103 protein-coding genes and 2 pseudogenes (3 of these 105 running past the window's edge) are annotated in these 113,317 nt (G+C 67.1%); 40 read left to right on the top strand and 65 right to left on the bottom strand.

Annotated features, from left to right (window positions below; all coding sequences use genetic code 11):
• On the top strand, positions 1–11 hold the end of the coding sequence (locus tag AB4Y79_RS00780; protein ID WP_441857827.1) for a histidine phosphatase family protein. It extends 811 nt beyond the left edge of the window; 11 of the gene's 822 nt are visible here — the last part of the coding sequence; its start codon lies beyond the left edge, outside the window; it ends in the stop codon at positions 9–11.
• Positions 1–912, top strand: the 3' portion of a protein-coding gene (locus AB4Y79_RS00775) for an NAD(P)H-hydrate dehydratase (RefSeq protein ID WP_441857825.1). The gene continues 6 nt to the left of window position 1, outside the view; 912 of the gene's 918 nt are visible here — the last part of the coding sequence; its start codon lies beyond the left edge, outside the window; its stop codon occupies positions 910–912. The genes AB4Y79_RS00780 and AB4Y79_RS00775 overlap by 17 nt, the downstream gene beginning before the upstream one ends.
• Before the next feature lie 369 nt (positions 913–1,281).
• Here AB4Y79_RS00775 and AB4Y79_RS00770 read toward each other — a convergent pair whose 3' ends face one another.
• Positions 1,282–2,877, bottom strand: a complete 1,596-nt coding sequence (locus AB4Y79_RS00770; protein ID WP_441857822.1) for an FAD-dependent monooxygenase — start codon at positions 2,875–2,877, stop codon at positions 1,282–1,284.
• 10 nt (positions 2,878–2,887) lie between these two features.
• Positions 2,888–3,457 (bottom strand): hypothetical protein, encoded by a 570-nt coding sequence (locus AB4Y79_RS00765; RefSeq protein ID WP_441857820.1) that lies wholly within the window; start codon positions 3,455–3,457, stop codon positions 2,888–2,890.
• A 149-nt stretch (positions 3,458–3,606) separates the two neighbouring features.
• Here AB4Y79_RS00765 and AB4Y79_RS00760 point away from each other — a divergent pair, with 149 nt between their 5' ends.
• On the top strand, positions 3,607–5,829 hold the full coding sequence (locus AB4Y79_RS00760) for a S9 family peptidase (RefSeq protein ID WP_441857817.1): 2,223 nt from the start codon (positions 3,607–3,609) through the stop codon (positions 5,827–5,829).
• Between the two features lie 68 nt (positions 5,830–5,897).
• Here the strand turns inward: AB4Y79_RS00760 and AB4Y79_RS00755 are convergent, their stop codons facing one another.
• Positions 5,898–6,350, bottom strand: coding sequence for an SRPBCC family protein (locus AB4Y79_RS00755; RefSeq protein ID WP_441857814.1), 453 nt, complete (start codon positions 6,348–6,350; stop codon positions 5,898–5,900).
• Positions 6,351–6,512: 162 nt separating this feature from the next.
• Between AB4Y79_RS00755 and AB4Y79_RS00750 the strand changes: the two genes are divergently transcribed.
• A complete protein-coding gene (locus tag AB4Y79_RS00750; RefSeq protein WP_441857812.1) occupies positions 6,513–6,719 on the top strand; it encodes a DUF2945 domain-containing protein in 207 nt (68 codons plus the stop codon).
• Between the two features lie 4 nt (positions 6,720–6,723).
• The gene (locus tag AB4Y79_RS00745; protein WP_441857809.1) at positions 6,724–7,920 is read left to right on the top strand and encodes an NAD(P)/FAD-dependent oxidoreductase; all 1,197 of its coding nucleotides are present in this window, start codon (positions 6,724–6,726) and stop codon (positions 7,918–7,920) included.
• Here the strand turns inward: AB4Y79_RS00745 and AB4Y79_RS00740 are convergent.
• Positions 7,904–8,482 (bottom strand): GNAT family N-acetyltransferase, encoded by a 579-nt coding sequence (locus AB4Y79_RS00740; protein WP_441857807.1) that lies wholly within the window; start codon positions 8,480–8,482, stop codon positions 7,904–7,906. The two genes, AB4Y79_RS00745 and AB4Y79_RS00740, sit on opposite strands and share 17 nt — an antisense overlap.
• A 132-nt stretch (positions 8,483–8,614) precedes the next feature.
• Between AB4Y79_RS00740 and AB4Y79_RS00735 the strand changes: the two genes are divergently transcribed.
• The gene (locus AB4Y79_RS00735; protein WP_441857805.1) at positions 8,615–9,757 is read left to right on the top strand and encodes a TRAP transporter substrate-binding protein; all 1,143 of its coding nucleotides are present in this window, start codon (positions 8,615–8,617) and stop codon (positions 9,755–9,757) included.
• Positions 9,758–9,803: 46 nt separating this feature from the next.
• Here the strand turns inward: AB4Y79_RS00735 and AB4Y79_RS00730 are convergent, their stop codons facing one another.
• A complete protein-coding gene (locus AB4Y79_RS00730; RefSeq protein WP_441857802.1) occupies positions 9,804–10,967 on the bottom strand; it encodes an acetate kinase in 1,164 nt (387 codons plus the stop codon).
• 139 nt (positions 10,968–11,106) lie between these two features.
• On the opposite strand from AB4Y79_RS00730, the gene AB4Y79_RS00725 reads away from it, so the two are divergent.
• Positions 11,107–11,400, top strand: coding sequence for a hypothetical protein (locus AB4Y79_RS00725; RefSeq protein ID WP_441857800.1), 294 nt, complete (start codon positions 11,107–11,109; stop codon positions 11,398–11,400).
• A gap of 57 nt (positions 11,401–11,457) precedes the next feature.
• Here AB4Y79_RS00725 and pta read toward each other — a convergent pair whose 3' ends face one another.
• Entirely contained in the window at positions 11,458–13,527 is a 2,070-nt protein-coding gene (gene pta, locus AB4Y79_RS00720) for a phosphate acetyltransferase (RefSeq protein WP_441857797.1), read from the bottom strand.
• A 246-nt stretch (positions 13,528–13,773) separates the two neighbouring features.
• Here pta and AB4Y79_RS00715 point away from each other — a divergent pair, with 246 nt between their 5' ends.
• The 4 genes from AB4Y79_RS00715 (at position 13,774) to AB4Y79_RS00700 (ending at position 16,722) form a co-directional block, all read left to right on the top strand.
• Positions 13,774–14,241 carry a hotdog fold thioesterase gene (locus AB4Y79_RS00715; RefSeq protein WP_441857794.1) on the top strand — a complete coding sequence of 156 codons (468 nt, stop codon included), beginning with the start codon at positions 13,774–13,776 and terminating at the stop codon, positions 14,239–14,241.
• Between the two features lie 7 nt (positions 14,242–14,248).
• Entirely contained in the window at positions 14,249–15,607 is a 1,359-nt protein-coding gene (paaK, locus tag AB4Y79_RS00710; protein WP_441857791.1) for a phenylacetate--CoA ligase PaaK, read from the top strand.
• A 59-nt stretch (positions 15,608–15,666) separates the two neighbouring features.
• Positions 15,667–16,305 carry a TetR/AcrR family transcriptional regulator gene (locus tag AB4Y79_RS00705; protein WP_441857788.1) on the top strand — a complete coding sequence of 213 codons (639 nt, stop codon included), beginning with the start codon at positions 15,667–15,669 and terminating at the stop codon, positions 16,303–16,305.
• Between the two features lie 105 nt (positions 16,306–16,410).
• Entirely contained in the window at positions 16,411–16,722 is a 312-nt protein-coding gene (locus tag AB4Y79_RS00700) for a hypothetical protein (protein WP_441857786.1), read from the top strand.
• An 83-nt stretch (positions 16,723–16,805) separates the two neighbouring features.
• Here AB4Y79_RS00700 and AB4Y79_RS00695 read toward each other — a convergent pair whose 3' ends face one another.
• Both AB4Y79_RS00695 and paaZ read right to left on the bottom strand, forming a co-directional pair.
• Positions 16,806–17,201 (bottom strand): VOC family protein, encoded by a 396-nt coding sequence (locus tag AB4Y79_RS00695; protein WP_441857783.1) that lies wholly within the window; start codon positions 17,199–17,201, stop codon positions 16,806–16,808.
• Between the two features lie 212 nt (positions 17,202–17,413).
• Positions 17,414–19,525, bottom strand: a complete 2,112-nt coding sequence (gene paaZ / locus AB4Y79_RS00690; protein WP_441857780.1) for a phenylacetic acid degradation bifunctional protein PaaZ — start codon at positions 19,523–19,525, stop codon at positions 17,414–17,416.
• Positions 19,526–19,666: 141 nt separating this feature from the next.
• On the opposite strand from paaZ, the gene AB4Y79_RS00685 reads away from it, so the two are divergent.
• Positions 19,667–20,107 carry a PaaI family thioesterase gene (locus AB4Y79_RS00685; RefSeq protein WP_441857777.1) on the top strand — a complete coding sequence of 147 codons (441 nt, stop codon included), beginning with the start codon at positions 19,667–19,669 and terminating at the stop codon, positions 20,105–20,107.
• A 42-nt stretch (positions 20,108–20,149) separates the two neighbouring features.
• Here the strand turns inward: AB4Y79_RS00685 and AB4Y79_RS00680 are convergent, their stop codons facing one another.
• From AB4Y79_RS00680 to AB4Y79_RS00670, 3 genes are all read right to left on the bottom strand, one after another.
• Positions 20,150–22,270 carry a S1 family peptidase gene (locus tag AB4Y79_RS00680; protein ID WP_441857775.1) on the bottom strand — a complete coding sequence of 707 codons (2,121 nt, stop codon included), beginning with the start codon at positions 22,268–22,270 and terminating at the stop codon, positions 20,150–20,152.
• Between the two features lie 116 nt (positions 22,271–22,386).
• The gene (locus AB4Y79_RS00675) at positions 22,387–23,070 is read right to left on the bottom strand and encodes a tyrosine-protein phosphatase (RefSeq protein WP_441857772.1); all 684 of its coding nucleotides are present in this window, start codon (positions 23,068–23,070) and stop codon (positions 22,387–22,389) included.
• A 26-nt stretch (positions 23,071–23,096) separates the two neighbouring features.
• Positions 23,097–23,717: a GNAT family N-acetyltransferase gene (locus AB4Y79_RS00670; RefSeq protein ID WP_441857770.1), complete on the bottom strand. Its 621-nt coding sequence runs from the start codon at positions 23,715–23,717 to the stop codon at positions 23,097–23,099.
• 74 nt (positions 23,718–23,791) lie between these two features.
• Between AB4Y79_RS00670 and AB4Y79_RS00665 the strand changes: the two genes are divergently transcribed.
• On the top strand, positions 23,792–24,025 hold the full coding sequence (locus tag AB4Y79_RS00665) for a DUF6480 family protein (protein WP_308929938.1): 234 nt from the start codon (positions 23,792–23,794) through the stop codon (positions 24,023–24,025).
• Positions 24,026–24,037: 12 nt separating this feature from the next.
• On the opposite strand, the gene AB4Y79_RS00660 is transcribed toward AB4Y79_RS00665, so the two are convergent.
• The 4 genes from AB4Y79_RS00660 to AB4Y79_RS00645 form a co-directional block, all read right to left on the bottom strand.
• A complete protein-coding gene (locus tag AB4Y79_RS00660) occupies positions 24,038–24,910 on the bottom strand; it encodes a 3-hydroxyacyl-CoA dehydrogenase family protein (RefSeq protein ID WP_441857768.1) in 873 nt (290 codons plus the stop codon).
• Between the two features lie 3 nt (positions 24,911–24,913).
• Complete coding sequence (locus tag AB4Y79_RS00655) at positions 24,914–25,717, bottom strand: enoyl-CoA hydratase/isomerase family protein (RefSeq protein WP_308929936.1); 804 nt, start codon at positions 25,715–25,717, stop codon at positions 24,914–24,916.
• Positions 25,717–26,943 carry a thiolase family protein gene (locus AB4Y79_RS00650; protein WP_441857765.1) on the bottom strand — a complete coding sequence of 409 codons (1,227 nt, stop codon included), beginning with the start codon at positions 26,941–26,943 and terminating at the stop codon, positions 25,717–25,719. The genes AB4Y79_RS00655 and AB4Y79_RS00650 overlap by 1 nt, the downstream gene beginning before the upstream one ends.
• Before the next feature lie 119 nt (positions 26,944–27,062).
• Entirely contained in the window at positions 27,063–27,737 is a 675-nt protein-coding gene (locus AB4Y79_RS00645) for a pentapeptide repeat-containing protein (RefSeq protein ID WP_441857763.1), read from the bottom strand.
• Between the two features lie 100 nt (positions 27,738–27,837).
• On the opposite strand from AB4Y79_RS00645, the gene AB4Y79_RS00640 reads away from it, so the two are divergent.
• The gene (locus AB4Y79_RS00640; RefSeq protein ID WP_308929933.1) at positions 27,838–28,014 is read left to right on the top strand and encodes a CsbD family protein; all 177 of its coding nucleotides are present in this window, start codon (positions 27,838–27,840) and stop codon (positions 28,012–28,014) included.
• Between the two features lie 86 nt (positions 28,015–28,100).
• On the opposite strand, the gene AB4Y79_RS00635 is transcribed toward AB4Y79_RS00640, so the two are convergent.
• On the bottom strand, positions 28,101–29,171 hold the full coding sequence (locus AB4Y79_RS00635) for a DNA polymerase IV (protein WP_441857759.1): 1,071 nt from the start codon (positions 29,169–29,171) through the stop codon (positions 28,101–28,103).
• 99 nt (positions 29,172–29,270) lie between these two features.
• Here AB4Y79_RS00635 and AB4Y79_RS00630 point away from each other — a divergent pair.
• Positions 29,271–30,006 (top strand): annotated as a pseudogene (locus AB4Y79_RS00630) (dienelactone hydrolase family protein).
• 100 nt (positions 30,007–30,106) lie between these two features.
• Here the strand turns inward: AB4Y79_RS00630 and AB4Y79_RS00625 are convergent.
• Positions 30,107–31,567, bottom strand: coding sequence for an amino acid permease (locus AB4Y79_RS00625; RefSeq protein ID WP_441857757.1), 1,461 nt, complete (start codon positions 31,565–31,567; stop codon positions 30,107–30,109).
• 206 nt (positions 31,568–31,773) lie between these two features.
• Between AB4Y79_RS00625 and AB4Y79_RS00620 the strand changes: the two genes are divergently transcribed.
• Positions 31,774–32,535 carry a CPBP family intramembrane glutamic endopeptidase gene (locus tag AB4Y79_RS00620; protein ID WP_441857755.1) on the top strand — a complete coding sequence of 254 codons (762 nt, stop codon included), beginning with the start codon at positions 31,774–31,776 and terminating at the stop codon, positions 32,533–32,535.
• Between the two features lie 10 nt (positions 32,536–32,545).
• On the opposite strand, the gene AB4Y79_RS00615 is transcribed toward AB4Y79_RS00620, so the two are convergent.
• Genes AB4Y79_RS00615 through AB4Y79_RS00600 form a run of 4 tightly spaced genes read right to left on the bottom strand, consistent with a single transcriptional unit; the run spans position 32,546 to position 37,469 of the window.
• The gene (locus AB4Y79_RS00615; RefSeq protein ID WP_441857753.1) at positions 32,546–34,270 is read right to left on the bottom strand and encodes a hypothetical protein; all 1,725 of its coding nucleotides are present in this window, start codon (positions 34,268–34,270) and stop codon (positions 32,546–32,548) included.
• Positions 34,271–34,309: 39 nt separating this feature from the next.
• Complete coding sequence (locus tag AB4Y79_RS00610; RefSeq protein WP_441857751.1) at positions 34,310–35,242, bottom strand: carbohydrate ABC transporter permease; 933 nt, start codon at positions 35,240–35,242, stop codon at positions 34,310–34,312.
• 3 nt (positions 35,243–35,245) lie between these two features.
• A complete protein-coding gene (locus tag AB4Y79_RS00605; RefSeq protein WP_441857749.1) occupies positions 35,246–36,187 on the bottom strand; it encodes a carbohydrate ABC transporter permease in 942 nt (313 codons plus the stop codon).
• 4 nt (positions 36,188–36,191) lie between these two features.
• The gene (locus AB4Y79_RS00600; RefSeq protein WP_441857746.1) at positions 36,192–37,469 is read right to left on the bottom strand and encodes an ABC transporter substrate-binding protein; all 1,278 of its coding nucleotides are present in this window, start codon (positions 37,467–37,469) and stop codon (positions 36,192–36,194) included.
• 163 nt (positions 37,470–37,632) lie between these two features.
• Between AB4Y79_RS00600 and AB4Y79_RS00595 the strand changes: the two genes are divergently transcribed.
• The 4 genes from AB4Y79_RS00595 (at position 37,633) to AB4Y79_RS00580 (ending at position 41,258) form a co-directional block, all read left to right on the top strand.
• Complete coding sequence (locus AB4Y79_RS00595) at positions 37,633–38,073, top strand: VOC family protein (RefSeq protein WP_441857744.1); 441 nt, start codon at positions 37,633–37,635, stop codon at positions 38,071–38,073.
• Between the two features lie 22 nt (positions 38,074–38,095).
• Entirely contained in the window at positions 38,096–39,049 is a 954-nt protein-coding gene (locus tag AB4Y79_RS00590; protein WP_441857741.1) for a 1,4-dihydroxy-2-naphthoyl-CoA synthase, read from the top strand.
• A gap of 13 nt (positions 39,050–39,062) precedes the next feature.
• Positions 39,063–40,301 (top strand): AMP-binding protein, encoded by a 1,239-nt coding sequence (locus AB4Y79_RS00585; RefSeq protein WP_441857739.1) that lies wholly within the window; start codon positions 39,063–39,065, stop codon positions 40,299–40,301.
• A gap of 75 nt (positions 40,302–40,376) precedes the next feature.
• Positions 40,377–41,258 (top strand): 1,4-dihydroxy-2-naphthoate polyprenyltransferase, encoded by an 882-nt coding sequence (locus AB4Y79_RS00580; RefSeq protein WP_441857737.1) that lies wholly within the window; start codon positions 40,377–40,379, stop codon positions 41,256–41,258.
• On the opposite strand, the gene AB4Y79_RS00575 is transcribed toward AB4Y79_RS00580, so the two are convergent.
• Positions 41,255–41,563, bottom strand: coding sequence for a DUF4229 domain-containing protein (locus tag AB4Y79_RS00575; RefSeq protein WP_441857734.1), 309 nt, complete (start codon positions 41,561–41,563; stop codon positions 41,255–41,257). The two genes, AB4Y79_RS00580 and AB4Y79_RS00575, sit on opposite strands and share 4 nt — an antisense overlap.
• Before the next feature lie 61 nt (positions 41,564–41,624).
• Between AB4Y79_RS00575 and AB4Y79_RS00570 the strand changes: the two genes are divergently transcribed.
• Together AB4Y79_RS00570 and AB4Y79_RS00565 are read left to right on the top strand one after the other, a co-directional pair.
• Entirely contained in the window at positions 41,625–42,014 is a 390-nt protein-coding gene (locus AB4Y79_RS00570; protein ID WP_441857731.1) for a PLD nuclease N-terminal domain-containing protein, read from the top strand.
• Between the two features lie 5 nt (positions 42,015–42,019).
• Positions 42,020–42,583: a hypothetical protein gene (locus AB4Y79_RS00565; protein WP_441857729.1), complete on the top strand. Its 564-nt coding sequence runs from the start codon at positions 42,020–42,022 to the stop codon at positions 42,581–42,583.
• Here the strand turns inward: AB4Y79_RS00565 and AB4Y79_RS00560 are convergent.
• From AB4Y79_RS00560 to AB4Y79_RS00515, 10 genes are all read right to left on the bottom strand, one after another.
• On the bottom strand, positions 42,580–44,073 hold the full coding sequence (locus tag AB4Y79_RS00560) for a dynamin family protein (protein ID WP_441857727.1): 1,494 nt from the start codon (positions 44,071–44,073) through the stop codon (positions 42,580–42,582). The two genes, AB4Y79_RS00565 and AB4Y79_RS00560, sit on opposite strands and share 4 nt — an antisense overlap.
• Positions 44,070–45,920 carry a dynamin family protein gene (locus AB4Y79_RS00555; protein WP_441858293.1) on the bottom strand — a complete coding sequence of 617 codons (1,851 nt, stop codon included), beginning with the start codon at positions 45,918–45,920 and terminating at the stop codon, positions 44,070–44,072. Before AB4Y79_RS00555 ends, AB4Y79_RS00560 begins: the two co-directional genes overlap by 4 nt.
• 121 nt (positions 45,921–46,041) lie before the next feature.
• A complete protein-coding gene (locus tag AB4Y79_RS00550) occupies positions 46,042–46,947 on the bottom strand; it encodes an IniB N-terminal domain-containing protein (protein ID WP_441857725.1) in 906 nt (301 codons plus the stop codon).
• Positions 46,948–47,112: 165 nt separating this feature from the next.
• Positions 47,113–49,209 (bottom strand): LuxR C-terminal-related transcriptional regulator, encoded by a 2,097-nt coding sequence (locus AB4Y79_RS00545; RefSeq protein WP_441857723.1) that lies wholly within the window; start codon positions 49,207–49,209, stop codon positions 47,113–47,115.
• A 1-nt stretch (position 49,210) separates the two neighbouring features.
• Positions 49,211–51,295, bottom strand: coding sequence for an Hsp70 family protein (locus AB4Y79_RS00540; protein WP_441857721.1), 2,085 nt, complete (start codon positions 51,293–51,295; stop codon positions 49,211–49,213).
• A 127-nt stretch (positions 51,296–51,422) separates the two neighbouring features.
• On the bottom strand, positions 51,423–52,514 hold the full coding sequence (gene ccsB / locus AB4Y79_RS00535; RefSeq protein WP_441857719.1) for a c-type cytochrome biogenesis protein CcsB: 1,092 nt from the start codon (positions 52,512–52,514) through the stop codon (positions 51,423–51,425).
• On the bottom strand, positions 52,514–54,286 hold the full coding sequence (resB, locus tag AB4Y79_RS00530) for a cytochrome c biogenesis protein ResB (RefSeq protein ID WP_441857717.1): 1,773 nt from the start codon (positions 54,284–54,286) through the stop codon (positions 52,514–52,516). Before resB ends, ccsB begins: the two co-directional genes overlap by 1 nt.
• Positions 54,286–55,041: a cytochrome c biogenesis CcdA family protein gene (locus AB4Y79_RS00525; protein WP_441857715.1), complete on the bottom strand. Its 756-nt coding sequence runs from the start codon at positions 55,039–55,041 to the stop codon at positions 54,286–54,288. The genes resB and AB4Y79_RS00525 overlap by 1 nt, the downstream gene beginning before the upstream one ends.
• A 16-nt stretch (positions 55,042–55,057) precedes the next feature.
• Positions 55,058–55,636, bottom strand: a complete 579-nt coding sequence (locus tag AB4Y79_RS00520; RefSeq protein WP_441858291.1) for a TlpA family protein disulfide reductase — start codon at positions 55,634–55,636, stop codon at positions 55,058–55,060.
• 35 nt (positions 55,637–55,671) lie between these two features.
• Entirely contained in the window at positions 55,672–56,352 is a 681-nt protein-coding gene (locus tag AB4Y79_RS00515) for a histidine phosphatase family protein (protein ID WP_441857713.1), read from the bottom strand.
• A 202-nt stretch (positions 56,353–56,554) separates the two neighbouring features.
• On the opposite strand from AB4Y79_RS00515, the gene AB4Y79_RS00510 reads away from it, so the two are divergent.
• Positions 56,555–57,103: a YceI family protein gene (locus AB4Y79_RS00510; protein ID WP_441857711.1), complete on the top strand. Its 549-nt coding sequence runs from the start codon at positions 56,555–56,557 to the stop codon at positions 57,101–57,103.
• A gap of 203 nt (positions 57,104–57,306) precedes the next feature.
• Positions 57,307–58,137, top strand: a complete 831-nt coding sequence (locus AB4Y79_RS00505) for a hypothetical protein (RefSeq protein ID WP_441857709.1) — start codon at positions 57,307–57,309, stop codon at positions 58,135–58,137.
• A gap of 76 nt (positions 58,138–58,213) precedes the next feature.
• Here the strand turns inward: AB4Y79_RS00505 and AB4Y79_RS00500 are convergent, their stop codons facing one another.
• Together AB4Y79_RS00500 and AB4Y79_RS00495 are read right to left on the bottom strand one after the other, a co-directional pair.
• A complete protein-coding gene (locus AB4Y79_RS00500; protein ID WP_441857707.1) occupies positions 58,214–58,918 on the bottom strand; it encodes a redox-sensing transcriptional repressor Rex in 705 nt (234 codons plus the stop codon).
• A gap of 10 nt (positions 58,919–58,928) precedes the next feature.
• The gene (locus AB4Y79_RS00495) at positions 58,929–59,183 is read right to left on the bottom strand and encodes a glutaredoxin family protein (RefSeq protein ID WP_441857705.1); all 255 of its coding nucleotides are present in this window, start codon (positions 59,181–59,183) and stop codon (positions 58,929–58,931) included.
• A gap of 78 nt (positions 59,184–59,261) precedes the next feature.
• Between AB4Y79_RS00495 and AB4Y79_RS00490 the strand changes: the two genes are divergently transcribed.
• The gene (locus AB4Y79_RS00490) at positions 59,262–60,080 is read left to right on the top strand and encodes an HAD family hydrolase (RefSeq protein WP_441857703.1); all 819 of its coding nucleotides are present in this window, start codon (positions 59,262–59,264) and stop codon (positions 60,078–60,080) included.
• 119 nt (positions 60,081–60,199) lie between these two features.
• Here the strand turns inward: AB4Y79_RS00490 and AB4Y79_RS00485 are convergent, their stop codons facing one another.
• The 11 genes from AB4Y79_RS00485 to AB4Y79_RS00435 form a co-directional block, all read right to left on the bottom strand.
• Positions 60,200–60,298 carry a 30S ribosomal protein bS22 gene (locus AB4Y79_RS00485; RefSeq protein ID WP_003792170.1) on the bottom strand — a complete coding sequence of 33 codons (99 nt, stop codon included), beginning with the start codon at positions 60,296–60,298 and terminating at the stop codon, positions 60,200–60,202.
• Positions 60,299–60,449: 151 nt separating this feature from the next.
• On the bottom strand, positions 60,450–60,662 hold the full coding sequence (locus AB4Y79_RS00480; RefSeq protein ID WP_043452394.1) for a helix-turn-helix domain-containing protein: 213 nt from the start codon (positions 60,660–60,662) through the stop codon (positions 60,450–60,452).
• Positions 60,663–60,805: 143 nt separating this feature from the next.
• Positions 60,806–61,927: a 3-deoxy-7-phosphoheptulonate synthase gene (locus tag AB4Y79_RS00475; protein ID WP_441857700.1), complete on the bottom strand. Its 1,122-nt coding sequence runs from the start codon at positions 61,925–61,927 to the stop codon at positions 60,806–60,808.
• A gap of 242 nt (positions 61,928–62,169) precedes the next feature.
• Positions 62,170–63,189, bottom strand: a complete 1,020-nt coding sequence (locus AB4Y79_RS00470) for an acetylxylan esterase (protein WP_441857698.1) — start codon at positions 63,187–63,189, stop codon at positions 62,170–62,172.
• 54 nt (positions 63,190–63,243) lie between these two features.
• Entirely contained in the window at positions 63,244–63,873 is a 630-nt protein-coding gene (locus AB4Y79_RS00465) for a LutC/YkgG family protein (protein WP_441857696.1), read from the bottom strand.
• On the bottom strand, positions 63,870–65,342 hold the full coding sequence (locus tag AB4Y79_RS00460) for a LutB/LldF family L-lactate oxidation iron-sulfur protein (protein WP_441857694.1): 1,473 nt from the start codon (positions 65,340–65,342) through the stop codon (positions 63,870–63,872). The genes AB4Y79_RS00465 and AB4Y79_RS00460 overlap by 4 nt, the downstream gene beginning before the upstream one ends.
• The gene (locus AB4Y79_RS00455; protein ID WP_441857692.1) at positions 65,342–66,145 is read right to left on the bottom strand and encodes a (Fe-S)-binding protein; all 804 of its coding nucleotides are present in this window, start codon (positions 66,143–66,145) and stop codon (positions 65,342–65,344) included. Before AB4Y79_RS00455 ends, AB4Y79_RS00460 begins: the two co-directional genes overlap by 1 nt.
• Before the next feature lie 4 nt (positions 66,146–66,149).
• Positions 66,150–67,613, bottom strand: coding sequence for a rhamnulokinase (locus AB4Y79_RS00450; protein WP_441857690.1), 1,464 nt, complete (start codon positions 67,611–67,613; stop codon positions 66,150–66,152).
• On the bottom strand, positions 67,610–69,646 hold the full coding sequence (locus AB4Y79_RS00445) for a bifunctional aldolase/short-chain dehydrogenase (RefSeq protein WP_441857688.1): 2,037 nt from the start codon (positions 69,644–69,646) through the stop codon (positions 67,610–67,612). The genes AB4Y79_RS00450 and AB4Y79_RS00445 overlap by 4 nt, the downstream gene beginning before the upstream one ends.
• A 6-nt stretch (positions 69,647–69,652) precedes the next feature.
• A complete protein-coding gene (rhaI, locus tag AB4Y79_RS00440; protein ID WP_441857686.1) occupies positions 69,653–70,819 on the bottom strand; it encodes an L-rhamnose isomerase in 1,167 nt (388 codons plus the stop codon).
• Between the two features lie 99 nt (positions 70,820–70,918).
• Positions 70,919–71,263: an L-rhamnose mutarotase gene (locus AB4Y79_RS00435; protein WP_441857684.1), complete on the bottom strand. Its 345-nt coding sequence runs from the start codon at positions 71,261–71,263 to the stop codon at positions 70,919–70,921.
• 152 nt (positions 71,264–71,415) lie between these two features.
• Between AB4Y79_RS00435 and AB4Y79_RS00430 the strand changes: the two genes are divergently transcribed.
• Positions 71,416–72,438: a LacI family DNA-binding transcriptional regulator gene (locus tag AB4Y79_RS00430; protein ID WP_441857682.1), complete on the top strand. Its 1,023-nt coding sequence runs from the start codon at positions 71,416–71,418 to the stop codon at positions 72,436–72,438.
• A gap of 12 nt (positions 72,439–72,450) precedes the next feature.
• On the opposite strand, the gene AB4Y79_RS00425 is transcribed toward AB4Y79_RS00430, so the two are convergent.
• From AB4Y79_RS00425 to AB4Y79_RS00395, 7 genes are all read right to left on the bottom strand, one after another.
• Positions 72,451–72,828, bottom strand: coding sequence for a DUF7793 family protein (locus AB4Y79_RS00425; protein ID WP_441857680.1), 378 nt, complete (start codon positions 72,826–72,828; stop codon positions 72,451–72,453).
• Positions 72,829–72,889: 61 nt separating this feature from the next.
• Positions 72,890–73,561 (bottom strand): DUF1961 family protein, encoded by a 672-nt coding sequence (locus AB4Y79_RS00420; RefSeq protein ID WP_441857678.1) that lies wholly within the window; start codon positions 73,559–73,561, stop codon positions 72,890–72,892.
• Positions 73,562–74,272 (bottom strand): rhamnogalacturonan acetylesterase, encoded by a 711-nt coding sequence (locus tag AB4Y79_RS00415; RefSeq protein ID WP_441857676.1) that lies wholly within the window; start codon positions 74,270–74,272, stop codon positions 73,562–73,564. It lies immediately after the preceding gene.
• Positions 74,273–74,295: 23 nt separating this feature from the next.
• Positions 74,296–75,168, bottom strand: a complete 873-nt coding sequence (locus AB4Y79_RS00410; RefSeq protein ID WP_441857674.1) for a carbohydrate ABC transporter permease — start codon at positions 75,166–75,168, stop codon at positions 74,296–74,298.
• 2 nt (positions 75,169–75,170) lie between these two features.
• Complete coding sequence (locus AB4Y79_RS00405) at positions 75,171–76,142, bottom strand: ABC transporter permease (protein WP_441857672.1); 972 nt, start codon at positions 76,140–76,142, stop codon at positions 75,171–75,173.
• Positions 76,143–77,672, bottom strand: coding sequence for an extracellular solute-binding protein (locus AB4Y79_RS00400; protein ID WP_441857670.1), 1,530 nt, complete (start codon positions 77,670–77,672; stop codon positions 76,143–76,145).
• Between the two features lie 108 nt (positions 77,673–77,780).
• Positions 77,781–78,455: a YesL family protein gene (locus AB4Y79_RS00395; protein WP_441857668.1), complete on the bottom strand. Its 675-nt coding sequence runs from the start codon at positions 78,453–78,455 to the stop codon at positions 77,781–77,783.
• Between the two features lie 240 nt (positions 78,456–78,695).
• Between AB4Y79_RS00395 and AB4Y79_RS00390 the strand changes: the two genes are divergently transcribed.
• From AB4Y79_RS00390 to AB4Y79_RS00375, 4 genes and pseudogenes are all read left to right on the top strand, one after another.
• On the top strand, positions 78,696–79,901 hold the full coding sequence (locus AB4Y79_RS00390) for a Gfo/Idh/MocA family protein (RefSeq protein ID WP_441857666.1): 1,206 nt from the start codon (positions 78,696–78,698) through the stop codon (positions 79,899–79,901).
• A complete protein-coding gene (locus AB4Y79_RS00385) occupies positions 79,901–83,203 on the top strand; it encodes a family 78 glycoside hydrolase catalytic domain (protein ID WP_441857664.1) in 3,303 nt (1,100 codons plus the stop codon). Before AB4Y79_RS00390 ends, AB4Y79_RS00385 begins: the two co-directional genes overlap by 1 nt.
• A 242-nt stretch (positions 83,204–83,445) precedes the next feature.
• The gene (locus tag AB4Y79_RS00380; protein ID WP_441857662.1) at positions 83,446–85,461 is read left to right on the top strand and encodes a beta-galactosidase; all 2,016 of its coding nucleotides are present in this window, start codon (positions 83,446–83,448) and stop codon (positions 85,459–85,461) included.
• A 205-nt stretch (positions 85,462–85,666) separates the two neighbouring features.
• A pseudogene (locus tag AB4Y79_RS00375) lies at positions 85,667–87,018 on the top strand (HNH endonuclease); the annotation flags it as partial.
• A 303-nt stretch (positions 87,019–87,321) separates the two neighbouring features.
• On the opposite strand, the gene AB4Y79_RS00370 reads toward AB4Y79_RS00375, so the two are convergent.
• The 3 genes from AB4Y79_RS00370 to AB4Y79_RS00360 all read right to left on the bottom strand — a co-directional run bounded on the left by AB4Y79_RS00370 (position 87,322) and on the right by AB4Y79_RS00360 (position 90,845).
• On the bottom strand, positions 87,322–88,680 hold the full coding sequence (locus AB4Y79_RS00370; RefSeq protein ID WP_441857660.1) for an ABC transporter substrate-binding protein: 1,359 nt from the start codon (positions 88,678–88,680) through the stop codon (positions 87,322–87,324).
• Positions 88,681–88,966: 286 nt separating this feature from the next.
• On the bottom strand, positions 88,967–89,911 hold the full coding sequence (locus tag AB4Y79_RS00365; RefSeq protein ID WP_441857658.1) for a carbohydrate ABC transporter permease: 945 nt from the start codon (positions 89,909–89,911) through the stop codon (positions 88,967–88,969).
• Complete coding sequence (locus AB4Y79_RS00360) at positions 89,901–90,845, bottom strand: carbohydrate ABC transporter permease (protein ID WP_308929888.1); 945 nt, start codon at positions 90,843–90,845, stop codon at positions 89,901–89,903. The genes AB4Y79_RS00365 and AB4Y79_RS00360 overlap by 11 nt, the downstream gene beginning before the upstream one ends.
• A gap of 373 nt (positions 90,846–91,218) precedes the next feature.
• Here AB4Y79_RS00360 and AB4Y79_RS00355 point away from each other — a divergent pair, with 373 nt between their 5' ends.
• The 5 genes from AB4Y79_RS00355 to AB4Y79_RS00335 all read left to right on the top strand — a co-directional run bounded on the left by AB4Y79_RS00355 (position 91,219) and on the right by AB4Y79_RS00335 (position 96,861).
• On the top strand, positions 91,219–91,941 hold the full coding sequence (locus AB4Y79_RS00355; protein ID WP_441857656.1) for an ABC transporter substrate-binding protein: 723 nt from the start codon (positions 91,219–91,221) through the stop codon (positions 91,939–91,941).
• Positions 91,942–92,022: 81 nt separating this feature from the next.
• The gene (locus AB4Y79_RS00350; protein WP_441857654.1) at positions 92,023–92,487 is read left to right on the top strand and encodes a hypothetical protein; all 465 of its coding nucleotides are present in this window, start codon (positions 92,023–92,025) and stop codon (positions 92,485–92,487) included.
• 51 nt (positions 92,488–92,538) lie between these two features.
• A complete protein-coding gene (locus tag AB4Y79_RS00345) occupies positions 92,539–93,660 on the top strand; it encodes an acetylesterase (RefSeq protein ID WP_441857652.1) in 1,122 nt (373 codons plus the stop codon).
• A 31-nt stretch (positions 93,661–93,691) separates the two neighbouring features.
• A complete protein-coding gene (locus tag AB4Y79_RS00340) occupies positions 93,692–95,749 on the top strand; it encodes a DUF6807 family protein (protein ID WP_441857650.1) in 2,058 nt (685 codons plus the stop codon).
• Positions 95,746–96,861 (top strand): M24 family metallopeptidase, encoded by a 1,116-nt coding sequence (locus AB4Y79_RS00335; RefSeq protein ID WP_441857648.1) that lies wholly within the window; start codon positions 95,746–95,748, stop codon positions 96,859–96,861. The genes AB4Y79_RS00340 and AB4Y79_RS00335 overlap by 4 nt, the downstream gene beginning before the upstream one ends.
• Positions 96,862–96,979: 118 nt before the next feature.
• Here the strand turns inward: AB4Y79_RS00335 and AB4Y79_RS00330 are convergent, their stop codons facing one another.
• From AB4Y79_RS00330 to AB4Y79_RS00310, 5 genes are read right to left on the bottom strand one after another with little or no spacing between them, the layout of a single operon-like run.
• Complete coding sequence (locus tag AB4Y79_RS00330) at positions 96,980–98,431, bottom strand: aldehyde dehydrogenase (NADP(+)) (protein ID WP_441857646.1); 1,452 nt, start codon at positions 98,429–98,431, stop codon at positions 96,980–96,982.
• A 34-nt stretch (positions 98,432–98,465) separates the two neighbouring features.
• Positions 98,466–99,569: a mandelate racemase/muconate lactonizing enzyme family protein gene (locus AB4Y79_RS00325; RefSeq protein WP_441857644.1), complete on the bottom strand. Its 1,104-nt coding sequence runs from the start codon at positions 99,567–99,569 to the stop codon at positions 98,466–98,468.
• Entirely contained in the window at positions 99,569–100,474 is a 906-nt protein-coding gene (locus AB4Y79_RS00320; protein WP_441857642.1) for a 5-dehydro-4-deoxyglucarate dehydratase, read from the bottom strand. Before AB4Y79_RS00320 ends, AB4Y79_RS00325 begins: the two co-directional genes overlap by 1 nt.
• A complete protein-coding gene (locus AB4Y79_RS00315; protein ID WP_441857640.1) occupies positions 100,471–101,436 on the bottom strand; it encodes an NAD-dependent epimerase/dehydratase family protein in 966 nt (321 codons plus the stop codon). Before AB4Y79_RS00315 ends, AB4Y79_RS00320 begins: the two co-directional genes overlap by 4 nt.
• 10 nt (positions 101,437–101,446) lie before the next feature.
• On the bottom strand, positions 101,447–102,871 hold the full coding sequence (locus AB4Y79_RS00310; protein WP_441857638.1) for a Gfo/Idh/MocA family protein: 1,425 nt from the start codon (positions 102,869–102,871) through the stop codon (positions 101,447–101,449).
• A 352-nt stretch (positions 102,872–103,223) separates the two neighbouring features.
• Here AB4Y79_RS00310 and AB4Y79_RS00305 point away from each other — a divergent pair, with 352 nt between their 5' ends.
• On the top strand, positions 103,224–104,258 hold the full coding sequence (locus AB4Y79_RS00305) for a LacI family DNA-binding transcriptional regulator (RefSeq protein WP_441857636.1): 1,035 nt from the start codon (positions 103,224–103,226) through the stop codon (positions 104,256–104,258).
• Here AB4Y79_RS00305 and AB4Y79_RS00300 read toward each other — a convergent pair.
• Positions 104,255–104,959 carry a FadR/GntR family transcriptional regulator gene (locus AB4Y79_RS00300; RefSeq protein ID WP_441857634.1) on the bottom strand — a complete coding sequence of 235 codons (705 nt, stop codon included), beginning with the start codon at positions 104,957–104,959 and terminating at the stop codon, positions 104,255–104,257. The two genes, AB4Y79_RS00305 and AB4Y79_RS00300, sit on opposite strands and share 4 nt — an antisense overlap.
• A gap of 68 nt (positions 104,960–105,027) precedes the next feature.
• On the opposite strand from AB4Y79_RS00300, the gene AB4Y79_RS00295 reads away from it, so the two are divergent.
• Positions 105,028–106,368, top strand: a complete 1,341-nt coding sequence (locus tag AB4Y79_RS00295; RefSeq protein ID WP_441857632.1) for an alpha-hydroxy acid oxidase — start codon at positions 105,028–105,030, stop codon at positions 106,366–106,368.
• Between the two features lies 1 nt (position 106,369).
• Here AB4Y79_RS00295 and AB4Y79_RS00290 read toward each other — a convergent pair whose 3' ends face one another.
• Together AB4Y79_RS00290 and AB4Y79_RS00285 are read right to left on the bottom strand one after the other, a co-directional pair.
• Complete coding sequence (locus tag AB4Y79_RS00290) at positions 106,370–106,993, bottom strand: ArsR/SmtB family transcription factor (RefSeq protein WP_441857630.1); 624 nt, start codon at positions 106,991–106,993, stop codon at positions 106,370–106,372.
• A gap of 81 nt (positions 106,994–107,074) precedes the next feature.
• Positions 107,075–108,286, bottom strand: a complete 1,212-nt coding sequence (locus AB4Y79_RS00285) for an acetoin utilization protein AcuC (protein ID WP_441857628.1) — start codon at positions 108,284–108,286, stop codon at positions 107,075–107,077.
• Between the two features lie 105 nt (positions 108,287–108,391).
• Between AB4Y79_RS00285 and AB4Y79_RS00280 the strand changes: the two genes are divergently transcribed.
• On the top strand, positions 108,392–109,825 hold the full coding sequence (locus tag AB4Y79_RS00280) for a TrkH family potassium uptake protein (RefSeq protein ID WP_441857626.1): 1,434 nt from the start codon (positions 108,392–108,394) through the stop codon (positions 109,823–109,825).
• Positions 109,826–109,865: 40 nt separating this feature from the next.
• Positions 109,866–110,504, top strand: a complete 639-nt coding sequence (locus AB4Y79_RS00275; protein ID WP_018761823.1) for a potassium channel family protein — start codon at positions 109,866–109,868, stop codon at positions 110,502–110,504.
• A gap of 36 nt (positions 110,505–110,540) precedes the next feature.
• On the opposite strand, the gene proC is transcribed toward AB4Y79_RS00275, so the two are convergent.
• A complete protein-coding gene (gene proC, locus AB4Y79_RS00270) occupies positions 110,541–111,374 on the bottom strand; it encodes a pyrroline-5-carboxylate reductase (RefSeq protein ID WP_441857624.1) in 834 nt (277 codons plus the stop codon).
• Positions 111,375–111,743: 369 nt separating this feature from the next.
• Here proC and AB4Y79_RS00265 point away from each other — a divergent pair, with 369 nt between their 5' ends.
• Entirely contained in the window at positions 111,744–112,517 is a 774-nt protein-coding gene (locus tag AB4Y79_RS00265; RefSeq protein ID WP_441857622.1) for a class I SAM-dependent methyltransferase, read from the top strand.
• A gap of 269 nt (positions 112,518–112,786) precedes the next feature.
• Here AB4Y79_RS00265 and AB4Y79_RS00260 read toward each other — a convergent pair whose 3' ends face one another.
• Positions 112,787–113,317 carry the 3' portion of a Ppx/GppA phosphatase family protein gene (locus tag AB4Y79_RS00260; protein WP_441857620.1) on the bottom strand. It continues 459 nt past the right edge of the window, so 531 of the gene's 990 nt are visible here — the last part of the coding sequence; its start codon lies beyond the right edge, outside the window — the gene reads right to left on this strand; the stop codon is at positions 112,787–112,789.

Below are 113,317 nucleotides of genomic sequence, written 5' to 3'. Positions count from 1 at the left end.
GGCCCCAGTGACGCAGCCGGCACCACCCTGGTCACGCCTTCGCTCCTGCGCGAGTGGCCGCTGCCGGCACCCGGCGCCGACAAATACTCCCGCGGGTCGGTACTGGTGGTCGGCGGCGCCCGGGCCACCCCCGGCGCAGCCCTGCTGGCGGGACTCTCCGCCCTGCGCGCCGGCGCCGGAAAGCTCACGCTGGCCGTTGCCGAGTCGGTGGCCGTCCAAATGGGCGTGGCACTCCCCGAATGCGGGACGGTGGGCCTGCCGGAGACTCCGGCAGGCTCGGTCAAGCCGGAGCTGGAACGCATCACCTCCGGTCTGGACCGGGCGGACACCATCCTGGTGGGGCCCGGCCTTGATGACCTGGACCTCACGGGTGAATTGCTGGCGGCTCTGCTCACACGCGAGGGCAGCAGTGACGGTGGCCCGGAAGGGGGCGCCGCCGTCGTCCTTGATGCCTTCGCGCTGGGCGCGCTGGTGCCGCTTGAGGACCAGTTGGGCCCGTGGCGGGGCAGGCTCATCCTCACACCGAACCCCACGGAAGCCGGGATTTTGCTGGGCCGGAACGTCGACAACCTCGAAAAGGACCTGGCCGAAATCTCGGCCAGGTTCGATGCCGTGGTCAGCTGCCAGGGCGTGATCACGCAGCCGCCCGGGCTGAACGCGGATGAGCCGGGCTTGTGGAAGATCACCACGGGCTACGGCGGCCTGGGCACCTCCGGCAGCGGCGATGTGTTGGCCGGAGCCATCGCCGGGCTCCGGGCGAGGGGAACCACCGGAGCGCAGGCCGCGTGCTGGGGGACGCACCTGCATGCGGCCGCCGCGGACCGGCTGGCCAGCAGGCTGGGCCCGCTGGGGTTCCTGGCCCGCGAACTCGCCGATGAAATGCCTGCCTTGATGCTGGAACTGGCCACCTGATCCCAGCGGGGCGCCGGGCACGCGGATGGCCCCCGGGCCGAAGCCGGGGGCCATCGTGTTGGGAAGTACGGGCCTCAGCTGCCGATGCGCTGTCTGGCGCTGTGGCGGTCAGTCCCTGGTGGGGTCCGGCCGGAGCGGCGCCGGGCCCGGATCCGGGACGGGCAGTGGTCCGGGCGCCGGCGGCGCAGGGAACGGATTCGGCGACGGCGGCCCCGGCGGACGGGGCTGGGTGGGATCCGGGGACGTGGGTTCCGGTCCGGGTTCGGGCGGAAACGGCTCAGGTTCGTGCACTGGCGGGATGGTCATGGAACTTCCCCTCTCAGGCTGGGCGGATGTGCCTTGAACTGAACAGGATACCCCTGCCGCCCGTCAGCAACCACCTACCAGCCGCAGCCAGTCCCCCACCTGGCCCGGGTCCGCCTCCCCGCAGCGGAAGCCGACATACCCGTCCGGGCGCACGGCAACCACGCCCCGGCCCGGATGGCTGGTGAGCCGATGGACATGGATCAGGGGGCTGTGTCCCGGCAGCGCCAGGCCGGCACCGAAGGCATCTCTGTCGGCGTCGCGCTCCAGCAAGATGTGGACCCCCGGCACCGCGGTCAGATCATGCAGGCGCCCCACACATCCCTCCACCGAGGCCGGTGCGTCGGGCAGCCGTTCGCCGGGCCGGGGCCACCGGCCGGACCGGGGCGTGCCATCGCGGGAGATGGCACTGCTCCGGTACCGCACGAACGGCTGGGCCAGCAGCCGGATGCCCTTGGACGTGAGCCACTGCCGGCGCAGCAACAACGGCAGGACCGGCGCGACCGCGGGAAGGAGGCTCCGGGCCAGCCGGGCGGCAGGGTGTGGCGAGGCCTCGCCAAAAAAGATGATGTGCGTCAGGGCAAGTACCCGCCGGGCTGCGAGCCGGCGCTCCTGGCCATACGTGCTGAGCAAATCCGGGAGGGCCCCGCTGGCCGTCGACGCGAAGCCGAGCTTCCAGCCGAGGTTGAGGGCGTCGAGGATGCCGTTGTTCATGCCCTGCCCGCCGGCCGGAGAATGGGCGTGCGCGGCGTCGCCGGCCAGGAAGACGGGATCGCCGCCAAAGGTACTTGCGATGCGGTGTTGAAGCGGGACCTGCGCCGACCAGCGGACGTCCCGGACAGCGGCGCCCAGGCCCGACTCCCGGACCAGCCGTGCCACCTCCTCCGGCGGAACGGCCGGCCCCAACTGGCCGAACAAGGCATCGGGTTGCGGGTTGGCGGGCCGGGTGGCCAGCAGCCGCCAGGTTGCCCCCTCCCCCAGGGCGAAAACGAAGGCCAGCCCGGCACCGCCCACGGCGACGTGCAGCATCCCCGGGTCAAGGGTCCCGTCAAGTTCCAGGTCGGCCAGGACAGCCTCCACCCGGTAGGGACCACCCTCCCATCGGGCGCCCGTGACGCCGCGGACAGTGCTGGACTGCCCGTCACAGCCGGCTAGGAACCGGGAAACGTGCTCTTCCTGGCCGCCGCCGGCCCGGCAAAGCTCCGCCCGGACCACGCCGTCTCCGGGTTGCAGGCCGCCGCGCCCGAGCCCGCGGAATTCCACGCCCCAGTCCACCGGCACGCCGCGCGCCTGGAGCGCCTGCCACAGCACGTCCTCGACGTCGGCCTGCCGGACCAGCGTCAGGTGCGGAAAGGCGGTGTCCGGGAGGTCCGCGTGGCCCAGCCGGGCTTCGACAACTCGCCGGCCCAGGTGGATGCGCGCAGCCGGGGCAGTGTCGGCGCGGCGGAGCAGCTCTCCGGTGACTCCCAGCGGCCGCAGCCCTTCCAGTGCGCGGGCATGGAGCATCATCGCCCGGGACGGGCGGACACGAAGCGGGCGGCGGTCCACCACCCGGACCGAGGCGCCATGCGCATGTGCCTGGAGGGCCGTGGCGAGCCCGGCGGGACCCGCGCCGACCACTAAGACGTCGGTGTACGGCGTCGGCCCTTGTCCATGTGCCATGCCGGCCTGGTCATCCTCCGGCGGGAAGGAGCCGCCACCAGGCGTGTTCCGGATGGGACGCCGCTTGCATCCGGGCGGGGTCGGCCAGGACCTCATCCCGGCGCAGGCCGGGGAGGACTTTGTAGCTGATGGAACCGGGGACGCTGACAAGTTCCAGGACCCGCCAGAGGGCGGCGGCGTAACTGCGCGCCCGTTCGGCGCCATCCCACTCATACAAACCCCGGTAGGCCCCGAACGTATCGTGGGCGCACCACAACTTGGAGACGAACCCCGGGAACCCCACGAACAGCGGGGTGTTCAGGAGGCTTTCGGCCTCGAAAAACCTGTGCGCCCGGCCACGCACCAGGCGCAGGGTGAAGGTGACCACCAGTACGCAGGGCTCCATGGCCGGCTGGCGGGCGACGGCGGTCTCCCGGTAGACCCGCGCAGTGCTCCCGTCCGCGAACCGCAGCATCCGGCCCTCGTTCTCCGCAGGCAGGTGCACCTGCCTGCGGGCCAGCATGGCGGCGGACGTGCCCACGCATTTGGCCACGGCCAGCCAGGATTTGGCCCGGGGAGCCGGACCGGATTCAAAGGACATGGCGTCGCCTTTCCTGCAGGGATCCCTCCAGCGTGCGGGGAACCACCGCAGGCGGCCCAGAGTCTTTCGTCCCGTACGGGCAGTGCCCCGCTCTCCCCCGGTAGCGAACGCCCTGCGGACTTCCCGGGGCTGGTCTATATATTGAATCCATGACCTCCACCCCGCTGCAGGATTCCACCCCCACGGCCGTCCCGGCGCCCCCGGTTGCCAAGAAGATCCCCACCGAACGCACCCACCACGGGGAGACCTTCGTGGACAACTACGAGTGGCTCAGGGACAAGGAATCACCGGAGGTGGTGGCGCACCTGCGGGCCGAAAACGAGTACCAGGAAGCGGTCACCGCCCAGCAGGAGCCGCTCCGCGAGGCCATTTTCCAGGAGATCAAGGGCCGCACGCAGGAAACCGACCTTTCCGTCCCGCACCGGAAGGACGGCTGGTGGTACTTCAGCCGCTCGGCGGAGGGCAAGGAATATGGCATCCATTGCCGGGTGAAGGCACAGGACACCGGGGACAAGGTGGCCGACTGGACTCCGCCGGCCGTGGAGGCCGGCGTGGGCATCCCGGGCGAGGAAGTCCTGCTCGACGGCAACGTGGAGGCAGAGGGCAAGCCATTCTTCTCGGTGGGCGGCACCGCCGTCACCATCGACGGCCACCTCTACGCCTACGCGGTGGACAACTCCGGCGATGAGCGCTTCATTCTCCGGATCAAGGACCTCCGCACCGGCGCGCTGCTGCCGGACGTCATCGAGAACATCTTCTACGGCGTCTCCTTCTCCCCGGACGGCACCCGCCTCTTCTACACCGTGGTGGACGAGTCCTGGCGCCCCTACCAGGTGAAGTCCCACGTCCTGGGCACATCCGTGGCCGACGACACCGTGGTGTACCAGGAGGACGACCCCGCGATGTGGCTGGGCTTCGAGCTCTCGGCGGACCGGCGGTACCTGGTGCTCGGCATCGGATGCTCGGAGTACAGCGAGACCCGGCTGCTCCGTTTCGAGGACCCCACCGCAACGGTCAGCACCGTCATTTCGCGGGAGGAACGCGTCCTCTACGAGGCAGAACCGTTCCTGTTGGACGGTGAAGAAAAGATCCTGCTCACCCACAACCGCGGCGCCATCAACTCCATGGTCTCCCTGGCGGACCCGGCCGAGCTGCACAAGCCGCTGGCCGAACAGGCCTGGCAGACCGTCGTCGAACATTCCGACGACGTCCGCGTCAACGGCGCGGGCGTCACCTCCACCCACCTCATCGTCTCCATTCGCAAGGACACCATCGAGCGCGTCCAGGTGATGGGGCTGGCCGGGCTGGGCACCGCCGCGCAGCAGGCGCCCGTGGAGCCGGCTTTCGATGAGGAGCTGTACACCGCCGGGGTGGGCGGCTCTGACTACGACGCCCCCGTGATCCGGCTGGGTTACACGTCCTACTTCACGCCGTCGCGCATCTACGACTTCGTCCTCCCCACCCCCGAACAGCCCGCCGGGGAACTGCTGCTGCGCAAGGAAAGCCCGGTGCTGGGCGGGTATGACGGAAGCGATTACGTGGCCGCGCGGGAATGGGCCACCGCCGGCGACGGCACGCGCATCCCACTGTCGGTCCTGCGGCACAAGAGCGTCAGGCGGGACGCGACGGCGGCGGGCCTGGTGTACGGGTACGGCTCCTACGAGATGAGCATGGACCCGGGATTCGGCATCGCCCGGCTGTCGCTGCTGGACCGGGGCGTGGTGTTCGTGATCGCGCACATCCGTGGCGGGGGCGAGCTGGGCCGGCACTGGTACGAGGACGGCAAGAAGCTCACCAAGAAGAACACCTTCACCGATTTCATTGACGCCACGGACTGGCTGGCGCACTCCGGCTGGGTGGATCCGGCCCGGATCGCGGCCTTGGGTGGTTCGGCCGGCGGCCTGCTGATGGGCGCGGTGGCCAACATGGCGCCGGAGAAGTACGCGGCGATCGTGGCGCAGGTGCCGTTTGTGGATCCGCTCACCAGCATCCTGGATCCGGACCTGCCGCTGTCCGCCCTGGAGTGGGAGGAATGGGGCAATCCGATCACGGACCCCCAGGCCTACGCCTACATGAAGTCCTACTCCCCCTACGAGAATGTGCGGGAGGTGGCCTACCCAAGGATCGCCGCCGTGACGTCCTTCAACGACACCCGGGTCCTGTACGTGGAGCCGGCCAAGTGGGTGCAGGAACTGCGGAACAAGACCACGGGGTCCGAACCTATCGTGATGAAGATCGAGATGGACGGTGGCCACGGCGGCGCGTCCGGACGGTACGTGCAGTGGCGCGAGAGGGCCTGGGACTACGCCTTCATCGCCGATTCCCTGGGCGCAACAGAACTGCTGCCCGGAGCCGGCCTGAAGCAGGACTGAAACGTACGACGGCGGGCGCGTCCCGCCGTCGTACGCTTTCCTTCGCCCTCGGGGCAGCAGGCAGGGCTTCAGGTTTGCGGGTGCTCCACCAGCCATTCGGCGAGTGTTTCAAGGTTGGCGCGGACGGTGCGTCCCTGGGCGCGCTCCACCAGCGGGTCGGCGATCTTGCCAAAGATGCCGCCCAAACCGGAGTCGGCGTCAATCCGCTGGGTGACGCGGGTCCCGCCATCGGCCGGTTCCAGGGTGAACGCCACCGTGAAGTTCAGCTTTCCCTCAACGGAGCGGGACACCAACCGCCTGGGCGGATCTAACTCCACCACCTCGACGGTCCAGTCGAACCGGCGCCCCATGATCTTGCTCGTTCCCCGACCCCGGGTTCCCATCCCCACCGGGCCGTCCCCCACCTGCTCAGAGGCGGTAACCGAGGAATCGTAGGCCGCGGTGTTGTCGAACTTTGACAGGAAATCGAAGACTTCCTGCGGCGGCCGGGCGATGACAACGGATTCTTCTACTACTGGCATCGTGATCTCCTGGAACAGCGCCTGGTGCCGGCGCGGCTCGGCCGGCAGGTAGGCACAGCGCCAGCTTGGACCGCTGCCGGATCCCTGTCAATTCACCAATAAGCTAATCATGCTTACTATTGTGTGGCACTTGTTTTCCGCAGCGATACCAGAGGAGCGGGCATGTCACTGAGCAAGGGAACGCACGTGGAGTGGAACACCTCACAGGGCAAGACCCACGGCAGGATCGTGGAAAAGAAGACCAGCGATTTCGAACTCGACGGCAACACGCACCGCGCCAGCGAGGATGAGCCGCAGTACGTGGTGGAATCGGCAAAGACCGGTGTCCGGGCGGCGCACAAAGCCTCCGCCCTGACCGAGAAAAAGTAGTCCAGTGGCTGCCCGGCACGAGGTAGTGATCATCGGCGGCGGCAACGCCGGCATCTCGCTGGCGGCCAGGTTGCAGCGCTACGGCGTGAAGGACGTTGCGGTCATCGAGCCCAAGGACCACCATCTTTACCAACCTTTGTTCTCCCATATCGCGGGTGGGCGGGCGAAGGCCCAGGAGGCCATCCGGTCCCAGGAGTCGGTGACACCGCGGGGCGTCACCTGGATCCGGGACGCGGCGGTGGACGTGGACGCCAACGCCAACACGGTCACCCTGGAATCCGGGGCCACCGTTGGCTACGGGCAGCTGGTGGCCTGCCCCGGGCTCCAGTATGACTGGGACGCGGTGCCGGGGATGGCCGAGGCCGTTCACTCGCCGAACGGCGCATCCCACTACGATTTCGAGCTTGCCCCCAAAGCCTGGACGCTGCTCAGTGCCATGACCTCCGGCACCGCCATCTTCACCATGCCGGCGGGTCCCATCAAGTGCGGCGGGGCCGCCCAGAAACCCATGTACCTTGCCTGCGACTACTGGCGGGAACAGGGGGTCCTGGACAACATCCGCGTGGTGATGGTCCAGCCGTATCCCACCGTGTTCGGGGTTCCGGAAGTGGACCGGGAACTGGACCGGAAGATCGCCGAGTACGGGATCGAGCTGCGGACCAACAGCGAACTGATTGCCGTCAACGCCGGCGGGCGCAGGGCCACCATCCGCGACCATGCCGCAAACACCACCGACGACCTGGAGTATGACGTCCTCAACGCCGTCCCGCCGCAGTCGGCCCCGGACTGGCTCAAGGCCACGGACCTGCCGGCCGCCGGCGACTCCGGGGGCTTCGTGGAAGTGGACCGTCAGACGCTCCGGCACCTCCGCTACCCCAATGTGTGGTCCTTGGGCGACGCCGCGGGCACCACCAACTCCAAGTCCGGCGGGTCGCTACGCAAGCAGACCAAGGTGCTGGCCAGGAACCTGGTGGCTGCCCGGAAAGGCAAGCCGCTGCGGGCGAAATATGACGGCTACTCCGTGTGCCCGTTCACGGTGTCGCGGGACACCGTGGTCTTCGCCGAATTCGACGATCAGTACCGGATCAAGCCCACCATCCCACAGGTCCCCACCTGGAATGAAAGCAGGCTCTCCTGGATGGTGGACCGGGATCTGTTCCCGAAGATCTACTGGAACCTGATCCTCAAGGGCCGGGCTTAAAGCCCGCCTGTGAACCGACGCGCCATTCATCGGCAAGGATGGCGTAGACCAGTTCGGTGGCCCACAGGTCTTTGTAGAACCACTTGTCCACATGCCGCGCTTCCAGCCGCATCCCCAATCGCTGGCAGATGCCGGCGGAGGCGGTGTTGAGTTCGTCCAGCCGCGCCTCGATCCTGTGCAGGCCGAGCTCCCCGAAGCCCAGGTCCAGGACCGCCGCTGCCGCCTCGGTGGCGTACCCCTTGCCGCGCGCCTGCGGTGCCATCGACCAGCCCACCTCCGCCTGGCCGCGGCCCGGGAGCCACTTGAGCACCACTTCACCCAGGAGGCCCGCCTCCTCCTTGCCCTCGATGGCCAGGCAGATCCAGTCGCCCTCCTTTTCGTACACGAAGTTGGCGTACTTGCCCACAGACTCCATGGACTTGGTGTAGCTCTTGGCCAGCCCGGGCAGGAACCGGGCGGTCTCCGGCAGGCGATGGTAGGCGTGGAAGGCGTCCAGGTCGCTTCCTTCGAAGCGCCGCAGGACCAGCCGTTCGGTCCGGATGGGAAGGGATATCTCGGGCATGGATCGAGGCTACGCCACCGTCCCGCTGAAGAACGACGGCGGCAGTCACCCCCGCGGGCTGGGTTGGCTCTTGCTCCGCCGCACCGCCGGGAGTACGGTTCGCGTACGGCCTGCTGGCGCCCGTATTTTCACATGTCCCGTTCCCCGAAAGTGGTGGCCATAGTGAAGTCGGCAAACCTTTGGGCAGCCATCCTCGCGTTCGGCATGCTGCTGGCCGCAGCGTCGTGCACCTACCGGGACTCCACGGAGGACCCAACCCAGGCAGCGACCACGGCAAATCCCAGACCCAAAGTGCTCCGGCTCGGCACCCAGGACGATGCGAATGTGCCCACCCGCGGACAGATCGAGGAATTTGCCCGGCAGGTAGAAGACCTCTCGGGCGGGGGCTTGGTTATTGAACCGGTTTACAGGGCTGGAGGGGATGCTGAAGGAGGCTGGGACCAGCGTATCGCCAAGCGGGTGATAAGTGGTGACCTGGAGATGGCTGTCGTTCCTGCACGAACCTGGGACACGGAGGGCGTCCTGGCCTTCCGGGCACTCTCCGCACCCTTCCTGGTGACCTCCAGCGCCATGATCAGCGAGGTGGTCAAGCCGGATTATGCGCGCGGAATGCTGGCGGGCCTCAAGGATTCAGGTGTTTCGGGGTTGGTGCTGTTTCCGGACGGGCCTCGGGTGCTGTTCTCCTTTACCGTGCCAATCCTCACCTTGGCGGATATCAAGGGAATGGTGATCAGGGCTCCCCTGTCCGCCACTAATTACGCAGTCCTGGAGTCCCTTGGCGCGGTACCCAGGGACCTGGCTGACCAGGAATTCGGTGAAGAAGTTGAGTCCGGAACGGTAGGTGGCGCAGAATCGTCGATGGCCTACGCCTCGAATCTGCCGCGAGCCTTGAACAGGACCGGGCACGCTATCGCCACTGGAAACCTTGTCCTGCACTCGAAGATCAGCACCCTGGTGATCAATGACAAAGCAAAGGCGGCCCTGACAGAGGAGGAGCAGCAGGTTCTCCAGGAGGCAGCGGACGCCACCAGGGACTGGGCCTCCTCGCTCCTCTCACCGCTCTCAAGTGAGGCACGGAAGTACTGCGAGAACGGCGGCAAAGTGGTCTTGGCAACGGACCAGCAGATCGCGGCCTTCCGCGATGCAGCAGCCCAGGTCTACCGCGTCCTCGAACAGGACGCAGATACCAGGAACCTCATTGCACGGTTCCGTGATCTGGCCGCAAGAACACCGGGCGATCCTGCCGTTCAGCCATGCGACTTCGACACCTACTGAGGCCTGGAGGCGCTGCCGTCGAGGAATTTCCCGCGGTGAAGAGACTTCAGGAAGCAGCCGACCCGACGACGGCGGCCGTCGCCTCGGCGATCGCGCGTTCCTCGTCCGTGGGAACCACCAGGACGGGAATCGCGGAGGACGGCGTGGAAATCATGCGTGGTTCCTTTGAGCGCCCGGCGTTCAGGCCGGCGTCGAGCTCTATGCCCAAGGCGCCCAGCCGGTCCGCCACCAGAGCCCGGAACTGGGCGGAATTCTCACCAATGCCCGCGGTAAACACCACTGCCTTGGCCCCGCCCACTGCCACGTGGTAGCCACCGATGTACTTGGCCAGCCGGTATGACGCCACCGCCAGCGCCATGGAGGCTTTGGCGTCGCCGGCTTCGGCGGCTTCCACCACGGAGCGCATGTCGTTGTTGCCGGCCAGGCCCTTCAGCCCTGATTCCCGGTTCAGCATGGAGTCGATGTCCTCCGGCGTCCATCCGGCGCGTCCCAGGAACACCAGGATGGAGGGGTCCAGGTCGCCCGAGCGGGTGCCCATCACCAGGCCTTCGAGCGGGGTGAAGCCCATGGAGGTGTCCACGGACCGTCCGCCGCGGATGGCCGTCACGGAGGCGCCGTTGCCCAGGTGGGCGATGACGCCGTCGAACTCCTCCGTTGGGAGGTCCAGCAGTGCTGCTGTCCGGCGGGCTACGTATTCGTGCGAGGTGCCGTGGAAGCCGTACCGGCGGATCCCGTGGTTGGTATAGAGCTCATCGGGGACGGCGTAGCGCCAGGCATACTCGGGCAGGGTGCGGTGGAAGGCGGTGTCGAAGACGGCCACCTGCGGCATCGAGGGCCACTTTTTGGTGATGGCACGGATGCCCAGGACGTTGGCCGGGTTGTGCAGCGGCGCCAGCGGGTTGAGGCGTTCGATGGCGCGGGTGATCTCGTTGTCGATCAGCACGGGTTCGGCGAACCGCTCACCGCCGTGGACCACCCGGTGGCCCACCGCGCCGAGCTCGAGGTCGCCTAGTTCCTGGTGGATGGCCGCGTCCACCTGTTCCAGCGCCTCCGCATGATCCCGCGGACCCTCGATCCCGCCGTCACCGCCGCCGCCGTTGCCCATGCCGATCTTCTCGATCAGCCCCTCGGTGAGGACCGTCCCGGCGGCCACGTCGCGGACCTGGTACTTCAGGGAGGACGAGCCGGAGTTAATGACGAGCACGAGCATGCGGGGCCTCCTCAGCCTGGCGTCTGCAGTTCAAACCCCACTATAGGTGGCGCGCCTCATCGGCCTTTTCCTTGCGGATCGGACCCCGCTGTGCCTATGGTCGGCGGATAAGGCTGGACCACGCCGAGAGGACAATTCCATGACGAACGAGCCCACTTCGATCGACGAGAACGACCCCACCAACACGGGATCCAGCAGCACCGCCCCGCTCAATGCAGGCTCCGGTTCCGGCTCCGGGAAGAAGGACCCCACCGTTGTGGAGGGGGCCAACCCGGCCCTGGACGATACCGGCAACCTCAAGGCAGCCGAAACCGGTGAAGCGCCTGAGGCTCCGGAGAACACCGAGGACCTCGACCTGACCCCGCAGGGCCTCTCCGACGAACCCGCAAAGCAGGAGGACCCGGAGAGCCCCGCCAAACCGGACAACAGCTAGGCTTCCCTCAGCAAAGGTCGACGGCGGCACCCACCGGGGTGCCGCCGTCGACCTTTGTCAGGCCTGCGCCTGGATGGCGGTGATGGCCACGGTGTTGACGATGTCCTCCACGGTGCAGCCGCGGGAGAGGTCGTTGACCGGTTTCCGCAGCCCCTGGAGGACCGGCCCCACGGCGACGGCGCCGGAGCTTTGCTGCACCGCCTTGTACGTATTGTTGCCGGTATTCAGGTCCGGGAAGATGAACACCGTTGCCTGGCCGGCCACGGTGGAGCCGGGCATCTTGGACGCTGCGATGGAGGCGTCCACGGCGGCGTCGTACTGGATGGGCCCCTCCACCGCCAGGTCCGGCCGCCGGGCCCGCACCAGCTCGGTGGCTTGACGCACCTCGTCCACCGCCTCGCCGGACCCCGAGCCGCCGGTCGAATACGAGAGCATGGCCACCCGCGGCTCCACTCCAAACTGGGCGGCAGTCTCGGCCGAGGCCAGGGCAATGTCCGCCAGCTGCTCAACGTTCGGGTCCGGGTTCACGGCGCAGTCCCCGTACACCAGCACCCGGTCCGGCATGAGCATCAGGAACACAGAGGACACGATCTTCACGCCCTCGCGGGTCTTCACGAACTCCAGGGCGGGCCGGATGGTGTGCGCGGTGGTGTGCGCGGCGCCGGACACCATGCCGTCCACCACGCCCAGCTGGACCATCATGGTGCCGAAGTAGCTGACGTCCTGCATGATTTCCAGTGCCTTGGCCAGGTCAACGCCCTTGTGGGCCCTCAGCTCGGCGTACTTCTCCGCGAACTTCTGCCGCAGCTCGGAGGTTGCAGGATCGATGACGTTGATACCGGACAGGTCGATGCCGTTGGCTGCTGCCAGCTCGCGGACGTCGGACTCAGGCCCGAGGAGGGTGAGGTCGCAGACGTCCCGCCGGTGCAGGATCTCCGCCGCGCGCAGGATGCGGACGTCCGTGCCCTCCGGCAGGACCACATGGCGGCGCTGGGCCCGGGCGCGCTCGATGAGGTCGTGCAGGAACCGCAGCGGGGTCATCCGTTCCGCCCGCGGCAGGTGCAGGCGCTCCACCAGTTCGGCCTCGTCCACCCTACGGGACCAGAGGCCCAGCGCGGAGGCCACCTTGCGGCGGTGCCCGGACCAGATCTCGCTGCGGACCTCGGAGACCCGGCGGGCGGTCTGGTAGGTGTCGTCTTCGGTGGCGAACACCGGGAACGGCGCCTGCGCCAGGAGCGGATAGATGTTGGCGTCCGGTGCCAGGCCGCCGGTGAGGATCAGCGCTGAGGCCACGGGAAACTCGGGTGAGAAGGAGGATGCCAGGCAGGCCACCATCACATCAGCCCGGTCCCCCGGCACGATCACCAGGGCGCCTTCATCCAGCACGTTCAGGAAGTTGCCCACGTTCATCGCGGCTACTTTGATGTCCTTGACGTCGCGTTCCATGTCCGGGATTCCGGCGATCTGCCGGACACGCAGGGCCGTTGCCACCTCGCCCGTGGTGGGCCGGGCGATCTCTTCCAGTTCGGGCAGGATGTACACGGGCCGGCCGGAGGCTCCCGGTTTCAGCGCCGCCGCGATGGCGTCCAGGTCTTCGGCGTCGGCCCTGTTGACCATGATGGCCAGCAGCGAGCACCGTTCGGCGGCAAGTTCCTTGCGGGCAACTTCGACGGCGGCGGCAGTTTCGGCGACAGTCCGCCCTTTGGCCCCCACCACGGCCACCACGGGCGTGGCCAGGTTGTTGGCCAGCCGGGCATTGAGGTCGAACTCGACGGCGGAGTCCTGGCCCACCAAGTCCGTCCCCTCCACAATCACCACGTCGCAGTGCCGGGCGATGTCCGCGAAGATTTCAACGCACCTGGCATCAATCTCGGCCCGGTTTCCTTCCGCGAGAAGCCCACGGACTTCCGCATACGTCAGGCCGCCGCGGCACCGCTCATCCTGCAGCGCGAAGCGGGCTTTCATCAGCGCCACCATGGGGTCATCCGCGGACGAGGGGCCGTGGACCACCGGTTTGAAGAAGCCGATCCTGTCCGCATGCCGGTGCAGGGTGTCCGCCAGGCCGAGCGCCACCAGGGACTTGCCCGAGCCGGGGGTGGTTGCGCTGACGTAGATGCCTTTGGCCATGGTCCGCCCTTTGCTGTTCTTGCTGGTGCCGGTCCTCCCATCCTTGCACTTCGCGGCAACGTGATGGGCACCCCGACCCCCATCGACTGCTCCGTAACTGCCGTTTTCAGCCCCCAAAAAGGCAGATAGGGAGCTGTCGATGAATCTGGCGGGCGGCCGCCGCCGTGCGCTACGGCCCTTGACACCGGACCCCCTCATGGGATTACCTAATGAACATTCGGTAAATAAAGCTGGAGGCAATGACGCATGGCTGAAGCAGCACTTTCCGGGGCCCCCCACCCCCTCCTGGACAACGACTATGCCTCCGAATGGATGGGCATCGAGGTCCTCGGCCTCAGCGACGGGCACGCCACCATCCGGATGACGCTCCGGCAGGAAATGCTCAACGGCTTCGGCATGGCCCACGGCGGAATGATCTTCGCCTTCGGCGACACCGCTTTCGCCCTCGCGTGCAACCCCATCCAGCCCGCACCGGGCGAGGAAAACAACATCACTGTGGCGTCCGGCGTCGACATCAACTTCCTCAAGCCCGCCTTCCGCGGCCAGGTGCTCACCGCCGTCGCGGACCGCCGCTCAAGTGCCGGGCGCAGCGGCCTGTACGACATCCAGATCTTTGCCGCCGATGCCGCCCCGGCCTCCGAAACCCAGCCCAGCTCCCCGGGCGAACTCATCGCCGAGTTCCGCGGACGCAGCCGCACCATCCCCAAGAAGTAGGACAACCATGACCCTGCATGCCCCCGAAACCCCCACTCCCGCAGCCGCCGGCATCGACCCCGGCCTGGACCGCGAGGAAACCATCTCCCGCGATGAGCTCGAGGCCCTCCAGCTCAGCCGCCTGCAGCACACGGTGGCCTACGCCTACGACCGCGTGCCCCTGTACAAGCGCAAGTTCGACGACGCCGGCATCCACCCCAGCGACCTGCGCGAACTCGAGGACCTGGGCAACTTCCCCTTTACCACCAAGGACGACCTGCGCGCCGAGTACCCGTTCGGCATGTTCGCGGTCCCGCAGGCAGAAGTGGCCCGCATCCACGCCAGCTCGGGCACCACGGGCCGGCCCACCGTCGTCGGCTACACCAAGCAGGACCTGGCCGACTGGGCCAAGCTGGTGGCCCGCTGCTTCCGCGCCGCGGGCATCCGCCCGGGCATGAAAGTCCACAACGCGTACGGCTACGGCCTGTTCACCGGCGGCCTGGGCGCACACGCCGGTGCCGAGGCGCTGGGATGCACGGTCATCCCCATGTCCGGCGGCCAGACCGAACGCCAGATCCAGCTGATCCAGGACTTCAAGCCGGACGCCATCCTGGCCACCCCCACCTACCTGCTGACCATCGCCGACGCCATGGCGCACATGGGCATCGACCCCGCCTCCACCTCGCTGAAGTTCGCCGTCCTCGGTGCCGAGCCCTGGACCCAGGAGATGCGGCACGAGCTCGAGGTGATGATGAACATCAAGGCCTGCGACATCTACGGCCTGTCCGAGGTCATGGGCCCGGGCGTCGCCGGCGAGTCCGTGGAGACCCAGGACGGCAGCCACATCTGGGAGGACCATTTCCGGCCCGAGATCATCGACCCGTTCAACCCGGTCGCCGGCAAGGAGAACGTCCTGCGCGACGGCGAACACGGCGAGCTGGTGTTCACCTCCCTCACCAAGGAAGCGCTGCCGATCATCCGGTACCGCACCAAGGACCTCACCCGCCTGCTCCCGGGCACCGCCCGCCCCGCCCACCGCCGCATGGGCCGCATCACCGGCCGCAGCGACGACATGATCATCCTGCGCGGCGTGAACCTCTTCCCGTCCCAGATCGAGGAAATCGCACTCCGCATCCCCGAGCTCAGCCCGCACTTCCAGCTCGAGCTCACCCGGCCTGAGGGCCAGAGGATGGACCAGCTCACCGTCCGGATCGAGCGCCGGGACACGGTCTCCGTTGAACAGAGCACGACGGCGGCACGCACCTTGAAGGAGCAGATCAAGATCCACGTGGGTTCTTCATGCACGGTGGACGTGGTGGAGCCGGGCGCACTTGAGCGGTCCAACGGCAAGCTGCGCCGCATCTACGACCTCCGGCCCAAGGCCTAGGTTTCCGTGGTGCTGCGCCGTGCCCGGACTTACCGACCGTTCGTGAGAAACTAGCGATTATGCCCAGCGCCAGCAGAACTGCCAGCACCACCGATACCCCGCCCGTCAACGGCACCAAGCGCGGCCGCCCCGGCTACGACCAGCAGTCAGTGCTGCGCATTGCCGTCGATGTCTTCAACCGGCACGGGTACGACGCCACGTCGATGGGCATCCTGGCCGAGAACCTGGGCATCTCCAAGTCCGCCATCTACCACCACGTGCCGTCCAAGGGCGACCTCCTCAAGCTCGCCCTGGACCATGCACTGGGCGGACTCGAGGCCATCCTGGAGCAGCCCGAGGCCACCTCCGGGGCGGCCGACGCCCGGCTCGAGTTTGTCCTCCGGCAGACGGTGGCCGTGCTGGTGGAGCGCCTGCCGTTCGTCACCTTGCTGCTGCGCCTCCGCGGCAACACGGACATCGAGCGGGACGCCCTGGAACGGCGCCGGACCTTCGACCATAAGGTGGCCGGCCTGATTTCGGCTGCCCGCGACGAGGGATCGCTGCGCGCGGACATCGACCCCCGCACCGTCTCGCGCCTCCTGTTCGGCATGATCAACTCCATTGTGGAGTGGTACAAGCCGGGCGGTTCCCTCTCGCCGCAAAAACTGGCCGACGACGTCATCACCATGGCGTTCGACGGCCTGCACAGCGAAGGATAGGAGGCCGCTCCGGCACGCACGCCGTCGATAATAAGCGTGCTTGGTATTTCTCCGGCTCCCCCGCTACGGTGGTAGGAAGCCACCACCCGCTGGAAGGAAATGAAGATGAGCCACTCCAAGAAGGAAGAGCCCGAGGCAGGATTCATCATTCCGGATCCCTCGAAGCTCCGCGAAGATATTCCAGGTGACTCCGGCGACGAGGCCAACGCAATCCGCTTCAGCGAAGAGCAGGCCCTGATCGAGGAACAGTCCCACGGCATCCGCCCGGATACGTACAGCGTCCCGCCGGGCGGCCCCACCATGGAGGAGGCCCGCGGCAACATGGACCTTTCCGACCGCAGCGACGACGACGGCCACGGTACCGGCCGCGAGGATGACAGCAGCGACGACGGCCTGCACGGCGGCGCCGAGAACTGACCGCAAGGTTCCACCACAGGCAGCAGGGGTGCCCCGATCCGGCCGGGGCACCCCTGCTGCTGTTTGCGCTTGATCGCGCTTGCCTAGACCTGGTATTCCGGATTGGCCGCGAGGCTCTGGTGGACGCAGAGGATGTTGTGCTCGGTGTCCATGAACCATGCGCATTTTTCGGATTCCGTGGTGCAGATGTGGTTTTCCGTCCTCAGGGTGGGAAGGTCGTAGTCCTGGAACGTCACGCCCCTGGCCTCCATGTCACGGACGGCTCCCTCAATGTCGGCAACCTCGAAGCTCAGCGCCGTATGCTCGGAGTGCTTGCCATCGGAAACCGGCATCAGCTGCAGCATGGGGCCGCCGTCGGTGCCGAGTAATTCGCTTCCATCGTCTGTCATTCCGCGGTGCGGGAGTCCGAGCTTTTCGGTGTAGAAGCTGCGGGCGCGGGCTGCATCATCGACTGGCAGGATGGTCGTGGCTGTGCTCATTCTAAGGTTCATGTGGCCACCTCCTACGGGCAGAATCTTACGCCCGGCCGGCCCAAAAAGCCCCGGCCCAACAACGCCCGCTCACCTTTGACCACCAAAGGCTAAACGCCCGCTCACCTTTCACCCCCAAAAGCTAAACGCCCGCTCACTTTCCCGAAAGAAGTGAGCGGGCGTTTAGAGATACGCTGCCAAAGGTGAGCGGGCGTTGCGGGCTACTTTTCGACGAGGGTGAGGACGTCGTAGGTGGCCACGATCTCGTCGTTCTGGTTGGTCAGGACCGCGTCCCAGGCCACCTCGCCGTACTCATCCGTTTCGCGCGGGGTGATCTTCTTGGCGGTCAGGGTCACCCGGATCGAGTCACCCGCAGCCACCGGGGTAAGGAAACGGGCCTTCTCCAGGCCGTAGTTGGCCAGCACGGGGCCCGGCGCCGGTTCCACGAACAGTCCCGCGGCCCAGCTGAGCAGCAGGTAGCCGTGCGCCACGATGCCAGGGAAGAACGGGTTGGCCTCCGCTGCTTCCTGGTTGGTGTGGGCGTAAAAAGTGTCGCCTGTGGACTCCGCAAAGGCGCTGATGTCCTCCAGCGTGACCTGCCGAAGGTCCGAGCGGACGGCGTCGCCGATCCTGAGCGTGGAGAGGGACTTCCGGAACGGGTGTGCGCCTTCGGTGTCCGCCGTGAAGTTGCGGTCCGCCCCCGTGTGCCAGACGCCGGTGACGGCGGTGAGCATGTTGGGCGAGCCCTGGATGGCGGTGCGCTGCATATGGTGCAGCACGGACCGGATACCGCCGAGTTCCTCGCCGCCGCCAGCGCGCCCCGGGCCACCGTGGACCAGATGCGGCACGGGCGAACCGTGGCCTGTGGACGAACGTGCGTCTTCCCGGTTGAGCATCAGGACGCGGCCGTGGTGGGCCGCAATTCCGGTGACCAGTTCGCGGGCCACGTCGGGATCGTTGGTGCAGACTGAGGCCACCAGGGAGCCGCCACCTCGGGCGGCGAGGCGGACGGCGTCGGCCAGGTCCCGGTAGCCGATCACGGACGATACCGGCCCGAACGCTTCGAGCGAGTGGATCGCCTCCGCCTCAGGGTTGTCCCAGTTCAGGACCACGGGGGCCATGAATGCCCCGCCCTCCACTACCCCGGTGGTTCCGTCGGCTGAGGTGACCGACGGCGAATCGAGGGTTCCGTACGCAAGCTCACCGCCGGCGTCGAGCATGGACTGCACGGCCGCACGGACGTCCTCCAACTGCTCCACGGAGGCCAGGGCACCCATGGTGACGCCCTCGCCGCGCGGGTCGCCCAGGACGATGCGCTCCGAGATGCGCTTGCCGATCGCGGCGGAGACGGCGGGAACCAGCTCCTGTGGCACGATGGCACGGCGGATGGCGGTGCACTTCTGGCCGGCCTTGACGGTCATTTCGGTAACTACGGACTTGACGAACGCATCGAATTCCGGGGTTCCCTCCACCGCGTCCGGGCCGAGGATGGCAGCGTTCAGGGAGTCCGTCTCGGACGTGAAACGGACGCCGCCCTCCACCACGTTCGGGTGTGCCTTCAGCGACTTTGCGGTGGACGCCGAGCCGGTGAAGGCGACGAGGTCGCGGTAGTCCAGGACGTCCAGCAGCCCGCGGACAGAGCCTGAAATCAGCTGCAGCGACCCCGCCGGCAGGATGTTGGATTCAACGATGGCCTTGACCACGGCTGCGGCGACGTAGCCGGTGGGGGTGGCCGGCTTGACGATGGTTGGAACGCCGGCCAGGAAGGCGGGGGCGAACTTTTCCAGCATGCCCCAGACCGGGAAGTTGAAGGCGTTGATCTGCACGGCAACGCCGGGAATGCGGGTGTAGATGTGCTCGCCGGCGAAGGACCCGTCTTTGGACAGCACCTCCATGGGGCCGTCAACCACTACCTGGGAGTTAGGCAGTTCGCGGCGTCCCTTGGATCCGAAGGTGAACAGGACGCCGATGCCGCCATCGATGTCCACCATGGAATCGATCCTGGTGGCGCCGGTCTGGAACGAGAAGCCGTAGAAGTGCTCGCGGCGGGCGTTCAGGTACTGGGCCAGTTCCTTGAGCTTGAGGGCGCGCTGGTGGAAGGTCAGCTTGCCGAGTTCCGCCTGGCCGGTGGTGCGGCCGTACTCGACGACGGCGGCCAGGTCCAGGCCCTCCGTGCTGACCTTTGCCAGGATCTCCCCGGTGCTCGCGTCCCGGACGGGCACCGCGGAAGCCGACGAGCCGGCGTCGGGCGTCCACCAGGCATCCCTGACGAAGCTGGGCACTGTCTCCACGGTGTCGACCGTGGCCTGGGGAGCTGTGGCTGTGGTGGTCATCGTTGACGGGTCCTTCCAACACGGGGGCAGGCGAACAGCAGGCATTACTGACCGTCCGTTCGGTAATATATTCACCATACATGAAGAGCCATGCCGCACACTAGAAGGCCAGGACTGAAATGGCCACCCAAAGGAGAACGTATGAGCGCCCAGCACGAGGATTCCGGCGACAACCAGCCATCGCAGCATGAACTGTGGAAGATCACCCTGGGCGAGCTGGACGAAAAGATGGGTGTGAAGATCCTGGAGGAGTCCGTTGAGCGGGTGGTGGCCACCATGCCGGTGGAGGGCAACCGGCAATCCTTCGGCCTCCTGCACGGCGGCGCCTCATTGGCCGTCGGCGAGGCCGTGGGCTCCTGGGCCGCCGTGATCCACGCCAGCACCATGGGCAAGACCGCGGTGGGAGTGGACGTCTCCGCCACCCACCACCGTTCCGCGCGGGAGGGACAGGTGACCATCACGGCCACGCCCATTCACCTGGGCGGCACGCTGACCACGCACGAGGTGCTGATCACCAACGAGGCGGGCCAGCGGCTCTGCACCCTGCGCATCACCAACCTGCTGATGCGCCGCCACAAGTAACGTGGTTGAGCCCGCACGCCCGGTGGTTGAGCCTGTCGAAACCTAGTCGGATCCCCGCTTCCGGCGCCTCACCAGCAGTGTCAGCAGGATCCCGACGACGAGCGCGGCCGCGGACGCAACGGCCGCGGGAACCAGCGCGGAAGCGCCGGTGTACGCCAGGTCGCCGGTGCCCGCAGAACCGCTGCCGCCAGTGTTGGCCAGATCCGCAGGCGGGGTGCTTGGCGGGGCACTGGATGCAGGGGTACTTGCCGGGGCCGTGACGACGGCGGCCGGGCTGGTCGGGGCGGATGACGGAGCCGCTGGAGCCGGGCTCGCCGGAGGACTCGCAGAAGCCGACGAGACAGGGCCAGACGGGGCAGGGCTCGACGGGGCAGGGCTCGACGGCGGGCCGGTGGGAGCCGGCGGGGTGGCCGCGAACTCGAAGCTGTTAACCCCTGACCGACTGTACCCGTTGACGGTCTCTGCCGTGAAGCGGAGCGGATCCTTACCCTGCGGTGCGGTGAAGCTCCAGTTGCCGGCGGCGTCCAAGGGGACCTCGAACGCGTCCTTGCCTTGGAGCGTGATCCGGACCTTGGACCCGGCGGCGATGGCTGACGCCGGAGCTGCTGGAACGTTGCCACTGATGGTTTGCCCGGAATCATAGGTGCCGCCGGGCGCCGGCACCGTGACGGCCGGCTTGTTGAGGAACACTTCCAGCTGGTAGCCCGGAAGCACCGCCAGGCTGTTCCGCAGCGTGGCGCCGACGGCGAAGTTCTGGACCACGTTGCCGTTTTGGTCCGGGGTGTCCCCTGCCGAGTGGGTGCCCACGGCGTAGTTGCCGCTGACGTAGGGTCCGCCGGAGTCTCCCCCGCTGGACTGCACCCCGTAGGACAAGAATCCGTTGAACGCGCGGACGTCGCTGTTGTCCGTGGCGTAGCCAGGCCCTGGCACCAGGAAGATGCCTACGGCGTCAACCGTTCCGCACGACCACGCGGAGGTCCTCCCCGACCGGCAAATGGGCATTCCAACCACGGGATCTTCGGACCCAATGATCTTCACGTCCGGCCCCGGCTGGGACGGGTTCCCCCACGTACTGGCAGCGGGCAGGGGGTCGATGTCCTGCCGCAGCGACTGAATGACCGAGATGTCAGTTCCCACGTTCCCGGGGTTGGTCACGGCCGTCTGGTCCGGCGCGATGGGAGTGGTGGGGTCGAGCACACGGGTGTTCCCCGGGCCGCCGAACTGGCTGAAGCCGAATTTCCCCAGCAGCCCGGCCGGCACGCCCTGGAATTCCAGGGTGGCCGTCTTGGCGGCGCCATCCGAGGCACAGTGGCCTGCGGTCAGGACAGCGGGGAGGCCGGCGGGGTCGAAGGCCGAGAAGCCCGTGGAGCAGATGAAGCCGACATCGGTCTGGTACCCGACCCCGCCGGGGACGTCCGCCTCGGATTTAGGCGGCGTGCCGCCGTCGAGCTCCACGTTGGCATACCGGGACACGAACTGGGCCGGCGAGACCTTTCCAGCACCCGTCGCCGGCGCCGTCGCCGTCACCGGCGCTGCGGACAGTGCCTCGAGCGCGTTGATCCCGCCCGTCCTGATGACGAACTTTCCGCCGGCGTACATCACCGCCTGCAGGCCCTGCGGACCGACATCGCGGAGGTAGGCCTGGAAAAGCTGCTCCGTGCTCACCGCCAGCTCGGACCTGGCGCCGGCAGCGGGGGCGGTGGGCACATCTGCGTGTGCCGTGGCGGAGGGAGAAGCGGCCGACGACGGCGCAACGGCGGGCGGCGCGGCGGAAGGTTGCGCAGGGGGTGCCTCGAGGGCCAAGCCGGGAATGCTCGCCACGAGTCCGGCAACGGCGGCCTGCAGCTCATTCCCGGAGCCGCTAACGATGATGGATCCGTTCTCGATCCGAATTCCCACGTAGCCCGGAACCTGGCGCAGCTGAACGGCTGCCGCTGCCGCCTGCGCACCCAGCTGTCCGGCCGCTTCAAACTGCTGGGGAGTGAGCTTGAGGTCCCGCTGGACCGCGTCCGCAAGTGCAGCCTCGGACAGGTTGGTTGACGCGGAGACGGGCGACGGGCTTTGAGCGCTGGACGGGACCGGGAGCGCCACAGCGGGCATGGCAGCGAACCCCGTTGCCAGGGCCACACCGGCCACAGCTCCTGCGGCAAAGATTCGTTTCATTTGGGCTCGCTGTTCCACTCGTCCACACGCGCCTCTACACGCCCTGGAATGACCGTGCGATCCGAGGCACAGGCCCCAGCAGCCACAACTGTCACTCAAGTCACAAGGGTATCCTTTTACCGGGCAAGGCCGGAAGCGGCGTCCAGCTCGGCGCAGCTGAGGCCGTTGGCCAGGAGGTAGTTGCGGGTATCCAGGCGGCGGACAAACGCGACCACAGTGAGCCCCCGCTGCTCCAGCAGCGGCGCGAGTTCCGCCTCCGCCAGGTACCGTTCGCGGCTGTGCGGGGGCCCGTGCGTACGGTACCGCTCGTTAATGCCACGGGCAGCCCGCCGGTACCCCTCGGCAATCGCTTCGTCAGAGTCGCCTGCCAGATCCTGGACCATGGCGGCCACCATTCCGCTGCGGTCGCGGCCCGCGGCGCAGTGCAGCAGGACGTCGCCCTTCGGCGCGGCAAGGGCAATGGCCCGGAAGACGCCAACCAGCTTCTCCGGGAAGTGACGGGCGTTCGTGGTGTAATGCGCGGGGTCGTTCAGGTACGGTCCGGTGACGGCGGTAAAGCGTGGGTCGCCGGGCTCCTCCGTGGCTGCCTGGACCACGTCGATGTCTGCCCAGGCCGCGGCCGGCACAACCGGGTCGGTGTCCCGGCGCCGGCCCTCCGCCGCGTTGCGGAGATCCACGACGGTGCGGACGCCGTCGTCGAACACCTGCCGCCACCCCCTTTCCGTCAGCCACTCACGCCGCCCCATGCGGTAGACGCCGCCGGCCACGTGCCACGCGTTGACCGCTCCATCCCAGTCCATGGGCCTGCCAGGTTTTCTTGGTGTCATCAGCGGGCACCCGCGCCACGCCGGGCCAGCCGGTACTCAAGCCCGGCGCGGACGGCGGGCCATTCGTGGTCAAGGATGGAGAACACCACCGTGTCCCGCAGGTTTCCGTCGCTGGTCCTTGAATGGCTGCGGAGCACGCCGTCCTGCTTGGCGCCAAGCCGGGCGATTGCCTCCCGCGACTGGTGGTTGAGCCAGTGCGTGCGGAATTCCACCGCCGGGCAGCCTACGGCCTCGAAGGCGTGCCTGAGCAGCAGGAGCTTGGACTCCGGGTTGGTCCCGGTTCCTTGTACGGACGCCGCGTTCCAGGTGGAGCCGATCTCCACCCGGGGCGTGGCGGCGTCTATGTTCATGTAGGTGGTCATGCCGATGATACGGCCCGGGCCGCCGGTTGCCGGGTCGATCAGCCGGGTGGTGAACGGCAGCATGGATCCCTGTTCCTGCAGGGCAAGCCGTCGCCTGATTTCGGCGGCCATAGCATCAGGAGCGGGGACCGACGTGTACCAGAGCTTCCAGAGCTCACCGTCCGTGGCGGCGGCCACCAGGCCGGCGTGGTGCTCCTCGGTGAGCGGCTCCAGGATTACGTGCCGCCCGGTCAGGGTAAGGGGTTCAAGGAAAGTCACTGCACCAGCCTAGGCCCACCCGTTCGGCACGGTTAGGCTGGGCAAGCACCTGGACGGCGAGCGAGGGAGTCATTGTGTCAGGAACCAACCCGGATCCGGAGGACGACAAAATCACCGGCCTGGAGCCTGGCGGCGGAGTGCCGCCCGGCGAAACCCCGCCGGGCGAAGCATCCACCGTCGGCCCCCAGGGCCGTGAGGAGCGCGCGCCGCGAAAGGGCACGCAGTTCCTCTGGATCGCCATTATCGGCGTGGTGGTCCTGCTGTGCCTGCTGTATTTCATCGGCTACATCGTGGGCTTCTTCGACTAGGACCGACAGCCCTTAGCTGGGCCAGTCGAAGAAGCCTTTGCCGGCCTTGCGGCCCAGTTCGCCGCGGGCCACCTTGTCCCGCAGGATCTGCGGCGGGGCGAACCGGTCACCCAGGGTGGACTGCAGATACTCGGCGATGCCCAGGCGGACGTCCAGGCCCACGATGTCAGTGGTCTTCAGCGGCCCTGTGGGGTGCTTGTAGCCCAGGACCATGGCGTTATCGATGTCCTCCGCGGACGCCACGCCCTCTTCCACCATCCGCATGGCCTCCAACGCGATGGCGACGCCCAGCCGCGAGGACGCGAACCCCGGAGCATCATTGACGACGACGGCGGTCTTGCCGAGTGCCTCCACCCACCTTTTCGCCTCCGCGGCGAGTGAGGGCGAGGTTTGTTCGCCCAGCACCACCTCGATGAGCGTGGACGCCGGAACCGGGTTGAAGAAGTGCAGCCCCAGGAAGTTCTCCGGCCGCTTCAGCTCTTTTGCAAGCCCGTTGACGGACAGAGAGGACGTGTTGGAGGCCAGGCAAGCGTCCTCCGCCAGCCGCTGCTCGATCCCCCGCAAGGCTGTGACTTTCAGGTCCCAGTCTTCCGGGACGGCCTCCACCACCAGCTGGCGGTCCTTGAAAGCGTCATAATCCACGCCGACAGCCAGCCGGGAGACCAGCTCGTCCAGGTTTGCGTCCGTTGCCCCGCGCTCGATGCTCTTCGCCGCCGCGGATTCCACCCGTTCCCGGGCAGCCTCCGCGGACTGCTCGTCGCGCTCCACCACCAGCACGTGGGCGCCCTTGACCAGGAAGGCGTGCGCAATACCGGCACCCATCCGGCCACCGCCCAGGACACCCACCCGGGCCGGGAGGGCTGGGGTCACTTGCGATTCACTCATGGTCTACTTTCCGTCTGCGGGGTTGGCCGGGTTGGACTTCTTCCGGGCACTGCGGTCGAGGAACGCCTGCATGCGGTCGAACTTGGCCTGGGACTCGAAGAGGATGCCCTGGGCCAGCTGGTCGATCAACGGGTGGGCTTCGGCGGGGGCGTGGAACACGGACTTGGTGATACGGACCGCCAGCGGGTCCTGGCGCCCGATCCTGTCAGCAAGGCTGTGGGCGGCGGCCAGCAGGTCTGCGGGGTCGTGGATTTCGGTGATGAGGTTGGCTGCCCGCGCCTCGTCGGCGCCGAGGACCAGGCCGGCCAGGAGGATCTGCTTGGCCAGCGGTTCACCCACGAGTTCCCTGAGCCGCCAGCTGGCGCCGGCGGCGGCCAGGATGCCCAGCCCTGTTTCGGGGTTGCCGATGCGCACGTTGGGGGTGCCGATCCGGAAATCCGCCGCGTAGGCCAGTTCCGCCCCGCCGCCCAGGCAGTAGCCGTCCAGCGCCGCGATGACCGGCATGGGCAGCTTGGCGATCCGGACAAAGATCGTGGAATTGATCCCCTGCAGGGCATCGTCCCGCCGCCGTTCGCGCAACTGGGCAATATCGGCCCCTGAAGCGAACACCCCGTCCACGCCGGCAATGATCAGGACCCTGGGATTCTGCTCCAGCGCAGCGCACACGGTGTGGAGTTCGTCCACCATCTGCTGGTCGATCGCGTTCTTCACCCCGGGCCGGTTGAGCAGGACCACAACCCGGTCCTCCCGCTCCTCCACCAGGAGGGCCGAAAAGTCCTCGGTGGAGAGGTCCGCCGCGGCCGCCATCAGATTTTCTCCAGCAGCATTGCGGTGCCCTGTCCGACTCCCACGCACATGGTGGCGAGGCCGATCTTCGCGTCCTCGCGTTCCATCCGCCCCAGCAGGGTGATGGCGATCCGGGACCCGCTGGAGCCGAGCGGGTGCCCCAAGGCGATGGCGCCGCCGTCGCGGTTCACAATTTCCGGCTCAAGGCCCAGGCGCCGGATGCAGGCCAGCGATTGAGTGGCGAAGGCTTCGTTGAGTTCGACGGCGGCCAGGTCACCTACGCTGAGGCCGCTGCGCTTGAGTACCTTTTGGGTGGCGGGGACCGGGCCGATGCCCATGATCTCGGGTTCACAGCCGGCGGAGGCGCCGTCGATGATGCGGGCACGGGGTGTCAGGCCCAGCCGCTCGATGGCTGCTTCAGAGGCGACGATGATGGCCGAGGCGCCGTCGTTGAGGGAGGATGAGTTTCCGGCGGTGACCACGGATCCGCCGTGCGTCACCGGCCGCAGGCCAGCGAGAACGTCGAGGCTGGTGCCGGTGCGCGGACCTTCGTCCGTGTCCACCACGGTCTCGGACTTGCGCGTCTTCACCGTGACGGGGACGATCTCGTCCTTGAAGCGGCCGGCGGCGATGGCGTCCAGGGCCAACTGGTGGGAGCGGACGGCGAATGCGTCGGCATCCTCGCGGGAGATGCCGTCAACGCGAGCCACTTCCTCCGCCGTTTCCGGCATGGAGTAGGTCATCTTCCCGTCACGGGAAAGGCCGCCATGCTGGAACTGGGGGTTGGTGAATCGCCAGCCGATGGAGGTGTCGAAGATCTGGCCGGGTTTGGCGAACGCGCTGGTGGGCTTTTCCTGCACCCAGGGCGCGCGGCTCATGGACTCCACACCGCCGGCGATGACGATGTCCGCGGCGCCGGCCTTGATCATGTGGCTGGCCTGGATGATGGCGCTCAGTCCGGAGGCGCACAGTCGATTGACGGTAATTCCCGGAATGTGGACCGGAAGGCCTGCCAGCAGGGTGGCCATGCGGGCCACGTTCCGGTTTTCCTCCCCCGCACCATTGGCGTTTCCCAGGATCACCTCGTCGATGCCCTCCGGGTCCAGGCCTGCGCGATCCACGGCCTCGCGGACCACCAGGGCGGCGAGGTCGTCCGGCCGCACTGCGGACAGGGCACCCCCGTACCGGCCCACCGGTGTTCGGACCCCGCCTACAAGGAAAGCCTGCGGACCTGCGGTTGCAGCCATGGAAACACCCTTCACGCGATAAACAGCACTGTCATCGGGCGGCCGGCAGAGCAGACTAGTCCACTTACCGACCGTTCGTTCTGTAAATGGTACACGGCAAGGTTCCGGTCCGCACCCGGCTAGAGGACCGTGACACCCAGGTGCGCGGCAATCAGTGGCGCCAGGAGGCCCAGCTGGTACTCGTCTATGACCAGGCCGGAGAGGCTTCCCAGGCCGCTGACCTTGCGGAACTCCGTGCCCCGGATGTCAAAGTCCTTCAGCTTGGCGCCGGCCAGGTCCAGGGATCCAATGGTGCAGTCCTCCAGCTTCACACGCACAGCTCCCGCGGCTCCAAGGTCCAGTTCGTTGATGATGCACCCCCTGATCAGCACGTCCGTGAGCTTGGCGCCGCGCAGGTTCAGGAAGTCCACTTTGCCGCCGTCGATCCGCACGGACTGCCAGCCGGTTTCGTAGAGCTCCGCGGAGCCCAGGCGGGGATTCCGGAGCTCCACGTCCTGCCAGGTGCTGCGGGCACCGCGGAAAACGGGCGCGTACAGCTCTGCCAGGACGCAGTCGCGGAAAGATGCGCCGCGGAGCTGCGCGTCATTGAAGGAAACGGCATCGAAGCGGCACTCGGAAAAGACGGAGCCGCCCAGGTCAAGGCCGTCCGCGTCTGCGCGGGTAAACCGGGCGCCATCATGCCGGTCGCCGCGCCGGAAGGCGGAGTCCGGCCGGTCCTCGAGGTCATTCAGCTCTACCGGGGAGATCCGGGGCGCCGCCACACCGGCCGGCCCCCTGCCGCGCGTTTTGTCCATGCCCCGAGCCTATCCGCCCCGGCCGGCCCTTGAATTAGTAAGCAAGCTGTGTTTATGGTGAAAACGTAACGGTCGACGGAAACGAAAGGAGGCCAGCACCATGGGCCTCGGAGACAAGATCAGCAACGAAGCCGAAGAACTTGGCGGCAAGGCCAAGGAAGCAGCGGGCAACGTCACCGACAACGACCGGCTGAAGGCTGAAGGCCAGGCGGACCAGGTCAAGGCGGATGCCAAGAAGGTCGGCGAAAGCGTCAAGGACGAGTTCAAGCGCGACTGATACCCACGCTGTCCACTCACCATCGATTGCTGAGTATCGGCCGTTTTGGCGTGTGAAAACGGCAGTTACGGAGCAGTCGATGGGGGTCACCAGCCGCTGCGGGTGGGAGTGTGGCCCTGGCGGGAATCGTCAGGCATGGTCATTTCTGCCCGCAGCCCGAGCAACCGGAGGGGGCGGCCGGGCTCGATCTTCGCCGCAAGCTCCAGGGCGTGCGCCAGTACTTCCGCGGGGGCGGACGTTTCGGGAATCTTCCGGCCGTATGTGGTGGTGGTGAAGGGGGCATAGCGCACCTTCAGGGTCAGGCCGATCACCGGCCGCCCCTCCGCCGCGACATCGTCCAAAATCTGCGCGGCCAACTCCCTCACGGCGTGGTCGATGTCCGCCGCATCCGTCAGGTCGCGCTGGAAAGTGGTTTCACGGCTGTGGCCCCGCGCCACCCAGGGCGTGTCATCAACCACCCGCGACCCATCACCGCGTCCCAACTGGGCGTACCAGGGACCCATCTTGGGACCGAACTCGGGAACCAGGTCATGGGGGTTGGCGGCTGCGAGTTCGGAAACCGTCGTAATGCCCAAAGTGGCGAGGCGCCGCGACACCTTCGTCCCCACGCCCCACAGGTCGATCGTGGGCCGGTCCCCCATCACCTGGAGCCAGTTGCCGTCCGTGAGCCGGAAGATGCCCGCGGGCTTGCCGAACCCGGTGGCCACCTTGGCCCGGACCAGGGTGTCCCCTATGCCGATGCTGCAGTGCAGCCGGGTCTCGGCCAGGACTGCCTGCTGCAGCTGCCGGGCGATGTCTTCGGGGATGTCGCTCTCGATGCCCACGAACGCTTCGTCCCAGCCCAACACCTGGACGGTGGTGCCCGGCTGCGAGCGCAGCACCGCCATGACCTTTTCCGATTCCCTGAGATACGCCTCGTGATCCACAGGCAGGATGACCGCGTCCGGGACTTTCCGCGCGGCGATGCGCAGCGGCATTCCCGACCCCACCCCAAACGCCCTGGCTTCGTAGGACGCCGTGGACACCACAGCCCGCTCTGTGGGGTCGCCGCGGCCGCCCACGATCACCGGTTTGCCCGCCAGCTCGGGCCGGCGGAGGACTTCCACGGCCGCGATGAACTGGTCCAGGTCCACATGCAGCACCCACGGTTCGCTCACATGCCCCAGTCTGCCCCGGGCCGCCGCCTCAGGCCACCTTTTTGGCCGCTCCAGGACCGGAAGCTGCGGGACTCCGCCCCGGCGCCGTTAGCCTTGGGCATGACTTACGTAGACCTGGGCGCCGAAAGTGCCGCCGCCGGCGGATCCACCTCCCTGCGCGGATACCTGGCCGTGCCTGTTGGGCAGGGCCCGTTTCCTGCGGTCGTCATGATCCACGAAGTGTTCGGCCTCGACGACCAAACCCGCCGGCATGCCGACCGGCTGGCCCGGGCCGGGTACCTGACCCTGGCACTGGACCTGTTCAGCGACGGCGGCCGGCGGCGATGCCTGGTGGGAACCATGCGCGCCATGGCGGCCCGCACCGGCCGGCCGTTCCTTGACATCGCCACGGCACGCACGTGGCTCGCGGCATCGGAACTGGGCAACGGCAGGACCGGGGTGATTGGCTTCTGCATGGGCGGCGCGTTCGCCCTGCTGGTGGCCCGGGACGGGTTCGACGCCGCCTCGGTCAACTACGGCCGGCTCCCGGGTAAACAGCAGGAGGACCTGGTGGATGCACTGCGTGGCCTGCCCCATCGTTGCCAACTACGGCGGTGCGGACAGGTCCCTGAAGGGCGCCGCGGCCCGGCTAGACTCGGCCCTTGACCAGCTGGGCATCGAGCACAGCGTCAAGGAGTTCGCCACAGCCGGCCATGCTTTCCTCAACGATGAAGAGCTGGGTCCGGCACTCCTGCGGCCCCTGATGCGGGTCATGGGCGTCGGCCCGGACCCGGAGTCCTCCCCTGAGGCCTGGCAGCGCATCGAAGACCACTTTGCCCGCTACCTGAAAAACTGAGCCCGGGCACCGCAGGGCTGTCCAGCGCATACGCCGACGGCGGGCCGCCCCACCAAAGGGGACGGCCCGCCGTCGAACGTTGTTCCAGGAAGATCCGGCGTCAGCTGTAGAGCTCGCTCTTGGGCTGGTTGTCCTTGACCTTCTGCCAGCCCAGCCACAGGACCAGCGCGAAGAACGGGATGGTGCCCAGGGTCCAGAGGCCCAGGTAGAACACCTCGCCGTCCTTGCTGGTCATCGTGTCAAAGCCGATGAGCACAGTGATGGCAAGCAGGCCAACCAGGCCGGCCCAGCTGGTCCACGGCGAACCGGGCATGGGCAGGGTGGAGGTGATGCCCTTGCGGCGGCGCAGCACGATCTGGCTGGCGAAGATCGAGCCCCAGCAGAAGATCACGCCGATCGAGGCGGTGTTCAGCGCGAGGTCGAACGCATGCGAGCCGCCCAGCCAGATGTTCAGCAGGATGCCCACCAGGTAGAACGCGGCGATGGCCAGGATCGCTGCATACGGGACGTGCCGCCTGGACATCTTCGTGAGCCACTGCGGAGCGTGCCCGTTGTTGGCCATGGTGCGGAAGACGCGGCCGATCGAGTACAGGCCGGAGTTGCAGGAGGAAAGGGCTGCGGTGATGACGATCATGTTCATCACATCACCCACCCAGCCCAGGCCCATCTGGCCGAAGACCGTGACGAACGGCGAGGTGCCGGCCTTGTACTGGTCCGATGGCAGCAGCATGGCCAGCAGCAGGACGGACCCTACGTAGAACACCACGATGCGCAGCACGACGGCGCGGATCGCCTTGGGCACTTCGCGTTCCGGCTTTTGCATCTCGCCGGCAGTGACGCCGACCAGTTCGATGCCGTTGTAGGCGAAGATCACGGCGTTCAGGACCAGGACCATCACCAGGGCGCCCTTGGGGAACATGCCGCCGTCCGCTGCGAAGAGGTTGCTGACGGAGGCGTGCCCGTCACCCACCTTGGCGTTGGTGACCACCATGAACGTTCCCACCACCAGGAAGATCAGGATGGCGCCCACCTTGAGGCAGGAAGCCCAGAATTCAAACTCACCGAACGCCTTCACGCTGAGCAGGTTCACTGCCACGAGGAGCGCCAGCGCCGCGATGGCCGAGGCTTCCACCGGGACGTTGGGGAAGAAAAACTGGAAATACAGGCCAATCGCGATAAGTTCGGCGATGCCGGTCATGCCCCAGTTGATGAAGTACATCCAGCCGGACATGTAGGCGCCTTTTTGGCCGAACATCTCGCCCGAGTAGCTCACCAGTGAGCCGGAGGTCTGGCGGTACATGATGAGTTCGCCCAGGGCCCGCATCAGCAGGTAGGCGATGACGCCGGCGATGGCGTAGGAGAAGATCAGGGCCGGGCCGGTGGAGGCGAGGCGGCCGCCGGCTCCCATGAAGAGGCCCACGCCGATGGCACCGCCCATGGCGATCATGGTGACGTGGCGCCGGCCCAGGGTCTTGCTGTAGCCCTCGGCACTGAGGGAGGGGTCGACGGCGGTGGTTGCCGCCGCGGTGTTCTTAACGTCTGTGGGGGTACTTTGAGGCACAACTGTTCCTTGTGGGTTGGGGGTTGGCCGCATCCGGAATTCGTATGATCGGGCTCACAAAATTCGACCTTACGGCCGTGGAACCAGCGATTGTAAGCGTAAATCATCGAACTGCCGAAGCTTCACGCGGCCTGTCCATCCTACAAGACCGGGCGGGGTGGTACGTGACGCGCACTACACGGCACCCCCGGCGATAGGCTGAAGTCATGGCCACAGCCCACCGCGTACCCCCCGCCCCGCAGCCGCAGCTCTACCGTTTTTCGCGCCTGGACCTGGCGGCACTGTGCCTCTATGTGGCCATCGCGGGATTCTTCGCGGCAGCGGGCGATCTGGTGGCCCCGTTCCTGCGGCAGGTCGCGCCGTCCCCGGCCGCCGCCTCCTACGCGGTGAACCTGCTGTTCTATGCCTCGGTGGGAATCGTGGCGCTCGTGGCTGCCCGGAAAGTGGTGGTCCGCGACCTCAAGGTCCTGGCTACCCGTCCCTGGTTCACCCTGCTGATGGTCCCCGCGGCCGTGATCGCGATGCTGATCCTCACCGCGATCCTGGTGGCGGTGAACGGGCAGGTGGAAACATCCGCCAACCAGGCCGGCCTACAGGCCCTGATGCAGCAGGTGCCGCCATGGCTCATGGTGCCGCTGCTGGTGGTGGTGGGACCGTTCGTGGAGGAATACATCTTCCGCCACCTGCTGATCGGCAAGCTGGCCATGCGGGTGAACATCTGGATCTGCTGTGTCTTGTCGGCGGTGCTGTTCGCGGCGCTCCACATCGTGGGACAGCAGGCAATTACCGTGACGGCGCTGCTCCCCTACCTGGCCATGGGCGCCACCCTGGTGTTCGTCTACGTATGGACCGGGAAGAACGTCATGTTCTCCTACTTTGTCCACGCCGCCAAGAACCTGCTGGCCGTGGTCCTGGTCTACGCCATCCCGCCGGAATTTTTCGAGCAGATGCAACACGTCCCGGCGTAGGAGGGCGGACTCAGCCCGGCTGCGTGTACCCCCGGAGGGTGAACCGTTGGCGGCCACGGGTCCGGCCCGTGATGTAGACCTTGGTGCCGGCGGCCGCGTTGGTTCCGCCCAGGTAGCGGTAGCTTTCGCCGGGGTTGTAGGCCGCAGGGCTGTCCGGGTCTGCGGGCAGCCCGGGGCCGAACTCAATCACGTCCGCGCCCACCCGGTACGTTCCGGTGCCGGACACCAGCTGGTAGGTTCCTGGCGCACCTGCCGGCTCCACGCCGTCGAGCACCCCGCCGGGCTGGAAGGTCAGCTCGAGCGCGAAAGCCGTGTGCGTCCCCTCGAAATCGATATCCAGGCTGACCTGCCCGTCCGCGGCCTGGATCCTGATCTCCGTGCCGAGCCGGTGGACGTCGGCGGCGCGGGCACTGAATTCCATGCCGGCGCTGAACCTGCCTTCATGCTCCAAGGCGTATATGCCGTCAGGGCGCTGCTTGGCCGGCGGCAGGGGCTGGTAGAAGTTGGCCTCCAGCTGCTCGGAGAGCACCAGCGCACCGCCCTGCCGGACCGTGTCCTGGCTGCGGAACGGGCCGAGGTCGAAGAAGCTCCTGGGCAGCCGCAGATCGGACAGCACTGCCGCGCCATGCCCGAAACGGAGGAGGGTGGGGTTGGTGGCCAGCCCGGAGCCTACCCCCGGGACCAGGGGGTCGCAGCCGCCGAACACGGTAGCCACGGACCCTGCGGCGCGGAACCGGTAGGCGCCGCAGTTCCCTAGGGCCGCCTCGGCGGGAGCGAGGGGCGCCGGCAACGCGGTGGCGTCCGACGGCGGTGCGGCCGGCAGTGCCACAGCCAGCCACGGGTCCAGCCGGGTGAGGGCAAGCAGCTTCGCGGGTTCGTGCAGGGACAGCCGGGCCAGCCAGGCGGCCGCGGCGGCGAAATCAGCCCGGCCGTCCTGGGCCGCCAGCCGGCGGTACAGGGGGAGGAACGGGGCGGCACCGAATTGCATCCACTGGTCCTGCCGGCGGGAGAATACGGATTCCACGGTGCCGTCGGCGTTGAACCATGGCAGGAAGGCGGCGAGGTTCCGCCGGACGTGGTCCAGGAGGTCCGCCCGGTCGGTGGCGTCAGCGATGGTCAGCAGCGAGGGATTGGTCACGGCGGTGGCGTACAGCGGGCTGCGCTCGGAGTACATGCCGTCCGGGAGCTGATCGATGCCCTCGGCCAGCCATTGTTCAATCCGGGCGGCGATGTCCTGCCGCGGGTGGAGCGCGTTGATCTGCGCCAGGGCGGCCGAGAGCTCCCAGCGGTGGTTTGGGGTGTGGACGCCGCCTGACACCATGGCGTCAACGGACCTGGCGATGATGGCCTCCAGCCGCTGGTCTACCTCCGCCAGGAGGGCGTCCGGGGTTTCCGTGCCGCGGACCAGCCGCACCGTCAGGCACACGTCATTCAGCGTGAACGCGGAGTCCGGCGGGGAGGACAGGTTGGTGCCGTCGAACAGGCCGGTGGGCCCTTGCAGCACCTCAAGCCGGTCCAGGCACCGCCGCATCGCCGCGGCAAGGCTTTCCTGTCGGCGGAAACCGGAGCCGGGCTCGGTGAACACTGCGGCCAGGGCCAGCAGCCGGGCCATGGCGGGCCGGTGCGCCAGGGCCCGGACGTCGTCGTCGTGGGTTGCCAGGAACGCCGCGACCTCCCGGTCCGCTTCCGCCGCCACCCGTTCCAGGAAGGCTGTGTCTGTTGTTGCTGTCTGCACTGTTGCTGCCTTTCACCGGCCCGCCGTGGCGGGACCGTCCTAATCCTTCAGCCCGGCGCTGACGTCCGCGTTGAGCACGTATTTCTGGAAGACGAAGAACACCAGGACCAACGGCAGGAGCGAGATCACCGAGGCCCCCAGGAGCACCGGCCAGTCGATGTTTTCCGCCCCCACGATGCTCCGCAGCGCCACCTGCAGGGTGTACCACTTGGGGTCGTTGAGAACGATCAGGGGCCAGATGTAGTCGTTCCAGCGCCACTGGAAGGAGAAGATGGCCAGCGTGAACAGGATGGGCTTGGACAACGGGAGCATGATCCGGAAGAAGATGGCCAGCTCGCCCGCCCCGTCGATCCTGGCGGAGTGCAGCAGGTCATCGGGCACTGTGAGGAAGAACTGCCGGAACATGAACACACCGGTGGCCGTGAGTACCGACGGCACGATGATGCCTGCCAGTGAGTTGTAGAGGCCCAGGTCCCGGATCACCGAGAACGTGGGGTTCAGGATCACCTCGGTGGGCAGCATGGTGGTGGCCAGGATGCACACGAAGAACAGCCTGGTGCCCTTGTTGTTGTACTTGGCCAGCGCATATCCGGTGCAGGCGCTGAAGAAGACCGTCAGCACCGTGGTGGTGATGGACACGGTGGCGGTGTTCAGGAAGTACTGGGCAAAGTCCACCCGCTCCCATGCGTCCGCGAACCCCTGGAAGGTCCATTCCCGGGGAATCATGGACAAGGGGTAGCTGAACAGTTCGCTGCCTGGCTTGAACGAGCTGAGCAGGAACCAGAGCAGTGGCAGCGCGTAAATGGCGGCGATGACCCACATCAGCAGGGTCAGGGGGATGGAGGCCTTGGCCCGGATCTCCCGGTTTCCCGGCTGGTTGCGGCCGTCCTTGCGGTGCGTTGCGGCGGCCTTGCGTGTTTCCGGTGCGGGCTCCACAGCCACCGCGGGAGGCAGGTTGGCAGCTGTTGCCATGGGTCAGCCCTTCTTCCTGTTGAACCGCAGCTGGATGAGGGCGATGGCCAGCAGGACCACCATCAGCACCATGGAGGCGGCGCTGGCGTAGCCCACCTTTGACTGCTCGAAACCGGTCTTGTAGATGTACTGCACGATCAGGGTGTTTTGTGTTCCCGGGCCGCCGCCGGTCAGGGCCTGGATCATGGCGAATTCCTTCATGGCGTGGATGGTGGAGAGCAGGATCACCATGAACGACGTCGGCGCGATGCCGGGCAGGGTGACGTGCCGGAAACGCTGCCAGGCGTTGGCTCCGTCCAGTTCCGCGGCCTCCAGCAGGGACTCCGGGATGTTCTTCAGCGCGGCGACGAACAGCAGCATGTTGAAGGCGGTGCCGCCCCATGCCGAGGCGAAGATGACCACGGCGAGGGCCAGGTTGCCGTCGCTGGACCACGGCAGCGGATTGCCGCCGAGGCCGGAAATCAGGAAGTTGATGAACCCGAAGTCCTGGCCGAACAGCCACTTCCAGATGACGCCCACCACGATGGGTGAAATGAGCCACGGCAGGAAGATTACGGTCTTTGCCGCGGTGCGACCGCGGACGGCCTTGCTGACCAGCAGCGCGGCCACGCCCAGGGAGCAGACGTATACCAGCGGGACCGACAGGACGGTGTACACGAAGGTCCGGCCCAACGCGGCGTAGAACGAGCCGTCCGCGAAGAGCTTCTGGAAGTTGGCCAGTCCGATGAAGTGCAGCTTGCCGATCCCGCGGTAGTCCGTGAAGGAGTACAGCAACCCCAGGGCCCCCGGCCAGACGAAGAACACCAGGAAGAGCACCACGTTGACGCCGATGAGGACCAGCGGGGCAATGACGTAGCGGTTGCGGCGCTTCAGCGCCGACTTGCTGCGGACCGGTCCGGCCTGCGGGGCTGCGGGCACCGTCGGAGTGATGGTTGGTTGTGCCACGGGATCAGGCGCCGTTGTAGAGCTTCACGATGTTGTCCACCGTGGTCTTGGCGTCCTGGCTGCCGGAGAGCATTTTGACGGTCTCCTCCCGGAGCGGGTCGCCGGAGAACGGGGTTTCGGCGTACGCCTCGATGACCACGCGCTTGATGGCGTTGTCCCCCTTGGCCTGGTTGCCGGCGATCTGCTTCTGGTACAGCTCGAACGATGCCTGCTGGAACGGGTAGTCCACCTTAAGGTCCTTCACCGGCAGGTAGCCGCCCATCTTGGCGAATTCGGTGTAGTTGGCGTCGTTGTAGAACCAGTCGATGAACTTCTTGGCTTCATCATCTGCGCCGGTGTCCTTGAAGGCCACCATGAAGCCGCCGCCGAGGTTGGTGGCGTTGACTTCCTTCTTGGGCAGCGGCACGGACAGCCACTCGAAGTCCTTGATGTTCTTGTTGAAGTCCGCCACCTGCCAGCTGCCGGAGTAGTAGGCGGCCACCTGGCCGCTCTTGAACATGGCGTTGCCGTCCTCGCCGCTGAGCCAGACGGACTTGGGCATGGTCTGGTCGTCGTTGATCTTCTTGAAGTAGTCCAGCGTTTCCACGGCTTTGCTGTCGCCGGCGTACTTGCCGTTTTCCTTGGCAAAGGCGGTGCTGCCGAATTCGTACATCATGGCGCGCAGCCGGTGGCCGGAGCGGTCCATCACCACACCGTATTTGGCGCCTGCCTTCTCACGGACCTGGTTCACGGCTGCGATGAACTCATCCCAGGTCCAGGTGGTGTCGATCGACGCGGGGAAGGCGACGCCGGCCTTGGCGAACAGGCTCTTGTTGATGAACAGGCCCACGGCGGTGAGGTCCGAGGGGATGGCGGGGATGATGCCGTCCGGTGATTCCTGGAGGAAGTTGGGATCGATGTTGTGTGACTTGGCGATGTCCGTGAGGTCCTGGAGCTGGTTGGCCCACAGCGGGTCGATTGCGGTGACGCGGGCCAGCGCCGGGAGGTCGTTGGCGGTGGCGGCGTTCTTCAGCTTGGTGGTGATGTCCGCGGTGGGGACATCGACAACCTCGATGGTGATCCCGGTGGCTTCCTTGTACTTCTTGGCGGCGGCAGCGAACGCTCCGCCCTGGTTGGTGTCGCCGGACAGGATAAGCTGCAGGGTCTTGGCACCGCCGTCCGAGGAGCCGCCTCCCCCTCCTCCGCTGCAGGCAGTGAGGCCTGCAGCCAGGGCCGAGAGTCCGAACGCCGTCAGACCAAACTGGCGGCGGGTAATGCTCGAGGTTCTTGTCGTCTCTGACAATGCTCTGTCCTGTCTCTCGCGATAGCGGGGAAAACCCTTTCCGCTAGAAACTGTGACGTATGTCATGACATATTGTCAAGAATACTTTCCAAGGCTGCAGGAGCGGACCACTCGTTAACGGCACCCCCTTCCCCAACTCCGCAGCCGCCCTTACCGTGGACGGATGGGACTGAATATCCAAATCGTGGTCGACTCATCAAACCCGCATGAACTCGCCGACTGGTGGGCCGAAACCCTGCAGTGGGCGGTGGAACCGCAGGATGCCGGCTTCATCCGCTCCATGATCGAGCAGGGCCATGCCACCGAGGAGCAGACCATGACGCACCGCGGAAACCTGGTGTGGAAGGACGGTGCCGCCATCCGGCCGCCCGAGGAAATTGACGCCAAAGCCCCAGCCCGGCGCATATTGTTCCAGACCGCACCCGAGGAGAAGACCGTGAAAAACCGCGTGCACTGGGACGTCCGGCTGGACGGCCGGGACAAGGACGAGGTGCGTCGCGAACTCGAGGCGCGCGGCGCCTCCTTCCTCTGGACGGCGGGGCAAGGGCCACACTCCTGGCACACCATGGCGGACCCCGAAGGCAACGAGTTCTGCATCAGCTGAAGCCGATTACTAGACTTGGACGGTGAGCAACCAGATCCCCTCCCCGGTGTCCGACGTCTTCGATCCCACGCGCTGGCGGGTGGTTTCCGGCTTCGAGGACTTCCAGGACATGACGTACCACCGCCAGGTGGAGCGGGATTCCGACGGCGGCTGGGTGCGTGACCTGCCCACGGTCCGCATCGCGTTCAACCGGCCCGAGGTCCGCAACGCGTTCCGGCCGGGCACCGTGGATGAGCTCTACCGCGCCCTGGACCACGCCCGGATGACACCGGACGTTGCCACCGTCCTGCTGACCGGCAACGGCCCCTCCCCCAAGGATGGCGGCCACTCCTTCTGCTCCGGCGGCGACCAGAGGATCCGCGGCAGGGACGGCTACCGGTACGCCGACGGCGAGACCCAGGAAACCATCGACCCCGCCCGCGCCGGACGCCTGCACATCCTGGAAGTCCAGCGGCTCATGCGCACCATGCCCAAGGTGGTCATCGCCGTCGTCAACGGCTGGGCAGCCGGCGGCGGCCACTCGCTGCATGTGGTCAGCGACCTCACCATCGCATCCCGGCAGCACGGAAAATTCAAGCAGACGGACGCCACGGTGGGAAGCTTCGACGCCGGCTACGGCTCCGCCCTGCTGGCCCGGCAGGTGGGCCAAAAGACCGCCCGGGAGATCTTCTTCCTGGCCCGCGAATATTCCGCTGAGGACATGGTCCGGATGGGCGCCGTGAACGAGGCCGTGGACCACGAACGCCTGGAGGAGGTGGCGCTGGAATACGCGGCGGACATCGCCCGGCAGTCGCCGCAGGCCATCCGCATGCTCAAATTCGCCTTCAACCTGGCCGACGACGGCCTGGCAGGCCAGCAGGTGTTTGCCGGCGAGGCCACCCGGCTGGCGTACATGACCGACGAAGCTGTGGAAGGAAAGGAAGCCTTCCTGCAAAAACGCGACCCCGACTGGTCACGCTTCCCGCACTACTTCTAAGGGAGGAACGGCAATGAACAGCGAAGAAACACCGGCCCCCGGCACCGGCGGCCCCCTCAATATCGAGCCCGCCCTGAAAGCCCTGGCCGCCGCCCTCCACGGCGAGGGCCCCGCCGTCGAACTCTCCGTCGGGGCAGACGGCGCCCTGGTGGTGGGGCACGTTGAAACCCCCGGGTGCGATGACGCCGTGGCCGTGGTCCGCACCTCCGGATCCACCGGCACCCCCAAGGCAACGCTGCTGACCGTGGAGTCCCTGGCAGCATCCTCAATGGCCACGGCGCTGCGCCTCAAGGGCGAGGGGCAGTGGCTGCTGGCGCTGCCCGTGCAGTTCGTTGCCGGGATCCAGGTGCTGGTCCGGTCACTGTTCGCCGGCACCCGGCCCTGGGTGATGGACATGTCCGGCGGCTTCACGCCGGAGGCCTTCACCGCAGCCGCGCTGGAACTGACGGACAAGATCCGCTTCACCTCCCTGGTCCCCACCCAGCTCCAGCGGCTCCTGGATGACCCGGCGCCGGAAACCCTCGCCGTGCTCCGCCGCTTCAACGCCATCCTGCTGGGCGGCGCCCCGGCGCCGCAGTCCCTGCTGGCAGCTGCCCGTGACGCCGGCGTCCGCGTCGTCACCACTTACGGTTCCGCCGAAACCTCCGGCGGCTGCATCTACGACGGCTACCCCCTGGAAGGCGTCTCGGTGCGGGTGGCCGCGGACGGCCGGATCCTGCTGGGCGGGGACACGGTGGCCGCCGGCTACATCGAGGCGCCGGATGAAGAAACCGGGACGTTCTTCGAAGAGGACGGCGTGCGCTGGTACCGCACCAGCGACCTCGGCTCCATTGACGACGACGGCCGCCTCACCGTGCTGGGCCGGGCCGACGACGTCATCATCACCGGCGGCATCAAGGTTTCCGCCGCGCACGTGCAGGAGCAGTTGGAAAAGTCCGACGCCGTCTCCTCGGCTTTCGTGGCCGGCGTTCCTTCCGCGGAATGGGGGCAGGCCGTGGCCGCCTACGTGGCCCTGGCCGGGGACGGCAACTCCGGCCAGGCCGGCCCGGGGCAGGCCGGCCCGGGGCAGGCCGGCGCCGGGCAGGAAGCCGGGCACCCCGCCGTCGTACTCCAGCAGCAGTGGCAGCAGGAACTGGGGGTCCTGGCGCCCAAGACCGTCCTCACCGCGTCCGGGCTGCGGATGCTGCCGAACGGCAAACCCGACCGGCTCGCCATGACCGCGGAACTCAGCGCCCTGCACCGGGGAAAGTAGAGTGGACCTGCACCACCGCGGCGGGTGCGCCCGTTCCATCCTGCCGTCTTATCGAAACAACACGAGGTACTAACCGTGGCCACAGCCGCCCAATGGATCCAAGGCGCCCGACTCCGGACACTGCCGGCAGCGATCGCGCCGGTGCTGATCGGCACCGCCGCCGCCTACGAAATGGACTCGTTCCTGCTGCCCAATGCAATCCTCGCTGCGCTGGTGGCGCTCCTGCTGCAGGTGGGCGTGAACTTCGCGAACGACTACTCGGACGGCATCCGCGGGACCGACGACGACCGGGTGGGGCCGTTGCGGCTGGTCGGCTCCGGAGCGGCCAAGCCCGAACACGTGAAGTGGGCCGCGTTCGGCACGTTTGCCCTGGCCATGCTGTTCGGCCTGGTCCTGGTGGTCCTGACCCAGGCGTGGTGGCTGATCCTGGTGGGGCTGGGCTGCGTCATGGCCGCCTGGGGCTACACGGGTGGCAAGAACCCCTACGGCTACATGGGCCTGGGCGATCTCTTCGTGTTCGTATTCTTCGGCCTCGTGGCCACCTTGGGAACCACCTACACCCAGGCCGGGCACATCAACCTGCCGGCAGTCATCGGCGCGATCGGCACCGGACTGATCGCCACTGCGCTGCTGATGGCCAACAACGTCAGGGACATCCCCACGGACATGCAGGCCGGAAAGAAGACCCTCGCCGTGCGGCTGGGCGACAAGCATGCGCGCGAAAGCTACGTCCTGATGCTGGCCGTTGCCATCCTGCTGGTGGTGATCCTGGCGCCGGGCCGGCCATGGATCCTGATCGTGCTGCTGCTCATTCCGGCGTGCCTGATGCCGGCCTGGCTGATGATCAACGGGCGCAAGCGCAAGAGCCTGATCCCGGTCCTGAAGCAGACCGGGCTGATCAACCTCGGCTACAGCGTGTTGTTCTCACTGGGCCTGATCCTCAGCCACGGGTTCTAGGCGTTCTTGTTGCCCTTGGCGTTGTTGATGGTGATGTCCGGGTTGGCGTCGAGCAGGGCGTCCTCCGCGTTCGCATCCTGGATCTCCCCCGCCGAGCGCAGCGGCTTGGCTTTACCGGAAAAGCGGTGCTGGAGGGCTGCGGTGGCAGCGTCCCGCTGCTTCTGGAAGAACAGGTAGCTGATGGCGAAGGCGATCAGCGCGGCGCAGATCACGGACATCAGCACCCCGACCTGCAGGAATGCGAACAGGACGAACAGGGGCAGGAAGATCGCCAGCCGGATCAGGGAATATTTCAAAAAGGCCACTATTCAAGTTTAGCCGCCTCCCCCCGCGGCCCCTGCGCGTCCTGACGATAGACTTAATGGCATGCTCTTCCGTGTGGCTTTGGCCGTCGCAGTCCTCGTCATCTTTGTGTATGGCCTGGTGGACGTGATCCGTACCGAAGGCCGCCTCACCAGGGGTATTTCGAAACCGGCGTGGATTATCGTCCAGGTCATCCTGCCCGTCCTGGGCGCCATCCTGTGGCTGCTGATCGGCAGGCCGCGCGGCACCGCGCAGCCCCGGCCAAGCTACCCCCACCCCACCGCCCCGGACGACGACCCGGACTTCCTCCGCAACCTGGAGGCCCGCCGCCGCAACCAGGCTGAGGCTGAACGGCTCAAGAAGCTCAAGGACGAACTGGACGCCAAGGCCAAGGACGGCGAACGGAAACCCCGACGTGGCACCGACGAACACGATGCCGACGGACTGAAATAGGGCCCATGACGTCCCCGCCGGGAGGAGACGAGCGGCGTCTGCCAGCTCCCCCGCCGCGGCCCGGTCTGTCCTGGTCCGCGCCGCCGCCCATCCCGGCCACTGCGTCCCTGCCCCGCACCGTCAGGGCTGCGCGCACGCTCTGGGTGTTAAGCTTCCTCGCCGGGCTTACCGTCCTGGCCGGCTCGTTCGTGGCCCGCGATTCGAACCTGCAACGCCTCCGTGCGGTGGTGCCGGACATGGCGGCGCGCAGCGGCGTGGGGTCCGTGGGGACCGCCGCGGAAATCGTCTTCTGGGGAAGCATGGGCGCCCTGCTGCTGGTCACCCTGCTGGAGGCCGTGGCCCTGGCAGCGGTGCTGGGCCGCCGGGCCTGGGCACGCTGGGTCCTTGTTCCGCTGCTGGCCAGCCACCTGCCCGTGCTGCTGCTGGCGTCTGTCTTCCTGGTCCCCACCGGTGCGGCCGGCAGCTATGTGGTGATGCTGTGGGTGGCAGGACTGGCCCTGGCGTTCGCCGGACTGGTGCTTCTGTTCCTGCCGCCGGCCGGTGCCTGGCTGCGGCAGGGGCGTCCCTAGGCTGACCGCGGTTGGCGGTTCGGGCCGGCACTCGCGGCCACTACGCCCTCGCAGCTGCGGATCACCGCCCGGCATGCCTCGGCGGCGGACCTGCCGGTCAGGGGGCTTTCGGCCACCGCACGCCAGCGTGCCAGGCACTCCCGGGCTCCCGCGGCCAGCACCTCGGGTCCTGAACCGGCGTCCAGGTCCAGCCGCACCCAGGCCGCCGCGCCGCTGCCGCCGAGGAGCCGTTCAGCTTCCGCAGCCAGGTCGGGCGGCAGGTCCACGCCGGTGGTCCGCAACACCGCGAGCAACTGGAGCTCACGGAACTCGTGGGCGCTGGCCTGGAGCCGTTCCAAGGATGCCGCCAGGCGCTCGGCCCCCTTGCGGGGGCGGCTTGCCAGGAGGTTCTCCACCCCCGCCAGCGCGGTCCTGGCCTTCAAAGCCTCGGACCTCGCCTGGAACTGGCGGTCCACGACGTCCAGCAGCGGGTCCAGTCCGCTGCGCCGGGCCAGCTCATGGGCAAGGGGCGTGGCTTCCGTGAACCCGTTCCGGATTAGGACCGAGGCAAGCCGGATGCCAAAGAGCCCGTAACGCTCCAGGAGTGCCGTCCGCGCCTCCTCCGTCAGTCCTTCGGGTTCGGTGGACCGGCGGAACCTGTCAGCGGAGAGCAGGGTCCGTTCGCGCGCGGCCCGGTCAAGGCCTGCCAGCATGCGCAGGGCTTCGAAGTCGGCCTGGCGCAGGGTGCGGGCGCTTTGGGCCAGGAGTCCGGCCACCGGGACCACCGCCAACGCCAGTTTCCGCAGGTTGGGATCGCGGCTGTACCTCTCTGCGATGCTGCCGGCGGAGATCAGGGAGTCAATCCGGCCTGCCCCTACTTCATCAGCCCGGGACAGCACCGCGATGGCGTTGACCGTGCCGGAGCGCCCGGCCCGGGTGTCCCGGAAGGATTCGAGGAAGCGGAGGTCAGAGGCATGCATGTGGCGCATCAGGTAGATGACGGCGTCGGCCTCCGACGCCGAATCCTCCGGAGCCAGGAACGCCAGGGCCCGGGCGGACACGTCCCTCGACAGGGAAGCGATTCCAGGGGTGTCGATCAGGGTCATGGCCTGCAGCGCGGGCGAGGGCCATTCGACGTCCAGCCTCTCCACGTCCTCCGCCCGCATCCCGTCCAGGACGAAGACCAGGCGCCCGTCCACTCGTTTCAGCGGCAGGTTGCGGGGCGCCCCGTCAATGGGGTGCAGCGTGATGCGGGGCGTGGTCCCGTGCCGGTACCACGTGACGATCCTGGTGCATTCGCCGGTGTCCGTAGGAGCGATTTCCTCGCCGATGATGGCGTTCAGGAGGGTGGATTTCCCTGCCTTGACCATGCCGGCCACGGCGATCCTTAGGGGCTCGGCCAGGCGCCGCGCATAGCCCCGCAGCACCTCTGCGGCTTCCGGGTCGTCGCGGTAGGCCTCCAAGGCGTCCCGGATGAGTTTCGCCGCCCCGGCCATGGTGGCCGCTGTCATCCCACCCCCGCGGCGGTGCGGATGCCGGAGGCGCGGACCTCGGCAGAGACAGCTTCGGCAGCCCGGTGCAACGCCTCCACCCGCTTAAGCTCGGTCCTGATGTCCCGGATGCGCCCTTCCCTCTCCTGGGCGTAGGAGTTGGCGGCTTTTTGGGCGGCTGCCACAGAGTCCGAGAGCGAGCGGTGGTATTCGTCCGCGATGTCGGTGAAGTGGTCCCGGGTGGTCCGCTGCACCAGGCGCAGCCTGTCTTTCAGTTGTTTTCCCACTTGGAACGTCACGTCGTCCAGCTGGCGCCTGACCAGTGTTTTGGCTTCGCCCTGGCGGCGCTTCAGCCGCGCTTCCTTGTCCTCCCGGTAGGCCTTGCGTCCCAGCAGCAGGCCGGCGCCCACCGAGAGCGGATTGATCAGGGCCATCCCGAAAATCCCCGTGAGGAGGCCGAACATCAGGACGCCGCCGTAGGATCCGCGCATGCCGATCAAGACCTTCTGGACCGGGTTCACCCGGCCGGGATCCAACCCGGGCATCTCGTCCACCGGATCAAGGGCGTCCCCCGATTCCGAGACGTGCAGGACGGGCAAGGACACCTCGTCCGCGGCAAAGTGCCCGGCCACCTGCGCTGCGAGCCATTGGGACCGTTCGCTGGTCCAGACGAAGGTGTCCGAGACCGCCGCGGCAACGCATTCTTCGAGCCATTGGGAGAACTCGTCCCAGACCGGCCCGGGATCGCCTTGGTCGATCGCGGCCTCGGCTTCGCGCTGGATCCGGCGAAGACGGTCCCGGAGGTCGTATTCCATGTCGGCAATGAGGTCGTTGATGCCGTCGCTGAGGGTCAGCTGCCAGCGGGCGGAGCGCTTGCGCAGATCATCGGCCTCGGTCTTGGCGTGTTCCAGGGCTTCGAGCATGTGCGGGGTCCCGTCCGGGTTCTCCAGGGCCTCAAGCTCGGACTGCAGGGACAGCTGGAGGTTTACTGTGACTGAGAGCAGGTCCTGGCTGACGGAGCGCCGCTGGAGGCGCTGGGCCTTCGCCACGATCTCGTTGCGCAGGTGCGCCACAAGGCCAGGAAAGCCGGATTCGGCGTTGAGCTCGTTGTCCTGGAGCCGTGAGGCCTCCAGACGGAGGTCGGCGGAGACGGGGAACAACGGAATGTCCGGTGCCACCTGGTCCAGGTGTGCCCTGTCCAGTTCCTCCACGCGCCGCCAGTCGGGGTAGAGGTCTGTCTTGGAGAGCACCGCTGCGACGCTGGGGGTAATCCGCATGGCCTGGCGCAGGAAGCGGAGTTCCGGTTCGGTGTATTCCTGGGACGCATCCGAAACCAGCAGCATGGCATCGGCGGTGGGCAATGCGGTGAGGGTGGTCAGCGTGTGCGTGGACCCCATGCCGCCCACCCCCGGGGAGTCGATGATGGTGAGCCCGCCGGTCAGGACGCGGCGGGGCAGGCATACCTCCGCAGCCGTGAGCTTCCTGCTGTTTCCCGGGTTGCCCTGCTCGGAGACGAGGGCGGGCAGGTCCGCCAGGTCCACAGGACGGCGCTCAATGCCCTCTTCCCCGCCGTCGGGGGTCCCGGCCGTGGGGACCAGGATGGCGGCGGACGCGGGCTCCCCGAACCGGACGGCCGTGGGAACGGAGGTGGCAATGTCATCATCCACCGGGCACACGGGGGCGTTCACCAGGGCATTGATGAGCTTGCTCTTCCCCTGTTTGAACTCCCCCACCACGATCACCCTGATGCTTGGGTCCTGCAACCGCGCCGCGGCCTGCTCCAGCCTCTTTCGCAGGTCCCCGCGGTCACCGCTCCCCACCAGCTGCAGGCCCTGCTCAACCAGCTTCATGAGCTGGCCCGCCGTCATGGGATCAGGCGGCCTTGCGGGTCCTGCTTCTGCCACAGCGCGTCCCTCGTTCCAGTACCCAATGTCCCGGGCGGGAGGTGGACGCCTCCTGCCCGCCGGTTTAACTTCCGGCACCAGCGTGTTACAGCCCGGCGGAGTCGTCAACCACCGGAACGTCGATAATGTGGTGGGTCTCCAGGTCCGCATCGGGGTGGGCTGGGCTGTCCTCGGCGAAATCGAGCTGGGCGTCCCCGGCCAAGCTGGCGGCTGCGTTGTCGGCGAAGGGGTCGTCCATGTGCAGGTCCACCGCCACCGGGTCATGGCCGGCGGGATCGCCGTACGGGCCGCCAACAGCGGGGACCAGACCGGTATCCAGGGAGTGCCCGGAATGATCGAGTTCCCCGGCGAACGAGTCATCCGGGTCCAGGCCGGCGATTGCGGTCAAGGAGCCGGCCAGTCCATTGTGGTCATCCTCCATGGAGATGTCCGGGGTGCCGGCGTTCCCGGTGCCCGCGTCCCCGATGCCGGCCGGGGCATGGCCGGCGGCCACCGCTGCATGGTCACCTGCGGCCACCGCACCATCGTTGTCGAACCACTGCTCCACGTCCCCTTGGGCCCAGACGTTCTGCTGCGCGGACTGGCCGGCGATGGTGGCCCGCTCGTCCACGATGGTGGCGCCGGCGGTGTAGGAGAAGTGGTTCACCACCTGGTGGAGCTGCTGGACCGCGTAAGCGTGGTCGTCAGTGTCGGTGGCGGTGCTGCCGTGGCCCGGGCCATAGCCGCCGTGCCCGTCCGCCGCGCCCGCGGGACCGGCCCCTGAGCCGTTGCCGCCGGTGTTGTAGTTCCGCTCGAACGAGGAGACGTTGACCGTGATGGGCGCGTAATCGAGGACAACAGGCATCGCAGCATCAACATCGGCCGAGCACACGTTGCCCAGCCCGTTATCCGCCAACGCGCGCTCCGGGTTGTCCAGGAACTCCTGGACTGCTTCCCGGTCGCCGAAGAGCTGCATAAGGAACTGAACGAGGTCGTTCGCGAGTGTTGGCATCTGCGTGGTCCTCATATCTTCTTCGAGTTTCGGATCGGCCGGCGCGGTACCCTGGCTGGTTCAAACCTAGGTTCGCGGCCGAGCAGTGGCATCGGGGCTCATTCCCCTAACGACGGGCACGGCTGCGGGGTACGGACACCCCCGGCGCTAGGGGCATTAGGGGTTTCACTCCTTCCGCGGGGGCAGGTGCTGGGGGTTTGCCGGTGGCGAATTATCGGTGCCGAGGGCAAGGCGCAGGCGTGCCAGCAGGTCGGAGCGGTTTTCGGCGCCCAGGCGCCGCCGGATCCGGGCGATATGGTGCTCCGCCGTCCGGGGCGAAATGTAGATCGACTCCCCTATTTCCCGGTAGGTTTTGCCCTCCAGCACCAGCCTGGCCACTTCTTTCTCCCGCTCGCTCAACCCCGAGGCGTCCGGCTGGGCCTTTCCGCCGTGCTCGGCACCGGTTCCAGCGGGTACCGCCGGCGTACCGGTTGCACCGCCGGCCGGCCCGCCCTGCGGGTGAAGGTCCCGGGCGCAGGAGAGCAAACGCATCATGTCCCGGCGGTCTTCTGCCCGGGCAGCCGCGTGTCCGGCGAGCCGTGCCCCCTCCCATGGCATCCCTACGGCACCCAGCAGCCGGGCCGCTCCCTCCACTTCGGCGGGACGGAACCTCCCGGCCAGCACCGATACCCAGGCCTTGCCCGCGGCGGCAAGGATTGCGGCGAGGTGGCTGTGGGTGGCGGCCTTCGCCAGCGCCGTCGCGTGCGGGGCAAGATCGGCAGGGCTCTCGTTCAGCAGGGCGGCCTGGACCGCGGCCCAATGCAGTGGAACTGCCCACAATGAAGGTTCCCCCAGGCGGCCAAGCAGCTTCCACGCCTCCTCCACATAATGCGCCACGCGGCGCGTCTCACGCAGCCGGGAAGCAGCAATCAGGAGTTCGCCCCAGGGCAGGAGGCTGTAGAGATCCACGGACGTGTGCAGCATGGCCTCGCGGGCCCGGCCCCAAGCCCGCAGGAGCTCCGGAACCTCACCGTTCCTGCGGGCCAGCCCCACATCAAGGGCAGCACTGAGGAATTCGTCGCGCGGGACAAGCGGCCAATGGTTGATTTTGGCGGCCTCCGTGGCGGCCAGCCGTGCGTCCTCGGGTTTATCCTGCATCATCGCAGCCCAGGCCTGGAGCAACAGGAGCCTGGGCTGGGCGGCGCTGCCCCCTTGGCCCGCTGCCACCGCGGCCCGGCAGACGGTTTCGGCCAGGTGCGGCTCCCCGCTGTGCAGGGCCAGGAGGGCGGCCAGTGCGCCGGGTGTTTCCGGCAGCGGAAGCGCTGCGGCCGCCGAGTTCAGCAGGTCCGAGGCATGGATCAGCACGGCGATTCCCTGTTGCGGATTCTCTCCCAGGGAGGCGAGGATTCCCTGGCCGGTCTGCAGCAGGGCGGACGCGAGGAGTGTTGGGGAGCCCTGCGGAGCCTCCGGCGGGAAGAAAGCCTGCGCGCCATTGAGGTCTCCGGCCCCAAGGATGGCGACGGCGGCCAGCGGCGCGGATGCCTCCACACGCTCAGTGCCCAGCCAGTTGTAGACGTCGGCGGCGCGGGCCAGCATTCCCCGCTGCGCCCAGACGGAGGCGGCCACGTCCACGCCACGGCGCACGTCCGGAGGATCGGTGCTGACCAGGAGGGTGTCGATGATCCGTGCGGCGGCGTCGAGTTCGCCGTCACCGGCTGCGGCCTGCGCGCGCCTGGCCGCCGTGGCCAGGGGGTCGGCACCGGCCAGGAGCGCCTCCTCATACAGCTGCGAGGCGAGCCTGGGGTCATGCTGCAGCGCGGTGTCGGCGGCCTGCTCCAGTTCCATGGCTACGCGCGGATCTGCGAGGCCGGCCCTTGCCAGGTCACGGGCCAGATTTCCGAGCGGTTGTCCTGCGGACGCGAAGACTGCCACGAGTTCCCGCTGGAGGGCGTGGACCTTGGCGGTCGGGGTGACGGTCAGCAGGGCATGCCGGGCCGGCCCCGCCACGGTTCCGTCCGGCATCAGCAGTCCTGCGGCCTCCGCGCGGTCCACCAGGGCGTCAAGGTCCTCCACCGCGCCCCTGCCAACCTTGTGACGGAGGTCTGCCGGCAGTGGACCGGGCAACGCGAAGCCCACGGAGAGCGCCAGGAGCAGTTCGCGTACTGCCGCATTGGCTCCCCTCAGCTGTTTCGTCATCGATTCCGCGGCGTGGGGCAGGTGCTCCGGGTCCAGCGCAGCATGCAGGGATGCGGGCAGCTCCACACGTTGCAGGTGCCCGTCCATGTCAGGCCGCCGGCGACGTCGTCGGGGCCGTTGCCACGGCCGCGTCCGCAGGCGTGGGCGTGGGGTTGGTTTCCTCTGGCGTAGGGGAAGGGGCGGTGGCGGGTACGGGCGTCAGGTCAACGGAAGTCGGGGATGCGACGGGATCAGTGGCTGGATCCGAGGCCACGGTGGTGGAGAGCGGCGTTGGCGCGGGTGACGCAGTGGTGGCCGGATCGGTGGGGCTCGTGGAACCCGAAACAGGCGTGGGCTCGGTGGTGGTACTGGGCGGTGCGGTCTCCGACGGAGTTGCTGTCTCTGCCGGCGTGGTGGTTCCCGTGCCTGTAGTGCTTGGCGGCGCGGTATCCGGCGGCGGCGCGGGCGCCACGGTAACTGATTCGGGCACCAGACCTGTGCCGGACGTGCCCGTTCCCGCCGGCGCACCGCCGGCGGCGGCAACATCGGCTGTACCGGTTCCCGCGGTTGCCGCACCGCCCAGGTCCTGCTGTTTGCTGGTGGGCGAGGCGGAAACGTCGAGGCCGACCCGCGGCGAAATCGGGTTCCTGGCGCTGGCCTCGATGCCGGCCAGCGGCTGCGGGTTCGCCGCCACGGCGGCTCCCCCGGCGGCTGGCCCTTCCGTCCTTGCCGGACCGGAGGAGCCTGCAGGACCGGAGCTGCCGGTGTCGGCCCCCGCTTGCGGGACGAACATCGCAGTCAGGTTCCCTATGCCGTCCGGGCTCTGCGCGGCCGTGGCCGTTAGGATCGTCAGGATGACGGCAGCGGCGGCCACCGCCGTGACGCGGACCGTCGGTTTCGGGGCGTGCGCGCCCCTTCTCGCACCCCGCGCTCCGCCGAGCGGACCCGTCCCTGCCCCGGCCCCCGCCGTCGTGGTGTATTTGCGCGACCAGCTGGCCCTGACCGGAGCGCCCAGAACGCCCGGCGCGGCAGGAACAGGCACGACGGCGGCCGGCACCCCGGCTGCCGCGGCAACGGGCCCGGACGCAGTGGCCAGGGCCATGGCGGCAGCCGTATGCGCGAGGACCGCTGCTACGGCGGCACCGAGGCAGATGGAGGATTTCGGGTCGGCGTCCACCGCGATGGGCCGGTCCAGTTGTTCGGACACCAATTGCGCCACCAGTGGGATCCGGGACGAGCCGCCGATCAGCAGGACCGCGGACAGGTCTGCCGGTTCAAGGCGGAGCCGGGACAGCGACTGTTCCAAGGCATCCACCGTGTCCCGCACGGGTTCTTCGATCAGGGCCTCGAACTCCGCCCGCACCAGCCGGACCTGCTGCTGGACGCCGGGCAGGAGCACCGGGATGGTGGCTTCGCTGTCCGCAGAGAGGGCCTCCTTGGCCTCGACGCATTCACGCCTAAGCCGGCTCAGCGCACCCATTACGGCGGGGTCGGTGAGGTCGGGGTCCGTCAGGGCACTGCCGGTGTGCTCTGCGACGTAGCGGAACACGGCGGCGTCAAAGTCGGCGCCGCCCAGGTCCTCGATGCCGTCGGGGCGTCCCAGGAGTTCAAAGCGGCTGCCGCCGGACTTCTTCAGCACGGCAGTGTCGAAGGTGCCGCCGCCGAGGTCGTACACGGCGATGGTGCTTCCTTCCTCCACCCGGACCTGCGATGCATAGTGCAGGGCCGCGGCCTCGGGTTCGGGAAGGAGCGTCACGTTCTCCAGGCCCTGGGCGGCCAGGGCGGAGCGGATGGCGGACAGCCGGTGGATCCCCCAGGATGCCGGGTGGGTCAGGAAGATGGCCGACGGGAGCGCGCCCTCGCGCTCTGCCGCCCGGTTCGCCACCCACCGGGCCACGGTGGCGAACACATCCTCGGGCCGGACCGTCAGGGTGCCCAGCGCGAACGGAACGTCGTCGCCTACGCGCCGCTTGAATTCCCGGATAACGCGGTGGGGTGAGTCCAGGCCGCGGCGTTCTGCGGCTTCCCCCACCAGGACCGGCCCCTCTTCCGGGTAGTACGCCACGGAGGGCACGGACGTTCCCCGGAGCCCCAGTGGCAGGCACTCCGGGAGGGGCGAAGCACCTTCGTCGAAACGGACAACGGCGGCCGCCGTGTAACTGGTTCCGACGTCGACGGCGAGAGCATAGCTCATGGGTACCTCGGAAAGCTGGTGATCCGCCTGCAAACTTCATCACAGGGAACCTGACCAAAGTAGCATTTCCGAAGGACCGCGGAACAGCCCTGTTGCTACATCGAATGGGTATTTGTTCGCGGCCGGCTCAGAGCCCGGAGTAGGAGTGGAGCCCGTTGAAGAACTGGTTCACGATGGTGAAGTTGAAGATCACGCACAGGTAGCCGACGATCGACAACCACGCGGCGCGGGTTCCGGTCCAGCCCCGGGTGGCACGGGCGTGCAGGTAGCCTGCGTAGACAACCCAGATCACGAACGTCCACACCTCTTTGGTGTCCCAGCCCCAGAACCGGCCCCAGGCCTTTTCGGCCCAGATCGCACCGAACATGAGGGTGAACGTCCAGCCGATGAAGGCGATGGCGTTAATGCGGTAGGACAAGTTTTCCAGGCTGAGCGCCGAGGGCACCAGGCGCATGAAGCCGAGCTTGTCGGCGCCGCCCGCAGCCACCGCCTTCTGCCGGTGGGACTGCACCAGCTGCAGGGCGGACATAGCGAACGTCAGCGTGAACAAGGCGGACGAAAGCACCGCGATGGAAACATGGATGACCAGCCAGTAGCTCTGCAGGGCGGGCACCAGGTGGCCGACGGGGGTCCAGAAAGCCACCGATGCGGCCACCATCATGATGATGACAAGGCCCACCACGAAGGTGCCCAGGAAGCGGAGGTCGCGGCGGATCAGCGAAAGCAGGAACACGGCCGCCACCAGGAACGCGCCGGTGGTCAGGAATTCGTACATGTTGCCCCACGGCACCCGCCCGGCGCCCAGGGCCCTGGTGACCACGCCGGCACCGTGGATGAGGACGGCAAGGGTGGTCAGGGCCACGGCTACCCGAGCCGGTACCCGGCGCTCGGCGGCGTACTTCATGTCGCCGTCGGCCGTGACAACGCCGCCGGAACCTGCCGCGTTGGCCTTGGCAGTGGACGACGACGGCCGTTCCGCCCTGCCCGCGGGCCCGTCCAGGCGGGCCTCGGCGGAGCTGGCGCCCACACCAGCGGCTACGGGAACCTTGACGGCGGTGCCCGCCTGGGCGGCGGCCTTGAGGTCCACTGCGCGCAGCGCCTTGCTGCTCTTGGCCAGGTCCCAGGCGAAGGCGATGAAGGCCACCGTGTAGGTACCCGCCGCCAGCAGCATGAAGAGTTCGCTGTACTGGCCCATGGTTTCGTTGATTCCAAATGGCATTACTGGTCCTTTTCGGGCCCGGTGGGGCCTGCTGGGGTGCTGACGGAGCCTGCGACATTATCGCTTGTCCGGCTGGGAGTTTGCTGGGACCCGTCGGTGGTTTCGGGGTCGACATCGTCGGATGCCGCTTCTTCGGTGGCAGCGTCGTCGGGCAGCTGCCACTCCGCGGAGAAGAGTTTCCGGAGGGCTGCGGCCTCGCCGGCGAGGCGGTGGTCCTCGCCGCGGGCCAGGAGCCCGTACTCCACCATGGTGCGGCCGTCTGCCGCCGTGCCGGTGCGCACCCAGACGCGGCGGCGGTTCACGTAGAGCGAGATAATCAGGCCGGCCACCGCGAGGAGCGCAAACACCAGGGCATAGACCTGGCCCGGGTTGTGGTGGATATCCACGCCGATGTAGCGCTTCACGCCGTCAAAGCTGATAGTGCCCTTGCCGTCCGGCAGGGTGTAGGTGGAGCCGGGCGCAAGGGTGATGCCGCCTGCGGCCAGGTTCCGCGCGTTGAGGGGCGTCAGGTTCCTGACGTCGAGTTCGAAGACGTTCTGCGGCGCGCCGCTGTTCAGGCCCAGGTCGCCGTAGTAGGAGTTCAGCGTCAGCTGCGGGTTGAACAGCTCGGGATCGGCGCTGAACGAAACGTTTTTGTCGTTGACAAACGCGGTGGGGAGGAAGAAGCCCACGAAGCCCAGCTGGTCCGGTTTCGCGTCGGGGACCTTGATCACCACGGAGGAGTAGTAGTTGTCCCCCTGCAGCTTGGCCACCACCGGCCCCTGCATGGCAACGTTTCCCGCCCCGTCCCGGACGGTCACCACGGGAGCGTAGCCGTTGCCGGTGAGGTAGATGCTGGTGCCGCCCAGGTTTACCGGATCGTTGACTTTGAGGATCTCCTGCTTGGGCGGGGCGTCCGGGTTTTCCTTGGTGGTCACGGTGGCGGCGAAGTCGATGGGCTGGCCGAACTTGCCCTTCGATTCGCGGTCAAAGGTGATGTTGAACTTGTCCAGCTGCAGCGAGTACGGCTGTAGCTGGCTGGATTGGAAGTTGGTGCCGGGATTGAACTGGTCGTAGCCCACCAGGGTGTTCACGAACGTATCGCCTTCCACCAGGATGCGCTGGCCGCTGTACCCGAACAGGCCGCCGGCAGCCACGGACACCAGCACGCCGATCAGCGAGGTGTGGAAGACCAGGTTGCCCACTTCCTTCAGGAAGCCACGCTCGGCACCGAGGGACGGCAGGGCGCCGTCGGCATCCCTGACCTCCACCCGGTAGCCGCGCTTGCGGAGCAGCCCGGCGGCACTGTTGATGGCGTCCGACGCCGGGATCCCGGCGTCGGCGGGAACCACCAGGGTGCCGTATTCGGGGAGCCGGGACAGGCGCTGCGGGGTACGCGGCGGCTGGGAGCGCATGGCTTTGTAGTGGGCGATGGCGCGCGGCACCACGCAGCCGATCAGCGAAATGAACAGCAGCAGGTAGATCGCGGAGAACCAGGCCGAGGAGTAGACGTCGTAGAGCTGCAGGGAGTCCAGCAGCTTGCCGTAGTCCGGGTGGTCCTTGATGTACTGGGTCACCACGGAAGGATTGGCCGGCCGCTGCGGAAACAAGGAGCCCGGGACGGCCGCGACGGCGAGGAGCAGCAGCAGGAACAATGCCGTCCGCATGCTGGTCAGCTGGGTCCAGGCCCACCGCAGCATGCCCTTCGGGCCCAGGGCCGGAAGGGCGGCCTCTGCCTTGGCCTCTGCGACAGGGGTGGCTTGCTTCTTCTTTACGTTCACACGCTCGCTCATCAGATCGGCAACTTCACGTCGGTTTGGAACCAGTACTGCAGCCCGGTCACCCAGGACCCCCAGACGCCGGTGGCCATCAGCAGGCCCAGCACCACCAGGATGCCGCCGCCGGTCCGCTGGATGGCAAGGCGGTGTTTGCGGAAGAACGCCATCACGCCCATTCCGCGGCGCACCGCCAGCGCGATCAGCAGGAACGGGATGCCCAGTCCCAGGCTGTAGACGAACGCCAGGAAGGCGCCCTTGGCGGCGGAGGACCCGCCGGAGAGGCTGAGCAGCTGCACGGCGGAGTAGGTGGGCCCAATGCACGGTGCCCAGCCCAGCCCGAAGGTGAGGCCCAGCAACGGTGCGCCCCAGAGGCCGGCGGGCGGTTTGGCATGGATTTTCGCGTCCCGTTGGAGCCAGCTGAAGCCGCCCATGAACACAATGCCCATGATGATCACCAGGATCCCCAGGAGCTGGGTGATCCAGGCGTTCCGGCTGCCGCTGATCAGCGTGCCCAACTGCCCGAAGGCGCCGCCCAGCAGGACGAAGATCACGGAGAACCCCAGGACGAACAATCCGATGCCTGCCAGCATCCGGCCGCGCTTTTGCTTCTGCAGGTCAACCCCGCTCAGGCCCGTGACGTACCCGAGGTAGCCCGGAACGAGGGGCAGCACGCAGGGCGAGAGGAAGGACACCAGGCCGGCGAGCAGCGCCACCGGGATGGCCAGGAGGAGCGAGCCGCTGAGGATGGCTTCGGCGAAGGGACTGTTCACGGTGCCTGGCCTGCCCCTACTCCGCCACGGCGGCGGTGATGAGGGACTTCAAGGTGCCCTTTTCGATCTCGCCGAGCACCCGGGAAGCCACCCGGCCCTGCTTGTCCAGGACCAGGGTGGTGGGGACTGCCCCGGGCGGAACCAGGCCGGACACGGACAGCAGGACGCCGCCGTCCTTGTCGTCGAAGCTGGGGTAGGTCAGGTTGAAGGTCTTCTCGAACGCCTCCGCCGTGGGCTTCTCGTCCCGGAGGTTGACGCCGAAGAACTGCACGCCCTGGTCCTTGAACTCCTGGTGGAGTTCTTCCAGGACGGGCGCCTCCACCCGGCACGGGGCGCAGCCGGCGAACCAGAAGTTCAGGATGCTGACTTTGCCCTGAAAATCGGCAGGGGTCACCTTGGCGCCGCTAAAGAGCGCACCTTGGATCTGGACGGCTTCCTTGCGGTCGCCGGCGGCGAACTCGGTTACCGAACCGTCGCCCGCCACGTAGTTCTTGTTGTCCCCGGCCTTTGCCTGCTTGGCCAGGGCGTCTTCTTGGGCGCAGCCGGACAGGGCAAGGGTCAGTGCGCTCAGCGCCAGGCCGCCGGCGGCGAGCATGCTGCGGCGCGAGGGAAGGAATTCGTTGGTCACTGCTAGGCTCCAGGGGTGCTGGCGGCACCGGGAAGAAGGGACGCGGCGGGTTCGCTGTACTCGACCCGCACCAGCGAGCCGTCGTCGGCGAACACCAGTGACGTGACGGATGTCAGCGTGCACTCGCGCTTGCGGGGGTCGTGCCACAGGGGCCGGCCTTCGGCGCTGAGCCGCGCGGCCCAGATGGGCAGCTGGTGGCTGACCAGGATGGCCTCGGGCCCCTCGGCGCCAAAGTCGCCGGCAGCCAGTTCAATCGCCCGGAGCCGGGCGTCCTGTGCTGCTGCCGCGATGCGGGCGGCCTGCTGCTTGTAAGGCTCGCCCCAGGACGGGCGGAGCGGATTGACCAGCCGGGGCCAGTGCTTGGGCCGGCGCAGCTCTGCCTTGGTGACCTTCATGCCCTCGAAGTAGTTTTCCGCTTCGATGATCCGCGGCTCGGTGCGGATCTGCAGGTGCAGGGCCTCCGACGTCGGCCGTGCGGTTTCCTGTGCACGCTCAAGTGGCGAGGCGGCCAGGTACGTGATCCGGGCGCCCCGTTCCGCGCGCTGCCGGAAGTGCTCGGCGAGGGTGCGGGCCATCTCCTGCCCCAGTTCGGAGAGGTGGAATTCGGGGAGCCGTCCGTACAGAACGCCGTCGGGATTATGGACCTCGCCGTGGCGGAGCAGATGGACAGTGGCTTGGGGCATGTTTACCAGTTTCTCAAAGATGGCGTGCGATCCGAAATCTTCTACGAACAGTAGAACTTAAGTTTCTGAAGAAATGTTCCGAACGCGGGAACAAAACATGCAAACGCATGTTTATACTGGATGCAGCAAGTTAGTTGAGACTTCAACAGATGAAGTTTCAACCGCAGGACCACAACAGGCATTAAGAACAAGGAGCATCATCATGGCACTTCCCGCAGACGTCACCACCGGCACCTGGACCCTGGACAACTCCCACAGCGAGATCGGATTCACCGTCCGTCACGCCGGCATCAGCAAGGTCCGCGGCCAGTTCACCGAAGCCGCCGCAACGCTTGACCTCGTCGAGGATGTGGCCGATTCGAAGATCAACGCCACCATCAAGACCGCCAGCTTTGACTCCGGCGACGCCAACCGCGACGGCCACGTCAAGGGCGAGGACTTCTTTGATGTGGAGAAGTTCCCGGAGATCTCCTTCGTCTCCAACGGCCTGGTGGCCAAGGGCAACAGCTACGAGCTCACCGGCGACCTCACCATCAAGGGCGTCACCCGCCCGGTGACGCTGGATACCGAGTTCAACGGCGTGGCCGTTGATCCGTTCGGCAACACCCGCGCCGGCGTCTCCGCCGGGACCACCATCAGCCGCAAGGACTTCGGCCTGACCTGGAACGCTGTCCTGGAGACCGGCGGCGTGCTGGTCAGCGACAAGGTTGCCATCAACCTGGAGCTCGCCTTCATCGCTCCCGCAGCCTGATTCCGCTCCGGCCCACCCCGGCAGCAGGCATTTCCGCCTGGTGCCGGGGTGCCGTATTTAACGCCTCCGGCGGTGTGAACAGCCCCTCCGGATCCCGCACAAGGCGGCCTGCCGGGGGTACGGTGGACTTAAGCCATGCTGGGGGCGGCACAGGACCGATTCCCGGCAGCCCGCCTGGATCCCGACCTGCAGAAGGAACGCCCATGAGTACTCCTCCCGTCCCGCCTCCCGTGCCCCACGATCCCCAATCCGGAAACGGCCAGCCCGGCAGCGGCCAGCCGGCAGGCGAGCAGCCCGGCGGCCAGCAGCCCCGCTACGGCCAAAACTCGCCGCAGTACGGGCAGAACGCTCCGCAGTATGGCCAGAACGCACCCCAGTACGGTTCGCAGCCGCCGGCCCAACCGCAGTATGGCCAGAACGCTCCGCAGTACGGCCAGAACGCACCCCAATATGGGCAGAATGCCCCGGCGGCCCCCGGCTACGGACAGCAGCAGCCCTACGGCCAGCCGCCGTACGGCCAGTCCCCCTATGGCCAGTACCCGTCGGAGCAGCCACAGCCTGCCGCAGGCGCCGGAATCCCGCAACTGGTCACCATCTCCTTCTGGATGCTGATCGCGGCCGCCGTGATCTTCGTCATCTCCCTGCTCACCGGACTCACCCAACTGGATGATCCCGCATTCCGGCAGGCCTTTGACCAGCAGGTCAAGGCCAGCAACGCCGGCATCACGTACGACGACATCAAGGGTGTCATCGCCGGAACCCTGGTGGTCTTCGCCATCATCGGCGCCGGGCTCTACCTGCTGGTGGCCTTCTTCGTCCGCAAGGGCAAGAACTGGGCCCGCATCCTGGGTACGGTGCTGGCGGCCCTGTCGGTGCTGGGCCTGTTCGGGGTTCCCTCGTTCGCAACCGTCGGGACAGTCCTGGGGATCGCCGCCATCGTCCTGCTCTACCTTCCGGCGGCTGCCCCGTACTTCCGGAAGCAGCAGTTCGGCAACCCGTATGCCGGCGGCTTCGGAAACCCCTACGGCCGGTAACGGCCAGCCGCACCAAAACAGGCGGCCCGGGATGCTCCACCGCATCCCGGGCCGTTCTCCTTAACCTGGTGATTCCCTACGCGCTCTGTCCGGGCGCCTGGGCCCGTTGGGCGTGATAGGCCAGGATCTGGAGTTCGGTGGCCATGTCCACCTTGCGGAGGTTGACGCCTTCCGGAACCTGCAGCATGACGGGCGCGAAGCTCAGCACACTGTGCACGCCTGCGGCCACCACGCGGTCGCAGATTCCTTGGGCCACCGCCGCCGGAAGCGCCAGCACCACCATGTTGGCTCCGGTGCGGTGCAGGACGGTTTCAAGGTCTGCCACGTCACTGACCCGCAGCCAGCCCACTTCGTTGCCCACCACCATTTGGTCGGCGTCGAAGATCGCGACGACGTCGAACCCGCGGGATTCGAAGCCGCCATACCGGGCCAGGGCCTTGCCCAGGTTTCCGGCACCGACGATCGCCACCTTCCAGTCGTGCGTCAGGCCAAGGGCCGCGGCAATATGGCGGCTGAGGTACTGCACCTCGTAGCCCACTCCCCTGGTGCCGTAGGACCCGACATGGGACAGGTCCTTTCGCAGCGTTGAGGAACTGACGCCGGAGGCCTCGGCCAAGGATTCAGACGAGACCCGCTCCACGCCCTCGGCCAGCAAGGTGTTCAGGGCTCGGAGATACAGCGTCAGCCGCGCCACCGCCGCGGGCGGGATCTGCTTGGCAGGCGTTCCAATAGTGCCCGGGAGATCCGGGACAGGCTGGGACGTTGATTCCAAGGACGTCATTGGCCTCCCCTTACCGGGCCATGACGCGCTGCAGCACGCGTTCCAGCCGGGTTTCGTCAATCTTCCAAAAGTCCCGCTGCACCCCGTCCACCAGCACCACCGGAATTTCCTCGGCATAGCGCTCGCGCAGCTCGGGCTGGTGATCCACCGACTCTTCCGTCCACGTCAGTCCCAACGAGGCAGTGACCCGGCCTACGGCGTCGCGCGCCGCTTCGCACAGGTGGCAGTCAGCTTTGGTGACCAGGACGACGCGGGGGGTAGCCATGGCTTAACGGTATCGCCGTTCGCGGCATGCGGGCGACGCCGACGGCGGCCGGCCAGCCGATTGACTAGACTCGAGTCCATGCCCGAGGAGAAATACGTCGCCGTAGTCACGCGGCCCGTCCCTGCGCCGCAGCCCGGCGAAGCGGCGTTTTTCGACGTGGACAACACCCTGATGCGCGGCGCCAGCCTCTTCCATGTGGCCCGGAAAATGCATCAGCGCGGGGCGTTCACCCTGGCCCAGGCTGCCGGGTTCGCGTGGAAGCAGTTCAAGTTCGTGACGCGCGGCGAGAACATCGACGACGTCCATGCCGTCCGTGATTCAGCCCTGACGCTCGCTGCCGGGATCACCGTTGAGGACATCAAGGCGCTCGGCGAAGAAGTTTATGACGAAATGATCGCCTCCCGGATCTGGCCGGGCGCCAAGGCCCTGGCCGAGCAGCACCTCCGTGTGGGCCGCCGGGTCTGGCTGGTCACGGCAACGCCCATCGAAGTTGCCACCGTGATCTCCACCCGCTTGGGTCTGACCGGCGCCCTGGGGACAGTCGGGGAGGTCTCGGACGGCATGTACACCGGGCGGCTGGTGGGCGACATCCTGCACGGCTCGGCCAAAGCCGTCGCGGTCCAGGCCATCGCCGACGAGGAGGAGCTGGACCTCAAGCGCTGCTGGGCCTACAGCGACTCCTATAACGACGTCCCGCTGCTATCACTGGTGGGCCACCCGGTGGCCATCAACCCCGATGCCAAGCTCCGCCGGCACGCCCGCGACCGCAACTGGCCGGTCTACGATTTCCGCGCCGGGCGCCGCGCCGCCACCTTCGGCCTCAAACTGGCGACCCTCGGCGGTGCCGTCTACGGCCTGTGGAAGGGCTTCGCCCGGATCCGCGGCCCGCGCCTGTAGCTTTCCCCGCCTCCAGGCCTCCCCCGCTGCAGGTTCCCAGCACCGTACACTCCATCGCACGAAAAAACGCCCGCCGCCTTTGCAGGCGACGGGCGTTCTCCACGCTGTTCGAAGTATTGCTACTTCTTGTTGCGGCGCTGGTGACGAGTCTTGCGAAGCAGCTTGCGGTGCTTCTTCTTGGCCATACGCTTGCGACGCTTCTTAATAACTGAACCCACGAAAGTTCCTTACAAACTAGATGCAGTACCTGTCTGATGGAAATGGTCCGTGGACAGAGCTACGAACTGAACAACTGACAGATTCTTACAATGACGTAAAACGTTCCTTAACAGGGTACCGCCTATCGAGGGCGGCTTGGGACAAGCTGCCCTAGGCTGTCTCGGTGTGACCGTCCACCACAGCACCCTTGAGGTACTGCTCCACGGCATTCTCAGGTACCCGGTAGGAGCGGCCGAAGCGCACTGCCGGCATTTCGCCGGAGTGGACCAGGCGGTAAACAGTCATTTTGGAGACTCGCATGACCTCGGCTACTTCAGCCACGGTCAGGAACTTCGCGTTGGAGAAGTTCTGTTCTGCCGACATTTCCCTATTTTCCTTTGCTGACGGATGGACAACAGTGACCCCAGGTACGTGCCAATGCGGTGTTCAGATGCTGAGCCATCCACCAATCACCTAAGAAGATACTCTAGATGTTCATGTGGCAGATGTGAAAGTAGGTAAAGCCACTATTTCGCCTGCCGCCGCTTCCGTGCCCAGGCCGCGAGCTGGTCCAGGACCGAGGCGGAAACGTCCCAATCCATGCAGGCGTCGGTGACGCTCTGGCCGTACACGAGTGCGGAACTGCCGGCCGCGTGCGCGGCCACGTCCAGGTTTTGGGCGCCGCCCACCAGGAAGCTTTCCAGCATGACCCCGGCGATCGCCTGCGCAGCTGCACCCCCGTCCTCGAGCTGGGCACCGATCTCCAGCGCGACCTCGGCCTGGCGGTGATGGCTCTTGCCGCTGTTGGCGTGGCTGGCGTCAACCACCAGGCGCGGGTTCAGGCCCTTTCCAGCCAGTTCCCCGGACGCCCGCTCGACGTCGGCGGCTGAGTAGTTGGGACCCTTGCGTCCGCCGCGGAGGATCACGTGGGTGTCCGGGTTCCCGGCCGTTGCCACCAGCGCAGCCCGGCCGTCGCCGTCGATCCCGAGGAACGCCTGGGCCGCCGCCGCGGCGCCGCACGCGTCGATCGCCACCTGCAGCCCGCCGTCGGTCCCGTTCTTGAAGCCGATAGGCATGGAGAGGCCGGAGGCCAGCTGCCGGTGGATCTGGCTTTCGGTGGTCCGGGCGCCGATGGCGCCCCAGGAGATCAGGTCCGCCATGTACTGGGGGCTGATCGGCTCCAGGAATTCGGTGGCGGTGGGCAGCCCCAGCGCGGACACCTGCTGCAGGAACTGCCGGGCGGTGCGCAGGCCGGTGACCATGTCGTGGCTCCCGTCGAGGCGGGGATCATTGATCAGGCCCTTCCAGCCCACGGTGGTGCGGGGCTTTTCGAAGTAGGTCCGCATGACCACCAGCAGGTCTTCCTTGTGCTTTTCCGCCTGGCTGACCAGCCGGCGGGCGTATTCCAGCCCGGCTTTGGGATCGTGGATGGAGCAGGGCCCCACGATGACCAGCAGGCGGTCATCCACGCCGTCCATGATGGCGCGCACCTGGTCACGGCCGCGTTCGACGACGTCAGCCGCCCGGGCGTCCAGGGGCAGTTCCGCGAGGAGTTCGGAAGGGGTGGGCAGCGCGGTGAATTCGCTGACGCGCAGGTTCGAGGTGGACTTGGTGCCGGCGGCGGTGGCTGCTGCTGTTGCGGTGCTCATGTTCGGGTCCTGTTCCAGATGGGAAGCGGGCCCGGATTTCAGAACCCGCCGGAGAAACGGCGAAGGGCAGAGAATCATCTCTGCCCTGTTGGCTCTGAAGGTGGGTTGGATGCGTGTCAGTTAGACGCGGGCCCCTCCAGAGCCAACGAAAAATACGCATACCAACGGTTAGTCATGGGAAAGACCATAGCCCTGCCGCCCGTTACCGCAAAATCAGTGTCCGTCACATTTCCTGCGCCCGCCTAGCCCAAGAGCTTGCGCAGGAACTGCAGCTGCCGGATCCAGTGGTGTTCCTGGCCGCCTTCATGGTTGTTGAACCGGTACACCTCGATCTCCTTGGCGGCGCCGGTGGAGGACCCCGCGGACGTGCCCGAGCCGTAGGCGTTGAAGCTGGCGAAGACAGTGGACGGCGGGCAGATATCGTCCATCAGGGCCACCGAGTACAGCGCGGGCGCCGTGGCGTACCGGGCCAGGTTGACGCCGTCGAAGTAGTTCAGGACCTCAAGTGCGGGCTGGTACCGGTCCCGGTGGCGCGCCAGGAACTGGGCGATCTCCGGGTAGGGCCCGCGCGGGGTGATGTCGATGGCGCGCGGGAAGTCCTGCAGGAACGGGACATCGGGCAGCGCGGCGATGACGCCGTCGAGCCGTCCGGCGGTGAGCCCTGCCGTGGCCACCACGATGCCGCCGCCCTGGCTGACGCCGGCAAGCACCACTTTGGCGGGGTCGACGGCGGGGTGCGCCTGGGCTGCCTCCACGGCTCGGAAGGCGTCCACGTAGACGCGGCGGTAGTAGTAGTCCTCGCGGTTGGCGATGCCCCTCGTCATCAGGCCGGCGTGGGCCACATCGCCCGCGGACGGGTGCGGATCAGCCGTGTCACCCACCAGGCCGCCGTACCCTTGGCCGCGGGTGTCCATGATGAAGTGCGCGTACCCGGCCTGCGCCCAGCGGGTGTCCTGGTTGACCAGGCCGCGACCGCCGGAATAGCCGACGTAATGCACCACCACCGGGAGCCGGGCGCCCTCTTCGAGGGTGGCCGGCAGGTGCAGCCAGCCTTTGACCGGTGCCCCACCGAAGCCGGAAAAGGTGACGTCAAAGGTATCGATCAAGGTCAGGTGGTTCTCCACCGGTTCGAAGGTGGCGTTCAACGGGACGGCACGTGCTTCGTCGAGGGTGGCGTCCCAAAACGCGCCCAGGTCCGCCGGCGGCGTGACGTCTGAGGTGTAGCTGCGCAGTTGGGCCAGGGGGAGGTCGAAGAGGGGCATCGTTGTCCGTTCTGTCAGGGGTGGTTGGCGGCCTGGTTGCAGCCTACGTCAGCTTCACCGGATGATGACGACATCCAGCCGCCGGGGCCCGTGGACGCCCTCGACGCGTTCGAGCTCGATGTCCGAGGTTGCGCTGGGTCCGCTGATCATGGTGAGCGGCTTTGTGCCGTCGAGCCGGCGGAGGGCTTCGGGCAGGATCGCGGTGATGTCCTGGCTGCGTACCACGCAGACGTGGTGGTCCGGGATGAGAGAGATGGCGCGGCGGCCCTGATCCGGGCTCCCGTCCAGGATGATGGTTCCGGATTCTGCCACGGTCACCGCACTGGCTGTCACGACGGCGTCTGTTGCGTCGAGTTCGGTGACGGACCGCGCTCCGTGCCCGCCGCCGTCGTACACCATCCGTGCCGGGTCCGTCTCCCAGGCCAGCCATGCCTGGTCAAGGCCGGCGGGAACCACGTAGGTGCCGGCACCGGCGAGGAGGTCCCGGATGGTAACGGGGACTGCGTCTTCGTCCACCACGGTGACCCCGGCCTTGTAGTCTTCCAGCCGGTCCACCAGCACCTCGATGCGCCGCCGGGCATCGGCTTTGCCGGCCAGCCGGTAGCTGCGCGGAATGTCCGGGACGGCTGGGGCGTCTTTGAGTGCCGTTCGGACGGCAGCGAGGATGTGTTCGCGGGTGCTCATGGTGCCTTGTGCTCCTTGGCCCACCAGTCACGGAAGGACTGCGCCGGGGGTGCCGGGATGTCCCGGCTTTGGGTCCAGCCGGCGGCGAGGCCGGGCAGCTTCTTGATCTTCTTGTCCCGTCCGGCGGCGGCGCGGCCGAGGGGCAGGAGCTTTTCGACGGCGGCCAGGCGGCGCCCGTCGGACAGCGCCCAGGAGGCTGCCCTGAGCCCCACGTCCATTTGGGACGGAAGGCCGCCGCGGTGGGCGTCCACGTCCTTGCCGCGGAGGTGGACCAGGATGTCCGGGATGTTGATCTTCACCGGGCAGGCGTCGTAGCAGGCGCCGCAGAGCGAGGACGCATACGGCAGCGAGCCGTTCTCCTCCGCCTCGATGCCGGTCATCAGTGGCGACAGGATGGCGCCGATGGGTCCCGGGTAGGTGGAGCCGTAGGCGTGGCCGCCGGCCCGCTCATAGACCGGGCAGACGTTGATGCAGGCGCTGCAGCGGATGCAGTGGAGCGCGGAGCGTCCCATCTCGTCGGCCAGGGCGTTGGTGCGGCCGTTGTCCAGCAGGACCACATGGAACTTTGACGGCCCGTCGCCCTCGGTGACGCCGGTCCACAGCGAGGTGTAGGGGTTCATCCGCTCGCCGGTGGAGGAGCGTGGCAGGAGTTGGAGGAAGACTTCCAGGTCGGAGAACGTGGGCAGCAGTTTCTCGATGCCCATGACCGTGATCAGGGTTTCGGGCAGGGTCAGGCACATCCGGCCGTTGCCCTCGGACTCCACCACAGCCAGTGTGCCGGAGTCGGCGATGCCGAAGTTCGCGCCGGAGATCGCCACTTTCGCGGTGAGGAACTTGGCCCGCAGGTGGGCGCGGGCGGCCATGGCCAGCCGGCGGGGTTCGTCCGTGAGGTCGGGATCGACACCGGGCATCTCCTTCAGGAAGATGTCGCGGACTTCGGTGCGGTTCTTGTGGATGGCCGGGACCAGGATGTGGCTGGGCTTGTCGTGGCCCAGCTGGACGATGAGCTCGGCAAGGTCGGTCTCGAAGGCTGAGATGCCGCGCTCTTCCAGGTATTCGTTCATGCCGATTTCCTGGGTGGCCATGGACTTGACCTTGACTACCTCGTCCACGCCCTCGGCTGCGACCAGCCGGTGGATGATCGCGTTGGCCTCGTCGGCGTCGCGGGCCCAGTGCACCATTCCGCCGCGGGCGGTGACGTTGGCTTCGAAGGCCTCCAGGAGTTCCGGCAGCCGGGCCATGACGGAGGTCTTCAAGGCACTCCCCGCCTCCCGCAGCTCCTCCCAGTCCGGCAGCTCGCCGGTGACGGCCAGCCGCTTGGTGCGGATGGTGGACGTGGCGTGCTTCAGGTTCTTCCGCAGCTGGCTGTTGCCGAGCTCGCGGCGGGCGGCGGACGGGAACTTTTCTTCGGCGAACAGGTTGCCGATGCCGGGCCGCAGGCCGGGCATCCCGATCGGGGTGCGGGACATTACTTGACCACCACCTTGACGGTTTGTCCGACGGGCCCGGGAACGGACACCGGATCCGTTTCGGTGCTGGCAAGGATCTCCGCCAGGTGGAGGGTGCCCACCCCGGCGTCCTGCCGCGACAGGCCGCCGCCGATGTGCATCAGGCACGAGTAGTCGCCGCCGGCGCACACGGAGGCGCCGGTAGCGCGGATGTTCGCCGTCTTGTCCGCCAGCATTGCGGAGGAAACGTCCGCGTTCTTGACGGAAAAAGTGCCGCCGAAGCCGCAGCACTGGTCTGGTTCCGGCAGGTCCACCAGTTCCAGGCCTTTGACGCCGCGCAGCAGTCCGGCCTGCCGGTCACCCAGTTTGAGCAGCCGCATGCCGTGGCATGAGGGGTGGTAGGTGACGGTGTGCGGGAAGTAGGAGCCCAGCTGCGCCGCCGGGTTGGTGACACCCAGGACGTCCACCAGGAGTTCGGACAGTTCGTAGGTCTTCTTGCCGACGGCGGCAGCCCGCTCTTCGAGGCCGGTGTCCCCCGCGTGCCGGGCCACCATGGGGTGCTGGTGCTTCACCGAAGCGACGCAGGAACCGGACGGCGCCACGGCGACGTCATAGTCCTCGGATTCGAAAGCCCGCACGTGGTTGGCCACCACGGGAAGGGCTTCCTTGAAGTAGCCGCTGTTGACGTGCATCTGCCCGCAGCAGGCCTGCCCGGAGGGAAAGACCACCTCGTGGCCAAGGCGTTCCAGGACGGCCACCGTGGCCGTGGCAGCGCGTGGATACATGGCGTCCACGATGCAGGTGGCAAAAAGTGCGATTTTCATGGGTTCAATTCCTGGCGGCGTTCACGGGCAGTTCCACTGGTTCGTAGCGGCGAAGGCTGGTTGATGCCCCGATGATGCTGCGCAGCTGCGGCAGCCCGCCGTCGACCACTCCGGCCGCGCGCGCCTGGACCAGGACGTTGCCCAACGCCGTGGCTTCCACCGGGCCGGCGATGACGGGACGTCCGGTGGCGTCGGCGGTGAGCTGGCAGAGCAGGGCGTTCTGCGAGCCGCCGCCCACCACGTGCACCACCTCCACTGCACGGCCGGCAAGGCGTTCGGCAGCGGTGATGGTCCGGGCGTAACCACTGGCGAGGCTGTCCATGATGCAGCGGGTGATGGCCGCGGGATCGCCGGGCAGCACCTCGCCGGTGCGGCGGACCGCCGCACGGATGCGCTCGGGCATGTTGTCCGGGGCAATGAAGTAGGGATCGTCGGCGTTGACCTGCGGGCCGCCGGCCGGAAGGGCCGCGGCTTCCGTGAGCAGGTCGGTTAGTTCGGGCCGGAATTCTTCGCCGGCCCAGGTCCGCTGGCATTCGCTGAGCAGCCAGAGGCCGCCCATGTTGCGCAGGTACCGGATGGTGCCGTCCACCCCGCGTTCGTTGGTGAAGTTCGCTTCCCTGCCGGCCTCGGTGAGCACGGGGTGCTGCAATTCGAGTCCCACCAGCGACCACGTGCCGGAGGAGATGTACGCGAAGTCCACTTTTTCCGCGGGAACCGCGGCGACGGCGGACGCGGTGTCGTGCGAGCCGACGGCCACCACCTTCGTGTCCTGCGGCAGGTCCACGGCAGCCGCGATCTCCGGCAGGAGCGTGCCGATAGTTTCGCCGGGCTGGATCAGCGGCGGGAACAGGTCCTTCCGCAGCCCCAGCCGAGCAAAGAACCCGGTGGCCCACTCTCCCGCCACGGCGTCGAACAGCCCGGTGGTGGAGGCGTTCGTGGCTTCGGTCCGGCGAACGCCCGTGAGCAGGAAGGCGATCAGGTCCGGGATCAGCAAGGCTTGCAGCCCGTCCAGGTCCCGCTCCGCGGCCAGCTGGTAGATGGTGTTGAACTGCAGGAACTGCAGCCCCGTGGTGGCATACAGCAGCGCGGGGTCCAGCTTGGCGTGGACCGATGCCACGGCGGCCCGGCTGCGGTCGTCGCGGTAGCTGAACGGCTGCGCCACCAGCCGGCCGGCTTTGTTGACCAGGCCGTAGTCCACGGCCCAGGTGTCGATGCCGATGCTGGCGATCGTTTCGCCCTGCGCCGAGGCCACGGCGGCTGCGGCCCGGAGGCCGGCCAGGACTTCGGCGAACAAGGCGTCGAAGTCCCAGCGGAGGCCGCCGTCGATCTCCACCACGCCGTTGGGGAAGCGGTGGACGGTCTCCAGCGACACCCCCGTGCCGGGAGCGACGCGGCCCAGCATGACCCGGCCGGAGGAGGCGCCAATGTCGACGGCGGCAAACACGCCGGCGGCAGGAACGGTGCTCATCGGAGGAAGGCTGCGGCCACTCCGGCGTCCACGGGAATGTGCAGGCCGGTGGTGTGGGACAGTTCGTTGCTGGTGAGGACGGCGGCCGCGTTGGCCACGTGCTCGGGCAGGACTTCGCGCTTGAGCAGGGTGCGCTGGGCGTAGTACTCGCCCAGTTTCTCCTCGTCCACGCCGTACACGGCTGCGCGCTTGGCGCCCCAGCCGCCGGCGAAGATCCCGGAGCCGCGGACCACGCCGTCGGGGTTGATGCCGTTGACACGGATGCCGTACTCGCCCAGTTCGGCTGCCAGCAGGCGCACCTGGTGGGCCTGGTCTGCCTTCGTGGCGGAGTAGGCGATGTTGTTGGGGCCGGCGAACACGGAGTTCTTGGAGGAGATGTAGATGATGTCTCCGCCCAGGCCCTGCGCGATCATTACCTTCGCCGCGGCTTTGGCCACCAGGAAGGAACCTTTGGCCATGACGTTGTGCTGCATGTCCCAGTCCTTTTCGGTGGTTTCCAGCAGCGGCTTGGAGATGGACAGGCCGGCGTTGTTGACCACCAGGTCCACGCCGCCGAAAGCCAGGACGGCGGCGTCGATGGCGGCGGAAACCTGGGCTTCGTCCGTGACATCGGCCTGGACACCGACGGCAACATCAGGGCCGCCGAGTTCTTCGGCCACCTTCTGGGCGTTTTCCAGGTTCAGGTCCGCGATCACCACGCAGGCGCCTTCCGCGGCCAGGCGGGTGGCGATGGCCTTGCCGATGCCCGAGGCAGCACCGGTCACCAGCGCGATGCGGGTGGCGTGGGACTTGGGCTTGGGCATCCGCGCCAGCTTGGCTTCCTCCAGGGCCCAGTATTCGATCCGGAACTTCTCGGATTCCTCGATCGGTGCGTAGGTGGAGATGGCCTCGGCGCCGCGCATCACGTTGATGGCGTTGATGTAGAACTCGCCGGCAACCCGGGCGGTCTGCTTGTTGGCGCCGAAGGAGAACATGCCCACACCGGGCACCAACACGATGGCAGGGTCCGCGCCGCGCAGCGCCGGGGAATCGGCCTCGGCGTGGCGGTCGTAGTACGCCTGGTAGTCCTCGCGGTAGTCGGCGTGCAGTTCCTGCAGCCTGGCGATGGAGTCCTCGATGGAGGCGTCCGCCGGAAGGTCCAGGATCAGTGGCTTGACCTTGGTGCGCAGGAAGTGGTCCGGGCAGGACGTGCCCAGGGCACCAAGACGCGGGTGCCCGGCGGCTTCCAGGAAGTCCAGGACGACGGCGTCATCGCTGAAGTGCCCCAACTGCGGCTTGTCCGTGGAGGCCAGGCCGCGGATCACCGGTGCCAGGGCTGCGGCCTTGGCACGGCGCTCGGCGTCGGGCAGGGCTGCATACCCGGGCAGCTTGGCGCCGAAAGGCTGGGCCTTGCCGTTCTCGGCGATGTACTTTTCGGCCTGTTCGATGATCCACAGCGAGTTCTGCTCGGCCTCTTCGCTGGTGGCGCCCCAGGCGGTGATGCCGTGGCCGCCCAGGATGGTGCCGATGGCCTGCGGGTTGGCGTCCTTGATGGCGGCGATGTCCAGGCCCAGCTGGAACCCGGGGCGGCGCCAGGGAACCCAGACCACCTTGGTACCGAAGATCTTGGTGGTCAGGGCCTCGCCGTCCACGGCGGTGGCAATGGCGATGCCGGAGTCCGGGTGCAGGTGGTCAACGTGCGCGGCGTCCACCAGGCCGTGCATGGCCGTATCGATCGAGGGGGCGGCACCGCCCTTGCCATGCAGGCAGTAATCGAACGCGGCCACCATCTCGTCTTCACGCTCAACACCCGGGTAGACGTTCTTCAGGGCGTTCAGCCGGTCCAGGCGCAGCACCGCAAGGTTCTGTGCCTTAAGGGTGCCCAGGTCACCGCCGGAGCCCTTGACCCAGAGCAGCTGGACGTCCTCGCCCGTGACCGGGTCCTTTTCAGTGCCCTTGGCGGAGGTGTTGCCGCCGGCGAAGTTGGTGTTCCGCTTGTCCGCGCCCAGGCGGTTGGAACGGGAAATCAGGTGTTCAACAGTCTTATTGCTCATGGCTGGTTATGCGCCCCATCCGGCTTGCTGGCCGCCTGCGCGGTCCTCGTTGATCTGTTTCTGGTAGCCGCTGGCCTTGTAGGCAGCGATCGGGTCCGCGGGCAGGCCGCGGGATTCACGCCATTCGGCCAGGATGGGCCGGACGTCGGTGTAAAACGCATCGTTGAAGATGCCGTTGGCGCCCAGGACATCCCCGGCGCGCTGTGCCTCGCCCAGGGCAGCGGTGTCCACCAGCAGGGCGCGGGCCGTCATTTCCTGGACGTTGAGCACGGACCGGATCTGGCCCGGGATCTTCTCTTCCAGGTTGTGGCACTGGTCCAGCATGAGGGCCACGCCGGAGTCCTTGCCGAAACCGCCGCCCCGGATCACCTCGTGCATGATGCGGAACAGCTGGAAAGGATCGGCGGCACCCACGATCAGGTCATCGTCCGCATAGAAGCGCGAGTTGAAGTCGAAGGAGCCCAGCTTGCCCAGCCGCAGCAGCTGCATCACGATGAACTCGATGTTGGTCCCCGGGGCGTGGTGGCCAGTGTCCAGGCAGACCATGGCCTTCTCCCCCAGCGCCAGGGTCTGGGCGTAGGAGGTGCCCCAGTCCGGAACGTCGGTGTGGTAGAAAGCCGGCTCGAAGAACTTGTATTCCAGCACCAGCCGCTGCTCATCACCCAGGGCGGCGTAGACCTCCTGCAGGGACTCGGCCAGGCGGTCCTGGCGGCCGCGCATGTCATCCTGGCCCGGATAGTTGGTGCCGTCCGCCAGCCAGATCTTCAAGTCGCGTGAGCCGGTGGCGTGCATGATCTGGAGGCACTCCAGGTGGTGGTCGATGGCGCGGCGGCGGACCGACTCGTTGGACGAGGTCAGGGAACCAAACTTGTATTCGTCGTCCTGGAAGGTATTGGAATTGACTGTGCCCAGCCCCACGCCCAGTCCGGCCGCATACTCCTTCAGGGCGGCGTAGTCATCCACCTTGTCCCACGGGATGTGCAGGGCCACGGTGGGGGCCAGCCCGGTCAACTCGTGGACCTTCGCTGCGTCCGCAATCTTTTCCTGGACCGTGCGCGGCGTGCCGGGGGTGCCGAACACCTTGAACCGCGTGCCTGAATTTCCATAGGCCCATGAGGGGACTTCGATGGCAAGCTCCTCGAGCCTGCCCAGCGCCGTTGCTACGTCGTTCATGATGCTCTTTCCGGTGTCTGGTTCGTGTAGTTGGTGCCCCGCTGCTGGAGCTGTGCTGCTGGTGGTGCCTGCTGTTGCGGAGGTTTTGTGTTCCGGCGGTCAGCCCGCGGAGGGTGGGGCAGCCAACTGGCTGTCAAGGTTGAAGACTTCTTCCAGTACCTGGAACCCCTCATCGGGCGCCTGGCCGGAGTCTTCAAAGAGTGCTGCCATTTCCGCCTGCCAGCGGGCGTTGACCTCCGTCAGGGCCATCCGGGCGCGGACGGCGTCAAAGTCGTCACACTCCACGTACCCCACCAGGAGCCCGTCCTCACCCAGAAACAGGGAGTAGTTGTGCCAGCCGGCGTCTTTGAGGGCCAGCAGCATCTCCGGCCAAACCGCCGCGTGCCTGCGACGGTATTCATCGATGAGCGCCGGCTGGACCGAGGAACGGAAACACACCCTCATTGGTACTCCTGTTCAAACCCGCAGTGTTTTGAATCGTTTCATTGTTACGATTCAAAGTACAGTTGAACCTGAGCAGGTGTCAAGCAATGGCGAGAAACTTTTGATCGCCTGCGCGGAACGCCCTGCCGCGGACACATCAACACGGAGAATCGATGAACCGGACAGCCAGCATCAAGGACGTTGCCACCCACGCAAGCGTGGCCGTGGGAACGGTCTCAAACGTCCTGAATTACCCGGACAGGGTGTCGGAACGGACCAAGCAACGGGTCCTGCGCGCCATCGACGAACTGGGCTTTGTCCGCAATGACGCCGCCCGCCAGCTCCGGGTTGGCCACAGCCGCACCATCGGCCTCATTGTCCTTGACGTGGGCAACCCCTTCTTCACCTCCGTGGTCCGCTCGGCGGAGGACGCGGCCGCCCTTCAGGGAAGTGCCGTGCTGCTCGGGGACAGCGGACATGACGCCGGCCGGGAAGCGAACTACATCGATCTTTTCCAGGAGCAGCGCGTCCAGGGCCTGCTGATTTCCCCGGTGGGCGATGTCACGGACAGGTTGGACCTCCTCCGCGAGCGCGGCATCCCCACCGTCCTGGTGGACCGGCTGGCCGACGAATCAAAGTTCAGCTCGGTGGCAGTGGATGACGACGCCGGCGGGTACCTTGCCGCCCGGCACCTGCTGGACACGGGCCGCCGTCGGCTGGCCTTCGTGGGTGGCCCCACCTCCATCCGGCAGGTAGCGGACCGCCTTGAGGGGGCCCGGCGGGCCGTCAAGGAGGAGCCGGACGCCACGCTGGAGGTCCTGGACTCGGCGGGGCAGACTGTCCTTGCCGGCCGGAGCGTGGGCGACATGCTGGTGCAGCGGGGCCGCGCGGAGCTTCCGGACGGAATTTTCTGCGCCAACGACCTCCTGGCCTTGGGCGTCATGCAGTCACTCACCATGACGCACACCTTCCGCATCCCGGAGGACGTCGCGCTGATCGGCTACGACGACATCGACTTCGCGGTCTCCGCCGTGGTGCCGCTGTCCTCCATCCGCCAGCCCACAGAATTGCTGGGGCGGACTGCCATCGAACTGCTGTCCGAAGAGGTGGAATCGCAGAATCCCGTCCACCGGGCAGTCGTGTTCACGCCCGAACTGGTGGTTCGGCAGAGCACGGCCGCGCCTGCAGCCGGCTGACCCGCCGGGCGGCTACTTCCCGGCCTGCTGCAGCCATTTCATGGATTCCTCCCGCGACGTAAAAAAGCGTGTGGGGCACGGCGGGATGTGGACGCCCAGGAAGAAGTTGGCGATGATCCGGTCCACCGGGCTTGCCCCGAGCAGGGCGATGCGGTTGGCGGCGCAGGGGATGGAGAACACTCCGCGAGCCTCCCTGCTGACGTTCTCGGTGGTGGCCATGTCCACGAGCATGGGGTAATTGCCGTCCCCGGCGATGTCGTTGACGGCAGCCATCGCCGCCTGCGCGTCCTGGACTTCTATGCGCACCTTGGGCTGCCAGATGAGATGGATGATGCCGTCCGGTTGCAACTGCACCGTCCCCTTGCCGCCGTCGACCAATACGGGTTCCATGTCCCGCCTCCCTCCAGTGGGCAAATGTATGTCTCCCATCTTGCCCCAGTACGGAAGGGTCCTAAAGCTTCTCCACCGTCAGGTTGCGGTAGGCAGCGCGGAGCGGTGCCATCTGGCGGAATCCAATCCGCCCGCCGGCAAGCACTTTGTCCGACGGATCATGCCAGTGAAAAAGCAGCAACCCGTTGATGGCGAACTCCACCAGGGGCCCGTCCTTCACCACTTCCAGCCGGTAGAAGTCGACGGCATCCTCCGCGGGCGGCAGCGGATCCGCGCCCTGGGCCACCAGTTCGAAGCCGGCACTCTTACGCAGGTTGCAGGTGCGGAAGGCCCGCTCGGATTGATATTTGTGCCGCATATAGGAGACGTGCAGGGCATCGATGTCCCCCGAGTGGTATTGCGGGTAGTACCCGGTGCGGGGCGTCAGTGCCGGGCTGAACAGGTCCAGCCCGTCCTGGCCGGCGGCCGCGAAGAACAGCATGGCCAGGCCGGGTTCGGCGAGCGGCAGGAATTCCCAGCTGATGCGGATGCCGTCCGGGAACTCCTCGGGGCACCAGAAGGTCCAGTGCGCATGGTCGCCGAACTCGCCGTCATCCAGCGTGCCGGACAGCTCCAGTGCCCCGTTGTGGCTCCCCAGACCCAGGGGCCCTTCCGCCACCCAGGCGGCCACATCGTCCGGTCCTGCCAGCGGGTTGCTGTAGAGGACGCCCGTTTCCAAGCCCGCGGCGCCCATCTAGCCCTGTCCCGACGTCGTACTCAATGCCGGCTCCAGGGCACCGTAGCCCAACCGGCCAAGCTGCCGGGCCACCTCCCCCGCCACCAACGTGGCACCCTGCTGCGAAAAATGGGTGTTGTCGGCCAGGCCGCCGGGCCAGCGCGCATGCTCACCGGGCGCGAAGTGGCAAAAGAGCTTCCGGGAGCCGTCGCTCCCCAGCCTCAGGTACAGGTCCCGGGTCCAGGCGTTCAGGTCCATCACCGGGACACCCAGCTCCAGGCCGAGTTCGCGGACCACCTCTGGGTAGTCCTCCAGGCTTGCCTCCAGGGCAGCGCCCGACGCCGGACCGTTGCCCGGGCGCCTCCCGTCCAGGAAGTGCCGCCGCTCCACCGGGGTGCACAGGACCGGCGCAGCGGCCACCGCGCGAACCTCGTCCACCATGGTGCGCAGGTTCGCCGCGTAGCCGGTGCGTGCGGCGAGGTGCTGCTTCTTCTGGTCGTTGTGGCCGAACTGGATGAGCACCGCGTCCCCGGGGCCGGCCTCGGCCAGCAGTTCCGCCCAGAGCCCCTCGTCGCGGAAGGATTCCGTGCTTGCCCCGCCTTTGGCGAAGTTGTGCACCGAGCCCCACCGGTAGGTGTGCGGCGGAAGCTGCGTTCCCCAGCCGCTCATCGGGAACTCTTGGGTGGGGCAGTCGGCGACCGTGGAGTCTCCTGCCAGCAGGATTTTCATGGTGTTCTTTCTGTAGTACGGGGTCAGCCCTTGACGGAGCCGATGAGCATGCCCTTGGCGAAGTGCTTTTGGAGGAACGGGTAGAAGATGAGGATGGGCAGGGTGGCCACCACGATGACCGCAAACTTGATGCCCTGTTCCGGCGGGATGTAGTTGGGGTCCACGTTGCCGGTGCCCAGCAGGTCGGAGGCGGCGGTGACCTGGCGCAGGTACATCTGCAGGGTCCACTTGGAGTTGTCGCTCAAGTACAGCAGCGGTGACATGAAGTCGTTCCAGATCCCCACCGCGTAGAAGAGCGCGAACGTTGCCAGCACGGGCTTGGACAGCGGCAGCAGGATCCGCCAGAGGATTCCGATCTCGGTGGCGCCGTCCATCTTTGCTGATTCCTCAAGCTCCGCGGGAAGTTCCTGGAAGAAGTTCTTGATGATGATCAGGCTGAACGGGTTGATGGCCGCCGGCAGGATCAGGGCCCAGTAGGAATTGAGCAGGCCCAGGTCCTTGACCAGCAGGAACGTGGGGATCATGCCACCGGAGAAGACCATGGCAAAGACCACCAGGGACAGGATGACGTTCCTGCCGCGAAGGCTCTTCTTGGCCAGCGGGTAGGCCATGGTCACGGTGAAGGCCAGCTGGACCACGGTGCCCACGGCGGTGACCAGGATGGTGGTGACCAGGGCGCGGGTGAACGCCGGGGTGGCAAAGATGTATTCGTACGAGCCCAGGGTGAACTGCTCGGGCCAGACGAAGAATGCCCGGCGCGTGATCTCCGCTTCGGTGGCGAAGGACCCGGCGAAGACGTAGATGAACGGCAGCAGGGTGATGATGCCGATCAGGCCGAGGAACACATAGTTGACGGCGTCGAAAACCCGGCCGCCGCGGGTGTTGTGGATTTTCATGGCTAGAACAGTCCGCTCTGGTTGAATCGTTTGGCCAGCCAGTTGGTGCCGAAGATCAGCACGATGCCCACCAGGGATTTGAACAGGCCCACCGCCGTGGAATAGCTGTAGGCGCCCTGCGTGATGCCCACGAAGTAGACGTAGGTGTCAAAGACGTCCGCCACCTCGCGGTTGAGGGCATTGGTCATCAGGTAGATCTGTTCGAAGCCCGTGTTGAGCATCTGCCCGATGGCCAGGATCAGCATCACGATGATCGTGGACCGGATCGCGGGAAGCGTAATGTGCCAGACCCGGCGGAACCGCCCGGCGCCGTCGATGATCGCCGCCTCGTACTGGTCTTGGTCCACGGTGGACAGCGCGGCCAGGAAGATGATGGTGCCCCAGCCGGTGTTCTTCCAGATGTCCTGCAGCACGATCAAGGGCCGGAACCAGGCCGGATCGGACAGGAAATCTATGTGCGTCCCCATGACGTTGTTCAGGAACTGGAACAGCGGGCCGATGTCCAGGGCGAACAGCAGGAAGCTCAAGGACGCCACGATGGTCCAGGAGAGGAAGTGCGGGATGTACACCAGCGTCTGGACCGTGCGCTTGAGGATGGACAGGCGTACCTCATTGAGCAGCAGGGCCAGGACGATGGTCAGCGGGAAGGCGATGCCCAGGTTCAGGAAAGCCAGGATCAGGGTGTTGCCCAACAGCCTGGGAAAGTCCGGGTTGGCAAAGAAATCCTCGAAGTTCTGCACGCCCACCCAGGGGCTGCCGTTCACCCCCAGGAACGGGACGTAGTCCTTGAACGCGATGGACACGCCATACATGGGGGCATACCGGAACACCGCGAAGTACACCACGCCGGGCACCAGCAGCAGGTACAGCCACTTGTAGTGCGCGAAATGGACGGAGAACCTGCCGTTCTTCCGTTCCCGGGCGGGCGGCCGTGTGGCCGCCCGCGCCTCAGCCTCGACGACGGGGGCTGCCATTTACTTGTTGTCCTGCCAGAGCTTGTTGATCTCTTCCTTGACCTTGTCGCCACCGCTGGTGTCCCACAGCTTGATGGCGTCCTTCAGGCCCTGCTCATCGATCTGGCCGGCCAGGTACTTGATCCGGGCATCGGCCACGATGTTGTCCAGCTGCGCTCCCTTGGCAACATACGTTTGGGAAACGTAAGGCGCTGCCGGGTTGTAGACGGCGCTCTTGAGGTCCGCCGCCATGACGTCCGTGCGCTTGTCGAAGACCTGCTGCTCATAGTCGCTGGCCTGCTTGACCGGGTAGAACTGGTTGCCGGTAACGTTCATGCCCAGCTGGGCGTAGCTCTTGATGTCTGTGCTGACGGCCTTGCTGGCGTCCGTCTCCGGCTTGACCGGAGCGGCCTTGCCGTCCACCACTGTGAAGTTGACGCCCTCAATGCCGTTGTTCAGGAGGATGCCGGCGTCCTTGCCATTCAGGGTGTTCAGGAAATCCAGGACTTTGCCCAGTTCAGCCTCCGTCCGGACACTGGCTTTCGGGATGGCCAGGAAGCCGGAGTAGCCGTCGGTGGGGTGGGCGTGCAGCTTGCCGTCGGGGCCTTCGAGGTTGCCCACGAACCCCACTTTGTTCTGGAAGTTGTTGGGGTCTGCCTGCTTGAAGAGATTGATCAGGACGCTGACGCGGGAATCGACGTCCACGATGATGCCGCCCTTGCCGTTGAAGAACGGTTCATTCCATTTGGTGCTGTCGAACGTGGCGAAGTCGGGGTTGATGAGCTTTTCATCCACCATCTTCTTGATGAAGCGATCAGCCTGGAGGAACTCGTCGGTCTCGAAGCTGGGTACCAGCTTTCCGTCCCGCTCGGTCCAGCGGTTGCCGGCGCCGAACCATTCCTCGATCACGTCGTAGGGGCTGTTGCTTCCCAGCGCGCCCCATTTGGGAATGGTGATCCCGTACGTGTCATTCTTGCCGTTGCCGTCCGGGTCCTGCTCGGTGAAGGCCTTGGCCACCTTGTACAGGTCCTCGACGGTCTTGGGCGGCTGCAGGCCCAGCTTGTCCAGCCAGTCCTGCCGGAACATGACCGCGGTCCGCATCGGGGCGCGGCCGCGGAAGATGCCGTAGACCTTGCCGTTGACGCTGGCGTTCTTCTGGATGTCCGGATAGGTGGTCTTGAGGTTGGGGTATTTGTCCAGCTTGTCGGTGAGGTCCCAGAACGCGCCGGCCTGGGCGTTCTTGACGAACCCCGGGCTCTTGCCCTGGATCACCATGACCTGCGGGATGTCCGAACCCGCCAGCGTGATGTTGGTCTTGTCCTCGTAGGAAGCGTTGGGCGCCCAGTTGATCTTTACCTGCTTGCCGGTAATCTCTTCCAGCTTCTTCTGCACGGCACCGTCCGCGCCGGGCGGCTGCGCCTCAAGGAAGGGGGCCATGATGGACACAGAGGTGAGGTCGGCGGCAGGGGCGTCACCTCCGCTGCAGGCCGTCAGGGACAGGGCCGCGGCAGTGGCCACGGCGGCGGCCAGGGAAAGTTTCCTGCGGATCATGTTCTTCCTTTTCCACTTCGTTGGGGTTGATTGGGCCTTCCGGCCACAGGATTGATACGTTTCATTAGATCGCCGGGCATGGCGGAGCCACGCCCGGCAGGACAGGGGTCAGGCGGTGGAAGCCCCTTGCAGGGCAGGCAGGCTGTCCGACTCCACTGCGAGGACCTCGGCCACGGATTCGTCATTCGCGGCGAAGAAGCGGTCACAGAGCCAGCCGGTCAGGTAGAGCCAGGCCCCAACACTGAAGAACGGGACCAGGCCAGGGAGGGCCATGCTGGCGTACACCACCGCGGCGGAGACGAAGAGCAGGATGACCGTTCCCGCAAGATGCCGCACGGCAAACCGCGACGACGTCAGCAGGTACTGCAGCAGCGGCAGTTCGTAACGCGCATACATGGGGAACACGTAGCAGAGCGCGCCGGCCAGGAAGATCGCGGCAACGAAGATGGCCGCCGCAACCAGTTGGGGGAAGATCCCACGGCCCGTCGAAAAGTAGTTCCAGTTCAGGGCGAGCGCCACGGAGACGGCCATGAACGGCAGCGCGAGGATGTTCGCCCGGCCAAAGTTCCTGGTATATCCGGCCGCAAATCCGCGTACCAGCGGAGCCGCCTCCCCCCGGACCCGCTTGCGCACCAGGATCTGCGCCGCGGCCGTGGCGGGCCCGGCGCCGAAGACGCCACCGCCCAGCAGGGTGAAGGCGATCCACAGCAGGTTAAGGCCCGCAATCCACACAAGCGTGTCAAAAAATGAGTAGGCACGCGCACTGAAGGTCCCGGACAGCATGGCAGGGCTCCCTTCTGTTCTCCATCGTTGCAGAGGCGTGGCGGAAAGTGTCCCGCATCACCCTGGTAATCGGTTTCTCGAAATCTAGACCCGCACCCGCACTGTGGTCAAGTGAAATTTTGAATCGTTACATAACTGGACTGGTAATACCCCAATGCCGCACACTGAAAGGTGGAAAGCGCTTGCTGGAACCCTGCGGGCGGCTCGAGCTGGCGCCCGGACGGGCAGGACGGAGAACCAATGGGAACGGCAACGGAAGCCGCCGGCAACGACGCCGGAACCACCACCAGGCTTGCGGCGAAGGTAGCCCTGGTGGGCGTGCACGGCTTTGGCACCCATCACCTGCAGAACCTGGAACGCCTGCAGGCGGCAGGCGTCGTCGAACTGGTGGCAGTTGCCGACCCGCAGCCGCCGGAACCCGGTGCCTTGCCGCCGTCGGCCGCCGTCCACCCCGGGCTCGACGAGCTCCTCCAGGCAACCCCGGACCTTGACCTGGTCATCGTGGCCACCCCGATCCAGACGCATGCCCCGCTGGCGCTGGCTGCCCTCGCCACGGACGCGGAACTGTATCTGGAAAAACCTCCCGTCGCGTCCCTTGCCGATTTCAACCGGCTGTGCGCTGCGGCGGCGGAGTCGGGCCGGGGAGTCCAGATCGGCTTCCAGAGCCTCGGCTCGCACGCCTTGGCGGCCATCGACGTACTGCTCGCCGCCGGAACCATCGGAACATTGGAGGGCATCTCGGCCACCGGCCGGTGGGTCCGGGACCGGGCTTACTACAAACGCTCCCGCTGGGCCGGGAAGCGCAGCATCAACGGAGTTGACGTGGTGGACGGCGTGGCCACCAATCCGCTGGCCCACGCCGTTGCAACCGCCCTTCGGATTGCCGGGGCCCGCACCACCGCGGACGTGGCGTCCGTGGAGACCGAACTGTACCGGGCCAACAAGATCGAATCGGATGACACCTCCGTGATCCGGATCCACACCACGTCGGGCCTGCCCATCACCTGCGCCCTGACCATCTGCGCGTCCGAATCCGTCGAGCCATATGTGACCCTCCAGGGCTCGGCCGGGACCGCCGTGTTCCACTACACCGAGGACCGGCTCAGCATTGAGACCGGCGCCGGACGCCGGGAGGAAACGTACGGCCGGGACGACCTGACGGAGAATCTCCTGGCGCACCGCGCCACCGCCGCCCCGCTCACCAGCAGCCTGCTGGACAGCGGGGCCTTCATGCTGGTGCTGGAAGCCATCCGGACGGCGCCGCTCCCCGCGCCCATCGATCCCGCCCACGTCCGGTGGGAGGGCGACGGCGACTCAGCCCACGCCGTGGTGATCGGCATCGAGGACGCGCTGGAGCGTGCGGGCCGGCAGCATGCCACCTTCAGCGAGCTGGGGCTCCCCTGGGCCGTCTCCGCCCCGGCCACCTTCGATCTTCCGGCCTGCTGATGAACGGCCAGGAATCCGGCGGGCAACTCCACGCAGTTAACCTCCTGACGGAGGGAGTGTCCGCCTGCCTGACCGCCTCGCCGGCCCCCGGCTTCAGCTGGCAGCTGGGCCAGGACGACGACGACGATCCCGCCCTGGCGCGGCAGACCGGCTATGAGCTTGAAGTCCGGGACGCCCGGGGCACGGTGGTGTGGGATTCGGGGCCGGTGGCTTCGGCGTCCCAGCGCGGCGTTCCCTATCGCGGTCCCGCGCTGGCAGACGATGCCGACTTCGCCTGGCGCCTGCGCATCCGTGATGCTGCCGGCAACCCGGGCCCGTGGTCTTCACCGCAGGCCTTCAGCACCGGCCTCACGGATGCCTCCTGGCAGGCCACCTGGATCAGCCGGGCGCCGGGCGGACGCGCCCCGATGGAAATCCACAACCACGCCCTGCGGGTGGCCGGCTCCCCCTTCCTGCCTGTTCCGTGCCCCGCACTCCGCAGCATCCGGATCGAGGCCCGGCTCCGGCCCGTGATGGGGAGTGCCGGCATCATCCTGCGAAGCGGCGGACCCGGAACCGGCCTGCTGCTCGAGCTGGGCCCGGCCGGAGAATTGGTCCTGCGCCGCACCCCGGACTGGGAAATCCCCTCCCCCGCCACCCCGGATTCCGAAGTCCTGGGCACCGCCGCACCCGCCGGCGGCCGGCAACCGGGCCCCGGATCATGGCAGGACCTGGACATCAGCGATGACGGGCAAACCATCCGGGTGGCGCTGGACGGGACGGAACTGCTGGTGGTTGAAGAACCGGCCTCCCCGGACGGCGGCGGAATGACCGCCTTGCACCAGGGGCCCCGGAGCCAGGCGGAGTACGCCCGGCTCCGCGTCACCGGAACGGTTCCCGGCCGGTCCGGGGACGTCCTGCTGGACCACCACTTTGATACCGGGGAGGAAATCGCCCTCGCGTGCCTGGCCCAATGGGACCGCACCACCGCGCACCGGCAGCCGGATGAGTGGACGCTGTTCCGGAACACCGTGGTGCTGGACGGGACCGTCCGGCGGGCCAGGCTCTTCGTGGCTGCACACCACCACGCGCAGGTTTCGGTGGCCGGCACGCCCTGCCTCAGCACCACGTCATTCGGCTATCCCGGCGAGGGGTATTACGACGCCGCCGACGTCACCGGGGTCCTGGCCGAACATCCGGCCGGCACGCCCGTGCCTGTGACGGCCCTGCTCCACTGGTACGGTCCGGGCCAAGGCCGCGCCGCGGGCGTCCCCGGCCTCCTGGTCCGGCTGAGCGTCGATTACGACGACGGACGGCGGGATGTTCTCACCTCGGGCCCGGGGTGGTGTGCCGGCGAGGCGCCGTACCGGCAGTCGGGCTACCGCAACGACGAGGGCGACCCCGTGGAGCACCTGGACGGCCAGGCCGCGGCGTCCCTGGACATCACCGAAGACCTTCCGGCCGCCATCAACGGCGGCCGCCACCCGTCGTCGGACTTCCCCCGGCTGCACGCCCGCCGGACGATCCTTGGCGGGGAGTTCGTGGCACCGCGGCAGTTCCTTGCCGCGGAGGATGGCACCATGGTGGCGGATTTCGGCCGCGTCATCCCGGCCAGGCCCGAGGTGGACTTCCTGGCCGGCATCCCGGGGCGCACCGTCATGCTCCGTGCCGGCTACGTCCTCCGCCCGGACGGACGGGTGGACGCCGGGAAGACGGCCAGCCAGAACACGGACATGTCCTTCCCGTACACCCAAACCGCCGGGCCCCAGCAGTTCCGGGCCTCGGTGCACCTGGGCTTCCGCTACCTGGAGCTGCCGGGCGTCGAGGCGGCGGACGTGTCCCGCGTCGGCGCCGTTACCGTCTACGGCCGCCACCCCGGCGAGGGCAGCTTCAGCAGCTCCGACCCGGCCCTGGATGCCGTGGTCGGGCTGCTGCGCGATTCTGCGCTCTACGGCGTCCAGGAGCAGTTCGTGGACACCCCCACCCGGGAAAAAGGCCAGTTCCTGGCCGACGCCGCGAACATTTCCTACGCCACCATGGCGCTCTTCGGCGAACACGCCTACACAGCGCAGGCGCTGCGGGAGTTCGCCTGGTCAGCCTGCCGCTACTGGAGCGCCGGGGCGGATAAAGGCCGGTACAACGCCGTCTATCCCAACGGCGACGGCAAGCGTGACATCCCCGATTTCTCCCTGATGCTGCCGGAGTGGGCGGAGGAGTACCACCTGCGGACCGGAGACTTGGCCCTGGTCCGCGAACTGCTCCCCCACCTGTGCGCCACGGCTGACTACGCGCTGGGCTACATTCCGGCGGAAGGCCCGACGGCGGGACTGGTCACCAGGCTGGGCGGCGGCTCCGGCCCCTACCTCCACGGCATCGTGGACTGGCCCGCGCCCGGCCGGTTCGGCTACGACATGGACTGCGCGGCCAAGACCACCGTCAACGCCCAGGCCTACTCGGCACTGGTGTCAACGGCACGGCTCTGCAACGCCGCCGGCGACCAGGACGCAGCCATCCACTACTCCACCGCCGCCCGTTCACTGGCCGGCGCCATCCGCACCCGGTTGCGCGTGGGCGGGGTGATGGTGGACGGCCTCCATGAGGACGGGACACCCAGTTCGCACGCTTCCCAGCACGCCACGTCCTTCCCCCTGTCCCTGGGCATCACCGATCCCGGCCACGCGGAAACCGATGCCGCCCGGATCGCCGGAATGGGCATGCGTCAAGGCCCCATGACGGTCCACCGGCTGGTCCGCGCACTGATAAGCCAGGGCCGTACGGGCGCCGTCCTTGACCTCCTCACCGCGAAGGACCAGCCCGGCTGGGCGCGCCTCCTGGACCGCGGCGCCACCTTCACCTGGGAAGCCTGGGACCTGGCCGAGGGCACCGACTACAGCCAGTCGCACGCCTGGTCCGCGTCCGTGCTCAAGGAGATCCTCGAGCACCTGCTCGGCATCCGGTACGCGGTGCCGGGCGGTACCGGGGTGGTGATCGAGCCGCCGTTGTGCCGGCTGGAGCATGCCCGCGGCAGTATCCCAGTGGACAACGGCTACGTGCACGCGAGTTGGCGCAGGCAGGGTGGTTCGGTGGAGCTGGAGTGCACGGTCCCGCCGGGTACCACGGCCACCGTCCGGCTGCCCGCCGGCACGTACGGGGTCAAGGGGCCCACTGCGGATGACGCCGTCGTACTTTCCGCCCCGGTGGGCGCCGACGACGGCGCCACCAGGGACTTCCGTGTGCACACCGGCACCTGGACGTTTACGCCCCGCTGGTCTGCGTCGGGCGCCGGGTACGCCGCCCGTGCCGCCAGAGCAGGAGGCCGATGACCAGGGCTGACGGTGTTGAACAGGCCGAAGCCTTCCACGCCGTTGTGCCAGACCCGTTCGGCGAACGCGGCCAGGACCACCGGACCGTTCATCCCAAAGGCATTGGCGGCGAACGCTCGGCCTGGAACGTGTGTAGTGAGCTGGCTAACACTGCGTCTGAAACGATACAATAACTGCATTCGCGTCTTCCAAGAAAACGCTTACCCGTTCCCGGGCACGCCCTCAGTTGACAAAGGAGTCCCATGACACAGCAGGAAAGCACAGGCCCGTCCAGCGTTTGGAGCAACGTTGCGGGCATCGCGTTCGGCGGCGACTACAACCCGGAGCAGTGGCCTGCGAGCGTCCGGCAGGAGGATCTGGACCTCATGCAGGAGGCGGGAGTGAATTTCCTCAGCATGGGGATCTTTTCCTGGGCCCTGCTGGAACCGGCCGAGGGACGCTACGAGTTTGGCTGGCTGGATGAGGTCATGGACAACCTCGCCGGGATCGGCGTGAAAGTGGCCCTGGCCACCGCCACTGCGGCGCCGCCCGCCTGGCTGGTCCGCAAGCATCCGGAAATCCTGCCGGTGACGGCTGACGGGACCGTGCTGGGACCGGGCTCACGGCGGCACTACACGCCGTCGTCGGCTGTCTACCGCCGGTACGCTGCCGGGATCACGCGTGTACTCGCCGAACGGTACAAGGACCACCCCGCGCTGGCGCTGTGGCACGTGGACAACGAACTGGGCTGCCATGTCTCGGAGTTCTACGGGGAGGAGGACGCCGCCGCCTTCCGCGCCTGGCTCGAACGCCGGTACGGGAGCATCGATGCCCTGAACGCCTCCTGGGGCACGGCATTCTGGTCCCAGAACTACGGCTCCTTTGATGAGATCCTGCCGCCCGCCGTCGCCCCGTCCACCCTGAATCCTGGTCAGCAGCTGGACTTCCAACGGTTCAACTCGTGGGTCCTGATGGACTACTACCGCGAGCTGGTGGCGGTCCTGCGCGCAGTCACTCCGGGTGTCCCCTGCACCACCAACCTGATGGCCTCAAGTGCCACCAAGTCCATGGATTACTTCAGCTGGGCCAAGGACCTGGACGTCATCGCCAACGACCACTACCTCGTGGCTGCGGACCCGGAACGGCACGTCGAACTCGCGTTCAGCGCGGACCTCACGCGGGGCATTGCGGGCGGTGACCCGTGGATCCTGATGGAACATTCGACGTCGGCCGTCAACTGGCAGCCGCGCAACCAGCCCAAGATGCCCGGCGAGATGCTGCGCAATTCACTGGCCCACGTGGCCCGCGGGGCCGATGCCGTGATGTTCTTCCAGTGGCGGCAAAGCTTTGCGGGGTCGGAGAAGTTCCATTCCGCCATGGTGCCGCACGGCGGACGGGACACGCGGGTGTGGCATGAGGTGGTGGAGCTCGGCGCGGCCCTGAAACGCCTCGAACCCGTGCGTGGTTCGCGGGTCCAGTCGCGGGCCGCCATTGTCTTTGACTATGAGGCGTGGTGGGCCAGTGAAATCGATTCCAAGCCCAGCATCGATGTGAAGTACCTGGACCTCCTCAGGGCGTTCCACCGGTCCCTCGTGCTGCGCGGAGTCTCCGTGGATATGGTGCATCCGTCAGCTTCGCTGGAGGGCTACGACCTGGTGCTGGTGTGCACGCTGTACGCCGTGTCCGATGACTCCGCCGCCAATATCGCTGCTGCCGCTACAGCCGGTGCAACTGTTCTGGTCAGCTACTTCAGCGGGATCGTGGATGGGCAGGACCACATACGGCTGGGCGGCTACCCGGGTGCGTTCCGCGAACTCCTGGGCGCGCGGGTAGAGGAGTTCCACCCGCTGCTGGCCGGGGTCCAACTCAAACTGAGCGACGGGACCACCTCGTCCATCTGGAGCGAGCATGTCCACCTGGCCGGCGCCGAGACAGTGCAGGCGTTTACCGAGTACCCGCTTGACGGCGTCCCTTCCCTGACCCGCCGGGCTGTTGGATCCGGAGCGGCCTGGTACCTGGCCACCTTCCCGGATGCGGACGGGATTGAGGCGGTTGTGGACAAGCTGCTGGCCGAGTCCGGGGTCTCCCCCGTTGCCGCGGCCGATCGCGGCGTGGAACTGACGCGGCGCCTGTCCGCCGATGGGCGGAGCTTCCTGTTCGCGATCAACCACACGCGTTCGGACGCCGCCGTCTCAGCCGCCGGCATGGACCTGCTGACCGGCGGGCCGTTCCCCGGCATGGTTCCGGCGGGCGGCGTCGCGGTGGTGGCGGAGAGCTAAACACAAGCCGAAAGGAACGGCCGACGGCGGCGCCTCCTTGGGTGCGGCCTGGTCGCCGGGGCAGACAGGCCGGCCGGGCAAGGCGGCTCAGGTGCAGCACCACTGCCCGACCCGTTTGCGCCACCCCCATGGAGTACGCGAACCGTTGTCCACATAGGGCTCTTGGGCGGGTTTGGATGTCACACCCTGGTGGAAGACTTTGGGTATGAAAGCGGTTGTGGGGGCAGCGGTGTTGGGAGCTGGGGCGGAGCATGCGGCGGCGTGTGCTGTTCTGCCCGCCGCCACCTCGGTTGCTGATGTGGTGGCGTTGCTTCGCTCCGTCCCGCTGGCTTCCGACGGCGCGGGGCTGATTGACCAGTTGCGGGGGCTGGAGGACCTGAAATCACTCGCGGCTGCGCGGCAGGCCGGGATTGCTGTCGCTTTTGATCTGTCGCAGCGGCGGGAGCAGGCCGCTGCCGGGGTCCCGGTGGCTGAACAGGGCACCGGGGTCGCGGCGCAGATCGCGTTGGCACGGCGGGAGTCCCCCGCCAAGGGGTCCCGGCTGCTGGGCCTGGCTAAAACCCTGGCCGGGATGCCGCGCACGTTCGCCGCGTTCCGGGACGGCCGGTTGAATGAGTGGCGGGTAACGCTGATCGTCAAGGAAACCATCTGCCTCACCCCCGAGGACCGGGCGGGGGTGATGAGGAACTCGCCGCGGACGCCGGCGCCCTGGACGGTATGGGAGACAAGGCCATCACGGCCGCGGTCCGGGCCGCGGCGTACCGGCGCGACCCCGCCGCAACCGCCCGCCGGGCGAGCCGTGCCGTGTCGGAGCGGTGCGTGAGCCTGCGCCCGGCACCGGACACCATGACGTACCTGACCGCGCTGCTGCCCGTCGCCCAGGGCGTCGCCGCCTACACGGCCCTGACCCGTGACGCGGACACCGCCCGGGCCGCCGGGGATGACCGGTCCCGCGGGCAGGTCATGGCCGACACTCTCGTCGAACGCCTCACCGGCACCCCTGGCGGGATCAGCGGGATCGAAATCCAGCTCGTCATGACCGACCGCACCCTCCTCCACGCCGACGCCGAACCCGCACGGCTCCCCGGCTACGGTATTGTCCCCGCAGCCTGGGCAAGGGAACTCGCCCTCACCCAAAAGAGCAAGGCCGGAAAGAGCGACGCCGGTAAAGGTGCAGCCGGCACCCAAGAACTCAATGTCTTCCTCCGCCGCCTCCACACGACCCCCGGCACCGTCGAACTGGTGGCCATGGACTCCACGGCACGGTTCTTCCCACCCAACCTGAAACGCTTCCTGCAAATCCGGGACAACACCTGCCGCACCCCGTACTGCGACGCCCCCATCCGCCACCACGACCACATCCTTGGCTGGGCGGACGGCGGCCACACGAGCGCCGCCAACGGCCAAGGCCTCTGCGAAGCCTGCAACCACACCAAAGAAAACCCAGGCTGGACCGCCCAACCCCTCACCCGGCCCGGGCAACGCCACACCATCACAACCACCACCCCCACCGGCCACACCTACCGCTCCACCGCACCACCACTCCCCGGCACAAGAACGGTGAACCGGCCCATGGCGCAGCCCTGCCCTCCTGCACGCCCGCTTTCCGTCCAGGTGCTGGGGCGGATCCGGCCTGCTGAACACGATGGACCGCCGGCCAGTCCGGAACGACTTCACAGGGCGCTTCCACCCACGTCAAGGGCGCGCGCTGTTCCATTGAACGCGGATGCGCCTTAAACAGCTCCGCCCCGGGAGGAACCCTTGGTTCCCGCCGGGGCGGAGCTGCCACCCGCCGTCGGACATCTGGAGTGGGGAGTTATCCACCCATACTGTCCGGAGCCGTGTTGGCGAGGTGAAGAATCAGTTGCTGATGGCCGACTTCATCTCGTCGGTGGCCTTCTTGCCCGCGTCGGCCGGGGACAGGCGGTCAAACAAGACTTCCGATGTGTACCGCTTGATGATTTCCTGGATCGCTCCTGCACCCTTCGGCGGCGGCGCCGGGGCTTCGCCGAGTTCGCCCTTGATCTGGTCGATGAAGTTGACCACCTTGACGTCGGCCGGGGTCAGCTTGGGCTGTATGGCTGCCCGGACATCCGAGTTCGGGTAGACACCACGGTCCGCCAGGAGCGCTTCGCCGGCCTTGACGTTGTTGGTCAGGAAGTTAATGAACTTGGCCGTTTCCTGCGGGTGCTTGGTCCGCGAGGAAGCAGACCAGAACTGCGAGGCCTTGTACCAAAGCTCCGCGTCGGCCGCCGAGCCCGTCTTGGTGGGGAACCGCAGGATCTTCAGGTCTCCGCCACTCGCCTTTTCCAGGGCCGGGGCTTGGTTGGACCACCAGAACGCCATGGCATTCTTGCCGGTCGCCAGTCCGCTCTGGTCAAGGGGAGCAGCCTCAGCCTCAACCACCTCGGACGCGGAGGGCACCGCCTTCTTCTGGCTCAGCTCCTTGAGGAACGCCCACCATTCAGCGATGTCACTGGACTCAAAGCCCAGCTTGCCGTCGGACGTATACAGGGACTTGCCGTCCTGCCGGAGCCAGACCCCCAGGGAGGCCTCGTCCGTTCCATAGGCTGCCGCACCATAAGTACCCTTCGGCGACTTGGCGGTAATCTCGGCCGCGATCCGGCCAAAGTCGTCCCACGTCCATTTGGTGTCATCCGGCAGCGGAACGCCCGCTGCCTGGAAAACGGCGGGATTGGCCAGGATGGTTGCGGCGTTGATGCCAGCCGCGATACCCGTCAGGCCCTTCTGGCTCTTGCCGGCATTCAGGGCTGCCTCATCCAGCTTGGAAGTGTCGATATCGTACTTGGACAGATCCAGGAGCGCGCCACGGCTGGAGTACTCCGTAATGTACTTCTCGTCCATTTGGATGATGTCCGGGGCGTCGTTGGCGGCCACCTGGGTGGCCAGCTTGTCCCAATAGCCACTCCAGTCGCCGAACTCCGGCTTGATCTTGATTTTGGGGTTTTCGGCTTCGAACTGCTTGATGGCTTCCTGCGTCAGCTGGGCGCGCTTGTCGCCGCCCCACCAGGAGAAGCGAAGCTCCACGGTTCCGTCAGCATTTTGCGGAGCAGCTCCCCCGCCGCAGGCACTGAGGGCCATGACGGCGGCGACTGCGGCTGCAACCGCACCGGCTTTGCGGGTTCGGCGCGATGCGCGTGAAGGTGGTGCCCCTGCCGGCTGCTTGGCAGCCGATGCAGGACGGGGAAATAGCGGCACTGTGTAACTCCGATCTTCTTTGATCCAGGTGCGGTGATGTTGGGGTTGGCACGTGGCGTTGCCCTCGAGGTTTCGAAGACCGCCTCCGTACCGCGAAAGCGCTTTCTGTATCTGATACTACAAGTTGGGTACTTGTATTACAAGATGTGCCACGAATTTACCCGACCCCGGACGCACGAACGGCCCGTCGCGTGCGACGGGCCGTTCGAAGGGTGGTGCTGGAGGATGCGTCGTGCTCGGTGAGGGGCAGCCCCGGTTACCGGTAGTGCTCGGGCGGCACCTGCTGCTACTTGATGCCGGTGGTGGCGATGCCCTTGATGAGGAACCGCTGGCCGAACAGGAAGACCAGGAAGACGGGCAGCAGGGACACGATCGACATCGCGAAGAGCGAACCCCAACTGGTGGCGGACTGCGAGTCGACGAAGGCGCGCAGTGCAACCGGAACGGTGAACATGTCCGGGTCCGTGAGGTATATCAGGGCTCCGAAGAAGTCATTCCAGGTCCAGATGAACGTAAAGATCGTGGTGGTGGCCAGGGCCGGCACCATCAGGGGCAGGATCACGCGCAGGAAGATGCGCGGATGGCCGGCTCCATCGATCCTGGCGGCCTCATCAAGCTCCTTGGGGATGCCGCGGATGAACTGCACCATGAGGAAGACGAAGAACGCATCCGTGGCGAGCAGCTTGGGGACGATCAGCGGCCAGAAGGTGTTCACCCAGCCGATCTGCGAGAACAGGATGTACTGCGGGACGATGACGACATGGAAGGGCAGCATGATGGTCAGCAGCATGATGCCGAAGAACAGCTTCTTGGCGGTGAACTGCAGCCGGGCGAAGGCGTAGGCGGCCATCGAGCAGGAAACCAGGTTGCCCAGGATTGAACCGATCACCACGATGGCGGAGTTGATCATGTAGTGGCCGAACGGGTGCGTCAGGGCCGACCATCCGGAGGTGTAGTTGCTCATTTCCAGGCTGTTCAGCCACAGGCCCGGTTCACGGAAGATCAGGTCATTGGGCCGCAGCGATGAAACCACCATCCACAGGAGCGGATAGATCATCAGCCCGCCGGCCAGGATCAGGATGCCGTGCTTCATCAGCGCTTTACCGCGCTGGGCCCTGCTGAAGGCCAGCGTTCCCCGGGATTCGCGGACCCTGGACTTGCGGTTCGTAGGCTTGCCGGCGCCCCCGGACTTCTTCTCCGGGGTGGGCAGCGTCTCAAGCTTAGTCGTCATAGAAAACCCAATACTTAGAAGCGATGAAGTTAATGGCGGTGAAGACGCCGATGATGAGCAGCAGCACCCACGCCATGGCTGAGGCGTAGCCCATGTCAAACTGGCCGAAGCCCTTTTGGTAGAGGTACAGCGTGAAGAACATCGTGGAGTCGGAAGGTCCGCCGTTGCCGCCGGAGACGATGAACGCCTGGGTGAAGGACTGGAACGAACCGATAATCTGCAGCACCAGGTTGAAGAAGATGATCGGGCTCAGCATCGGCAAGGTGATCCGCCAGAACTGCTGGAGCGTGGTGGCACCGTCCACCCTGGCTGCCTCGTAGTACATGTTGGGGATCTGCCGCAGGCCCGCAAGGAAGATGATCATCGGGGCGCCGAAGGTCCAGACGTGCAGCAGGATGATGGATCCCAGGGCCGTGCTGGGATCCGAGATCCAGCCCGGACCCTGGATGCCGAACATGGCCAGGACCTGGTTTACCAGGCCGGTGGTGCCGAAGATCTGCTTCCACAAGATGGCGACGGCGACCGAACCGCCCAGCAACGACGGCAAGTAGAACACCGAACGGTAGAACGGGAGGCCGCGGAGCCCCTTATCCAGGACGAGCGCGATCAGCAGTGCCACAGCGAGCTGCAGTGGAACACCGACCAGGACGTACGTAAACGTGACCCGCAACGAGTTGTGCAGCCGGGCATCGCTGAGCATCCGGGTGAAGTTATCCAGCCCCGTCCACTCAGGCGGCTGGAGCAGGTTGTAATCCGTAAAGGACAAGTACAGGGACATCAACATGGGACCGATGGTGATGGCCACCAGGCCCACCAGCCACGGCAACAGGAAGATATAGGCGGCCTTGTTATCCCGCCTGTTGGCCTTCTTCTCCTCGGCGGTGGCTTTACCCTTCCGCCGGCTCAACGAAGACAGTTCGCTAATGGCGCTCACGGTTGCTGCTCCGTCACGGACAGCAGGCGCGCTGCGGCCGGCAACTGGGCCGGACGAGGCGTCCTGGGGATGTGCTTTGCGGCCATGTGGTCTCCTTTGGTCATCGTGGCCTCCACGTTTCGGTCATCGCCTGGCGATGGGGGGATCACGCACTCCCTTCGCAGGCCCGCTCCACGCCTGTCAGGGCTGGAGCGCTTCCGCCGCCGGGAGCGTCGTTTTAGAAAGCGGCTCCGTACCAAAGTAAACGGTTTCTTGACTCCTGTACAGCCCTTTGTTAGTTTTTGAGAAAACGTTTTCTGTTACGCATATCAGGGGCGCACAGTCACAAAAAATGAGGGGCACGACAATGAAGTTTGGTCTCAGGAAATCCGTTATGGGAATCACCGGTGCCGCCGCCGCACTGGCCATGGTTCTGACCGGCTGCGGCAACAGCCCGCAGGCCGGAAAAGTAGGGACGTCGGAGGATCCCGTCACCATACGGTTCGCTTGGTGGGGCAACGACTCCAGGGCAAAGACCACCATGGAGGTCATCAAAGCCTTCGAAGCCGCCAACCCCACCATCAAGGTCCAGGGCGAGAACACGGAATTCAGCTCCTATTGGGACAAGATGGCCACCCAGATCGCCGGCGGAACCACCCCGGATGTGATCGCCATGAGCGGCGCCTACCCCAGCGAATACGCCAGCCGCGGCGTCCTCCTGGACCTGGACAAGGTTAAGGAGCAGATCGACACCTCAAAGTTTGCCGAAGGGACCGTTGACCTGGGCAAGATCAACGGCAAGCAGTACACCATCACTGCCGGCGTCAACTCCATGTCCATGGTCCTGGACCCCAAGGTCTTCGAGGCCGCCGGCGTACCGCTGCCGGACGACGAAACCTGGACGTGGGACGACTACGCACGGATCGCCGCGGAACTCACCAAAAAGTCGCCGGCCGGCACCTTCGGCACCACCCCTATGGCCAACGACTCCTTCCTCGCCGTCTGGGCGCGGCAGAACGGCCAGGAGCTCTACACGGACGACGGCAAGAAAATGGGCATCAGCGAGGACACGCTCGCCAAGTGGTTTGAGCTCAACAAGAACCTGATGGAAACATGAGGCGCCCCATCCGCCTCCCAGACCGTCGAGGACGGCTCCGCCCAGCCCGAGATGACACTGATGGGCCAGGGAAAGCAAGGAATGAAGATTTCCTGGAGCAACCAGATGACGTCCTACTCCGGCGCCCCGCTGGTCATGATGAAACTCCCCGGCGAAAGCAAGACGCCGGGGGCGTGGCTGCGGTCCTCGATGGAATACGCCATCTCGTCCAAATCATCCCAGCCCAAGGAAGCGGCCCTGTTCATCAACTACCTGGTCAACAACATGGACGCGGCCAGCAAGATCAAGAGTGACCGCGGCATGCCCGCCAACACCGAGCTCAAGGCGGGAATCACTCCCTTGCTGAAGGAAACCCAGCAGAAGGAAGCCACCTACCTGGACCGGATTGCGGCCATGAAGATCCCGGCGCCCAAGCCTTTCCCGGCAGGATCATCGGCAACTATGGAAGTTTTGAACCGTTACAACACGGATGTACTCTTCGGAAAGATCTCGCCGCGGGATGCCGCCAAAGGCATGATTTCAGAAGTCAACCAAAACCTCGCCTGACCCCGCGGCGGACAGATTCACAGGCGACAACCAACGAAAGGAGGCAGGCACATGACCAAGACAGCACGGCCCAGCGCCATCGCCGGCTACGACGACTGGCCTGCCTATGTCCGGGCCCACCCCCGCCACCTGGCGTCCACCGCCGCGGCGCAGGAGCTATCGGACGCTTTGGGCGTCCCCGGTGCGCCCGCGCCTTTGGAAATAAGGGTGCACTGGGAGGAAACGTACGACGACGCCACCACCACCGAGCTGAGCTGGCAGTTGGGCTTCGGGCCGCGCACCAGGGGCTGGCTGGTCCGTCCGGCCGGACGTCCCGGGCGACTGCCAGGCGTACTGGCCCTGCACTGCCACGGCGGAAACAAGTTCGGCGGCGCGGACCGGCTGGTGGATCTCCCGGCAACCCACCCGTCGGCTGCTGCCGCCCGCGCCGGGCACTATGACGGCCGGGCACTGGCCACCGGGATCGCCCGCCAAGGATTCGCTGTCCTGGCCCACGATGCCTTTGCCTGGGGAAGCCGCAGGTTTGACCTTTCCACCCCGCCGTGGCGGACCGCTGCGGCCGCCGACGCGCGGCAGGCACAATGGCGGGCGAACGGCGTCGTGCCTTCCGACGCGGAGGAATACAACGCCGCTGCCGGCTTCCACGAGGACACCGTGGCCAAGGCGGCAGGGCTGCTCGGCACCAGCCTGGCCGGCATGGTGGCCCACGACGACCTCGCCGCGCTCGACGTCCTGGCCGCGCTGCCCGGCGTGGATGCAGGCAATTTGGGGTGCATCGGCTTCTCCGGCGGGGGCGGCCGCTCCCTGACGCTCGCCGCCCTGAGCCCGCGCATCCGGGCAGCCGTGGTCACCTGCATGATGACCACCTTCGAATCCCTCTTCCCCGCCTACCTCGACGCGCACTCGTGGCTGCTGCAAACCCCGGGGCTCTGGCGCCTGGGCGATTGGCCCGAGCTCACCGCACGTTCGGAGGCCGCCCGGTTCCTGGTGCAGTACGCCCTGGCGGATGAGCTCTTCCCGGAGGATGGGATGCGCCAGGCCCACCGCTTGCTCGAATCCCTGCACAGCGGCACGGACAGGTACGCAGGAAGCTTCTGGCCCGGCGGGCACGTCTTCACGGCGGCCATGCAGGACGAGGCCCTCGAATTCCTGGCTGAAACGCTGACCAACTGACCCCCTACCGGCAACACCCCCAAGGACCCACGTGACTATTCAGCAAGCCGCCTCCACGGAACCCGGGCGCGAGAACACGCCCCAACCTCCGGCCGCCATCCCCCGCATTGCCTTGGTGGGCGTGCACGGCTTCGGCGAGCGGCACCTTGCCAACCTGGCCCGGCTCGAACAGGCCGGTGCCCTGGAACTGGTGGCCGTGGCCGATCCCAACCCGCCGCAGCCGGGCACGCTCGCGGACACCGTGGCGGTGTTCCCCGACCTGGACGGCCTGCTCGCTGCGCAGCCGGGTGCTGACGTCGTCATTCTTGCCACTCCCATCCAGACCCATGCCCCGCTGGCCATCGCGGCACTGCAAGCCGGGATGAACGTCTATGTCGAAAAGCCGCCGGTGGCATCGCTGGCGCAGTTCGAGCAGGTCCTGGCCGCGGCCCGGGAGCACGGCCGCCTGGTCCAGGTGGGCTTCCAAAGCCTGGGCTCCCAAGCCCTGCCCGCCATCCGGGACCTGGTGGATGCAGGTGAAATCGGCACCGTCCTGGGGCTCAGCGCCACCGGCCAATGGCTGCGGACCAAGGCGTACTTCAACCGCTCGCGCTGGGCCGGGAAGCGCAGCCTCGACGGCACGGACGTGGTGGACGGGGTGGCCACGAATGCCCTCGCCCACGCCGTTGCCACCGGATTGCACCTGGCCGGCGCTCATACCCTCGCGGACGTCGTCTCGGTGGAAACGGATCTGTACCGTGCCAACGACACCGAGAGCGACGACACCTCCATTCTTCGGGTCCGCACCGCAGGCGGAAACACGCTGCTCTGCACCCTCACTCTCTGTGCCCCCGAACAGCTCAACCCCGCCGTCACCGTGCACGGAACCCTGGGCGAGATCACCCTCTCCTACACGGAGGACGAGGTTGTCATCACCACCCCGGCCGGCGAGCGCCGCGAGTCCTTCGGCCGGACGGACCTGCTTGAAAACCTGCTGGACGCCCGTGCCAACGGGACGCAGCTGCTGTGCGCGCTGGAGGACACCGGAGCATTCACCACCGTCCTCGAAGCCATCCGTACAGCGCCGGCACCTGCCTCGATCGATGACGAATTCATTACCTGGCAAGGCGAGGGCGACGACGCCCACCCCGTGGTGCAGGGCATCTCCAGCTTGATGGAGCGCGCCGTTAAAGCACAGGCAACATTCGCCGAACTCGGTGTCCCCTGGGCCCGTCCCCTGCCCCCGGTCCGGACGCTGACCGTCGGAGGCCGCCCGGTGGCGGATTACCAGGACGGCAGCCATATCCGGGCAGTGTCCTCCCCGCGCCCCTACCTGCACCCGGTACGCACCCTGAACGGCACCGTGGTGACGGACCACCAGCCCCTGGACCACGTATGGCACCTCGGTGCCGGCGTGGCCCTGCAGGATGTGGACGGGGTGAACTTCTGGGGCGGCCGCACCTACACCAGGGAAGCCGGCAAGTACGTTTGGCGCCCGGACCACGGCAGCATCGCCAGCACCGGCACCGCATCTTTCCAGGCCGACGCCGGCGCGGGCCGGCCCGGCGTCCTGCGGGAGACGCTGGGCTGGAACGGGCCGGACGGCTCCCCCGTGCTCCTTGAGGAACGCACCTGGACGTGGGCCGGCGTCGCGCCCTCCACCTGGCGGCTGACCCTGGACTTTGCGCTGTCACCTGCCGGGAACACGCCCGTCAGCCTGGGCAGCCCGGGCTCCAACGGCCGGTTCGAGGGTGGCTACGGCGGCTTCTTCTGGCGGCTGCCCGAATGCGTGGACGCGGCCGTCTGGACACCGGCCGGCGCCGGGGAGTCGCAGACGCACGGCAGCGTCACGCCGTGGCTCGCCTGGTCGGGAACGTTCGACGGCGCCCCGGCCACCCTGGTGTTCGTGGCATCCGGGGACTCCTCGGATCCATGGTTTGTCCGGGTGGATGGCTACCCGGGCGTGGGCCAGTCGCTGGCGTGGGATACGCCTGTCATCGCGGAGACCGGGAACCCGGTGCGGCGGCACATCACCGTTTTTGTGGCCGACGGACTCCTGGCCACAGCCGACATCGAAACACTGCTCAACCAGCAGGGGGACCCGTCATGACCCAGACAGCAGCCGCAGCCGTTCCCCACCAGGAGGCGCGCCTGGCTCCCGGATCACCGGCAGACCGGGCTATCAAGCGCCGCCGCGTCCTGGAGATCCTGGACGCCGCCGGGCGCGATTCGCTGCTCCTCACCACCAACACAGCCCTGACCTGGTACCTGGACGGCAGCCGGGTCCACATCAGCCTGGCCGGCGACCCCATCGCTGCCCTGCTGGTTGCCCGGGACGGCGACCACCTGGTGACGTTTAACAACGAAGCCGGCAGGATCGCGGCCGAGGAGCTTCCGCTGGGGGTCAACCTGCACACCGTTCCCTGGTACGCGAACCTGCACCAGGCAGCGGCCGCCGTCGGCAATGACGCCCTGCCGCCGCTGTCCGAAGCAGAGGTGGCCGCCGAACTGCGCGCCGCCCGCCAGCAGCTGCTTCCGGCGGAGAGTGCACGCTATGCCCTGCTCAGCGCCGAACTGGCCGGCATCATGACCGATGTCCTGTCCGGCGCCCGCCCGGACACCACCGAATTCGGGCTGGTCTCGGCGCTGGCTGGCCGGGTGGTGGGCGCCGGCGCGGAGCCCCTCGTGCTCCTGTGCAACGGCAACTCCCGCAGCACGTTCCGGCACCCCTTGGCCACCCACGCGCCCCTGGGCCGGCGGGCCATGGCGGTGGTTTGCGCCCGCCGCGACGGCCTGGTTGCCAACATCACCCGCTGGATAAGGTTCGACGCCGGCACGCCGGGAGAGCGCGACGCTGAGGCCCGCATCGCGGCAGTGGAGGCGGACATTTTCGATGCCACGGTTCCCGGCACCCGGCTGGACCGCATCTTCACCGAGATCCAGGCCGCCTACGTCCGGCATGGTTTCGGCGCGGACCAGTGGGAACAGCATCACCAGGGCGGGCCGGCCGGTTACGCGGGGCGCGATCCCCGCGTCACCTCAAGCGTCACGGATACGGTGGTGCTGGACCAGGCATTCACCTGGAACCCCTCCGGGCCCGGCGTCAAGATCGAGGACACGGTCCAGCTCACGGAATCCGGGCTTCGTGTCCTCACTGTGGACCCGCGCTGGCCGGCGGCCGCGGTGAACGGGCTGGAACGCCCGCTGACGCTGCAGCTCTGATTCGACGCCCGCTCACATACTGCTGAAAAACACGAAACGCCCGCTCACTTATGGCCGTATTGGCGGCCGTAAGTGAGCGGGCGTTTCGATTAAAGCGGCGTTATGTGAGCGGGCGTTGTTACGGAAGCCGCAGCTCCCCATCGACACGGCGCGGGATGCCCAGCGGATTGTCCTCGCGCAGTGCCGGGTGCAGGACCGTTTCCGGGGCGTCCTGGTAGGCCACGGGGCGCTGGAAGCGGCGCACCGCCGTCGCCCCCACCGAGGTAAACAGCGAGGTGGTGGCCGGGTACGGGCCGCCGTGCTGCTGGGCCCAGTTCACGGCGACGCCCGTGGGCCAGCCATCGAACAGGACGCGGCCGGCCAGGCCGGAAAGCTGCTCCACCAGCGCCGCGATGTCCTCACCCGGCACGGCGTGCACGGTAGCCGTCAGGCTGCCGGGAACCTCGGCCAGGACAGCCGACAGTTCCTGCTGGTCCGTGTATTCGATGAGGATGGTGGTGGGCCCAAAGCACTCCTCCAGCAGCTGCTCCGGCCGCTCCAGGACCTTGGCCGCGGTGGTGGCGAACACCACCGGAGCCGCCCCGTTGGCGGCCGCATCCTGGTCCACGGTGCCGCCCACTACCTCCACGCCCTCCACGGCGGCGAAGCTGCGCAGCCCGTCCGGGTAGGCCTCGGCGATGCGGCTGGTCAGCATGCCCGCAGCAGGCTTGTCCTTGCTGGCCTCCGCTGCCTCGGCCGCGAAGGAAGTTCCGGCCGGAATGAACACCAGGCCGGGCTTGGTGCAGAACTGGCCGGCGCCCAGCGTGAAGGATCCGGCCAGGCCGGCTGCCAGTTCTGCCGGGCGCGCCTGGAGTGCAGCCGCCGTGATGACCACGGGGTTGAGGCTGCCCAGCTCTCCGTAGAACGGGATGGGTTCGGGCCGCGACGTGGCGAGGTCGAAGAGGGCACGGCCGCCGGGGATGGAACCGGTGAAGCCAACTGCCTTGATGGCCGGGTCCTGCACCAGCGCCGTTCCCACCTCGCGGCCGCTGACCAGGGCGAACAATCCGTCCGGAGCACCGGCGCCGCGCAGGGCGCCAGCCACGATCTCCGCGGTCCGCTCGGACAGCCGCAGGTGCCCTGAGTGGGCCTTGACGATCACGGAGCAGCCGACGGCGAGGGCCGAGGCCGTGTCACCGCCGGCCACGGAGAAGGCGAACGGGAAGTTCGACGCCGAGAAGACCGCCACCGGACCGATGGGCCGCAGGATGCGGCGAAGGTCGGGCTTGGGCGGCGCGGCGGCGGGGTCCGCGTGGTCGATGATGGCTTCAAGGTAGGAGCCCTCGGTGATGACAGTGGCGAAAAGGCGCAGCTGGCCGGTGGTGCGGGCTACCTCGCCGGTCAGCCGGGGAACCCCCAGGCTGGTCTCGGCATCGGCGATTTCCACCAGTTCGGCCGCGTTGGCGTCCAGGGCGTCCGCCACCGCGTGAAGCCAGGCGGCGCGTTCGGCATCGGTGGCCGCGGCGGCGGTCCTGGCGGCTTCCGTGGCGGCAGCGGTGAGCTCGGACAGGGAAAGGGTTGCAGTTCTCACGTCAGGTACCTGTTCTGTGGATGTGCGTACGTCGTTACGGTGCGTCCCGGAAGCGGAATCCCAGGCCGGGCTGGTCCGCGAGGGCCACCCGGCTGTTGTTGAACCGTACCGGCGGTGGCCCGTCCAGGATGCCCAGCTGCTCGAAGGACGCCTCTTCGACGTCCTCCACCATGGTGGGTTCGGCCAGGGTCAATGCCAGCTGGCCGGAAAGTTCCGGCAGCAGGTGCGGCATCACCTTGATGCTGTTGGTCCGTGCCAGCTCCACGATCCGCCGGAACGGGGTGATGCCGCCTACCCGGATGATGTTGGGCTGGATGATGTCCACCGCTTCCGCTTCAATGAAATCGCGGAAACGGTAGATTGTGTGCAGGTTTTCGCCCAGGGCTATGGGCACCGGAGAGTGTTTGCGGAGCCGGCGGTAGGCCCAGAGGTCGTCCGCCCGGATGGGTTCCTCCAGCCATTCGAGCCCGAATTCGGCCAGGACGTCCAGCGCCCGGAACGTGGTGGGCAGGTCCCAGCGCTGATTCGCGTCGATCATGAGGCGCCGGTCCGGGCCCAGCACGGACCGCACCGCGGCCACCCGCTCGGCGTCCTCGCGCAGGTCCGGTTTGCCCACCTTGATCTTGATGGCCTGGTGGCCGACGGCAACCCAGCGTTCAGCCTGCGCCACCAGCTCCTCCAGGGTGTAGTGGAGGTTCACTCCGGAGCCATACACCTCTGCGGATTCCTGCCGCTGGCCCAAAAGGCCGGTGACCGAGGTCCCGGCCCGGCGGGCCTGAAGGTCCCAGAGTGCAAGGTCTGCTCCCGCCATGGCAATGGTGGTCAGCCCCCCGCCACCGGCCTCGTGCAGCCGCTTCCACAACACGTCCCATACCGTTTCCGGGTTGGCCGGCAGCCCTGCAATAAACGGGGCAATGTCATAGTCCAGCAGGGCCTTGACCGCCCGGGGCCCGATGGTGGGGGTCCAGGAGAAGCCGTACCCGGTGCCGCCGTCATCTGTGTGGAGCTCGGTGGCGATGACGTGGTTCTCCGGCGCCTCAGCCCCCCAGCTTCGGCGCAGCGGCACCGTGATGAGCCGCGTGGACAGGCCCGTGATGCGCGGAACTGTACTGACGGTCCCGGTCGCGGGGGCGCCCATCAGCGGCCGGCCAGCTCGTAGCCCCTGGCGAGGATGGCCTTGAGCTCCACCAGCTGTTCCTCGGTGGGATCCACCAGCGGCGGGCGCACCGGGCCAACCGGCAGGCCGCCCAGGCGCAAGCCGGCCTTGATCAGGGAAACGCCGAACCCCGGGGTCTGGTCGCGCAGGCGGACCAGCGGGGCGTAGAAGCCCTCCAGCAGGGCATTGCGGCGGTCCTCGTCCCCGGAAACGTAGGCGTCGTAGTAGGCCTTGGCGATCTCCGGTGCCATGGCGAACGCGGCCGACGAATACAGCGGGATCCCCAGGCCGCGGTAGGCACCCTGGGTCAGTTCGGCAGTGAGGAGGCCGTTGAAGAAGGCGAAGTCCTCCCGGCCGGTGGCCGTGACCGCGGTAACGATTTCCTGGGCCAGTCCCACGTCGCCCAAGCCGTCCTTGAAGCCGATGACCTTGGGATTGGCGGCCAGCTTCGCCATGGACGCAGCGGTGAACTTTGCGTTGCCGCGGTGATAGACGATGACCGGCAGGCTGCTGGCATTGGCGACGGCCTCGATGTAGGCCACCAGGCCGTCGGTGGGTCCGGTCACCAGGTAGGGCGGCAACACCAGGAGGGCGTCGGCGCCGGCTTCCTCGGCAACCCGGGCGGCGGCGAGGGCGTGCCCCAGCGGTCCACCCGCCCCGGCCACCACGGGAACCCGCCCGTCAACGACCTCGACGGCGGCCGACACCACGGTGCGGACCTCATCGATGCTCAGGGCATGGAATTCACCCGTGCCGCAGGCTGGGAAGACGCCGCCGGGGCCAAACGGAAGGCGGGAACGGATGTGTTCCTTGAGCAGTTCCACGTCAACGGCTCCTTCGGCCGTGAACGGGGTGACGGGAAAGAACAGTACGCCGTCGAATTTCATGGTGTCTCCTTGCTTCCGCCACCGGCAGTGACCAGTGCGGAAGCCTCGTCGTTGAGGGTGTGGCGGGACGTGAGTTCGGTGCGCCAGCTGCGCCTGGGCTGCCAGCCCAGGAGCTCCTGTGCCTTGGCAATGGAGAAGGCGGGGCTGGTCCCGGTCAGGCCCGCACTGATGGCTTCACTGCCCGGCAGGAACTGGGGCATGAGCTCCGCCAGCGGCGCGGTTGCCAGGGCATCGGCGGCGCCCACAAAAAAGGTCTCCCCGTTGGGAATGTCCGTCATTTTCTGCAGCAGCAGGTCAAGGAAGTCCGCCACGTCCCGGGCATCAACGTAGTTGAACAGGGCCGGTGCGGACAGGGCGGGGTCGGCCAGGCGTTCAGCCAGGGTGTGGCCCTGCTGCGTAGGAGCGCCTTCCCATTCCTCGGGCGAGATGACAAAGCACGGACGGAACGCGGCGTACCGGATCCTCTCCCCCTGCGCCGCGGCGAACATCTGCACCGTCTGCTCGGCGATGAGCTTGGACAGCGCGTAGGCGTTCCACGGCTTGGGCGGGGTGCGCTCATCGAGCGGGAACGACGGCGGCAGCCACCCCGCGGGCGAGCCGTAGCCCAGCACCGTGGGACTGCTGGCCGTGACAATCTTGCCGATTCCCAGTTCCGTCGCGGCGCTGATCACGGCGAAGGCGAGCCGGGTGTTGGTGCCGAAGATGACGTCCTCGGGTGCGCTGAACGGAACGGCGATGGCCGCCAGGTGGATGACGGCGTCTGGCCTTGCGTCCCGGAGGAGGCGCAGCGCCTCCCCCGGGGCCAGGAGATCGGCGGTTTCCTGCACGACGCCGGGCGGCAGCTGGTCGGCGGGCACGGCGTCGCGGTCCACGGAGACCACCTCGTGGCCCGCTTGGGCCAGTCCGGCCACGACGCTGCGGCCCAGGCGGCCGGAACCGCCGGTAACGAATATCCTGCTCATGGGTTTTTCCTTACTTGGCGCGGCGGAGGTCGACGCCGAGGTCCAGGTCCGCCACGCGGATGGGCAGCGAGGTTTCGAGCGACTGGTTGCCGGCAATCCCAACGGATACCGAACGCAGCCCGTCGAGGTAGCCGGAGGGACGGCCCAGCGGATCCTCACCCGGGCCGTTGAAGAGGTCCGAGAGCAGGAGCTCGTCGCCCCCGCCGTGGCCGCCTTCACCGTTGACGATCGGCACCTCATACGCAGCTTCCCAGTGGCGTTGGACCACCAGCCGTTCGCCATTGCGGCGGACGGCGTCCTCTTCCTCCACGGGGGTAGCGCTGGGGTCCACCACCGTCTTCTTGTCAGTGCTGTGCAGGACGGCGGCGCGTTCCACCACTTCGAGCTCGGCGCGGCCCTCGGTGCCATTGACGGCCACCCGGTAGCCTTCCCACGGGCTGTGCGCGTTCAGCGAGTAGCTCAGGCGGGGGCCGCCCTGGTACTCAACCACCAGCGCCAGGTTGTCCTCGATGGTGATGCCGCCCGTGAAGACGTCCTGGTCGCGGCGATAGCCGTCGTAGTGCTCGTTGTCCAGGAAGAGCGCCTTGAGCCGTTCGTCCTCCCTGAGGTCAAGCGCGAACGGATCCTTTTCGCCGGCGGGGGCACCGGCGTCGGGCGTTCCGCGCTCGGGGCGCGGGCCCAGCCCGCGTTCGGCTGCGTTCTTGTCGCCATAGAATTTCAGGCCGCCGGAGGCGAAGACGCGCTCCGGGACGTCGTCGATCCACCAGTTGACGAGGTCGAAGTGGTGGGACGCCTTGTGGATGAGCAGGCCGCCGGAGTTCTTCTTTTCGCGGTGCCAGCGGCGGAAGTAGTCCGCGCCGTGCACGGTATCCAGCACCCAGCTGAAGTCGATCGAGGTGACCTTGCCGATCACGCCGCTCTGGATGATTTCCTTGAGGGCGCTGTTGCGGGGCGAGTAGCGGTAGTTGAACGTCACCACGACGTTCCGGCCGGTCTCCTGGACCGCCTTGGTGATACGGCGGCAGCCTTCGGCATCGATGGTGAGGGGCTTCTCCACCACGACATCGGCACCGGCCCGGAGCGCTTCGACGATGTAGTCCGCGTGGGTGTAGTCGGGGGTGGTCACCACGACGCGGTCGATGTTGTTGGCCTGGATGAAGGCTGTCAGGTCCGCGGGATCAAATGAGGCGATGGGGCCGGGGGCGCCGAGTTCCTGGATGAGGTTCTGGTAGAACTCCACGCGGCCGGGGTTTACGTCCGCGAACGCGACCAGTTCCGCGGTGTCGGCGTGCTTGCCGAACACTGCCCGGATGTACATTTCGGAACGCCCCCCGGTGCCGACCAGGGCAAGGCGCGCCTTGCGGCCGTCGTGGGTGGCGCTGCCGGCAGCCGTGTGGGGGGCAGCTGCGGCCGACGTCTCGGCTGTGTTGACCATGTGGGGTCCCTTTCGAAATCTCATTTGCCCGGCCGCCGGGACGGCCGCTGCGGTTCGGCGGTGGCACTCTGCTGCACCTGCCCGAGAAAGCGTTTTCTCAGTTCGCTATAGAAGTTGTATCAACCCGCCCGCCCATCCGTCAACCACTTCCAGTACTGAAAGAAAACGTTTTCCAACCGGTTGGCACACCGGCTGGCCCTCCGTCAGGGAAAACTCCCGGGAAAAGGGTAGAAATCGCTTTCCAGCTCCCGTATATGCTGTCTCTCAAAGCACCTGCCACCCGGGGCTTGATGGCCGGGCGCCTGCCGCTCCCGGCGGTGTCAATCCGGGCGGCGCGAAAGAAGGGTTCCCCATGGCCAGGAAATCGGCAAGCGGCCGGATCGGCATCGCGGATGTCGCCGTGAAGGCAGGAGTCTCACACGCCACGGTTTCACGTGTGATGAACGGGAACTTCACCGTAGACCCGGACATCGCCGCCAGGGTCCGCGCAGCCGCCGCCGAACTGAAGTACCAGCCCAACCCCGTGGGTCGCAGCCTGGCGCTGGGAAAGACCGACACCATCGGCATCGTGGTGCCGGACCTGGCCAACCCCACGTTCCAGGCGATCCTTCGCGGCCTGAGCCGGGCCGCGGCAGAGGATGGGTACCGGGTACTGATCGCGGACTCGTTCGAGGTTTCCAGCGAGGAATCCATCCTGGCCGGCGAAGCGCGCCGACGCTGCGACGGACTGGTTCTCTGTGCCCCCCGTATGTCCGATGCCGAGCTGACGGACATCGCTCCGTCGCTGCACCCGCTGGTACTGATCAACCGCACCACCGCCGCACCGGACGTCCCCAGCCTGGTTGTGGACTACGGCCAGGGGGTCCAGGACATCGCCGGGCATCTGGTGGAGCTGGGGCACACCCGCCTGGCCTTCCTGGCCGGCCCCCCACGGAGCGCATCGAACGGCATGCGGCTCAAGGGCCTGGAGGCCTTCAAGGCCGCCCACCCGCAGGTGGACGTGACCATGCTCGAGGGGGGCTCGGACTTCGACACCGGGCACGAAGCCGTGGATGCGGTCCTGGCAAGCGGCGCCACCGGCATCCTCGCCTTCAACGACCTTGTGGCCATGGGACTGATGAGCGGCCTGCACGAACGCGGCCTGGATGTGCCAGGGGACATCTCCGTCACCGGGTTCGACGACATCCCGTTCGCCAAGTACACGACGCCGGCACTCACCACGGCTGCCGTCCCCATCACCGAACTGGGCGAGCAGGCGTGGCACCAACTCCGGGCCTTGATCCGCAAGGAGGGGAATGAAGTGCCCGGCAGCCGCTTCCAGCCCCGGCTGGAAGTCCGCGCCAGCAGCGGCCCGGCCAAGGCGTCACGGAGCGCCGTCCACGGCTAGCCGTCCCGGGTCGCCGCACCCAGGCCTGATTCGTTGTAGTACCCCCGAATATGGGCTGCTACCAGTTCTGCCGCCCGGCCGCCGTCGCCCTGCCTGACCGCCGCAAGGATGGCGTGGTGCTCGGCGCGCAAGCGGCATGCCGTGGCGTCCCAGTCCGGCAGGTTCGAGGTCAGTTCGGCGGCGTACCCCTGGATGGCTTCCCGGAGGGAGCCCATCATGGCGCTGACCACCGCATTGCCGGCGGCGTTGGCCAGCGCGAGATGGAAGCGCACATCAAGGGCCAGGAAGTCGCTGACGGAAAGGCCGTCCGCGTAGTCCATACCGGCCAGCAGGGCCGCGGCCTCGTCGAGTTCCGGGGCGTCCGGGCGCGCCCTGCCCGCAGCCCAGGACTCCAGCAGGATGCGGGTTTCCACGATGTCCGCCACGGGCAGGTGCTGGGTGGCAACGTGCAGGCGGAGGGCAGAGCCCAGCGCCGAGGTGGGGTCCGAGATGACCACCGTCCCGGATTCGGGGCCGGACCCGACACCTGCGCGGACCACCCCCATCGCCTCGAGGATCCGGATGGCTTCCCGCACAGACGTCCGGGACACCTTGAGCTGTTCGGCCAGGGTGCGTTCGGCCGGCAGCCTGCCGCCTACGGCCAGCCGGCCGGCAGAGAGTTGGTCCTCGATCCACGCAAGGACCAGCTGATGGGTACGCATACGGCCAATGGTAGTTGATGTGGTCGGACCACATGGCCTAGAGTGTGGTTGGACCACAGGAGGACGCCATGACCCACATCATCCAGCCCGGCAACCCGGAGGCCACCCCGGCCCCGGACGCGACCGACATTCCCGCAGCGCCGGCACCCCCCAAGGCTCCGGCGTCGTCCGCCCTGCCCCCTGCCTTGAAGCGCCGCATCCCCAAGCACTCGGACCTCGCTCCGCTGATGCAGTTCAAGAAGCCGGAGTTCAGCAAGGACGCTCGGCTCAAACGGGCCAACACCATCTGGGAACTCCGGGACATCGCCAAACGCCGCACCCCGCAGGCACCCTTCGACTACACGGACGGCGCCGCCGAGGAGGAAATCACCCTCCGCCGCGCCCGCCAAGCCTTCCTGGACATCGAGTTCCGTCCCGGGATCCTGCGGAACGTGTCCGCCATCGACCTCAGCACCGAGATCCTGGGCAAAACGTCCCGGCTTCCGCTGGGCATCGCCCCCACAGGGTTCACCCGGATGATGCAGTCCGAGGGCGAATACGCCGGGTCACGGGCAGCCGAGGCCGCAGGCATCCCCTACACCCTCTCCACCATGGGCACCGCGTCCATCGAGGACGTGGCCGCCGCCGCTCCCAACGGCCGGAACTGGTTCCAGCTGTACCTGTGGACGGACCGCGACCGTTCGCTGGAACTGATCGAGCGCGCCGCCAAGGCCGGCAATGACACCCTCATGGTCACCGTGGACACGGCCGTGGCCGGCGCCCGCCTCCGCGACGTCCGCAACGGCATGACCATCCCGCCGGCGCTGACGCTGAAAACCGTCCTGGACGCCTCCTACCGGCCGGCCTGGTGGTTCAACTTCCTCACCCACGAACCGCTGACCTTCGCCTCGCTCTCCCGCTACACCGGCACCGTGGCCGACCTGATCAACTCCATGTTCGATCCCACGCTCACCTTCGAGGACCTGGACTGGCTCCGCGAAACCTGGAAGGGCAACCTGGTGGTCAAGGGCATCCAGACCGTGGAGGATGCCCGCCGCGTAGCGGACCACGGCGCAGACGGCGTGGTCCTGTCCAACCACGGCGGCCGCCAGCTGGACCGGGCACCCATTCCTTTCCACCTGCTCCCGGAGGTCAGGCAGGCATTTACCAAGGACAACACGAACGCGGCCATCATGCTGGATACCGGCATCATGAGCGGGGCGGACATCGTGGCGGCCCTGGCCCTCGGCGCGGACTTCACACTGATTGGGCGCGCGTACCTCTACGGCCTGATGGCCGGCGGCCGCGCCGGCGTGGACCGCGCCCTGCAGATCCTGGAAAAGGACATGGCACGCACCATGGCACTCCTGGGCGTCAGCTCCGTTTCAGGGCTCACGCCGGACCACGTGCGGCTGTTGGGCACGAACTGAGCTATTTCTTCCGGCCGAACTTGGGCAGGTTGGGGAGGTTTGCCAGCAGGTCGGCGGCTTTGGTGGCCGCCCGTCCGACGCTGCGTCCGATCTGCTGCGGAACACTGTCATCACTCAGCGGGGCGGCGGTTCCGCCTGGAATGACGACGGCGGGGCTCAGTTCGGCCCCCTCCCGCACCAGGACGGCCGCCGCGGCTTCCTCCTGGCCCGGCTGAACCAGGCCCGGCTCGACGGCGGCGGGTGCTTCCGGCAGCCCCGGTGAGGCGGTGCCTGCCGCGGACCGGCCCTTCGTCGCTGACGCGCTGCTTGCTGACGCGCTTCTTGGTGTGGCGTTACTTGGTGAGTCGGCCGCCTTGGCGACCGGGCCGACGTCGAACGTCTCCAGCCAGCTCGCGATGCCCTCCAGGGGGCCCCGGTTCAAGGCGTAATAGCGCTTTTGGCCCTGCGCGCGCATGCTGACCAGTTGCGCTTCCCGCAGGACTTTAAGGTGCTTGGAAATGGTGGGCTGGCTCGCGGCCAGTTCCTCCACCAACTCCCCCACGGCTTTGTCCCCCGTCCGGAGGGCCACCAGGATGTCCCGCCGGGTGGATTCCGCTATGACGGCAAATACGTCGTCTGTCACCATGCCTCCCACCCTAGCGACATATACGCCGAAAGGCATCAACTATTTCGGGGTCACTGTTGCCCGGCGCGGAGCCGGGTCCTGCTAGTCGAACCAGGGGTCCAGGCCGTGCAGCGGGAAGACCGCCTTGCGGGTGGCCATTACGGTGCGGTCCACGGCGTCGTTGGGGTCGAAGCCCACTTCCCAGGAGCGCCACCACAACTCCACGTCGTCCCCCATCAGCGTGGGTGCGACAGTCCCGAATTTCTCTGCCACATACTGCCGCCAGTCCGCGGGCACGGCGGTGCGCAGCGGCACCGGCCGCCCGGCGGCAATGGCCACCAGGTGGCTCCAGGCACGCGGCACCACGTCCAGGACGTTATAGCCGCCGCCCCCCGTGGCGACCCACCGGCCTCCGCAATACCGTTCGGCGAGATTCGCGACGGCGTTCGCGGCCTCGCGCTGCCCGTCGACACTGAGGTTGAGGTGTGTGAGGGGGTCGCTGCGGTGCGAATCGCAGCCGTGCTGGCTCACGATCACCTCCGGTTCGAACGCGCCTACCAGCTGCGGCACGATGGCGTAGAAGGCGCGCAGCCAGCCGGCGTCCCCGGTGCCGGCGGGCAGCGCAACATTGACAGCTGTTCCCTCAGCGGCGGGGCCGCCAATCTCATTGGCGAAACCCGTTCCGGGGAAGAGGGTCAGTCCCGTTTCGTGCAGCGAGAGCGTCAGGACCCGGGGGTCGTCCCAGAAGATGTTCTGCGTGCCGTCGCCGTGATGGGCGTCGACGTCGATGTAGGCCACTTTGCCGACGCCGCCGTCGAGGAGCCGCTGTACGGCGAGGGCGGCGTCATTGTAGATGCAGAAGCCGCTGGCGCGGTCCCGGGAGGCGTGGTGCATGCCGCCGCCGAAGTTGACCGCATGCACCGCCCAACCCTCCAGCACGCCCTGGGCCGCCATGAGGGATCCGCCGGCCAGCCGGGCCGCGGCGTCATGCATTCCGGCGAAAGCGGGATCATCCTCGGTTCCCAGGCCACGGGATTCGTCCGGGCGGGTGGGGTCCGCACTGACCCTCCGCACCGCCGCGACGTAATCCGCCGAATGCACCGCTTCCAGCTCTGCATCGGATGCAAGCTCCGGCGCCTGCACGTCCACATGGTCCAGGTCGAACAGCCCCAGGCTGCGTGCCAGGCGGGCCGTCAGGTCCATCCGTTCCGGCGCCATGGGGTGGCCGGGGCCAAAATTGTAGGCAGTCATGTCAGGACTCCACGCCACCATCGTCGGCGGCGCGGGCTGGCTAAGACCGGGCAGATATGTCATCAATCACAGGCTACCCGAGGCCGCCGGACTCCCAGCCAGGCCATGAAGCGGGGCTTTAGTGGTTTACTACTGGGGGAAGCAGTTTCGACCGAGGAAAAGCCACACATGACGCAGAGCCAGTCGAGGCCCCGGACCCCGGCCAGCTGGCACCCCCCAGCGCAGGAACGGGAGGGCCTCTGGATCTTCACGCGTCTCCGCGACTTCATCGACGACATCGCCAACACCTCCCCCGCCAGGCTTGCCCTGACTGCGTTCGCCTCCGTCTGCGTAGTGTTTACGTTCCTGCTGTCCCTGCCGGTCTCGTCAGCCGACGGAATCGCAACTCCCATCCACGAGGCCCTGTTCACCGCCGTCTCGGCCGTCTGCGTTACGGGACTTACCGTGGTGTCCACAGCGGTGCACTGGTCCTTCTTCGGCCAGCTGGTAATCCTGGTGGGCATCTTTATCGGCGGCTTGGGCACGTTGACGCTGGCCTCGCTGCTGGCCCTGATGGTGAGCAAGCGGCTGGGTGTGCGCGGGAAGATCATTGCCGCGGAATCCATGAACAACGCCGGCCGCCTCGGTGAGGTGGGCACGCTGCTCCGGATCGTCATCACCACGTCCGTTGTCATCGAGGGCGTCCTGGCCGTGGCGCTCGTCGCCCGGTTCATGACGCTGGGCGAATCCTTCTGGCAGTCAGTGTGGCACGGCATCTTCTATGCCATCTCGTCGTTCAACAACGCCGGTTTCACACCGCACTCGGACGGCATCGTGCCCTACGAGACGGATCTGTGGATCCTCATCCCCCTGATGGTGGGGGTGTTCCTGGGCAGCTTGGGCTTCCCGGTGGTGATGGTCCTGCAGCAGAACGGCTTGAACTGGAAAAAGTGGAACCTGCACACCAAGCTGACCATCCAAGTGTCGCTGATCCTCCTGGTGGCCGGGGCATTCCTCTGGGCACTGATGGAGTGGGACAACGTCCGGACCATCGGCACCATGGATGTGGGCGACAAGATCACCCACGCGTTGTTCGCCTCCGTGATGACCCGCTCGGGCGGGTTCAACCTGGTGGACCAAAACCAGATGGATTCCACCACCATGCTGCTGACCGACGCCCTGATGTTCGCCGGTGGCGGCTCTGCGTCCACGGCCGGCGGCATCAAGGTCACCACCATTGCCGTCATGTTCCTGGCCATCGTCGCCGAGGCCCGCGGTGACGCGGACGTCAAGGTCTACGGCAGGACTATCCCGCAGGGCAGCATGCGGGTGGCCATTTCGGTGATCGTCGCCGGCGCCACCCTGGTGTCCGTGTCCGCGTTCCTGCTCCTGGCCATCAGCGGCCAGTCACTGGACCGGGTGCTGTTCGAAACCATTTCCGCGTTCGCCACGGTGGGCCTGAGCACCAACCTCAGCGCCGAGATGCCCCCTGCCGGCGTCTATGTCCTCACGGCCCTGATGTTCGCGGGCCGTGTGGGAACGGTTACCCTCGCAGCCGCCCTGGCCCTGCGCCAGCGCAGCCAGTTGTACCACTACCCCGAAGAGAGGCCCATCATTGGCTAGTTCCACAGACGCCCCCCGGCGCCCCGCCCACAACGCCCCGGTGCTGGTGATCGGGCTGGGCCGCTTCGGATCATCCACCGCAGAGCAGCTGGTCAAGCAGGGCCGGGAAGTGCTCGCGATCGAACGGGACCGGAACCTGGTGCAGAAATGGGCCCCGCTCCTGACCCATGTGGTGGAGGCTGACGCCACCAACATCGACGCCCTGCGCCAGCTCGGCGCGCAGGAATTCAGTTCCGCGGTGGTGGGGGTGGGTACGTCCATCGAGTCCTCCGTGCTGATCACCGTCAACCTTGTGGACCTGGGAATCGAACACCTCTGGGTCAAGGCCATCACCCCGTCGCATGGCAAGATCCTGACGCGGATCGGGGCCAACCACGTGATCTACCCTGAGGCAGACGCCGGTGTCCGCGCCGCCCACCTGGTCTCAGGGCGGATGCTGGACTTCATCGAGTTCGACGACGACTTCGCCATCGTCAAGATGTACCCGCCGCGCGAAACCGTGGGATTCACCCTGGACGAGTCCAAGGTCCGCTCCAAGTACGGTGTGACCATTGTGGGCGTGAAGTCCCCGGGCGAGGACTTCACCTACGCCCGGCCCGAGACCAAGGTGTCCTCGCGGGACATGCTCATTGTCTCCGGGCACGTTGACCTGCTGGAACGCTTCGCCGCCCGGCCGTAAAGTCCCCGACCGCACCCTAACGTCGTGGGCCCAGGATCAGCCGAGTTGCTTGGTGATCTCCGCTGCCCTGTCCGCTGCCGCCTTTGCACCGGCGGCGATGATGGCCGGGATGCCTTGTTCGTCGAACGTGGCTATGGCCCGCTCCGTGGTGCCGTTGGGGCTGGTGACGGCCTTGCGCAGCGCCGAAGGGTCCGCCCCGGGCTCGGCGAGCATGAAACCTGCACCGGCCACCGTTTCGCGCGCCAGGAGCACGGACAGCTCGCGGTCCAGGCCCAGCTCCTCCCCCGCCGACGCCATGGCCTCGGCCAGGTAGAAAGCGTAGGCCGGGCCCGACCCGCTGATGGCTGACAGCGCATCCACCTGTTCCTCGGGCACTTCAACAATCGTCCCGGCGCCTTGGAGGATGTCCTTGACCTTCCCGAGCTGTTCAGGCGTGCAGTGGGTGCCCGGCGAGACGGACACGACGCCGCGGCCCAGCTTTGCCGGCGTGTTGGGCATGGTCCGGATGACCGGCTGGCCGTCCGGAAGCGCGGCTTCCAGCTGGGCGATGGACACTGCCGCGGCCACGCTGACCACCACCGCCTCCGGCGAAAGGGCGGGGCCGATTTCCCGTGCCAGGTCCGCAATTCCCACCGGCTTTACGCCAAGGATGACGACGGCGGATCCCTTGGTGGCCTGTTTGTTGTTGTCCGGTTCTTCCTCGCCGGCGATCGCGGTGATGCCGGGGTACCGTTCCGCCAGTTCCGAGGCGCGCTCCGCGCGGCGGACAGTGGCCACCACATCCCCCGGGTCCGTCCCGGCCTCCAGCAGGCCGCCAAGAATGGCTTCGTTCATGGATCCACAGCCAAGGAATGCAATTCGGTTGCTCATAGCTCCATCATTGCAGTTCGCACGCATTCACAGGCAACTCTCATCTTCGGTGCAGGCGGCGCACAACTTCGGGTCCTAACGTAGTTATTACCTCATTGAGGGTGCGAGTGATGCGGCAGGCATGGGGATGCCTGCCAGGGCACCGGTGGCTCGGCAACAGGTTTTCCCCCATTTTCCTGTTGCCGGCCCCGGTGCTTCCGCTTTTAAGCGCCCTGCTGCGTCAGGCACTGCCTGGTGTGGCCGAACCCTTGGTTCTGTAAGTCTTTACCCGGTTGCTCTGTGAGTTGCGCGGACGGGTTATCCTTGCGAAAACTATTGGTGCCCGGCTTGCTCCGTTGATGGACTGACGTCCCGCCGTGAGTTTGCTGCGTGACGGAGGTAGTGGTTGTGACGGAATATGATGTGCTTGCCGAGGTGTACGAATGGCTCATCTCGGATGCAAAGTTGCCTCCCGCCGAGTTCGTTTCGTCGTTCGATGACGTCCTCAGTCTCCTGCCGTCGAACGCTCACGTCCTCGACTGTTCGTGCGGAACCGGACAGTTGGCGGTTGGCCTCGCCGGTCGTGGCATGCAGGTTGTCGCAACAGACGCCAGCGAAGCGATGGTTCGCCGGACTTCAGAGTTGTCTGAGGAGTTCGGGGCCTCCGTCCGGGCCGTGCGGGCGAACTGGGAAGAGTTGCCCGACCATTTCGAGGACGACACGTTCGACATGGTGTTCTGCGTTGGCAACTCGCTTCACCATGCCGCGGGCGCGACAGGCAGGGGTTCTGCTCTGGAGTCGATGTCCCGGCTTCTGCGCCCTGGCGGGCGATTGGTGCTCACATCCCGCACTTGGGAACTCGTGAGGGCCAGAGGTTCCCGGCTGGACATCTGGGACCGACTCGTCCGCCGGAACGGTCGCGATGCCGTCGTGGTCTACCGCTGGGAGATTGCGCCGCATTGGGAGGATGAGCACCACATCGAGATTGCGATCGCCCAAGTTGATGCGACTGGGCTGGTTCTTGTCCGCTCGGAACTGCTGTCCTGCTGGCCCTACCGGTACGAGGAACTCGAAGTCGAGCTGCACCGGGTCGGACTCCGGACGGAATTGAGCACGTTCGATCTTGAGGCCGAGAACTACATGGTGGTCGCGAGCAAGGTATAGACACCGGACTCTCAGTCCCTGGCCGGTCCGCGCGGTTGCTCGCAGGACGCTTGCGCCTGCAGCGTTTGCTTCGTTTCCGTCCAGGTCCACGTGCTCGTCCACGTGATCAACGGCGTACTGGATGAGCTCGAGGTCTACCGAGAGGACTCAGATGTTGTTGTGGTCGCCCCTTCCGACACCTCGCTGCTTGAGGTTGAGTCGTGGGTCGACTAGGTCTAGTGCGAATCTTCCACTTTCGCTGAGGGCCCCTTGACGGATATAGAAGCATCCTAGCTGGCCGCTGCCACCGGGCGGGACGCCGCCACGTGGGGTGCAGGGTCCAGCGGCCCGGCGAAGACGAGCTGGTCCAGGCGGCGCAGGATGAGCCCTTCGCGCAGGGCCCACGGGCAGATGCGCAGCTTCTTGAACTTGAACATCTCCAGGGCGGCCTCGGCCACCAGGGCGCCGGCAAGGAGCTGATGCGCCCGCGCTTCGGAGACACCGGGAAGATGCAGCCTGTCCTCTGAGCTCATGGCCGAGATCCGCTGGGTCCAGATGCCCAGGTCGGAGGTGTGCAATTCGCGCTTGACGTAGGGGCCCTCGGCGCTGGGCGCAGCCCCGGCGATGCGGGCCAGGGAGCGGAAGGTCTTGGAGGTGCCTGCCACCACGTTCGCCCGGCCCAGGCCGTCGAATTCCCGGACAGCAGGTTTGAGGGTGGCCCTGATGTAGCGCCGGAGCTCCTTGACGCTTTTGGCCGACGGCGGGTCCTCGGGGAACCAGTCGCGGGTGAGCCTGCTGGCCCCAAGCGGCACAGAGGTGGC

Source organism: Pseudarthrobacter sp. YAF2 (assembly GCF_052113345.1).
Lineage (GTDB): Bacteria > Actinomycetota > Actinomycetes > Actinomycetales > Micrococcaceae > Arthrobacter.
This window is presented reverse-complemented; position numbering and strand designations above follow the sequence as displayed.

Coding starts and splice junctions, on each gene's coding strand:
- AB4Y79_RS00770 (WP_441857822.1), bottom strand. CDS start 2,877: ATGGCACATGGACAAGGGCCGACGCCGTACACCGACGTCTTAGTGGTC.
- AB4Y79_RS00765 (WP_441857820.1), bottom strand. CDS start 3,457: ATGTCCTTTGAATCCGGTCCGGCTCCCCGGGCCAAATCCTGGCTGGCC.
- AB4Y79_RS00760 (WP_441857817.1), top strand. CDS start 3,607: ATGACCTCCACCCCGCTGCAGGATTCCACCCCCACGGCCGTCCCGGCG.
- AB4Y79_RS00755 (WP_441857814.1), bottom strand. CDS start 6,350: ATGCCAGTAGTAGAAGAATCCGTTGTCATCGCCCGGCCGCCGCAGGAA.
- AB4Y79_RS00750 (WP_441857812.1), top strand. CDS start 6,513: ATGTCACTGAGCAAGGGAACGCACGTGGAGTGGAACACCTCACAGGGC.
- AB4Y79_RS00740 (WP_441857807.1), bottom strand. CDS start 8,482: ATGCCCGAGATATCCCTTCCCATCCGGACCGAACGGCTGGTCCTGCGG.
- AB4Y79_RS00735 (WP_441857805.1), top strand. CDS start 8,615: ATGTCCCGTTCCCCGAAAGTGGTGGCCATAGTGAAGTCGGCAAACCTT.
- AB4Y79_RS00730 (WP_441857802.1), bottom strand. CDS start 10,967: ATGCTCGTGCTCGTCATTAACTCCGGCTCGTCCTCCCTGAAGTACCAG.
- AB4Y79_RS00725 (WP_441857800.1), top strand. CDS start 11,107: ATGACGAACGAGCCCACTTCGATCGACGAGAACGACCCCACCAACACG.
- pta (WP_441857797.1), bottom strand. CDS start 13,527: ATGGCCAAAGGCATCTACGTCAGCGCAACCACCCCCGGCTCGGGCAAG.
- AB4Y79_RS00715 (WP_441857794.1), top strand. CDS start 13,774: ATGGCTGAAGCAGCACTTTCCGGGGCCCCCCACCCCCTCCTGGACAAC.
- paaK (WP_441857791.1), top strand. CDS start 14,249: ATGACCCTGCATGCCCCCGAAACCCCCACTCCCGCAGCCGCCGGCATC.
- AB4Y79_RS00705 (WP_441857788.1), top strand. CDS start 15,667: ATGCCCAGCGCCAGCAGAACTGCCAGCACCACCGATACCCCGCCCGTC.
- AB4Y79_RS00700 (WP_441857786.1), top strand. CDS start 16,411: ATGAGCCACTCCAAGAAGGAAGAGCCCGAGGCAGGATTCATCATTCCG.
- AB4Y79_RS00695 (WP_441857783.1), bottom strand. CDS start 17,201: ATGAGCACAGCCACGACCATCCTGCCAGTCGATGATGCAGCCCGCGCC.
- paaZ (WP_441857780.1), bottom strand. CDS start 19,525: ATGACCACCACAGCCACAGCTCCCCAGGCCACGGTCGACACCGTGGAG.
- AB4Y79_RS00685 (WP_441857777.1), top strand. CDS start 19,667: ATGAGCGCCCAGCACGAGGATTCCGGCGACAACCAGCCATCGCAGCAT.
- AB4Y79_RS00680 (WP_441857775.1), bottom strand. CDS start 22,270: ATGAAACGAATCTTTGCCGCAGGAGCTGTGGCCGGTGTGGCCCTGGCA.
- AB4Y79_RS00675 (WP_441857772.1), bottom strand. CDS start 23,070: ATGGACTGGGATGGAGCGGTCAACGCGTGGCACGTGGCCGGCGGCGTC.
- AB4Y79_RS00660 (WP_441857768.1), bottom strand. CDS start 24,910: ATGAGTGAATCGCAAGTGACCCCAGCCCTCCCGGCCCGGGTGGGTGTC.
- AB4Y79_RS00655 (WP_308929936.1), bottom strand. CDS start 25,717: ATGGCGGCCGCGGCGGACCTCTCCACCGAGGACTTTTCGGCCCTCCTG.
- AB4Y79_RS00650 (WP_441857765.1), bottom strand. CDS start 26,943: ATGGCTGCAACCGCAGGTCCGCAGGCTTTCCTTGTAGGCGGGGTCCGA.
- AB4Y79_RS00645 (WP_441857763.1), bottom strand. CDS start 27,737: ATGGACAAAACGCGCGGCAGGGGGCCGGCCGGTGTGGCGGCGCCCCGG.
- AB4Y79_RS00640 (WP_308929933.1), top strand. CDS start 27,838: ATGGGCCTCGGAGACAAGATCAGCAACGAAGCCGAAGAACTTGGCGGC.
- AB4Y79_RS00620 (WP_441857755.1), top strand. CDS start 31,774: ATGGCCACAGCCCACCGCGTACCCCCCGCCCCGCAGCCGCAGCTCTAC.
- AB4Y79_RS00610 (WP_441857751.1), bottom strand. CDS start 35,242: ATGGCAACAGCTGCCAACCTGCCTCCCGCGGTGGCTGTGGAGCCCGCA.
- AB4Y79_RS00595 (WP_441857744.1), top strand. CDS start 37,633: ATGGGACTGAATATCCAAATCGTGGTCGACTCATCAAACCCGCATGAA.
- AB4Y79_RS00585 (WP_441857739.1), top strand. CDS start 39,063: ATGAACAGCGAAGAAACACCGGCCCCCGGCACCGGCGGCCCCCTCAAT.
- AB4Y79_RS00570 (WP_441857731.1), top strand. CDS start 41,625: ATGCTCTTCCGTGTGGCTTTGGCCGTCGCAGTCCTCGTCATCTTTGTG.
- AB4Y79_RS00565 (WP_441857729.1), top strand. CDS start 42,020: ATGACGTCCCCGCCGGGAGGAGACGAGCGGCGTCTGCCAGCTCCCCCG.
- AB4Y79_RS00560 (WP_441857727.1), bottom strand. CDS start 44,073: ATGACAGCGGCCACCATGGCCGGGGCGGCGAAACTCATCCGGGACGCC.
- AB4Y79_RS00555 (WP_441858293.1), bottom strand. CDS start 45,920: ATGACGGCGGGCCAGCTCATGAAGCTGGTTGAGCAGGGCCTGCAGCTG.
- AB4Y79_RS00550 (WP_441857725.1), bottom strand. CDS start 46,947: ATGCCAACACTCGCGAACGACCTCGTTCAGTTCCTTATGCAGCTCTTC.
- AB4Y79_RS00545 (WP_441857723.1), bottom strand. CDS start 49,209: ATGGACGGGCACCTGCAACGTGTGGAGCTGCCCGCATCCCTGCATGCT.
- AB4Y79_RS00540 (WP_441857721.1), bottom strand. CDS start 51,295: ATGAGCTATGCTCTCGCCGTCGACGTCGGAACCAGTTACACGGCGGCC.
- ccsB (WP_441857719.1), bottom strand. CDS start 52,514: ATGCCATTTGGAATCAACGAAACCATGGGCCAGTACAGCGAACTCTTC.
- resB (WP_441857717.1), bottom strand. CDS start 54,286: ATGAGCGAGCGTGTGAACGTAAAGAAGAAGCAAGCCACCCCTGTCGCA.
- AB4Y79_RS00520 (WP_441858291.1), bottom strand. CDS start 55,636: ATGCTCGCCGCCGGCGGCCTGGCGCTGAGCGCACTGACCCTTGCCCTG.
- AB4Y79_RS00515 (WP_441857713.1), bottom strand. CDS start 56,352: ATGCCCCAAGCCACTGTCCATCTGCTCCGCCACGGCGAGGTCCATAAT.
- AB4Y79_RS00510 (WP_441857711.1), top strand. CDS start 56,555: ATGGCACTTCCCGCAGACGTCACCACCGGCACCTGGACCCTGGACAAC.
- AB4Y79_RS00505 (WP_441857709.1), top strand. CDS start 57,307: ATGAGTACTCCTCCCGTCCCGCCTCCCGTGCCCCACGATCCCCAATCC.
- AB4Y79_RS00500 (WP_441857707.1), bottom strand. CDS start 58,918: ATGACGTCCTTGGAATCAACGTCCCAGCCTGTCCCGGATCTCCCGGGC.
- AB4Y79_RS00495 (WP_441857705.1), bottom strand. CDS start 59,183: ATGGCTACCCCCCGCGTCGTCCTGGTCACCAAAGCTGACTGCCACCTG.
- AB4Y79_RS00490 (WP_441857703.1), top strand. CDS start 59,262: ATGCCCGAGGAGAAATACGTCGCCGTAGTCACGCGGCCCGTCCCTGCG.
- AB4Y79_RS00480 (WP_043452394.1), bottom strand. CDS start 60,662: ATGTCGGCAGAACAGAACTTCTCCAACGCGAAGTTCCTGACCGTGGCT.
- AB4Y79_RS00475 (WP_441857700.1), bottom strand. CDS start 61,927: ATGAGCACCGCAACAGCAGCAGCCACCGCCGCCGGCACCAAGTCCACC.
- AB4Y79_RS00470 (WP_441857698.1), bottom strand. CDS start 63,189: ATGCCCCTCTTCGACCTCCCCCTGGCCCAACTGCGCAGCTACACCTCA.
- AB4Y79_RS00465 (WP_441857696.1), bottom strand. CDS start 63,873: ATGAGCACCCGCGAACACATCCTCGCTGCCGTCCGAACGGCACTCAAA.
- AB4Y79_RS00460 (WP_441857694.1), bottom strand. CDS start 65,342: ATGTCCCGCACCCCGATCGGGATGCCCGGCCTGCGGCCCGGCATCGGC.
- AB4Y79_RS00455 (WP_441857692.1), bottom strand. CDS start 66,145: ATGAAAATCGCACTTTTTGCCACCTGCATCGTGGACGCCATGTATCCA.
- AB4Y79_RS00450 (WP_441857690.1), bottom strand. CDS start 67,613: ATGAGCACCGTTCCTGCCGCCGGCGTGTTTGCCGCCGTCGACATTGGC.
- AB4Y79_RS00445 (WP_441857688.1), bottom strand. CDS start 69,646: ATGAGCAATAAGACTGTTGAACACCTGATTTCCCGTTCCAACCGCCTG.
- rhaI (WP_441857686.1), bottom strand. CDS start 70,819: ATGAACGACGTAGCAACGGCGCTGGGCAGGCTCGAGGAGCTTGCCATC.
- AB4Y79_RS00435 (WP_441857684.1), bottom strand. CDS start 71,263: ATGAGGGTGTGTTTCCGTTCCTCGGTCCAGCCGGCGCTCATCGATGAA.
- AB4Y79_RS00430 (WP_441857682.1), top strand. CDS start 71,416: ATGAACCGGACAGCCAGCATCAAGGACGTTGCCACCCACGCAAGCGTG.
- AB4Y79_RS00425 (WP_441857680.1), bottom strand. CDS start 72,828: ATGGAACCCGTATTGGTCGACGGCGGCAAGGGGACGGTGCAGTTGCAA.
- AB4Y79_RS00420 (WP_441857678.1), bottom strand. CDS start 73,561: ATGGGCGCCGCGGGCTTGGAAACGGGCGTCCTCTACAGCAACCCGCTG.
- AB4Y79_RS00415 (WP_441857676.1), bottom strand. CDS start 74,272: ATGAAAATCCTGCTGGCAGGAGACTCCACGGTCGCCGACTGCCCCACC.
- AB4Y79_RS00410 (WP_441857674.1), bottom strand. CDS start 75,168: ATGAAAATCCACAACACCCGCGGCGGCCGGGTTTTCGACGCCGTCAAC.
- AB4Y79_RS00405 (WP_441857672.1), bottom strand. CDS start 76,142: ATGGCAGCCCCCGTCGTCGAGGCTGAGGCGCGGGCGGCCACACGGCCG.
- AB4Y79_RS00400 (WP_441857670.1), bottom strand. CDS start 77,672: ATGATCCGCAGGAAACTTTCCCTGGCCGCCGCCGTGGCCACTGCCGCG.
- AB4Y79_RS00395 (WP_441857668.1), bottom strand. CDS start 78,455: ATGCTGTCCGGGACCTTCAGTGCGCGTGCCTACTCATTTTTTGACACG.
- AB4Y79_RS00390 (WP_441857666.1), top strand. CDS start 78,696: ATGGGAACGGCAACGGAAGCCGCCGGCAACGACGCCGGAACCACCACC.
- AB4Y79_RS00385 (WP_441857664.1), top strand. CDS start 79,901: ATGAACGGCCAGGAATCCGGCGGGCAACTCCACGCAGTTAACCTCCTG.
- AB4Y79_RS00380 (WP_441857662.1), top strand. CDS start 83,446: ATGACACAGCAGGAAAGCACAGGCCCGTCCAGCGTTTGGAGCAACGTT.
- AB4Y79_RS00365 (WP_441857658.1), bottom strand. CDS start 89,911: ATGACGACTAAGCTTGAGACGCTGCCCACCCCGGAGAAGAAGTCCGGG.
- AB4Y79_RS00355 (WP_441857656.1), top strand. CDS start 91,219: ATGGGAATCACCGGTGCCGCCGCCGCACTGGCCATGGTTCTGACCGGC.
- AB4Y79_RS00350 (WP_441857654.1), top strand. CDS start 92,023: ATGAAGATTTCCTGGAGCAACCAGATGACGTCCTACTCCGGCGCCCCG.
- AB4Y79_RS00345 (WP_441857652.1), top strand. CDS start 92,539: ATGACCAAGACAGCACGGCCCAGCGCCATCGCCGGCTACGACGACTGG.
- AB4Y79_RS00335 (WP_441857648.1), top strand. CDS start 95,746: ATGACCCAGACAGCAGCCGCAGCCGTTCCCCACCAGGAGGCGCGCCTG.
- AB4Y79_RS00325 (WP_441857644.1), bottom strand. CDS start 99,569: ATGGGCGCCCCCGCGACCGGGACCGTCAGTACAGTTCCGCGCATCACG.
- AB4Y79_RS00320 (WP_441857642.1), bottom strand. CDS start 100,474: ATGAAATTCGACGGCGTACTGTTCTTTCCCGTCACCCCGTTCACGGCC.
- AB4Y79_RS00315 (WP_441857640.1), bottom strand. CDS start 101,436: ATGAGCAGGATATTCGTTACCGGCGGTTCCGGCCGCCTGGGCCGCAGC.
- AB4Y79_RS00310 (WP_441857638.1), bottom strand. CDS start 102,871: ATGGTCAACACAGCCGAGACGTCGGCCGCAGCTGCCCCCCACACGGCT.
- AB4Y79_RS00305 (WP_441857636.1), top strand. CDS start 103,224: ATGGCCAGGAAATCGGCAAGCGGCCGGATCGGCATCGCGGATGTCGCC.
- AB4Y79_RS00300 (WP_441857634.1), bottom strand. CDS start 104,959: ATGCGTACCCATCAGCTGGTCCTTGCGTGGATCGAGGACCAACTCTCT.
- AB4Y79_RS00295 (WP_441857632.1), top strand. CDS start 105,028: ATGACCCACATCATCCAGCCCGGCAACCCGGAGGCCACCCCGGCCCCG.
- AB4Y79_RS00290 (WP_441857630.1), bottom strand. CDS start 106,993: ATGGTGACAGACGACGTATTTGCCGTCATAGCGGAATCCACCCGGCGG.
- AB4Y79_RS00285 (WP_441857628.1), bottom strand. CDS start 108,286: ATGACATATCTGCCCGGTCTTAGCCAGCCCGCGCCGCCGACGATGGTG.
- AB4Y79_RS00280 (WP_441857626.1), top strand. CDS start 108,392: ATGACGCAGAGCCAGTCGAGGCCCCGGACCCCGGCCAGCTGGCACCCC.
- proC (WP_441857624.1), bottom strand. CDS start 111,374: ATGAGCAACCGAATTGCATTCCTTGGCTGTGGATCCATGAACGAAGCC.